The sequence below is a fragment of the Castellaniella sp. genome (genome assembly GCF_049671645.1).
Taxonomy (GTDB): domain Bacteria; phylum Pseudomonadota; class Gammaproteobacteria; order Burkholderiales; family Burkholderiaceae_B; genus Castellaniella.
In genome coordinates, this window is sequence record NZ_JBATVG010000024.1 from 113,983 (window position 1) to 222,310 (window position 108,328).

Consider the following 108,328-nt stretch of genomic DNA (forward strand, 5'->3'; position numbering starts at 1 on the left):
CGCCGGCGCCCGCCGCTCCTGATCCGCGAATTTTTGACCGAACCGCCATGAACGCACCTGAATCCGCTTTGTCCTCGCTCGAAATCCTGGGCCGCCAGGCCCGCCAGGCCGCCCGACAGATGCGCACCGCATCCAGCGCGGCCAAGTCCGCCGCCCTGTTGGCCATGGCCGACCAATTGCAAAGCCGCCGGGACTGGTTGCAGGCGGAGAACGAACGCGACCTGCAGGCGGCCGCCCAGCGCGGCCTGGAAGCCCCGCTGATGGATCGCCTGCGCCTGTCGGACAAGGCCCTGGAAACCATGGCGGCCGGGCTGACGCAGATCGCCGCCATGCCCGACCCCATCGGCGGCCTGAGCGAAACCACCCTGCGCCCCAACGGCATGCGGGTGGCCCGGATGCGGGTGCCGCTGGGCGTCATCGGCATCATCTATGAATCGCGGCCGAACGTCACCATCGACGCCGCCGCGCTGTGCCTGAAGTCTGGCAACGCCACCATCCTGCGCGGCGGCAGCGAAGCCTTCCATTCCAACCAGGCGCTGGGCGGCATCATCCAGGCAGGCCTGCAGGCGGCCGGCCTGCCGCCCCAGGCCGTGCAGGTCGTGGACACCACCGATCGCGCCGCCGTGGGCGAAATGGTCACGCTCACCGACTATATCGACGTCATCATCCCGCGCGGCGGCAAAAGCCTGATCGCCCGTCTGTCGGCGGAATCCCGCGTGCCGCTGATCAAGCACCTGGAAGGCAATTGCCACCTGTACGTGGATCGCGCCGCCGACCTGGACCGCGCGCTGGACATCGCCATCAACGCCAAGACCTATCGCTACGGCATCTGCGGCGCCATGGAAACCCTGTTGGTGCACGCCGACGTCGCCTCTGCATGGCTGCCCCGCGCCGCCGCCCGCTTCACCGAATTGGGCGTGGAACTGCGGGCCTGCCCGCGCGCCGCCGCCCTGATGCCCGGTTCCATCCCCGCCACGGACGAGGACTGGGCCACGGAATACCTCGCCCCCATCCTGGCGGTGCGCGTGGTCGACTCCCTGGACGAAGCCATGGACCATATCGCCCGCTACAGCTCCGAACACACCGAATCCATCATCACCGAAGACCTGACGGCGGCCCAGCGCTTCCAACGGGAAGTCGATTCCAGTTCCGTCTATGTGAACCTGCCCACCTGTTTCGCCGATGGCTTCGAATACGGCCTGGGAGCGGAGATCGGCATTTCGACCAACCGCCTGCATGCCCGGGGGCCCGTCGGCCTGGAAGGCCTGACCATCCAGAAATGGGTGCTGACCGGCGAAGGCCAATTGCGGGGCTGAGATGCTGTGGGTCAAGACCTTTCACATCCTGTTCGTGGTGTCCTGGTTCGCAGGGCTGTTCTACCTGCCTCGCATCTACGTCAATCTGGCGCAGGCCGACGACCCGGCCGTGCGCGCCACGCTGCTGGGCATGGCCGGGCGCCTGTACCGCTTCATGACGCCGCTGGGCATCCTGGCGCTGATCCTGGGCGTCATCCTGTGGCTGGGCTACGGCATCGGCCAGGGCCAGGGCTGGCTGCACGCCAAGCTGCTGGGGGTGCTGGGCCTGGCTGTCTTTCATCTGGCCTGCCGGCGGCACCTGCGCGCCTTCACCATGGGCGCCAACCGCCACAGCCACCAGTACTTCCGCTGGTTCAATGAAATTCCGGTGCTGCTGTTGCTGCTGATCCTGATCCTGGTGGTCGTCAAACCTTTTTAAACGCCATGACCGATTCCACCTCTCGCAAGACCTTGGGACTGAAGCCGAAAACCGGCGCCGCCAGCCCCGCCCCTCTCGACGGCGAACGCCGGAAACGATCGGGCGCCCGCGCCCGCCAGGCCGCCATACAGGAACGCGCCCAACAGACACGGGACTCAGTCCCCGCCCCGGACGCGGCCGAGGCGCGCTCCTCCGAGCGCAGGCCCGCCCGGCATGCGACGCGGGACGACCGACCGGGCGCGCCCCGCTCCCGCTCTGAACGATCCGAACGATCCGACCGTGCTGAACGCCCCGGGCGCGGAAGGCCGTCCGGCGACCGGCCGGGCCGCGCGCGCGACACGGGTCGATCGGGGCCGGCGGACCGGCCATCCAGGCCGCGCCAGGACTACGTCCGGCGCAATGATCCGGAATCCGCTCCTGCAGGCGCTTCCACCCGCCCGGACCATGAGGAAGATGCGGACGCCCTCCCCCGCATCCAGCGCCGGCCGCGAACCCCGCGCGCCCCTCACGTGGCCGAAACCTTCCACGTCTTCGCCCCCTGCCCGCACGGTCTCGAAGAAGCCCTGTCCCTGGAACTGCAGGCCCTGGGCTACGACGGCGTGACAGCCGGCCGCGCCGGCTGCCGCTTCCAGGCGGACTGGATGGGCATCCTGCGGGCGAATCTGTATTCCCGGCTGGCGACCCGCATCCTGGTGCAGGTCGCCCAGGCCGACGTTCACACGGAAGACGACATCCTGGCGCTGGCCCGCCAGACCGAATGGGAACGCTGGTTCGGCCCCGAGCAGTCACTGCGCGTGGACACCTCGGCCATCCACAGCCCCATGCGCAGCCTGCAATACTGCAATCTGCGCGCCAAGGACGGCATCTGCGACCGGTTGCGCGAACGCGAAGGCGCCCGCCCCGACATCGATACGGTGCGGCCCGACGCCCGCGTGCACCTGTTCCTGGACGAACGGCAGGCCACCTTGTACCTGGACGTCTCGGGCGAATCGCTGTTCAAGCGCGGCTGGCGCCTGGATAAAGGCGAAGCCCCCCTGCGCGAGAACCTGGCGGCCGGGCTGCTGGCGCTGTCGGGCTGGGCGCCCGATGCGCCGCTACTGGACCCGTTCTGCGGCAGCGGCACGATCCTGATCGAAGCTGCCTGGATCGCCCTGGGCGTGCCCCCCGGAATCTGGCGGCCTTTCGGTTTCGAGCGCTTGCGCTCGCACGATACGCGGCTCTGGCGCCACCTGAAGGAAGACGCCCGCGCCCACATCGCGCCCCGGCTCGACCAGCCCCTGGTGGGCAGCGACATCGACGCCGCCGCCATCGAGGCGGCCCGCGCCAACATCGACCGGGCCCACCTGAGTCCGGACACCATCCGCTTCGAGGTCTGCGACGCCCGTCACCTGCCGCCGCCCGCCGAAACCGGCTGGATCGTCACCAATCCCCCCTACGGCGAACGGCTGGGCGATCACGATGCCGAGCTCTGGCCGCAATGGGCCACTCAGCTGAAGCAGCGCTACGGCGGCTGGCAAGTGAACATCATCACCAGCGACCTGGACCTGCCGGGCCAACTGCGCCTGAAGGCCCGACGACGCCACCCCCTGCATAACGGGGCGCTGGACTGCCGCCTGTTCCAGTTCGAACTGGTGTCGGCCAGTTACCGGGGCCGCTAGGCGCAACCATCCAGGGACTGCCTTTTTACAACAGGCCTTGCCACCCGCCAGAATCGGCGCTTGCTTTTTGACTAGGGAAAACCCTATAATAGGGTTAACCCGAGCGAAACGCTCTTTACCACGCCAAGAGGCCTGCCATGAAGAACCTGCACAATGTCGATATCCGCCTGACCGATGCCCTGGAACGCCAACTGTTGGCCGAAGCCATCGAAGCGCAACAGGAATACGTCCTGGATCGCGCCGTGAAGCAATTGTTCAAGAAGGTCGCCAGCTTCTTCAAGGCCCCCGAAGGCCGCGTGCATCACTCGGTGCGCACCGCCCACTGATCGCTCTGACCCAGCTCAGGGTTTCGTCGCAAGGCCGCCTGACTCAGGCGGCCTTTGTCTTGCCTGCAATCCGGACATGGTTCGTTGTCCCCGTCAGCCCAAGCCGCGGCATGGGATAATGGCGTGCTTTTCCGACCGCCAGCCACCATGCCGACCACCACCGCCCACACCGCATTGCCCCCAATCCCCCTCGCCCCGCCCCGGCTGCGGCGCTTTGCCTGCATGATGTACGAGGGCGTGCTGCTGTTTGGCGTCGTGTTCCTGGCCGGGTACCTGTTCGACACCCTGACGCAAAGCCGCAGCGGCCTGATGCTGCGCCATTCCCGCCAGGCGTTCCTGTTTCTGGCCATGGGGGTGTATTTCCTGGCCTGCTGGCGACGAGGCGGCCAGACCCTGCCCATGAAAACCTGGAACATCCGCCTGACCGACCGAGGCGGCCAGCCGCTGCGCGGTTCCCGCATGGTGGTGCGTTATGTGCTGCTGTGGCCACTGCCGCTGTTGACCGCGCTGCTGATCGGCGCCCTGTCCCGGGCCATCGGCTGGCCTTCGCTGGACCTGCTGATCGTCGCCGCCCCTTTTTCGATTTTCATCTGGACCTGGTTCGACCCGCACAAGCAATTCCTGCATGACCGCTTGCTGGGCACCGAACTGCATGACCTAAGACTGCCCACATGAGCGATTTTCTGAAGAAATACCTGACGGCCGACCACAGCACCCGTATCCAGACCCTGCGCCTGGAACAGGCCTGGCAGACGGGCCTGGCCCACCAGGACCTCCCCCCGCGGATCGTCAGCCTGCTGGGCGAACTGGCCGCGGCCGCCGTCCTGCTGGCCGGCAACATCAAGTTCGACGGTTCCGTCGTGCTGCAACTGCAGGGCAACGGCCCCGTGCGGCTGATCATGGTGGAATGCACCGCGGCGCTGGAACTTCGCGCCACGGCGCACGTGGGGGAATCCGCCGTCGTCCCCGATGCCGCCACGCTGCAGTCGTTGCTGAACGCCGACGGCCAGGGCCGGTTCACCGTGCTGCTGGACCCGGCCGGGCGCCAGGAAGGCGCCGCCACCTACCAGGGCATCGTCCCCCTGGAAGGCGAGACCGTCGCTGCGGCGCTGGAATACTACATGAAGCATTCCGAGCAACTGGACACCCGCCTGTGGCTGGCCGCCGACGATCATCGCTGCGCGGGCCTGCTGCTGCAACGCATGCCGGGCCAGACGGCCGACGACGACGCCCCGATCCCCTCCGACAGGGCCGAGGCCACCTGGACGCATTGCCAGGCCCTGGCGGACACCCTGAAGCCCGCCGAGCTGCTGGAAAACACGCCCGACGCGCTGATCCACAAACTCTTCTGGGAAGACGACCTGTTGGCCTTCCCGGAGCAGCCGGTCCGCTGGCACTGCCCCTGCACCCGCAAACGCGTGGCGGACATGCTGCGCAACCTGGGCCGGCCCGAAATCGACTCCATCCTGGCCGAGCAGGGACATGTGCACATCGCCTGCAATTTCTGCGGCAAGCCCTACGACTTCGACGCCGTGGACTGTGCCGGGCTGTTCCTGGACACGCCCGAGCAACAGCCGGCGCCAGGCTCGGACTCCATCCACTGACACGCACACGCCCGGGTTGCATCCGGGCCGCTGCGCCCCCCTGCGGGCCGCCGGATCGGCAATGGTCCGCGTCTGCTTTTGTCATAGCGGATTTTCCAGCCTACCTGGCACGGCCGACCCGCGCCATACTGCCTTGCATCTCCCGGCACACACGAGGCAAGGCGGACCATGCCGTCCCACATCAGCGCACCGCATCCACGCCCGGCCGCCCCTCGCCCGCCCACAGCCCTCCGCGTCGGCAAGACCGCGCAACGGGGCGCGGGCATGGCAGGGTTTCTGGCCGTCCTCTTTCCCATCCTGAGCCTGGGCCTGGGGGGCGTCGAACTGGCGCACTGGATGAGCCTGCGCCAAACCCTGAGCCTGGCCCTGATGGACGCAGCCCGCGCCGGAAGCACACGGCAGGCCAGCCCCCAAGCCATCGCCGAAGCCTTCGAGCAAGGCCTGCGCGCGATCTACGTTCAACCGGCAGCACAAGAGCGGGCCTTGCGCAGCCGGCGTCACGCCCTGGGCCTGCCCTGGCAGATTCGCATCCGGCAACCCACCCCCGCCGCCTTTCTGGACCATGCCGATGCGACGCTCACGGCCTCGCGCCCGCTTCCGACGCCGGCCCTGATCCGCAATGACTACCAGGCCGCGCAGCACGCGCGCCGCATCCGGCAAGGCTGGCCCCAGGGACGTGGGCCGCGATCAGGCCTGACGATTTTTGAAGCCAACACCCTGTTGATGGATCTCTGGTGGCCACAAGCGCCCTTGGCGCCCGGCGTCCCGGCGATCATCCGGGCACTGGCGCCCCTGCATGGCGACCCCACAGGGCGGCGAATGATGGAAAACGGCTATCTGCCCTTTCGGCGCCGCATCCGCATGGTGATGCAGTCCCATCCGGCCCCCTGGCCGGACCTGCCCGACGGGCGGGTGGTCCACGACGCGGCTGCGCATCCCGGTCCTGCTTTTCCGGAAGCGCCGGGCAGCACGCCCGCCGACGGCGCCGACACAAACCCCCATCGCCCCATCTCCGGGGAAACGGCGCCCGCGACGGGGCAGGACGCCCCCCGGGGCGTCGACACGTCGGAAACGGATATGGATATGGAGGCGCCGGACATCAGCATCCCCGGCCAGGAAGCTGCGGGCGACATGCCCGAGACCTGCGCTCCCTGAGAACCGCTACTGCCCGCCGGGAGGATCAGGCAGGATCTGGACGAAGTATTCGCCTTCGCGGATCATGTTCAATTCACCGCGCGCGCGTTCCTCGACGGCTGAAATCCCGGTTTTCAGATCCTGGACCTCAGCCTGCAAGGCATTGTTGCGGGCCATCAGCGCCTGATTGTTGTCGGTTTCCTGCCGCACCTGCGCCTGCAGGTCCTGGACCCGAAGCCAGCCGCCCTTGCCCCACCACAAGGGATACTGGGTAGCCAGCGTCAGGGCCAGCAGGACCAGGCTGAGCAGGCGCATAGCGTCGATCAGCGCAGGTTGTAGAAGGCCGACGCGCCCGGATAGGCGGCGACCTCGGCCAGCTCTTCCTCGATGCGCAGCAGCTGGTTGTATTTGGCCATGCGGTCGGAGCGCGACAACGAACCGGTCTTGATCTGCATGGCGTTGGTGGCCACGGCGATGTCGGCGATGGTCGAGTCTTCCGTTTCCCCGGAGCGATGCGAGATCACGGCAGTGTAGCCGGCGCGTTTGGCCATTTCGATGGCGGCGAAGGTTTCCGTCAGCGTGCCGATCTGGTTGATCTTGATGAGGATCGAATTGGCGATGCCCTGTTCGATGCCTTTCTTCAGGATCTTGGTGTTGGTGACGAACAGATCGTCGCCCACCAGTTGGACCTTGCGGCCCAGTTGCTCGGTCAGGATGCGCCAGCCGTCCCAGTCGTCCTCGGCCATGCCGTCTTCGATGGTGATGATCGGATACTTATCGCACCAGGACGCCAGCAGATTGGCGAAGTCCTGGGAATTCAGGGCGATGCCGCCTTCGCCGGCCAGGTGGTACTTGCCGTCCCGGTAGAATTCGGAGCTGGCGCAATCCAGGCCCAGCACGATCTGGGAGCCGGCTTCGTAGCCGGCTTCGCCGATGGCCTTCAGGATCAGTTCGATGGCCGCTTCGTGGTTGGCGACGTTCGGGGCGAAACCGCCTTCGTCGCCCACGGCCGTGGACATGCCCTGGCCGCCGATGATCTTCTTCAGGGCGTGGAAGACTTCCGCCCCCATGCGCAGGGCTTCGCGAAAGCTGGTCGCCCCCACCGGCAGGATCATGAATTCCTGCAGATCCAGGGTGTTGTTGGCGTGCGCCCCGCCATTGATGACGTTCATCATGGGCACGGGCATCTGCATGGGGCCGCTGCCGCCGAAATAACGATACAGCGACAGGCCGGCGTCGTCCGCCGCCGCCTTGGCGACGGCCATGCTGGCGGCCAGGATGGCATTGGCGCCCAGGCGGCTCTTGTCGTCCGTGCCGTCCAGGTCGATCAGGGTGCGGTCGATGAAGGTCTGTTCCTGGGCATCCAGGCCCATCAGGGCCTCGGAGATTTCAGTGTTGACGTGTTCCACCGCCCGCAGCACGCCCTTGCCCAGGTAGCGGGACTTGTCGCCGTCGCGCAGCTCGATGGCCTCGCGCGAACCGGTCGATGCGCCCGACGGCACCGCTGCCCGGCCCATGGCGCCGGATTCCAGCAATACGTCGCATTCCACGGTGGGGTTGCCGCGCGAATCCAGAATTTCGCGCCCGATGATGTCTACGATTGCACTCATGGTATGACCGTCCTGCCTGTTTGGGGTGGGTGGAAAATGAAACCCCGCTATTGTAGCGGGGGATCCTGGGAGTCAGTCTACTTCGGAACGCCGAGCCTGTGGGCCGCGCGTCCCGTACCGGAAGTATGCACTGCAGGGACTGGACGTCCGCTCCGGAGTCGAGGCCGACGCCCCCGACGCATGGCACATAGGGCTGTTACAGCGCCAGATCCAGCGCCCCGCCCTGCTTTACGCAGCGGTCCAGCGCCACCAGGGTCTCCAGCAACGCCCGCATTTTGCCCAGCGGCACGGCATTGGGGCCGTCGGACAGGGCCTTCTCGGGATTCGGATGGGTTTCCATGAATACCCCGGCCACGCCCACCGCCACGGCGGCGCGCGCCAGCACCGGCACGAATTCGCGCTGGCCTCCTGAACTGGTGCCCTGCCCGCCGGGCAGCTGCACCGAATGGGTGGCATCGAACACCACGGGGCAATGCGTGTCGCGCATGATGGCCAGGGAGCGCATGTCCGACACCAGATTGTGATAGCCGAATGACGCGCCGCGCTCGCAGACCATGATGTTCCGGCCGTCGCCCCCCGCCTGGATGGCGGCGTCGCGGGCCTTGGATACGACCTGTTTCATATCTTCGGGCGCCAGGAACTGGCCTTTCTTGATGTTGACGGGTTTCAGCGTCGCGGCGCAGGCCTGGATGAAATCCGTCTGGCGGCACAGGAAGGCGGGCGTCTGCAACACGTCCACCACCGAGGCGACCTCGCGGGCCTGTCCGGTTTCATGCACGTCGGTCAACACCGGCACGCCCAACTGCTTGCGCACGTCTTCCAGGATCTTCAGGCCCTCGTCCATGCCGGGCCCCCGGAACGAGGCGCCCGAACTGCGGTTGGCCTTGTCGAAGGAGCTTTTGTAGATGAAGGGGATGCCCAGCGCCCGCGTCATTTCCTGCAGGATGCCGGCGGTTTCAAAGGCCAGTTCGCGCGATTCGATCACGCAAGGGCCGGCAATCAGAAACAGCGGCTGATCCAGGCCCGCCTGAAAATGACACAGTTGCATGGTTCTACCCCTTGACGTTCAGGCTGGTCCGGCTTTTCTGATAAGCCAGCGCCGCCTGGATATAGCTGGTGAACAACGGGTGTCCGTCGCGCGGCGTGGACGTGAATTCCGGATGGAACTGCACCCCCATGAACCACGGATGGCTGGGGATTTCCATGATTTCCGGCAGGTTTTCCGTGGGCGTGCGGGCGCTGATGACCAGGCCGGCTTCTTCCAGGCGGTTCACGTAGACGTTGTTGACTTCGTAGCGATGGCGGTGGCGTTCATTGACCTCCGCCCCGTAGATGTCGAAGGCCCGCGTGCCGGGCTTCACCGGGCAGCGCTGGGCGCCCTTGCGCATGGTGCCGCCCAGATCGGACGCGGCATCGCGTTTTTCGATCTTGCCCTCGCGGTCCTGCCATTCAGTGATCAGCGCCACGACCGGATGCGCGGCCGAGGGATCGAATTCGGTGCTGTTGGCCCCGCCCAGGCCGGCCACGTGGCGGGCGAATTCCACCACGGCCAGCTGCATGCCCAGGCAGATGCCCAGGTAGGGAATGCCGTGTTCGCGGGCATACTGGATGGCCTTGATCTTGCCTTCGGTGCCGCGCTTGCCGAAACCGCCCGGCACCAGGATGGCATCCAGGCCAGCCAGACAAGCAGTGCCCTGGGCTTCGATTTCCTCGGAATCCAGGTATTCGATATGCACTCGCGAATGCGTGTGGATGCCGGCGTGCACCAGGGCTTCGGACAGGGATTTGTAGGATTCGGTCAGGTCGACGTATTTGCCGACCATGCCGATGGTGATGGATTCGCTGGGGTTTTCCAGATCGCGCACCAGGCGGTCCCAGACGGTCAGGTCGGCAGGCGGCGGCGTGATGGCCAGCGCGTCGCACACCAGGCTGTCCAGGCCCTGCGCATGCAGCATGGCCGGGATCTTGTAGATGGAATCCGAATCCCAGACCGAGATCACCGCGTCCAGGGGCACGTTGGAGAACAGGGAGATCTTCGCCCGTTCGTCGTCGGGCACCGGACGATCGGCGCGGCACAGCAGCGCATTGGGATAGATGCCGATTTCACGCAGCTTCTGCACCGAGTGCTGGGTGGGCTTGGTCTTGAGTTCGCCCGCCGAGGCGATGTAGGGCACCAGCGTCAGGTGCACGAAGGCGCACTGGTTGCGGCCCAGGCGCAGGCTCATCTGGCGCACGGCTTCCAGGAAAGGCAGCGATTCGATATCGCCCACCGTGCCGCCGATCTCGACGATGGCCACGTCGGCCTGGCCGTTGTAGGCGGCTTTCGCGCCGCGGGCGACGAAATCCTGGATTTCATTGGTGATGTGGGGAATGACCTGCACGGTCTTGCCCAGGTAATCGCCCCGCCGTTCCTTGCGCAGCACGGATTCGTAGATCTGGCCGGTCGTGAAGTTGTTGACCTTGTGCATGCGGGCCGACACGAAGCGTTCGTAGTGGCCCAGATCCAGGTCGGTCTCGGCGCCGTCTTCCGTGACGAAGACCTCGCCGTGCTGAAAGGGGCTCATGGTGCCCGGATCCACGTTGATATAGGGATCCAGTTTCAGCATCGTGACCCGCAACCCGCGGGATTCCAGGATCGCGGCGAGCGACGCCGCAGCAATGCCTTTGCCCAGGGAGGAGACGACGCCCCCTGTGACGAATACGTATTTGGTCATTTCTATAGGAGCCCGGTGTGGACGGGCGCAGCGGGAAATTGAGATTATAACCACTCCGCCGGGGCTATCGGGAGGCCCGCCGCAGCATCGGCTGACGCGCAAGAATGACGTTGACGGAAGCCGTTAATAGCGCTAGAACTGTGGGCCGCAGTCTGCGGACGGTGAAGACCAGCAAGATGTCAGATAACGAACCTACGGCTTGGATCAAAGCGTCCCCGGCCATCTTCCTGCTTTTATGGTCCAGCGGCTTCGTCTTTCTCAAGCTGGGCCTGGATTATGCCGACCCGATCACTTTCCTGGCCTTGAGATACGTTCTTGTGGTCGGCGCGTTACTGCTGCCCGCGCTGTGGATCAGGCCTGCCTTTCCCGCGACACTTCGGAGTTGGGGCGCCCTGGTCGGCGTCGGTATCTGTCTGCAGGCAGGTTACTTCGCCTTCACCTATCTAAGCCTGCGTCATGGCATGACCGCGGGAACGATCGCGCTTATCACCAGCCAGCAACCGATTCTCGTCGGGCTTCTCGCACCGGTGGTTGCCCGGGAAAGGGTGACCCCCGCCAGGTGGGCTGGCCTGCTTCTCGGGGTCGGTGGCGCCGTGATCGTCATCGTCGGGAACTCCAGGCTCGAGGTCACTTCGACGCTCGGACTGGCATTCGGTGTCATGGCGCTTGTCTCCATGGCCAGCAGCACACTGATCGAGAAGCGCTACGCCGAACCGGTTCATCCCATCGCGGCAAACCTCGTGCAGTATTCCATGGGACTCGCGATCTGCGCACCCTTGGCTTATGCCTTGGAGCCCATGCATATTGAGTGGTCATGGCCCCTGATCGGATCGCTGACCTATCTGGTTTTCTGCAACTCCCTGCTCGCCATTTCGCTTCTTCTCGCCATGATCAGGAGGGGGGAAGCGTCTCGCGTCTCCGCGCTGTTCTTCCTCGTTCCGCCCGTCACGGCACTCATCGCGTATCTCGTTTTAGGAGAAACGCTGGCACTGGAGTCCATGCCGGGTGTTTTGCTGACCGTCATCGGGATCTATCTTGTGATCCGAAAATCCTGAGCGCCGACTTCGTCATACACTCTGTCCTCGACGCGGATAACGCTCGATCAGCACGCGCATCAAGACGGGCCGCCGCGGCACGCGCCGGACCACGCTAACGCAGGAACCCCATGAACGGCTTCATCTCCGGATTTCTCCTCGGGCTTGGCCTGATCGCCGCTATCGGCGCGCAAAACGCCTTCGTGCTGAAGCAGGGCCTGCAGAAACAGCACGTGCTGGCCGTCAGCCTGACCTGCGCCCTCTCCGACATGGTCCTGATCATCGCAGGGGTCGCGGGTTTTGGCGCGCTGGTCGCGGCTGCGCCCGGCATCCAGGTCGTCATGACCTGGGCGGGCGCCCTTTTCCTGGCGGTCTATGCCATCAGAAGCTTCTGGGCAGCGATCACCAACAGGTCGGCGCTGAATCCGTCGCAGGCCGGGGCCGGCAGCCTGTCCGCCACGATCGCCACCTGCCTGGCATTCACCTGGCTGAACCCGCACGTCTATCTGGACACCGTCGTGCTGCTGGGCTCGGTGTCCACAAACTACGGCCCCGACCGATTCCTGTTCGGGCTGGGGGCGGTCACGGCATCGTTCCTGTTCTTCTTCGCGTTGGGATTCGGCGCCCGGCTGTTGCGGCCGCTGTTCGCCCGCCCTGTCGCGTGGCGCGTGCTGGATCTGCTGGTCGGCCTGGTGATGACGCTATTGGCGGTGAAGCTGGCGACATCAGCGTGACGCCCGTCCCGGCCATTCGGGCCGCGCAGCGCGGCATGCCGCCCGCGCTGCGCGGCCCGAAAGCCGCGCCGACGCGAGGAAACCTGGCCACACAATCAATGCTTTACCGCGCGGCCCGCCTCGCCTACCATGGTCTGCGCACCCATCCATGAAAGCCGGGAGAACGCCATGCCCAGGTTGACTGCGAAAGACTTCGCGCCGGAACTGCTGGAACTCTATGATTTCTACGCGCACGGGCTGATCGACCGGCGCGAATTCCTGAACCGGGCGGCGCGCTACGCCGCCGGTGGACTGGGCGCCGCGACCCTGCTGGCCACGCTGTCGCCCGATTACGCGCTGGCCGAACAGGTGTCCTTCACCGATCCGGACATCCTCGCCGAATACATCCATTACCCGTCCCCCAAGGGCAACGGCACGATACGCGCCTACCTGGTCCGTCCGGCCAAGGCCACGGGCAAGGTTCCCGGCGTCGTGGTGGTCCACGAAAACCGGGGCCTGAATCCCTACATCGAGGACGTCGCCCGGCGGCTGGCCAAGGCCGGTTTCCTGGCGCTGGCGCCTGACGGCCTCAGCGCCAAGGGCGGCTACCCCGGCAATGACGACCTGGGCCGGGAACTGCAGCAGCAGATCGACCCGGTCAAGCTGATGAACGATTTCTTCGCCGCCGTCGAATTCCTGCCGACCGTGGCGGGATCGACAGGCAAGACCGGCATCATCGGCTTCTGCTACGGCGGCGGGGTCGCCAACGCGGCTGCCGTCGCCTACCCGGAACTGGGGGCGGCCGTGCCGTTCTACGGCATGCAGCCGCGCCCGGAAGACGTGCCCCGCATCCAGGCGCCGCTGCTGCTGCACTATGCGGGCCTGGACACCCGCGTCAATGCGGGCTGGCCGGCCTACGAGGCGGCGCTGAAGGCCGGCGGCAAGACCTACGAGGCCCACATCTACCCCGGTGTGAACCACGGTTTTCACAACGATTCGACCCCGCGCTACGACAAAGATGCCGCCGAACTGGCCTGGAGCCGCAGCATCGCCTGGTTCAGGCGCTGGCTGGCATAGCAGGGCGCGCTCTCAGGCCTTGGCCAGCGCAGGCTCCGCTGCGGAAGCCCGATGGGCATCGTCCGGGACAGCCGGCAGGTCGTGCGATTCGTCGATGTGGCGCAGGTGTCGGCGGCTGGCCAGCAGCACGGCCACACCGGCCAGCACAGCGGCGGCGCCCACCCAGTAGGGCACGTGGTCGTTGATGGTCTCGCCCAGGTAGCCCGCCAGCCAGGGCGCGACCGCCCCGCCGCTGAAGCGCACGAAGCTGTAGGCCGCGGAGGCCACGCCGCGTTCGACGGGAGCGGCCTTCATCACGGTTTCGGTGACCAGCGTGTTGTTGATCCCCAGGAACAGGCCCGCCGCTACCACGCCGACCACCAGCACGGTCTTGTTGTCGGTCCAGACGGCCATCATGACCAGCACCGCCGCAAAGCCCGTCAGGGCGATGACGATGGACGGCAGCGTGCCGAAAGCGACCTGCATCCGGGGCGCCAGGACAACCGAAGCGAAAGCCAGCATCGCGCCCCAGCCAAAGAAGACCAGCCCGACCTGCTGGGCGCCCATGTCCAGGGGAAACGGCGTGTAGGCCAGCAACGTGAAAAAGCCGAAGTTGTACAGCAACGCCGTGATCGCCACGCCCAGCAGGCCGGGGTGCTTCAGCGCCCGGAACGGATCGCCCAGCGAACTGGGGCGGGCCACCGCCGCCGCGGCCGGCAGCAGCGCCACCGTGACCACGAAAGCGATGGCCATCAGCACCGATACCCCGAAGAACGGCCCGCGCCAGGAAATCGAACCCAGGACCCCGCCGATCAGCGGGCCTGCCGCAATACCCACCCCCAGCGCGGCCTCGTAGAAAATGATGGCATCGCGCACCGAGCCCCGGGACGCGCTGACGATGGCTGCCAGCGCAGTGGCGACGAACAGGGCGTTGCCCAGCCCCCAGACGGCTCGATAGCCGACGATTTCCATGACGGAATCGGACATCCCCGCCAACCCGGCCCCGACGATGATGACCGCCAGGCCCAGCAGCAGCGTGCGTTTGACCCCCAGGCGGCTGGACACGACGCTGGTGATCAGCATGGCCAGGCCCATGACGGCCATATAGCTGGTGAACAGCAGCGAGGTCTGCGAAGGCGTGGCGCCCAGGGAATCGGCGATGGGCTTGAGGATGGGGTCGACCAGGCCGATGCCCATGAAGGCGATGACGCAAGCGAACGCGACGGCCAGCACGGCCTTGGGTTGTCGCAATAGATTCATGATGAAGAAAGGTCCTTGCTGACGGATTTGATGGAAAGATCGGCAGACTGGCGGTAGGCCGCCCCCAGCAGCCCGGTCAGGGCCTGCAGGGCGCCCTGCAGGCCCCGTCGCTGCGCCGGCGTCAAGTCGGCGATCAGGGATTCGACGGCCCGGGCGCGTTCCCGGCGCAGATCGGCCAGCATCCGCCTTCCCTGCGGCGTCAGGGAAATCCGCGTGGCGCGGGCATCGTCCGGATCGGTGGTGCGGGCCACCAATTGCTGTTCCTGCAGGCGATGCACCAACGTGGTCATGGTGGGCTGGCTGCAGTGTTCCGCGCGCGCCAGATCGCTGACGCGCACGGGCCCCAGTTCATTGATTTGCGACAGAACCCGCGCCTGCGCCAGCGGCACCGTCCAGGTGGTGTGATGCGTGACCCAGCGGTTCAGCCGCACGATGCGGTCCAGCAATTCGGCCCCGACCGGGCCGTCCGTGGCATGTTCGTGCATATTTTCCCGATGAATTACATAGTATGGCTATGCAATTATACGAAAAAATACCGGCGATATCGACCCCCATCCAGGGAAATCGAGCCGCCGGCATCGCGCAGGAGATCAATCCCCTGCCGGACCGATGTGCAGATCCGAATTCCGACGGACCCGCCGCACGCCTCAGTCCACCGTCGCCAAGACGGCGCCGATCGTCTCGAAGATCTGCGCAATCTGCTTTTCTTCGATGATGAGCGGCGGCGAAATCGCGATGATGTCGCCCGTATAACGGGTCAGCACCCCTTTGTCGAAGCACTTGTCGAAGACCTCGGCGGCGCGGGCGCCCGGTTTGCCGGGACGCGGCGATAGCTCGATTCCCGCCACCAAGCCCAGATTGCGGACGTCGATCACATGGCGCTTGCCCTTGAGCGCATGGGCGGCGTCCTCGAAGGCCTTGGACAGGCCCTTGGCGCGATTGAACAGGTCTTCGTCGCGATAGATGCCCAGGGTGGCCAGGATCGCGGCGGTCGCCATGGGGTGAGCCGAGAACGTGTATCCATGGAAAAACTCGATACCGCCCTGGCTGGCATCCACGACCGTGTCGTAGATTCCGCGGCGCACGGCCACGCCCCCCGCCGGCACGGCGGCATTGCACACGCCCTTGGCGAAGGTGATCAGGTCGGGTCTGACACCGAAGAAGTCGCTGGCCGTCGGCGCGCCCAGGCGGCCGAAGCCGGTGATCACCTCGTCGAAGATCAGCAGGATGCCGTGCTTTTCGGTGATCGCCCGCAGTCTTTCCAGATAACCCTTGGGCGGCAGCAGGACCCCGGTGGAGCCGGCCAGGGGCTCCACGATCACAGCCGCGATGGTGGAGGCATCATGCAAGGCGATGATGCTTTCCAGGGCATCGGCGAAATGCTCGCCCCCCCAGGCCGGCTGCCCCCTTGAAAAGGCGTTGTGTTCCAGGTCGTGGGTATGCGGCAGGTGGTCCACCCCCGGCAGCAGGACACCGGAAAACGCCTTGCGGTTGGGGGAAATACCGCCCACCGAAATACCGCCGAACCCCACGCCGTGATAGCCGCGTTCACGCCCGATCAGGCGCGTGCGCTGGCCCTCTCCCCGGGCGCGGTGATAAGCCAGCGCCATCTTCAACGCCGTATCGACGGATTCCGATCCCGAATTGGTGAAGAACACGCGGTCCATGCCCTCAGGCATCAAATCCGCGACCTCGGTCGCTGCCCGGAAGGAGTCCTCGTGGCCGATATTGAAGCTGGACGCGTAGTCCAGCTTTTCCGCCTGGCGATGCAAAGCGTCGACGATGGGCTTGCGTCCGTGCCCCGCGTTGACGCACCACAGGCCCGACGTGCCGTCCAGGATCTGATGGCCGTCGGTGGCGGTGTAGTACATCCCCTTGGCCGACGCCAGCAGGCGCGGATGGGCCTTGAACTGGCGATTGGCCGTGAACGGCATCCACAAGTGGGACAAATCCAGCGCGACTGCGGTATCGGAACTCATGACATGACCTCACAAAGGCAAGGAACAGGAAGGGATGGCATTCATTCTGGGCCAGCAGTGGCGCAAAAGACAGACACGGTGGTAGGATGAATCCATCACTGTATTGGTCGCGCCGGGACAGCCGTATTGGCATGCATTCCGGGCGGCGATCATTCCTCACCGCCGCAGGCACAGGCCATGATTCTGTTCACTCCCAGGCGCCCCTCGCCGGACGGCCAGACCCTGGTCGACCAGACGGTGGAAGCCATCGAAGGCGCCATCCACGGCCGCATCCTGCGCCCCGGCATGGCCCTGCCCTCGATCCGGCAGTTCGCGCGCGATCACCATCTGTCCACGTTCACCGTCATGGCCGCCTACAACCGGCTGGCCGCCCGGGGACAATTGCAGTCCCGACCCGGCATCGACTACCGCGTCGCCCGCCAGGCCCCTGCCCGCTCGCCCGCCGCCTGGGAAGCGCCGCAAGTGGGTCCCGCCTGGCTGCTGTCCGATGTCTTCGCCGACCATTCGATATCCATCAAGGCCGGCTGCGGCTGGCTGCCCCCCGACTGGCATAACGAAGCCGGCCTGCAGCACGCCTTGCGCCAGCTCGCGCGCGTGCCCGTGGGCCAGATGGCGTCCTACGGACACCCGTTGGGCTACCACCCTCTGCGCGAACACATCGCCCATTACCTGGGCGGCTACGGTCTGACGGCGGATGCCGAACAGATCCTGCTGACCCACGGCGCCACGCAAGCGCTGGACATCGTGATCCGGACCGTCTTGAAGCCCGGCGACCACGTCGCCGTCGAAACCCCCTGCTACGCCAATCTGCTGCAGATCCTGGCCCTGAACGGCGTCACCGCGCACGGGGTGCCTCGCACCCCGGACGGGCTGGATGAAAGCACCCTGGACGCCCTGGCCGTCGCCCATCCGCTGCGAGCGGTCTTCGTCACCACGGTCCTGCAGAACCCCACGGGCGCCAGTTTCACCATGGCGGGCGCCTTCCGGCTGCTGCAACTGGCGGAACGCCACGATCTGCTGGTCGTGGAAGACGATGTCTCGCGCGAACTGCTGCTGGAGCCCGCGCCCCTGCTGGCCGCGTTGGCCAGCACGCGGCGCGTCGTCTACGTCTCGGGTTTCGCCAAGAACGTCATGCCGTCGCTGCGGGTCGGATACCTGTTGTGCGAGCCGGGTCTGTTGCGGCGCTGCGCCCAGACCAAGATGTCGCTGGGGCTGACCTCCGCGGAAATCATGGAGCGCACGGCCTGCCATGTGTTGCGGGACGGTCGGCAAGGCGCTTATCTGCGCAGTGTGCGGGAACGCCTGGGCCATGCCCACGACCAGACCTGCCAGATGATGCGTGAGGCCGGCTTCGACATCGCCCATGAACCCGGCGCGGGCCTGTTCCTGTGGGCGCGCCCCCGCACGGCGCCCGCTCACCCCGGCGGCGCCATCGGGCTGGCCGCCCTGGCGCTGAAAGTCGGCATCTGGCTGGCGCCGGGGGCCTATTTCTATCCGGACAGGCGCGACGAGGGCTGGTTCCGGTTCAACGTGGCCTATTCCAGCAACCCGGCGCTGTGGAAATTTTTTCGCGAGGCCGCGCGGCACCCGGAATGATCAGAGCGCCGCGCCCCTTGCAAAGGCGCGCGGTCGCGCCCGTCACAGCGGCTCGGTGCGCGCCAGAAGCCAGTCGCGAGCGTCGCCATCCACCAGCGGCAGCAGGCGTTCGCGAACCTGCCGATGGTAGCCGTTCAGCCAGTCCAGTTCCTCGGCCGACAGCCATTCGCGCACCGCGCAGCGGGTGTCGATGGGGCACAGCGTGACGGTTTCAAACCCCAGGAAGGACCCGAATGACGTCTGCGCCACCGGCACGGCCAGCACCAGGTTTTCGATGCGGATGCCCCACTGCCCGTCCCGGTACAGGCCGGGCTCATTGGAAGTCAGCATGCCGGCCTGCATGCCCTGATGGGGCCGCGCATGGGCCCGCACGGAAATCGACTGAGGGCCTTCGTGCACGTTCAGGAAATACCCCACCCCATGCCCTGTGCCGTGGCCGTAATCCAGGCCCCTGCGCCACAAGGGCATGCGGGCGATGGCATCCAGCACGGAAGAAGCCGTATCGACGGGGAATTGCGCCCGCGCCAGGGCGATATGCGCCCGCAGCACGGCGGTGTAGTCGGCCCGCTGCGCCGCCGACGGCGTGCCCACAGGCACGACACGGGTGATGTCGGTGGTGCCGCCCAGGTACTGCCCTCCGGAATCGATCAGCAGCAGGCCGTCGCCCTGGATCGTCGCATGGGATGCGTCCGTCGCCCGATAGTGCGGCATGGCGCCATTGGCGTTGAAGCCCGCAATGGTGGCGAAACTGAGGCTGACGAAACCCGGGCGCCGGGCGCGCGCCGCCGACAGATGAGTGTCGACGTCGATTTCGGTGACACGCCCGCCCGCCGACAAGGCGGCCTCGAACCAGGCGAAGAATTCGCACAGGGCGGCTCCGTCCTGGGCCATGGCCTCGCGGATGTTGTCGGCCTCGGCGGCGTTCTTGATGGACTTCAGCAATTGCGACGGATTGATGGACTCGATCAATTTCGCCTGGGGCGCATGCGACAGGGTGCCGGCCGTCACCCTCGCGGGGTCCACCAGCAGCGCGGCATCCACCGCCAGGCCGCCGAGATCCACCGCCAAAGCGGTGTAATCGCACAGTTCGACCCCATCGGCCGCCAGACGCGCCGCCAGATCCGCCGGAATCTTGCCCGGCGCGACATACAGGCGCACCCGGTCGGCATCCAGCAGCGCATGGGCCAGGAAGACGGGGTTGTAGTCCACATCGGCCCCGCGCAAGTTCAACAGCCACGCGATGTCGTCCAGCGAGGACAGCAGATGATGGTCCGCGCCTAGGTCCCGCATGGCGGCGCGCACGGCGGCCAGGTTATCGGCCCGGCTGCGGCAGGCATACGGCGGCAGGTGCTCGAATACGGCGGCGGCAGGCAGCGCCGGCCGATCGGCCCAGACGGCGCCGACCGGATCCTGGTTCAGGACCAGGCCGATGCCGGCGGCGTCCAGACCGGCCTGCCAGCGCATGGCCGCGGTGCGATCCAGCACCCGGCCATCGACCGCCAACCGGCTGCCCCGGCCCAGATGATCCATGGCCCAGTCCAGCATGTCCGGCACGTCGGGCGCGCCGGCTCGCATCAGGACGATGCCCGAGCCCTGCAATTGGGCTTCGGCCTGCGTCCAATAGCGACTGTCGGTCCACAGTCCGGCAAAATCCGCCGTCACCAGCAGACTGCCCGCCGAACCGTCAAAGCCCGACAACCAGGCCCGCGCGGCCCAGTGTTCGGGCAGGTACTCCGACAAGTGCGGATCGGCAGTGGGCACCAGGCAGGCCTGCAGGCCCGCCAGGGCCAGTTGGCCGCGCAAGGCGGCGATGCGGTCGGCGGGCGCCGCGAGAGCGTGCAGCAAAGTCACGATATGTCCTTCAGGCGACGGCCGATGTGTCCAGTTTGGCGGCGGTCTTGGCGCGGATTTCATCCACGGTGACGCCCGGGGCCAGTTCGGTCAGGCGCAGGCCATCGTCGGTGACTTCCATGACGCCCAAGTCGGTGATGACCAGATTGATCACCCCCACCCCCGTCAGCGGCAGCGTGCATTCGGGCAGCAGTTTCAGGGACTCGGTGCCGTCCTTGGCTTTGGCGACGTGTTCCATCAGGACCACGACCCTGCCCACGCCGGCCACCAGGTCCATGGCGCCGCCCATGCCCTTGATCATCTTGCCGGGGATCATCCAATTGGCCAGATCGCCTTTTTCGGACACCTGCATGGCGCCCAGGATGGCCAGATTGATCTTGCCGCCCCGGATCATGCCGAAGGAATCGGCCGAGGCGAAAATCGAGGAGCCCGGCAGTGTGGTGACGGTCTGTTTGCCGGCATTGATCAGGTCGGCATCGACCTGATCGTCGGTCGGAAACGGGCCGATGCCCAGCAGGCCGTTTTCCGACTGCAACCAGACTTCCATGCCCTCGGGCACGTAATTGGCCACCATCGTCGGCAGGCCGATACCCAGGTTCACATAGAACCCGTCTTGCAATTCCTTGGCGGCGCGCGCCGCCATCTCTTCACGATTCCAAGCCATTGAGTGTCCCCTTATTGACGGATGGTGCGTTGTTCGATGCGTTTTTCAGGATGCGCATTGAGGACGACGCGATGCACGTAGATGCCCGGCAGGTGAATTTCATCCGGATCGAAGGCGCCGGTGGGCACGATTTCCTCGACTTCGGCCACGGTGATTTTTCCCGCCATCGCCACATTGGGATTGAAATTGCGCGCCGTGCGGCGGAACACCAGGTTGCCGCTGCGGTCGGCCTTCCAGGCCTTCACCAGGGACACGTCAGGCGCAAGCGACCGTTCCATCAGGTAGGTGCGGCCATTGAATTCGCGGGTTTCCTTGCCTTCCGCCACGACGGTGCCCACCCCGGTGGGCGTAAAAAAGGCCGGAATGCCGGCCCCGCCCGCTCGCAGCTTTTCAGCCAGCGTGCCCTGCGGCGTGAATTCGAGCTCCAATTCATTGGCCATGTACTGGCGGGCGAATTCCTTGTTTTCGCCGACATACGAAGCGATCATCTTTTTGATCTGGCGCGTGGCCAGCAACTGCCCCAGGCCGAAATCATCGACCCCGGCATTGTTGCTGACGCAGGTCAGGCCGTGCACCCCTGAATCCCGCAGCGCGGCGATCAGGGCTTCGGGAATGCCACAGAGCCCGAAGCCGCCGACGGCAATCATCTGATTGTCGGCGACGACACCGTGCAAGGCAGCGGCAGCGCTTTCGTAGACTTTATCCATACGACGTTTCCTTTGAGACGAACTGAAAAACACGACTCACGCTGAAAAACAGCGCATTAGCATCCGCCGGTCGGCCTCGGTCCAGGGGACCGGCCGACCGGTTGCGCCATCGGCGCAGACCAGTACATTGCGCCCCCGGGCATGCACGGCGCCGGGGTCGTCCGCATCGGCAATCCAGCAGTCCAGTTCGACGCTGGTGCGCCCGACCCGCCGCAGTTTCATGCCGACGACAACACAGGCAGGATACAACAGCGGTTTGAGAAAATCACACGAGGCATGGGCCAGCACGCCGTAGCGTCCCTGCGCGGCGCCCATCCCCATGGCGGAAAGCAAACGTACGCGGGCTTCCTCGAAATAGCGGAAATAGGCCACGTTATTGACGTGGCGCAGGGCGTCCATGTCGCCCCAAAGGACCTCGACCCGGATTTCAAACGTTCCCGAAGGTGTTTGAATATCAACGACTTCCGTAGGCATCGAAGGGCTCCTTGGTCATGGGCGGACAGGTCCGAAGGTGAAAGTGCAGTATACCGATCTGCAATACAATGGCCGGCAATCCAAGTATCAGAAAACGGGAGCCATCCATCATGACTGAACGTGAATCCATGGAATATGACGTTGTCGTCGTCGGCGGGGGGCCGGCGGGGCTGTCCGCCGCCATCCGGCTGAAGCAACTGGCCGCCGAACGCGGCCAGGACGTCAGCGTCTGTGTCCTGGAGAAGGCCGCCGAAATCGGCGCCCATATCCTGTCAGGCTGTGTGATGGATCCCCGCGCAATCAGCGAACTGATCCCCGACTGGAAGGAAAAAGGCGCCCCGCTGGACGTCCAGGTTCAGGAAGACCGCTTCCTGTTCCTGACGGAATCGGGCTCCCGCGGCACGCCGGCCTGGCTGCTGCCGGACTGCTTCAAGAACCACGGCAACTACATCGTTCGGCTGGGCCATGTCACCCGCTGGCTGGGCGAACAGGCCGAGGCCCTGGGCGTGGACGTCTTCCCCGGTTTCGCCGCCGCCGAAATCCTGTACGCGGAATCGGGCGCGGTGCGCGGCGTGCTGACCGGCGACATGGGCGTGGCCCGCGACGGCAGCCACACCGAGGCCTACCAGCCCGGCATGGAACTGCTGGCCCGCTACACGATCTTCGCCGAAGGCTCGCGCGGCCACCTGGGCCGCCAGCTGATCGAAAAATACCGCCTGGATGCCGGCCGCGACCCGCAAAGCTACGCCATCGGCGTGAAGGAACTGTGGGAAGTCGATCCTGCCCAGGCCCGTCCCGGCACTGTCATGCACACGGCCGGCTGGCCGCTGGATTCCGACACCTACGGCGGCTCGTTCCTGTACCACATGGACAACAACCTGGTGGCCGTGGGTCTGGTGGTCGGTCTGGACTATGCCAACCCCTGGCTGTCGCCCTTCGAGGAATTCCAGCGCTACAAGACCCATCCGGCGATCCGCACGATCTTCGAAGGCGGCAAGCGCATCGCCTACGGCGCCCGGTCCCTGACGGCGGGCGGCTTGCTGTCCCTGCCGAAAATGGTCTTCCCCGGCGGCGCGCTGGTGGGCTGCGAAGCCGGCGTGCTCAACGCCTCGCGCATCAAGGGCAGCCATTCCGCCATCAAGACCGGCGCCCTGGCCGCCGAGGCCGCCTTCGACGCCCTGGCCGCGGGCCGCGGCCACGACGAACTGACCGCCTACCCGGCCGCCTTCGAGTCGTCCTGGCTGCATGCCGAACTGAACAAGTCGCGCAACTTCAAGCAGTGGTTCAAGAAAGGCCGCACCGTCGGCACCCTGATGACGGGCGTCGAGCAATGGCTGCTCAAGGGCAACATCCCCTGGACCATCCACCGCACCAAGCCGGATCACGCCTGTCTGCAGCCCGCGGCCGAATGCGCCCGCATCGACTATCCGAAACCCGACGGCAAACTGACGTTCGACCGGCTCAGTTCGGTCTTCATTTCAAACACCAATCACGACGAGAACGAGCCCGTCCACCTGACGCTGAAGGACGATACCGTCCCGGTCAAGGTCAATCTGGCGAAATTCGGCGGCCCGGAAGCCCGCTTCTGCCCGGCCGGCGTCTACGAATTCGTCAAGACAGAGACCGGCGAGGATCGCCTGCAGATCAACGCCCAGAACTGCGTGCACTGCAAGACCTGCGACATCAAGGACCCCACCCAGAACATCGTCTGGGTCACACCCCAGGGCGGCGAAGGGCCGGTCTACAACGGCATGTAAAATGCCCCTGGGCGCTGCTTCGAGCAGCGCCCTTTTTCATCATCAAGCACACACAGACCTCGGCCCTCGCCAGCACACGAGCGGCAAGACCCAGCGGACCGCCCCATGGATATCGCATACGCCACCAAATTTCTGGGCGCGCTGTTCGCCATCATGAACCCCTTCATCACCCTGCCGCTGTTCCTGGCGCTGACGGCGCAGAAATCCGTGGCCGAACAGCGCAACCTGGCGGTCGCCATCCTGGGCTACACCGCCGTCATGTGCGTCGTGATCGCCCTGGCCGGCAGCCACATCATCAGCTTTTTCGGCGTCAGCCTGGATTCCTTCAGGGTGGCGGGCGGCATGGTGCTGATCGGCATCGCCCTGTCCATGCTCAACGGGCAACCGATCACATCCCATGAACGGGCCACCCAGGAAAAAAGCGCCAACACCGCTGCCGCGGCTGCCGAGGGCACGGACGACAACCCGGCTTTCTATCCCCTGACCTTCCCCATGATCATCGGCCCAGGCACGATCGCGACCCTGATCATCTACAGCGCCCAGGCCCGGGATTCCGCCCGCATCGTCAGCTTCAGCGTCGTGCTGCTGGCCGTCCTGGCAGCCCTGTTCGCCGTGCTGTATTTCGCAGCCTCGATCGGCCGCCTGCTGTCCACCAAGATGCGCGTCATCATGGCCCGCATCATGGGCATCATCCTGGCCGCCATCGCCGTGGAAATGGTATTCGCCGGCGCCAAGGCCATGCTGCCCGGGCTGGCGCACTAGGAAAACATCGCCGCTCGCCCCCCCACCCCATCGCCGCAGATCATGGCATCCACCCGCTCCAGCTGCCGAGGAGGGGCTAGCGGGTTCGCACAGTCGGCTGGCGCCGGGTGCTGGCGAAGGGAAGGCTGGGGATTTCGGCGGACGTGTCTGAGCCGCGCAGCGGCGAGTTCGTCCGCCGCCAGCCTGTACGAGGCAGACCCGGGAAGCCCGAAGGGCCGCCAGCTGGTGCGAACCCGCTAGCCCCTCCTCGGCAGCTGCGCCAGCAAACGAGCAGGCAATAAAAAGAGGCGGGGGATTCCCCCGCCTCTTTGGCTGTGTCCGCCGCCCTGGATCACAGGGCGCCGTTCAACACTCTTTACCGCACCTGGGCCAGCTGGTCCAGAATGCCGGGATTTTCCAGCGTGGAGACGTCCTGGGTGATGGGTTCGCCCTTGGCCACCACACGCAGCAGGCGGCGCATGATCTTGCCCGAACGCGTCTTGGGCAGGTTTTCGCCGAAACGGATCTCGCGCGGCTTCGCGATGGGGCCGATTTCCTTGGCCACCCAGTCGCGCAGCAGCTTGGCCATCGCCACGGCATCATCGCCGGTCGGCATCGCGCCGTTGAGCACCACGAAAGCCACCACGGCCTCGCCCGTCGTCGCGTCGGGACGACCCACCACGGCGGCTTCCGCCACCAGCTCGTGCGCCACCAGGGCGGACTCGACTTCCATCGTGCCCAGGCGGTGACCCGAGACATTCAGCACGTCGTCGATGCGGCCCATGATCCAGAAATAACCGTCCTTGTCGCGCTGGGCGCCATCGCCGGCCAGGTAGTAGCCTTTCAGCTCTTCCGGGAAATAGGTTTTCTTGAAGCGTTCCGGATCGCCCCAGATCGTGCGGATCATCGACGGCCACGGGCGGCGGATGACCAGGAAACCGCCCTTGCCGCGTTCGACTTCCTCTCCGGTCTCGTCGACGATGGCGGCATCGATGCCGGGCAGCGGCAGCGTGCAGGAACCGGGTTTCAGCGGGGTCACGCCCGGCAGCGGCGTGATCATGTGGGCGCCGGTTTCCGTCTGCCACCAGGTGTCGATCACCGGGCAGCGCTGGTTGCCGACATTGTTGTAGTACCAGACCCAGGCTTCGGGATTGATGGGTTCGCCCACCGACCCGATGATGCGCAGGCTGCTGAGGTCAAAGGATTTCGGGTGGACCTTGGGGTCGGCCTCGGACAGCTTGGTCAGGGAGCGGATGGCCGTCGGCGCCGTGTAGAACACCGACACTTTGTGTTCCTGGATCATTTTCCAGAAACGGCCCGCATCCGGATACGTGGGCACGCCCTCGAACACCACCTGGGTCACCCCGGCGGCCAGGGGGCCATAGGTGACGTAGGAGTGGCCCGTGACCCAGCCCACGTCCGCCGTGCACCAGAACACGTCGGTCGGCTTGGAATCGAAGGTCCACTTCATGGTCATCAGCGACCACAGCAGGAAGCCGGCGCTGGAATGCTGCACGCCCTTGGGCTTGCCCGTGGAACCGGACGTGTACAGGATGAACAGCGGATGATCGGCGTCGACGGGCACCGGCGGGCAGTCGGTGGACTGCCCCTGGATGGCATCGTGCCACCAGAGATCACGGCCGGCATCCCACTGGACATCGGAACCGGCGCGTTTGTAGGTGATGACCTTGCGCACGGATTCGCAGCCGCCCATGGCCAGCGCCTCGTCCACGGCGCCCTTCAGGGCAATGGCCTTGCCGCCGCGCATCTGGGCGTCGGCCGTGATGATCAGCGTGGCGCCGACGTCCACCGTGCGTTCGTGGATGCTCTTGGCCGAGAAACCGCCGAACACCACCGAATGGATGATGCCCAGGCGGGCGCAGGCCTGCATGGCCACTACGGCCTCGATCGACATGGGCAGATAGATGACGGCGCGTTCGCCGGTCTTGAAGCCCAGCGATTTGATCGCATTGGCGAACTGCGACACGCGGGCGTGCAGTTCCTTGTAGGTGATCTTCGTGACCTTGCCGTCATCGGCTTCGAAAATCAGAGCGACGCGATTTTCCGCCGGCGTGCCCAGGTGCTTGTCCAGGCAATTGGCCGAGACGTTCAGCTGGCCATCGGGATAGAACTTGTAGAACGGCTTGTTGGAGTCGTCCACCACCTGGGTGAAGGGCTTGTCCCACACCAGGTTTTCATTGGCCAGGCGCGCCCAGAACGCATCCGGATCGCGTTTGGCTTCGTCGCACAAGGCCTGGTAGCCTTCCATTCCGGACACGTTGGCCTGCTTGACCAGATCCGCCGGAGGCGGAAACACGCGGTTTTCCACCAGAATGGATTCAATCTCCGTAGCCATTTCGCTCGCTCCTTTTGAGTGATGTGATTCACATCATGTTTGAATTGTGTTACCTGTTACCGTACTGCACGAGCCTTACTTGATTCTGACAAATGCAAGCGCGGCATCCATGCGTGACATCCATCAGATTTCCCGGGGTTGCGCAGGCGGACGGAAAGCATCGCGATCCCGCTGGCCCCGGGCGAAATCCAGGCGGCCCAGCAGCCACAAGCCGGCCAGAAAGAACAGCCCCGTCGTCAGCAAGGCCGCCCGGTGGTTGCCTTGCGTCAGCCACACCAGCAGACCATAGGTCAGCGGCCCGACCACCGCCGCCAGTTGGACGGCGAAGGTCCACAGGGCGAAGAATTCCGCCGGCCGCCGCGCCGGGGCCAGCACCCCCACCATGGCCCGGCCCGCGCTCTGGCTGGTGCCCATGCACAGCCCCGCCAGGGCCGCCGCCGACCAGAACACCGGCAGGGAGCGCGCCGACACCGCCAGCCCCACCATGACCAGCCAGCCGCACAGCGTGATGGCCAGCGCCCGCTTGTGTCCGATGCGATCCTGCAGGTAGCCGAAGCCGAAGGCCCCGACCGCGGCGGCGATGTTCACCAGGAACACCAGCAGCATGGTCTGGCGCATGTCGAAGCCCATGACTTCGGTGGCATAGACGGCCGACAAGGTGATCACCACCGTGATGCCCGCCTGATAGCACGCGATGCACATCAGCAAGCGGCGGAAATCCGGATAATCGCGACGGGTTTCCAGCCAGGCGTGGCGCAGTTGCGCAAATACGGCCAGCGCCGGCGCCGCCGTCGTCCGGGCCGGTTCGCGCAGCCACAGAAACGAAGGCACTGCCGCCAGCGCGAAAAGACCCGCCGTCAAGCCCATGATCCAGGGAACATAATCCTGGGCCGACAGCCCCTGCGACCCGGCGGCGCTGGCCACCCACAAGGCCAGCCCCAGCGCCAGCATGCCGCCGCAATAGCCGAAGCTCCAGCCCCAGCCCGACACGCGCCCCATGGATTCCGGGCGGGCCAGGCCAGGCAGGAAAGACGCCACCGCCGATTCGCCGACGCAGTAAAACACATTGGACGCGGCCAGCCAGAACAGGCCCCAGGCAATGTCCCCGGGTCCGACGCTGGCCAGCACGGCCGTCGCCAGCACGCAGCCCACCGTGCTGGTGAACAGCAGGCGGCGGTGCCCGGCGCGAGCGTCGGCCCGCGCGCCCAGCCACGGCATGGACACCATCACGATCAGATACGACAACGACAGCGCGCCGGTCAGCGCCAGCGTGCCCCAAGCCTGCCCGGCAGCCACCACGCCGACGAAATACGCATTGAAGACCGTCGTCAGGACGACCGTGGTGTAGCCGGAATTGGCGAAGTCGTACATCGCCCAGGACCAGACCTCGCGACGCCCGACACCGGGCTTCAGCGGGCTGGCGCGGCCGGAAGCGGATGCTCGATCCGCCATGCCGCCTTCCGCGGCCGCCCCCCCTGCCGGACGGCCGGTCGCGGGCGGGCGATCCCGATCCTGGGGAGCCCTCACAGCACGGAACGGATCTGATCGAGGGCGCCCGGATCCTCGATGGTGGTCAGATCGCCGGGATCGCGCCCTTCGCACAGGGCCACGATGGCGCGGCGCAGGACCTTGCCGGACCGTGTTTTCGGCAGGCTGTTGACGAACAGGATGCGAGCGGGCCGGGCCACAGCGCCGTTGCGTTGTTCGATGACGCGCTTGATCTCGGCCTCCAGGCGGTCGCGGCCGCCCGTCTCGTCGAGCAGCGCCGGATTGCGCAGCACGGCGAAGGCCATGGCTTCCTGGCCCTTCAACTGATCCGCCACTCCGACCACCGCCGATTCCGCCACCGCGGGATGGGTATTCACGGACTCCTCGATCTCGCGGGTGCCCAGGCGATGGCCGGCGACATTGATGACGTCGTCGGTGCGCCCCAGGATGAACCAATAGCCGTCGTCGTCCACCAGCCCCCAGTCGGACGTGGAGTAGGTCAGACGCCCGGGGAAAGACTGGAAATAGGTCCGCACGAAGCGTTCATCATCGCCCCAGATCGTGCTCATGGCCCCCGGCGGCAGGGGCGGCTCGATCGCCACGACGCCCTTCTGGTTGGGGCCGCAATCCTGCCCGGTGGCTTCGTCGATGGCCCGCACATCGAAGCCGTAGACCGGCACCGTGGGGCTGCCGAATCGGGGCGGGATTTCCTCGACCCCCGGCTGCGCCGACAGGATCGGCCAGCCGGTCTCGGTCTGCCAATAGTTATCGACGACGGGCTTGCCCAGCGCTTCGGACAGCCACTGGCCGGTCAGTTCGTCCAGCGGCTCGCCCGCCAGATAGATGCGGTCCAGGCTGGACAGATCGTGGCGTGCGAGCAAGGCCGGATCGTGCTTTTTCAGCACCCGGATGGCGGTCGGCGCGGAGAACAGGGCATTGACCCGGTGGGTTTCGACGATGCGCCACAGAATGGCGGCATCGGGGCGCACCGGCGTGCCCTCGTACATGACGGTGGCCTGGCCGTTCAGAAGCGGCCCGTAGACCACATAGGAATGGCCCACCACCCAGCCCACGTCGCTGCTGGAAAAATAGACGTCGCCCGGCTTGCCGCCGAATATGTATTCCATGGATGCGCACAGGGCCACGGCATAGCCGCCCACGTCGCGCTGCACGCCTTTGGGATTGCCCGTCGTGCCCGAGGTGTACAGGATGTAGCTGGGCGAATTGGATTCCAGCCAGACCACCGGCACCTGAGCATCCAGATGACGGGCCCGCAGGGTCGCGTAATCCAGATCGCGGCCCGCGGTCAGGTCCATGGGCGCCAGGCCGCGATTGACCAGCACGACATGTTCGGGGGCATGCGCGCACTGCGCGACGGCCTGGTCCAGCAGCGGTTTATAGGCGATCGGGCGCCCGCCGCGCGAACCCGCATCGGTGGAGATGATGACCTTGGGCTCGGCATCGTCGATGCGTTGCGCCAGGTTATGGGACGCGAAACCGCCGAAGACCACCGAATGGATGGCGCCGATGCGGGCGCAGGCCAGCATGAAGAACGCCGCCTGGGGAATCATGGGCAGGTAGATCAGCACCCGGTCGCCCTGTTCCACCCCCAGTTGCTGCAGGATGGCGGCGGCGGCATTCACCTCGCGGGCGAGTTCGGCGCGGGTGTAGACGATTTCCTGATCGACTTCCGTCGACACCCAGATCAATGCAGGCTGATCCGCCTGGGTATCCAGCCAGCGATCCACCGCGTTGTAGCACAGGTTGGTGCGCCCGCCCACGAACCAGCGCGCAAACGGCGGACGGGAATAATCCAGCACCTGGGTAAAGGGGGTTTCCCAGTGGATGCGCTGGGCCTCGCGGGCCCAGAAGGCATCCCGATCCTGTACGGACTGCCGATGGAATTCGCGGATTTTCTGCATGACGTCGTCTCCTGTCATCCTGCAGCCCCGGCATCCTGTCAGACACCCGAAACGCGGATGGTTCCTGAATTATTATGGTGTCCACATGCTACACCAGCCCCGAAATTACAGGGGAAGACTGACAGGAGGCTGACGCGCCGCAGCCCGTGATCGGCCCGGCGGATCGAGAGGTCGGCAATTTCAGCCGCTGTGCGCAGCCAGGCCCTGCTGCAAGGCCCAATGCGCGGCCGCCAGGCCCATGCTGGCCGTGACCGTCACCACGGAACCATACCCGGCGCAGGACAGGCCCTGCGGGGCAGGCGCCGGCCCGCCCGCATCGGGCGCCGCGCAAGCGGCTGACGGCTGAGTCCAGGCCGACGGCAGCACGACCGGCTGATCGAACCACAGGCAGGGCACCTTCATGCTCGGCACCCGCCGCCGGGGTTTGCCGCCGGCGGCGCCGCCCTTCGGGTAACCGTGGCGCTGGCGCAGTTCCTGGCGGATGCGTCCCAGCAAGGCATCGTGCGTGGAGGCGGACAGGTCCCCGGCCCGCAGGGCCAGGGGGTCGGTCTTGCCGCCCGCGCCGCCGCACACCAACAACGGCCAGCCCTGGGCGCGAGCCTGCAGGATCATGGCGATCTTGGCCGGAACCTGATCGGTGCAGTCCAGCAGGATGCCGGCGGGGCCGGCCGACAGGATGGCCCCCAGGTTATCGGCGCTGACGAAATCATCGATCTCCACCACCCGGCAACCGGGATGGATGTCGCGCACCCGATCGCCCATGGCGCGGATTTTCGCCATGCCCAGCGTGCTGCCCAGGGCGTGCGCCTGACGGTTGACGTTGGATTCCGCGACGTGGTCCATGTCCACCAGCGTCAGCGCCCCCACTCCGGAACGGGCCAGGGCTTCGACGCACCAGGTCCCCACGCCGCCAATGCCGGCCACGACCACATGCAAGGCGGAGAGCCTGCGCCAGGCGCCATCGCCGTACAGCCGATCCAGCCCGCCGAAGCGGCGAAGCAGATCGGCGGCGGGCTCGGCCGAAACGGCATCCAGGGGCGTGATCGAATCCGGACCGGACATCATGAAGACACAAGAAGCACTGAAAGCAGCATTTTGCCACGGGCGGAGACCCGCCGGACCGCTGGCGCGGGCCGCCATTCAGAGCCGTCGCAAGTCCTCTACAATAGGAAGCATTTATTTTTCCACCACTCGCCTGCCCCTGTGAACGCCCCTGCGCCTCGCTCCGCCCACCAGCCACCGCCGCCCGAGGCATTCCGGCTGCGGGACGCCGAATGGCATGCGGCGTCCATCCGGCAGACCCTGCGGGACTGGGACAGCCGCACCGATCTCTGGGTCTTCGGCTATGGGTCGCTGATCTGGCGGCCGGAATTCGATTTCCTCGAATCCCGCCAGGCGCGCGTCCACGGCTACCACCGGGCGCTGTGCCTGTGGTCGCGCATCAACCGCGGCACCCCCGCGCAACCCGGCCTGGTGTTCGGGCTGGACCGGGGAGGCGCCTGCACCGGCCGCGTCTTCCGGATCGCCGCCGGCCAGGTGCCCGACATACTGCCCGCCCTATGGCAGCGTGAAATGGCCAGCGCCGCCTATATTCCGCGCTGGCTGCGCTGCCATACGGCTCTCGGCCCGGTATCCGGGCTGGTCTTCACCATGAATCGCCAGGACGACGGCTACGCGCACGGCCTGTCCATCCACCAGATCGTCGCTGCCGTGCGCCGGGGCCACGGACGCTATGGCGCCTGCACCGATTACGTGCTGCAGACGGCCCAGGCCCTGAACGACGCCGGCATTCCGGACCGGCGCCTGCAGGCCATCGTGCGCGCCCTGCAATCCCCAGAATCTTCCTTTTCCTGAACCGCCACCATGTCCATCGCCGATATCCGCCAGACCTATCAGAAGTTCGAACTGCTGGAAGCCGCCGCTGCGGCGAACCCCTACGCTCAATTCGAACTGTGGTTCGAGCAGGCTCTGCACAGCGAGGTCCGCGAACCCACCGCCATGACGCTGGCGACGGCCGACGCGGCCGGCCGCCCCTCCGCCCGGATCGTGCTGCTGAAGGGCTTCGACGCGCAGGGTTTCGTCTTCTACACCAACTACCAGTCACGCAAGGGCGAGGAGCTGGACGCCAACCCGCACGCCAGCCTGCTGTTCTTCTGGCCCGAGCTGGAACGCCAGGTGCGCATCGAAGGCGGCGTGACCCCCGTTCCGGCGGCCGAATCCGACGCCTACTATGCCAGCCGGCCGCTGGGCTCGCGCATCGGCGCGTGGGCCTCGCCGCAAAGCCGACCCATCAGCCACGAAGCCCTGGCGCAGCGCGTGCATGACCTGTCCGGACAACTGGGCGATGAGCCGGCCCGCCCGCCCCACTGGGGAGGCTACCGCCTGCAGGCGGCGCGCGTCGAATTCTGGCAGGGCCGGCCGTCCCGGCTGCACGACCGGCTGGTGTACACCCGAAATGCCACGGGCGGCTGGGATCTGACGCGCCTGGCCCCCTGATGAGCACCATGACCCGATCCTCCCCCGCTCCAGCGGATTTTCCATCCCTGTATTTCCGCTCGGCGCTGGGCCGGTTTCCAACGGGCGTGACCATCGTCACCGCCGAGCATCCGGACACCGGCGCCCCCCTGGGCCTGACCATCAGTTCTTTCAGCTCCGTGTCACTGGCCCCGCCCATGATCCTATGGACCTTGACGCATACCGCATCGTCGCTGGAAGCGTTCCTGGCGTTGGACCATTACGTGATCCACGTCCTGTCGGCCAGCCAGATCGACCTGGCCCGCCGCTTTGCCAAAGGATCGCAAACCGACCGGTTCGCCGGCCTGGCGCTGAACCGCGCGCCCAACGGCACCCTGATGCTGGGGGATTCCCGCTGCGCCGCCTGGTTCGAATGCCACAACACCCAGCACCATCAGGCAGGGGATCATACGATCTTCGTCGGCCAGGTGGAACACTGCCAGCGTCAATTGCTGTCGCCGCTGATCTACCACGCCGGGGATTTCGAACTGACCCAGGCCAGCGAACCCCTGTCCCGCAACTGACGCCGGACGCCCCTCTTCCCGATTGCGACCTTTCATGCACGACTACATCCTGACGCTTTCCTGCCCCGACCGCATGGGCATCGTCCATACCGTCAGCAGCTGGCTGTTGACGCTGCACGGCAACATCGTGCACGCGCAGCAGTTCGGCGACCCCGACAGCCAGCAGTTCTTCCTGAGAGTCCATTTCGCTCTGCCGGCCGCCACCCCCATCGAGACCCTGCAACAGGACTTCTCGGGCGCCGCCGAACGCTTCAACATGCAGTTCCAGATCCATGACGCCCGCCGCAAGGCGCGACTGCTGGTCCTGGTCAGCCGCCAGGGGCATTGCCTGAACGATCTGCTGTTTCGCGTGCAAAGCGGGCAGATGCCGGCGGAAATCGCGGGGGTCGTGTCCAATCACCCGGATTTCCAGGCGCTGGCGCAGGCGCACGGCCTGCCGTTTCACCACCTGCCGGTTTCCGCCGACACCCGCGCGGCCCAGGAGCGCCAGATCCTGGATCTGGTCGATCGCGAACGCGTGGACCTGGTCGTGCTGGCCCGCTACATGCAGATCCTGTCATCCGACCTATGCGGCGCCCTGGAAGGCCGCGCGATCAACATCCATCACAGTTTCCTGCCCAGCTTCAAGGGCGCGCGGCCTTATTACCAGGCCCACGCGCGGGGCGTGAAGATCATCGGCGCCACCGCGCACTACGTGACGCAGGACCTGGACGAGGGCCCCATCATCGAGCAGGACATCGAACGGGTGGACCACGCCATGGGCCCGCAGGACCTGACGCGCATCGGCAGCGATATCGAATCGGTGGTCCTGTCGCGCGCCGTGCGCTGGCACGTGGAGCACCGCATCCTGCGAAACGGGCGGCGCACGGTGGTATTCCGGTAGAGCCCCAGGTCTTCAGCCCGAAGGCCGGTCCAGAGGCTCGGGGTCCGCGAGGCGGATCCTCAGTCCGATCCGGCGGGCAATTCCAGTTCGAACAGGCTGGTGGCCTCGACCTCCAGCACCTGTTCGTCATTCTGATTGAACAGACGCCAGGCCCATCGGATGATGCCCAGATCGTCTCTCGACGAGGACACCCGTTTCGAATCCACAGTGGCTTCCAGGCGCAGTTGATCGCCCGGCCGCACCGGCAGGATCCAGCGCAGGCGCTCCAACCCCGGCGAACCGAAGGACTCTGAATCGTGCAGGGCGGATTCCACCGCCATGCGCATGGCCAGGCCGCAGGTCATCCAGCCGCTGGCGATCAGGCCGCCCCAGCGCCCCGAACGGGCGCGCTCGGCATCCACATGGAACCACTGCGGATCATAGGTGCGGGCAAAGGCCAGCATCTCCGCTTCATCCACCGTCACCGGCCCGTGGTGAATCACCATGCCCGGTTCGAATTCCTTGAATTTCATGACCATTTTCCAGGACAACACCAGGATTCATCATCCTGACGGCCCAGCCGGGACGCATGCCGCCGGCCGGGGCGAAAGTAATCCGTCAGTTTAACCGCATCCCCGGCCTGCGCCGGCCCCCTGATGAGACCCGGTCCCGTCAGGCGGAAAACGCGGCGGCCGCCCGGCTGATCCGATCGTCGATGCCCTGCCAGGCGGGCTCGGCGGGCGGGCGCTGCAGCACGATGAGATCGTAGCCGGCCGCATCCAGTTCGCGCAGCAGCGCGTACAGGCGGCGGGCATAGTGGGCCGGATCGGCTCGCACGACCACCCAGTCCACGCCCTCGGGCGCGGGGCCGGGCGGCGCATCCAGCACCACCACGGCCAGACGGCGGGCGGGCCGTCCAGCCTGCGCAATCGCCAAGGCCGGAGCCGGCCCCAGCCCGGCCGCCCAGGCCGACAGCGCAGCCGGGTCCATCAGCGCCACAGGCGTATGCGGCGCATAGTGCGCCTTGAGCGACCCCGACACCCGGGGCGCCGCCGCATCGGGCAGCGCGGGCAGATCGCCCAGGATCTCGGCCAGCTGCAGCACATTGATCTGGCCGGGCCGCAGCAAGGTCGGACCCACGCCCTGCTCCAGGCGGGAGAGATCCAGGATGGTCGATTCGATGCCGACCTGGGATTCGCCGCCCTCCAGGATCATCAGGGCCTGGTCGTCCAGATCGGGAAACGCCTGGCGCACGTGGTCCGCCCGCGTCGGCGACACCTGGCCGAATTGATTGGCCGAGGGCGCCGCCACGCCGCCGCAGCCATGGGGCTTGAGCGCGGCGAACACATGCAGCAGGGTCTGCGCGACCGGATGCGCCGGACAGCGCAGGCCGATGCTGTCCTGGCCGCCGCTGACCGCATCCGGAATCCGGGCGGCGCGCGGCAGGATCAGGGTCAGGGGCCCCGGCCAGAACGCCGCCATCAACTGCCGCGCCTGCAGCGGCACGGCAGCCGCCCAATAGGCCGGATCGGTGTCCGGGGCCAGGTGGACGATGACGGGATGATTGGCGGGACGCTTTTTGGCCGCATAGATGCGGGCCACCGCCTGCGGGTTTTCGGCATCGGCCCCCAGACCGTAGACGGTCTCGGTGGGGAACGCCACCAGGCGCCCCCGGTCCAGCCGGCGGGCGGCCTCCAGAATGCGGGCCTGCGCGGAGTCAGGCATCCGACAGCCCCAGCGCGCCGGCCACGCGGGCCACGCGGGCATGCAATTCGGCGGCCGTGGCGCCCAGGATGTTGACGTGGCCCATTTTGCGCCCCGGACGGGCCTGGCTCTTGGCGTACAGATGCAGGCGCGTGCCGGGCACGGACAGCACGCCCGCCCAATCCGGCTCGCGCAGCCGCCCATCGGGATCGAACCACAGGTCTCCCAGCAGATTCAGCATGGCGCTGGGGCATAGCGGATCCGTCATGCCCAGGGGCAGCCCGGCCATGATGCGGGCCTGCTGTTCGAACTGGCTGACCAGGCAGCCGTCTTGCGTGTAGTGACCGCTGTTATGCGGGCGCGGCGCCATTTCGTTGGCAATGACCGCGCCGTCGCGCAACACGAAGAATTCAACGCACAGCACCCCGTGGTAATCCAGGTGGTCCGCGATCCGCAAGGCATGGCGGCGGGCCCGATCCGCCACGGCGGGATCGATCGTGCCGTCGACGGTCGACACCGCCAGGATGCCGTCGCGATGCGCATTGCGGGAGGGCGGATACGTGACCGTGCGGCCATCCAGGCCGCGCGCCACCACGACGGAGATCTCGTAGTCCAGCGGCTGCAGGGCTTCCAGCACGCAGGCCGCCCCGCGCAGGGACTCGAACGCCTGCAGGGCCTGTTCGCGGGACGATACCCGAACCTGACCCTTGCCGTCATAACCCAGGCGCGCGGTCTTGAGGATGCCGGGAAACAAGGATGCGGGACAGACATCCAGATCGGACGCCTGCGACACGGCCGCATGCGCGGCCACCGGCACTCCGGATGCTTGCAGATAGGCCTTCTCGGCCAGACGGTCCTGGGCGATGGCCACCGAATCCCCGGCCGGGGCCGTCCGGCACAAGCCGGCCAGGCGGCGCAGGCTGTCGGCCGGCACGTTTTCGAATTCAGTCGTCACCGCCGCGCACAGACTGCCCAGTGTGTCGAGCGCCTGCGGATCGTCGTAGGCGGCGCGGATGTGGCGGTCCGCCACCGCGCCGGCCGGACTGGATTCGGCAGGGTCCAGCACCGCCACGCGATAGCCCAGCGCCTGGGCCGATTGACAGAACATGCGGCCCAACTGACCGCCGCCCAGCACCCCCAGCCAGGCCCCGGGCGCCGTCGGCAGAGCGGCCCCGCTGTCGGAGCCGACCATCAGGAAACCTCCGGCGGCACGACCATGGCGCGGGCGGCCTGGGTCTGGCGCGCCCGATAGGCCTGCAGGCGCTGCAGCAGGTCGGCATCCGTCATGGCCAGATTGGCGATCACGTGCAAGGCGGCATTGGCCGCCCCCGATTCGCCGATGGCGAAGGTGCCCACGGGAACCCCCCGGGGCATCTGCACGATCGACAGCAGGGAGTCTTCGCCGCGCAGATAGCGCGAGGGCACCGGCACCCCGAACACCGGCACCGGAGTCAGGGCCGCCATCATGCCGGGCAGATGAGCCGCCCCGCCCGCCCCGGCCACGATGGCCCGCAAGCCCCGCGTGACCGCCTGGGCGCCGTATTCGACCATGTCCAGCGGCATGCGGTGCGCCGACACCACCCGGGTCTCGTGGGCGATGCCGAACTCATCGAACACCGCAGCGGCATGGCGCATCACGTCCCAGTCGCTGGACGAGCCCATGATCAGCCCCACCACGGGGGCCTGGGCCGACGCGGCGGCAGCCTCGATCATGCCGCCCCCTGGGTCAGGCGATCCTGGGCTTCGCGGTATTTGGCGGCGGTGCGTTCCAGCACATCGGCCGGCAGGCGCGGCGCCGGCGCGGTCTTGCCCCAATCCTGGGTTTCCAGCCAGTCGCGCACGAACTGCTTGTCGAAGGACGGCGGGCTGATGCCCAGGGCATAGCCGTCTGCGGGCCAGAAACGCGAGGAATCCGGCGTCAGGACTTCATCCATCAGATGCAGGGTGCCCCGGGCATCCAGGCCGAATTCGAATTTCGTATCGGCGATCAGGATGCCCTGGCGGCCGGCATATTCGGCGGCCTCGGTGTACAGCGCCAGCGTCATGCGGCGGATTTCCGCCGCCAGGTCGGCGCCGACCTGGGCCACCACGTAATTGAAATCGACGTTCTCGTCGTGGTGCCCGAATTCGGCCTTGGCTGCCGGGGTGAAGATGGGCTCGGCCAGCTTTTCCGCCTGGCGCAGGCCGGGCGGCAAGGTCACGCCGCACACCGCGCCGCTGGCCTGGTAGTCCTTCCAGCCCGAGCCGATCAGGTAGCCGCGCGCCACGGCCTCGACCAGAATGGGGTCCAGGCGTTTGACCACCATGGCCCGCCCCGTCACCTGGTTCCGTTCTTCGGGCGTCACCACGTCTTCGGGCGCAATACCCGTGACGTGCGTGGGAATCAGATGGCCCAGGCGCTTCAACCAGAATTCCGTCAGGGCGGTCAGGACCTTGCCCTTGCCCGGAATCGGGTCGTCCAGAATGACGTCGAAGGCCGAGATCCGGTCCGTGGCGACGATGAGCAGTTTGTCTTCGCCCACGGCATACATGTCGCGGACCTTGCCGCGCCCCAGGAGGGGCAGCGACTGGATGGTGGATTGGAGCAAGGCCGTCATCGGAATTTATTTCACCAATTGCTTGAGTTCGCCCGCGGCATAGCGAGCCGCCATGTCCGACAGCGGGATCGCCTTGATCTTGGAGGCATTCCCCGCCGTGCCGAATTGCTCGTAGCGGGCCAGGCAGACCTTTTTGGCGGCCTCGCGGGCGGGCTTGAGGTATTCGCGCGGATCGAACTTGCCGGGGTTTTCCGCCAGGAAGCGGCGGATGGCGCCGGTCATGGCCAGGCGGATGTCGGTGTCGATGTTGACCTTCCGGACACCGAACTTGATGGCTTCCTGCAACTCTTCCACCGGCACGCCGTAGGTTTCCTTCATGTCGCCGCCGAACTGGCGGATTTCCGCCAGCAGTTCCTGGGGCACGCTGGAGCTGCCGTGCATCACCAGGTGGGTGTTGGGCAGGCGGGCGTGGATTTCCTTGATCCGCTGCACCGACAGGATGTCGCCGGTGGGCTTGCGCGTGAATTTATAGGCGCCGTGGCTGGTGCCCACGGCGATGGCCAGGGCGTCGAGCTGGGTCTGCTTGACGAAATCCGCCGCCTGTTCAGGGTCGGTCAGCAACTGTTCGAGGGTCATGGTGCCTTCCGCGCCGTGACCGTCTTCCTTGTCACCCTTCATGGTTTCCAGCGACCCCAGGCAGCCCAGTTCGCCTTCCACCGTGATGCCCAGTTTGTGCGCCATCTGGACGACCTGGCGGGTGACGTCCAGATTGTATTCGTAGGACGCGATCGACTTGCCGTCGGACATCAGCGAGCCATCCATCATGACGCTGGAAAAGCCCAGGTCGATGGCGCCCTGGCAGACCGCCGGCGACTGGCCGTGGTCCTGGTGCATGACGACGGGAATGTGCGGATAGGACTCGACCGCCGCCTGGATCAGGAGCTTGAGGAAGCCTTCGCCGGCATATTTACGGGCGCCGGCCGAAGCCTGCATGATCACCGGGCTGTCCGTCTGGGCAGCGGCTTCCATGATGGCCTGGACCTGTTCCAGATTGTTGACGTTGAAAGCGGGAATCCCGTAGCCGTGCTCGGCTGCGTGATCGAGGAGCTGACGCATGGAAACCAGGGCCATGGCTGGACCTCCAAAAGGTGAGATAGTGGATAAAACCGGATTGCCGAGATTTTAAGGCGGAATGGGAATTGCTGCTGATTCCGCCCCCGGGGCCGGCCTGTGGCGCGCACACCGGCGCCCGACGCCGGTTCACCCCTGGGAGCGCCGGGCCGATTTGGGCCTGAAGGCCTTGACGACGGCATCCTGCGTCTCGACGTACGGGCCGCCGATCAGGTCCAGGCAATAGGGTACGGCGGCGAACACGCCCGGGACCCTCACCTGGCCGTCCGGGTCCCTCAGGCCTTCCAGGGTTTCCTGGATGGCCTTGGGCTGGCCCGGCAGATTGATGATCAGCGCGGCGTGATCGGGCTGTTCCCGGATGACCGCCACCTGGCGCGACAGGATCGCGGTCGGCACGAAGGCCAGGCTGACCTGGCGCATCTGCTCGCCAAAGCCGGGCATCTCGCGCGTGGCCACGTCCAGCGTGGCCTCGGGCGTCACGTCCCGGCGGGCCGGTCCCGTGCCGCCCGTCGTCAGCACCAGGTCGCAACGGGCCTCGTCGACCAGTTCCCGCAGGGTGGCGGCGATACCGGCCCGATCATCGGGGATCAGGCGCGAAACGACCTGCGGCGGCCGCGTCAAGGCCCGCTGAAGCCAGTCGGCCAGCGCCGGAATGCCCTGATCCTGATAGACGCCCGACGAGGCGCGGTCGGACACCGACACGAGGCCGACGATCAGTTCATCGGGGTGACTGCGGCGCAATGGGAAGGAATCGCTCATGGGATAGACTGTGCTGACATGGAAACGGATATTCTATTAGGTACCGGCGCGGCGACGCGCACCCTGCTGCTCGTGGGCGGCGACCTGTGCGCGCGCGCCGCGGAATTGCAGGCCCCGGAACCCTGGACCTGCATCGGCCTGCGGCGGCGTGCCATGGCCGCCCGGCCCGGCGCCCGGATCCGCTGGCTGCGGGCCGACCTGACCGACCCTGTCGCCCTGGCCCGGGCGCTGGCCGCCGTCCCGGATATCACCGCCGCCCCCATCACCCATCTCCTGTACGCCCCCGCGCCCGATGCCCGCACGCCTGAAGCCTACGCCCGCGCCTACCCGCTGGGCCTGCGTGCGCTGCTGGACGCGCTACCCCGCCCCGACCGCCTGCAGCGCTGCGTGCTGGTCGATTCCTCCGCCGTCTGGGGGGCGGACGCGGGCGACCGCCTGGTGAACGAGGATACGCCGCCCGCTCCGGCGGACTTCCGCGGCGCGACGATGCTGGAAGCCGAGGCCTTGCTGCATGCCCGACTGCCCGGACGCGGCACCGCCCTGCGGCTGTCGGGGCTGTACGGTCCCGGACGGCTGCGCCTGCTGGACAGCCTGCGCGCCGGACGGATCGCCGCGCCGCACGGCCCGGGCCACTGGGCCAACCGGATCCACATCGACGACGCGGCGCGGGCCTGCATCCATCTGCTGACCCTGGCCGCCCCCCTGCCCAGCTACATCGGCACCGACGACCGCCCCATGCCCACGGCCACGCTGTACGACGCGCTGGCGCGGATGGCGGACGGACCGCCTCCCGCCCGGGAAAACCGCGCTCCGGACGGCAAGCGCCTGTCCAACGCGCGGCTGCGGGCCAGCGGCTGGACGCCCGCCTGGCCCGACGCGATCGACGGCTATGCGGCCTGCCTGGCCGGGGCATCCGCGCGCAGATCCTGAACGCAGCGCCCAAGGCGATGAAGCACCCTTTCCGCCTTGAGCCGCCCCGGACTGCCGCGTACACTGCCTGCCATGGTCCCCTCACATCGCGACACCCCCCCCACCTCACCGCTTGCAAGCGGCTCGGATTCGGCAGGCGCAGATCAGTCCGCAGGGACTGATCTGCGTCCGGCCTCATCCCTGAGCCTGCGTAGCGGCAACCATATCTGGGGCACGGAACGGCGCATGGCCCTGCTGGCCGCCATCGGCACCGAAGGATCCATCAGCGCGGCGGCGCGCAAGGTCGGACTGAGCTACAAGGCAGCCTGGGACGCCGTGGACATGATGAACAGTCTGGCCGGCGACCTGCTGGTCGAGCGCGTCACAGGCGGCAAGCGCGGCGGCGGGGCGCATCTGACCGGCCGGGCGCGCGAACTCGTCGCCTGGTACCAGGCGGCCCAGGCGGAACACCAGCGCTTCATGGAAGCATTGGCGCGCTTCGGCCCCGACGGCACCCGGCATCTGGACCTGTTGCACAGCATGGCGCTGCAGACTTCAGCCCGCAACTGCTACGAAGGCGTCATCGGCGCCATCGAGTCCGGCCGCATCAACGACCGCATCCGGTTGAACCTGGACGAAGGCATTTCCCTGACCGCTACCTTGACCCACGCCAGCACCGAACGGCTGGACCTGGCCGAAGGCCGGCGCGCGCTGGCCTTCCTGAAAGCCCAGGCGGTCCGCATCCTGCCGCGGGACGCCGCTGATCCGGACTCCGCCTCCGACGGACTGAACCGCTGGGTCGGCCGCATCAACCATCGCGCGGACGACGGCGCCCTGGCGGAAATCAGTCTGGATATCGGCCCCAGGGTGCGCATCACGGGGCTGGCCGACCCGGACGCATCGGACGGCGGACTCATCCCCGGAGAACTGGCCGCGGCCTGCTTCCAGGCGGCCGACGTGCTGATCGGCACGATGGACTGATCGGCGCTCCCAGCCGGCTGATCGGCATTCCCGGCCGGCGCACCCGCCGCGCCCCTCCGGGCGGCGCGTCAGCCCCGGGAAACCTGTTCGGCGTCGCCCTGGATTTCTCCGTGAGCGATGTGAAACACCTGATCGGCCAAGGCCCGCACATCCGCCGGGTCATGCGTGATCAGCACCGTGGGAATATCGATGTCGCGCTGCAGCTGGGCCAACTCCACGCGCATCTGCGCGCGCAGACCCGAATCCAGGGCCGACAGCGGTTCATCCAGCAGCAGCAGACCCGGATCGGTGGACAGGGCCCGCGCCAGGGCCACCCGCTGACGCTGCCCGCCGGACAGCTCGGCCGGATAGCGGTCCAGCAAACCATCCAGGTGAAACGCCCGCGCCCATCGCATCGCGGCGGGCGGCAGGTCGCGGCGGCGCAACCTGCCGCCGGCGGCGCCGCCGGCCGCAGGGCCGGTCGACCAGCCCCAGCCATGCCAGTTCAGCCAACCGCGCCGCAGGCCGAAGCCGATGTTCTGCCGCACGGTCAGATGGGGAAACAGGGCATAGTCCTGGAACAGGTATGCCAGTCGCCGGGCGCGGGGCGGCACGTCGATCCCCGCCGCATGATCGAACAGAACCCGTCCATCGATTTCGATGCGCCCCGCGTCCGGGCGCAGCAGCCCGGCGATCGCCTGCATCGTCAGGCTCTTGCCCGCCCCCGACGGCCCGAACAAGGCCACCCGGCGTCCGTCGGTCCGCCACGCAGGCCGCAGCAGGAAACCGTCCGGCCCGCCAATGCGGCAGCGGATGTCCACGATCAGGCTCATGCGACGCTCCGGGACCGGCGCGAGGCGCGGCCCCCCGGCATCAGCCAGGCGGCCAGGCACAACACCGCCACGCACGTGGCCGAGGTGACCAGCACCAGGATATTGGCCGTGTCGTCATTGCCGGCCTGGACAGCCTCGTAGATCGCGATCGACAGGGTCTGCGTCTTGCCGGGAATATTGCCCGCCACCATCAGCGTGGCGCCGAATTCGCCCAGCGCCCGGGCAAAGGCCAGCAGCACCCCGGCCAGGATGCCTCGGGCCGCCAGCGGCAGGCTGACCCGGAAAAAGACGGCGGCGGGCGATACCCCCAGCACGGCGGCGGCTTGTTCCAGGCGATGGTCCACATCCAGGAAAGCGGCCCGGGCCGCCTTGAGCACCATGGGGAAGGCGACGACGGCCGCCGCCACGACGGCCCCCTGCCAGGTGAAGACCAACTCGATGCCATGCGACTGCAGCCAGGCGCCCAGCGCGCCGCGCCGGCCAAACAGCACCAGCAGGTAATAGCCGGTGACGGTGGGCGGCAGCACCATGGGCAGGGTCAGGAAAGCATCGACCACGTCGCACCAGCGCGACGACCAGCGCGACAGACCATAGGCCACCGCAATGCCGCCCGCCGTGGCCAGGGCTGTCGCCCAGCCCGCGACCTTCAGGGACAGCAGTAAAGGAATCCAGAGTTCAGGCATGGAAATCGTACCGGCGCCGTCGGGCGGCGCGCCGCAGCGCACCACCCGGCAAAACCCGCATTATGGCTTGGCGAAGCCGTATCGGGCCAGCACGGCCTGTCCTTCGGGGGAGACGACGTACTTCAGGAAATCGGCAGCTTCCGGAGCCCGGCCGTCCCGCTTGACCAGTGCGATCGGATAGACCACCGGCGTGGGGGTATCCACCGTCTGCACGACCCGGACCTTGTCCTTCATGATGGCGGCATCCGTTGCGAAGACGAAACCGGCATCGACCTCGCCGCGTTCCACGTAGCTGAGCACCTGGCGCACGTTCTGCCCGAGGATTTCATGTGCCTTGACCACGTCCCAGGCGCCGGCCTTTTCCAGCGCAGCCTGGCTATAGCGCCCCACCGGCACGGATGCCGGATTGCCCAACGCGATCCGCTGCACCTCGGGTTTGGCCAGGTCCTTCAGGGACTGGATCCGGCGCGGGTTGTCGGCCGGCACCACCAGCACCACTTCGTTGCGCACGAAATCCACCCGGCTGGCAGGATCGATGGCCTGCGCGGCCGCGGCCTTGTCCATGGCCTTCTGATCGGCCGAGGCGAAGACATCGGCGGGGGCGCCTTCCACGATCTGGCGCAGCACCACGTCCGATGCGCCAAAGGTGGTCAGCACCTTGGTGCCCGGATGGGCGGTTTCATACTGGGCGGCCAGGTCCTTGAACGCATTGGTCAGGCTGGCGGCGGCCGACACCAGCACTTCACCGGCCATGACCGGCGCCACCGCCCCGGACAGCACGCAGACAGCCAACAGACGACGCAATTGCATGAAGACTCCTTCAGTCATAGAGAATGGATATCCGCTATCGTAATATATATAGGTATATTCCGCTATTGCTATGCGGACGGTGGATTTGACGGGCCCGCCGCCAGTCTCGCCTCGCAGCCGCAGTCGCCGGACGCCCGCCGCGCGGCGAGTAGAATGGAGCCTATTGCTCCAGGCGGCCGTTGCCCCATGGCCGCCGGTGTCCCGCGACCGAACTGCTCTGGATATGGCCACCCAGCCTTCGCCTTTCCCCACCATCGATGCCTTTCTGGATGCCCTGTGGCTGGAAGACGGTCTGGCCGACAATACGTTGGCGGCCTATCGGCGTGACCTGAGCGCCTTCGCCCGCTGGCTGCTGGGCGCCCAGGGGCGCCCGCCCGAATCCGCCCGCCAGGAAGACATCCAGGCATGGCTGGCCGCCCAATACCAGCAGACCAAGGCCAGCACGGCCAATCGCCGCCTGGCGGCGCTGAGGCGCTTCTACCTGTGGGCCCTGCGGCGCAATCTCTGCCACGAAGACCCCTGCCTGGGCCTGCACAGCGCCCGTCAGCCCGCCCGCTTTCCCAAGACCCTGTCCGAAGCCCAGGTGGATGATCTGCTGCAGGCCCCGGATACGGAGACGACCCTGGGCCTGCGCGACCGCGCCATGCTGGAAACCCTGTATGCGACGGGGCTGCGCGTCAGCGAACTGGTGCATCTGAATGTGCACGACACCAGCCTGAGCGACGGCGTGGTGCGCGTGGTCATGGGCAAGGGCGCCAAGGACCGCCTGGTGCCGCTGGGCGACGAGGCGCTGTACTGGATCGAACGCCACTTGCGCGAAAGCCGGCCGGCGATTCTGGGCGCCCGCGCCTGCGACGCCCTGTTCGCCACCACGCGCGGCGCGGCCATGACGCGCCAGGCATTCTGGCTGCTGATCCGCAAATATGCGCAACAGGCCGACATCCGGGTCCCCCTGTCGCCGCACGTGCTGCGCCACGCCTTCGCCACCCATCTGCTGAACCATGGCGCCGACCTGCGCGTCGTGCAAATGCTGCTGGGCCACGCCGATATCTCCACCACTCAGATCTACACCCACGTCGCCCGCGAACGGCTCAAGGCCCTGCACGCCCAGCACCACCCCCGGGCGTGACGGCCCGTCCCACCGATCAGGCCTTCCCCTATGTCCAAGACCAAGCACACCTCCGAGACCCCGGCCACGCATTGGCTGCGGCAACAAAAGATCACGTTCGGCGAACACCCCTACGACTATGTCGATCATGGCGGCGCCCGCGAAGCCGCGCAGCAACTGGGCGTGCCGCTGCACCAGGTCGCCAAGACCCTGATCATGGAAGACGAACACGGCCACCCGCTGGTGGTGCTGATGCACGGGGATTGCGAAGTCTCGACCAAGAATCTGGCCCGGCAGACCGGCGCCAAGAAGATCGCCCCCTGCACGCCCGACACGGCGCAGCGCAATTCCGGCTACCAGGTGGGCGGCACCTCGCCATTCGCCACCCGCAAGCGCATGCCGGTCTGGGTGGAAAAGACGCTGCTGGACTACGACACCGTCTACCTGAACGGCGGGCGGCGCGGCTACCTGATCAGCGTGGCGTCCGCTGTGCTGACGGGGGCGTTGGGCGCAAAGCCGGTGGAAGTGGCCCTGGGAGACGGCGCGGACCCCGCAGGGTGAGCCACCGCCACGCGGCGGCGATGGAAACTGGCGTCTCCTGCAGGAATCGAACCTGCAATCTTCCCTTAGGAGGGGAAAGTTATATCCATTTAACTAAGGAGACGAGGGCGGGCAGTGTGCGAACGCAACAGCCGGGGCGCCGGCAGTGCACAAGCGCACACAGCGACGCAAACAAGTAGTATAAAACACGCTTCCCGGCCACACCGACGCGGCGCCCGGTTTTTGTCTGATTCAGGCGGTTTTGATGATCCGTCAGTATGTATCGCAACACGGCGCCGCCCCGACCGCCGCTACCCGGCCGCCCATCCGGACGCGCGGCCGTCGGTCTTCATCGGGTTTCCGGCGCATCCTGCTGGCCGGCTGCCTGGCCCTGGCGGGCGCGTGGCACAGTCCGGCATCCTACGCCCAGTCAGCCAGCGTCTACCTGGAAGACCTGACTTCGCCCGAACTGCGGGACCGCATCGCAGCCGGCGCCACCACCATCCTGATTCCCGTCGGCGGCACGGAACAAAGCGGCCCGAACATCGCGCTGGGCAAGCACAACGCCCGCGCCCGCATCCTGGCGGGGCGCATCGCGCAAGCGCTGGGCAACACGATCGTCGCTCCCACGATCGCCTACGTTCCGGAAGGATCCATCACTCCGCCGGCCGCGCACATGCGCTTCGCCGGAACGATCTCGGTGCCCGAGCCGGTCTTCGAAGCCGTGCTGGAAGCCGCCGCCCGCAGCTTCAAGCAGCACGGGTTTCGCGACGTGTTCTTCCTGGGCGATCACGGCGGCTACCAACGCAATCTGGAAAAGGCGGCCGCGCAGTTGAACCGCGAATGGGCCAAAGATCCCGGCTGCCGCGCCCACGCCCTGCTCGACTATTACCGGATCACCCAGACTGCCTATGTCGATGCCCTGAAAAAACGCGGCTATTCGACCGCGGAAATCGGCACCCACGCGGGGCTGGCCGACACGTCTCTATCGCTGGCGCTGGACCCCTCGCAGGTCCGCTCATCCCTGCTGCCCCAAGGCGGCCGCTGGACGCCGCGCGACGGCGTGCACGGCGACCCGACCCGGGCCAGCGCCGAACTGGGCCGGATCGGCACGCGCCTGATCGTGGACACATCCGTGGCCGCCATCCGCAAGCAGCTCGCCCAGCACGCTTCTTCCCAAGGTCCCTCTGCACACAAATAGGGAGTTTCATCGTGGTATCGAAAATGTCATTCGGCCTGTACGCGGCCTGGTCGACCGCTGCGGCGCTGTCCGTCGGCATCCCCGCCGTCCAGGCGGCCGGCCCGACGGCGGCCGCGCCGACAGCCATCCAGACCGTTCCCGGCATGCCGCCCGTGGTCGACCCGCGCAATGTCTACAGCGAAATCGGCGCCGGCCACCTGAGCCCCGCCGTCCGGAAGGACCTGCCGCGCGTCTACGTGCCCAACCTGCGATCCAATGACGTCTCGGTCATCGATCCGGATACGCTGAAAGTGGTGGATACCTTCAAGGTCGGCAAAAGCCCGCAGCACGTCGTGCCGTCGTGGGACCTGCGCACCCTGTGGGTGGCCAACAATGCGGAACGCACCCATGACGGCAGTCTGACGCCCATCGACCCGCTGACCGGAAAACCGGGGAAATCGGTGCCCGTCGACGACCCCTACAACATGTACTTCACCCCGGACGGCAAGTCGGCCATCGTCGTGGCCGAAGCCCGCAAGCGCCTGGATTTCCGCGATCCGCACACCATGGCGATGCAGTATTCCATCGACGTGCCGCAGTGCGGCGGCCTGAACCACGCGGATTTTTCCATCGACGGGCGCTATGCGCTGTTCACCTGCGAATTCGACGGCAGCGTGGCCAAGATCGACATGGTGAATCACACGGTGCTGGGCTACCTGCCGCTGCCCTTGCCGATGACGCATGCGCAGGACGCCATGCGGGCGGAGGGAAAATCCGCCAAGAAAATGAAGATGCCTAAAAAAGGCATGCCGCAAGACGTGCGTATCTCGCCGGACGGCAAGCGTTTCTACATCGCCGACATGATGGCCGATGGCGTCTTCGTCGTCGACGGGGACGTCTTCAAGCAGATCGGCTTCATCCCGGTCGGGCTGGGCACCCATGGCCTGTATCCCAGCCGGGACGGCAAATCCCTGTACATCACCAGCCGGGGCACCCACCAGATCCACGGCAAGCCCAAGGGCAAGGGCAGCGTCGCCGTCCTGGACTTCGCCACCGGAAAAATCGTGGCGGACTGGCCGATCCCCGGCGGCGGCAGCCCCGACATGGGCAACGTCAGCGCCGACGGCAAGTGGCTGTGGCTGTCGGGCCGGTTCGACGACGTGGTCTACCGCATCGACACCAAGACCGGAGCCGTCCGGCAGATCAAGGTCGGCCAGGAACCCCATGGCCTGACCGTCTGGCCGCAGCCGGGCCGCTATTCTCTGGGCCACACGGGCAATCTGCGCTAGCTGAGCGCCGCGCCCAGGTCGACTTTCACGCCGATTTCCTGGGCGGTTGCCTGAACCGCCACCAGCAGGCACCGCGCACCCGGACTATCCGCCTGCGCGGCGATCAAGGCCCCCGACACCCGCACGTAATCCGGCCGCAGTTCGTGCAGATACAGCAGGGCGTCGGGTTGCTCGGCAAAGCGCCGCAGCCCCAGCCGCACGCCATGTTCCCGCAGCATCTCGGCGAACTTCATGATCTGCCCCCGATACGAGACCAGGCCATAGGAATCCAGTTCGACCAGCAAGCTGGCCGCCTGGTCCGGCCGCCCCGTCAGGCGGGCGGCGATCTCGGCCCGGAAATCATCCTGCAAGATGGAAGCCAGGGACATGCGCAGCGTCAGATCGCCGGGGTGCGTCGCCAGCCAGTTCAAGCCCAGATTGACGGCCTGCGCATCGCAGGCGGCCGACAGGCCCAGGCGCACGGCGGGCGGCATGAACAGATACCCCGACAGCGGCTCCGAAGCGCCGGGTTCCTGCAGCAGCAAGGTCCCCATCATGCAATCCGTCCCGGTCACGGAGGACTCGTCGCGCTGCAGCGCCAGGGAAAACCAGCCTTCGTCCAGCGCATTGCGCAGCAGGCTGCGCCAGGCCTGCTCGCCCCCGACCCGGCCGGCGGCGTCCTTGTGCATGTCCTGATCGGGCAGGTATTCGACCTCGTTGCTGCCGGCGCTTTCCGCGCGCATCAGCGCTTCGTCCAGACGGACCAGCACGTCGGAAAGATCCTCGCCGGGCTCGTAGTCCGTCAGGACCATGCGCCAGCGGCACAAGCCCGCCTGGCCCAGCTGGATGCGCTGCGCCTGCAGGATGTCGGCCACCGCCTTGGCTACCCGGACCGCTACCGGCCCGGGCATCATCGGCAGGACAAAGGCGAAGTCCGAGCCATTGAGCCGCGCCAGCCAGGCCTGGGGCCCGATCCGGACATGCAGCAATTCCAGCACCAGATGCCCGACGTTGCGCAGCCACTGATCCACCACCACGCGGCTCATGGATTGGTTCACGGCCTGCAGATCGCACTGGCGAAACAGCATGACATGGCCGCTGCTGCCGTTCTGGCTGGCGGGCTGCTCCAGCAGGCGCCGCAGTTCATTGATGAAATACTTGCGGTTGGCCAACCCGGTCACCGAGTCCTGGTTCAACTCCAATTGCAGGGACTCGATCCGGGCCTCGCGCTCGGTGACGGTCGCCCGGACCTGCTCATGCGTGCGCACGATGGCCTGCGAGACTTCCTGGAGCTCGACGATGCCGGGGTGGCGCACCGGCGGCAGATCCGCCGTGCCGTCTCCTTCGGCCAAGGCGCGCACCCGCGTCATGACGTCGTCATGCAGGGCGCGGCGCAACCAGCGCATCAGCAGCCAGATGAACAGGCCCCACAGGATCCCCGCCCCCACGGTCAGGGCCACGATGCGCTCCGTGCTGGTCCACAGGGCGTCGCGCGCATAGGCGTCGTTGGCCTGCAGGCGCACCACGCCCAGCTGCGACCAGCCGTTCGTCACCTGGCGCTGGGCCTCGTGGCGCTGCAGCGGCAGCAGATGGCTGAACCAGTCCGGCGCCTGCACGCGTTCGTCCTGCCCGTCGCCGATCTCCCGCCGGATCAGGATCCGCCCGGTCGGATCCAGGAATTCCACCACCCGGAACTGGCCGCTGTCGAACAGCACGGAAATCAGCAATTCCCGCACGGTGGGGTCCTGGTTGGACGGCTGCGACAAGGTGAGCGCCAGGGACGTGGCCGTGGAATCGCTTTGCGCCTGCAGCTGGGCGTCCAGGTACTGGCGGGCCGAGCCGATGCTGAATATCGTCGCCCCGACCAGGATCACCAGGATCGCAAGCGTCACACTCAACAGCAATTGTCTTAACAAGGACATGACATTCCTTTTCTACGGAATCAGGGTTGAAAGCCTTCGGCCCGCATCTTGCCGAGCAGGTCGCGCCAGCGCCCGATCTGGTCAACCGACCGCCGGCCGCCGCCCGGCACATAGACCCCCTCGGCATTGAAGCTGAACACGGGCGTCAGATCCGGGCGTAAATGCGCGGGCTGGATACGGTCGATCAGGCTGTCGAGCACCAGGGGTTCGGCCTGCGGCGTGGGATAGTAGCCCAGCACCATATGCGCGATGCTCTGGCTGCCGATCTGGGCCCGCACGTAGACCAGGCGCAATTTCTCGGGCGGCACCCCCAGGCGCAACAGAGAAAAATATTTGCCAATGACATAATCTTCACAGTCCCCCGCCCCCTTCGCCAAGGATTCCAACGGCGTGGCCCAGTAGTCGGTCTTGCCCCAGATGGTGATGTCTTCCCCGCCGATCAGGGCTTGATTCCAGAACGCATTGGTCTGCCGCAATTTTTCCTGCTCGTCGCCGCCCGCCGCCTGGCTCAGCATGGCTTGCCAGGCATTCACCGCCCGCTCGGCCTTGGCGCCATAGTGCTGGCGGGCATAGGCCGCCAGGTGCGACGGGTCGAACGTCAGGGCTGGCGCCGACCCCCAGGCCAGAGCCAGTCCCCAGACCAGGACAGTCAGCCCCTGCAGCAGGCCCCTCATCCTGGCAGAAGCCTGCCGACGATCATGCATTCATGAATTTTGATACAAAACCTGACCTACAGGAAGAGGACCGGGAAAACGACGCTGGTTCTTCGGAAAAGACGATAGTAACGGCCCGGACCGGGAACGCCTATTGGCGGGAAAGACAGGCTGGAGTCCATGCGCTCCCTGCCGATGAACGGGCGGGCACCCGCCGGCACCGGGCCGCATCATGCGCAGCGTTCGGAGATCTCGATCAGATTCAAGTCGGGGTCGCGTAGATAGATGGACCGGATCGGGAAATTCGCGCCTGTGCGGCGCACCGGACCTTCGATGATGTCGGCGCCCTTGGCCTGCAAGCTCGCAATGACGGCATCCAGCGGCCCGGAGGCGATGAAACACAGGTCCAGCGCCCCAGGCACCGGCAGGTGCGCCTTGGGCTCGAATTCGCGACCCTTGACGTGCAGGTTGATCTTCTGCGCTCCGAACTTGAAGGCCTTGCGGCCCTGTCCGAAGGTTTCCAGCGTCATCCCCAGCAGCCCGACGTAGAAATCCACGCAGGCCTGCTCGTTGGCCGTGGTCAGGACCAGGTGGTCGAGATGATCGATCATGTTGACTCCTTTTCGTGTCTGGTCGGCGCCGCCCGCCGAGGGATCGCCGACATGGCCGGGTCCGCGCTAAGGCCGGGGCAGAAGGTCCAGGACCGTCTCGGAAGGCCGGCACAGGCGAGCGCCCATCGGGGTGACGACGATGGGGCGATTGATGAGGATCGGGTGCTGGAGCATGAAATCGATCAGTTGCTCATCGGTCCATTTCGGGTCCGACAGCCCCAGTTCCTCGTACGGAGAGCCCTTCTGCCGCAACACGTCGCGCGCGGACACCCCCATCGCAGCGATCAGGCGCCGCAAGGTCTCGCGATCCGGCGGCGTCTTCAGATATTCGATGACAGCGGGCTCTTCGCCGCTTTGCCGAATCAGGTCCAGCACCTTGCGCGACGTGCCGCAGGCGGGGTTGTGGTAGATGGTGATCGAATTCATGCAATGCCTCTTGATGCAAGATTGAAACGTCGGCGAACGCCGGCGGACGACGCCGGACCCATCGCCGATCCGGGGTCTACTTCAGGCTGGCATCGATCAGATGCGTCGCGGCATCCGCCAAGTGCCGCACCGGGCCGTCCGCGCCGAATATCTGGCTGGATACATAAGCGCCTTCCAGCAGCAACTGCAGGCCATCACCCAGCGCTTCGGGGTCGCGCGCGCCCATCCGGCGCGCCAGGTCGACCAGGCGCCTGCGAACCGCCTGCTTGTTGACCACCGACACCTGGCGGGCCGGATGGTCTGGATCGGGGTATTCAATGCAGGCGTTGGTCAGGCCGCAGCCCCGGTATCCCGGCTGGCCGGACCGTTGCGCCAGCCCGGTGAAATAGGCCAGAATCTGCGCGCGCGGATCCCCGGGGTGGGCCTCGGCTGCCGCGTCGAAGCGGCGCCAGAATTCAAGCTCATAATCCCGCAAATAGGCGGCGGCCAACTCGTCCTTCGAGGCGAAACTGCGGTAGAGGCTGGGCTTGGTCACGCCCGCCTCGGCCACGATGGCGTCCACCCCCACCGCCCGAATGCCCTGATGATAGAACAGATCGCGCGCGCTGCTGCGGATGCGGTCGGCCGCGCGCGGCAACCCCGCCTTCGGCGCGCGCTTTCGGCTATCGGGTCGTAGTCCGGTTTGCGACGTTTTTTTCATGATTGCGCTTGACGATGTTACTGACCAGTACGTATTATAGATCACCCAGAACGTACCGGTCAGTAACATACCATGCCCTCCTCCGCACGTCCCGTGAACACCTCCCTGGTTTCCCGCCTGGGCCAGCGCTACGCCTTCGTCGTGGTCGGCGTCATCTTCTTCTGCCTGCTGTTCTCGGCCGGGCTGCGCGCCACGCCCAGCGTGCTTCTGGACCCCCTGCAGCAATCCTTCGGCTGGAGCCGCGCGACCATCTCGCTGGCGGCTGCCATCGGCATTTTCTTCTACGGCATGGTGGGGCCCTTCGCCGCCGCCGCCATGGACCATTTCGGCCTGCGCCGCGTGCTGCTGGGGGCGCTGATCGTCATGGCGGCGTCCTCCGCCGCCAGCGCCTACATGACCCAGACCTGGCACCTGATCGCCTTATGGGGCATTTTTTCGGGGATCGGCTCGGGCGCCGTGGCCACGGTGCTGGGCGCCACCATCGCCAATCGCTGGTTCGTCAAACACCGAGGCCTGGCCATGGGGATCCTCACCGCCAGCACCGCCACCGGCAACCTGATCTTCCTGCCCCTGCTGGCCGGGCTGGCTTCGTCCGGCGACTGGACACGGGCGGTCTGGGCCGTCGCCATCGCCATCGTGGTGATGGTGCCGCTGGTCTGGCTGCTGGTGCCCGGCCTGCCGGCCGACGTGGGCCTGCTGCCCTACGGCAGCGACCCGGCCGATCCGCCCGCGCCCGCCGCGCCGCGCACCGGCCTGATCGCCGCCACCTTCGGCGCGCTCAGGCGCGCCAGCCGCACCCGCGCCTTCTGGTTCCTGTTCGCCACCTTCTGGGTCTGCGGCTTCACCACCAACGGATTGGTGGGCACCCACCTCATCGCCATGTGCGGCGACCACGGCATCGCCCCGGTCCAGGCTGCGGGCCTGCTCGCGCTGATGGGCGTGTTCGATCTCGTCGGCACCACGGCCTCGGGCTGGCTGACCGACCGCTACGACCCGCGCAAGCTGCTCTTCGTCTACTACGGCCTGCGCGGCATCTCGCTGATGCTGCTGCCCTATACCGACTTCTCGCTCTACAGCCTGTCGATCTTCGCCGTGTTCTACGGCCTGGACTGGATCGCCACGGTGCCGCCCACGCTGCGCCTGGCCACCGACATCTTCGGCGACCGGGATGCGCCGGTCGTATTCGGCTGGATCGTCGCAGGCCACCAGATCGGCGCCGCCACAGCGGCCTGGATGGGCGGTTTCGTGCGCGAGGTGTCCGGCAGCTACCTGATGGCCTTCGTGCTCTCGGGCGCCACCGGCATCCTCGCCGCCGTCATCGCGCTGATGATCAAGCGGCGGCCTGCGACGGGAGAACTGGCGATGGCTTGAACAGGATGCCCTATACTTTTTTGCATCCACCCGACGGAGGGCCTCCGGAATGCAAAGACGAACCCTACTGGCCGCCACGCTGGCCGCGAGCATCGCGCTGACATCCGGAGCCCGGGCCGCCCCGCCCGAGGGCAAGGGGCAAGGCCACGGCGGCAACCCCCACGGCAAGGGAAACAAAGGCCAAGGCAACCCAGGCGGCAAATCGGGCAAAGGAAACCCGGACAAGACCGGACACGACGACCGGCGGGCCTCCTACGATTCGCACGGCCGGAATCGCAATTACTTCGACGATCAGCGGGACGATCACGGGCGCCTGCGCGGCGGCGATGCCTACACCGGCCTCATCTATGCGGGAATCACGGCGTCCCTGGCCCGCCGATACGCGACCGATTATGGCGCAGGCGGGTATGCGTCGCTGCCGCCCGGCATCCGCAAGAACCTCGCAAGAGGCAAGCCCCTGCCTCCGGGCATCGCCAAGAAACTCGTGCCGGGGCCGCTGCTGGGCCGCCTGCCCAGACATGACGGTTACGAGTGGCGCGTGGCCGGAACCGACCTGATTCTGATCGCCATCGGGACCGCCGTAGTGGCGGACATCCTATACGACGTATTCGACTGAGTCCGCTGATCGGCACGCCTACGGCCAGCCGCTGGATGGCCGACACGCCGCCCGGCGCCCGCCCGGGCCTCACCCGCCCAACAGTCCAGGGATAGTAAGATCATGGCCTCACACCATGGCCTGCCATGGCCAACCGGCACTCAGCAATCTAGCAAATGACAATACCTCGACAACGCGTAACGCTCCGATCCCTGGCGGCAGCGCTTGACGTGCACGTCTCGACGGTATCTCGCGTGCTGAACGGCACCCAGACCGAGGCGCGCAGCGCCGCCTCCCCCGAGATGATCCAGCGCATCCGCGAACTCGCGCAAAGCCTGAATTACCGCCCCAATCCCCAGGCGACCGGATTGAGGACCCGCAAGACACGAACCATCGGCGTACTCTTGCCGCGGCTGTCGGATCTGGTCGTCGCCACCATCTACGAAGGAATCGACGAAGCGGCCATGAATCACCGCTACTTCACCTTCGTGAGCAGTACGCTCGACGACCCGCAGCGCCAGATGCAGTTGGGCGAAACGGCGCTGGCCCGCAATGTCGAGGGCTTGATCGTCGGTGATGCCCGTACGGACACCCAGACATTCATCAACGAGCTCGCAGCACGCGACATCCCGCTGGTGCTGGTCAGCCGGCGGGCGCCCGGACATTGCTCGGTGACATGTGACGACCCCAAGGGCGGCTGGATCGCTGCGGAACACCTGCTCGGACAGGGTCACAGGGACATCGCGGTCCTGGCGGGCGAACCCTTCGCATCGACGGGCGTGGACCGGACGGCCGGCTTTCTCGCCTGCTGCGCGGCCCACGGGATTTCCATACCCGCCCAATGGATCGTCCACAGCCACTTCGACACTCAAAGCGGACGGCGGGCGGGGGATACGCTGTTGGCCTCGTCACGCAAACCGACCGCCATCTTCGCGGTGAACGATTTCCTCGCCATCGGATTGATGGGTGCGCTGCGCGATCACGGCATGCGCGCCGGAAAAGACGTTGCCGTGATCGGTTTCAACGACACTCCGCTTGCGGCGGAATTGCCCATCAGCCTGAGCTCCGTGCGTTCGCCCATGCGGGAGATGGGTTATCGCAGCCTGGAGCTGCTGCTGCAGAAACTCGACGGCGCGCAGCCCGAACCGGAACTCCTGGAACCCACGCTGATCGTTCGCGCCAGCAGCCAGCTCCGGACTTGACCTCCCTGCTTCAAACACGCTTGGCGGACCGGCCGGCTTGATGATGTCGAGATCGAAACCCAAACGTTAGGGTAAATACGGGATTGTTGTCGCGCTCCACGGTCTATAGAATTTTCACACCGCACTGACCAGACCCCACACACGCCACTGTCTGTTTTTTGCGTTTCCCAAAACCCAAACGTTAGGGTTAGAAAGCTTCAACACAAGCCGGCCTTCTCAACCCACTCTGTCCGGAGGAATCCATGAAACGCAACATACTCTTCGCGGCTGTACTGGGCGCCGCCCTTTGCGCCTCATCGCTCACTGCTGCCGCCAAGGATCTGCTCACCCAGATCAAGGAGAAAAAAGAGATCGTCATCGCAACGGAAGCGGCATACAAACCCTATGAATACATCGAGAACGGCAAGATCGTCGGATACGACAAGGATCTGCTGGATTTCGTCATGGAAGGCCTGCCGGGCGTCAAGCTGACGCAGATCGACGTGCCCTGGGCAAGCGTTCTGCCCGGACTGGCCGTGAAGAAATTCGACTTTGTCGTCACGGTCGTCGGCATCACTCGCGAACGCTACGACAATTTCGCCCTGACCTACCCCATCGGGGACGGCACCGTGGCCCTGCTGAAACGGGCGTCCGACAACACACTCGTCAAACCCGAGGACATCAATGGCCAGGTCGTGGGCTCCCAGGTCGGGTCGTCGCAACTGCGAGCCCTGCAGAAATACAACGAAAAGCAGATCAGCGAGGGCAAGCCCGGGGTGAAGGAAATCAAGGAATACGCCGCTTTCGATGAAGCCTACGCGGACCTTGCCGCAGGGCGGACAGCCGCCGTCGCCCAATCCATGTCCAGCCTGGCCGGCGTGGTCAAGGAACGGCCGGACACCTTCGTCATCATGACGCCCACTGTCGGACCGAAAGCCTACTTCTCATGGGTTGGCCGCAAGGACGCGGATAGCAAGCCGCTGGTCGACTTCTTCAACGAGCGGATCGCCCTGGCCAATACCAGCGGCAAGATGAAAGAGCTGCAGATGAAGTGGTTCGGGTTCGAAATGCCCGTGCCGACCCACGTCCCTGAACCCCTCGAAATCGACTAGACAGGGAAACCGGAGAAACCATGCTCTCAAGGCTGAACGACTATATCGCGCCGATGCTGGCCGGGGCCAGTGTCACGCTGATCATATGCATGGGGGCGATCCTGCTCGGCTTCATCGCCGGGGTCGCTCTCCACAGTCTCCGGAACACGGGCGCCAGCGGAGCCATCGCATTCAGCAATATCTATCTTGGATTCTTCCGGGGTACCCCGCTGCTGGTCCAGCTCCTGATGCTGTTCTACATTCCCATCGCGCTAGGCGTCGAACTCAATCCCTATGTGGCTGCCGTGATCGCGCTGGGATTGAACTCGGGCGCCTACCAATCCGAAATCCTGCGCGCCGGATTCCAAGGCATCCCCAAGGGGCAGGTCGAGGCGGCCGACAGCGTCGGCATCCCGCGCTGGAAAACGCTGTGGCACATCCAGATACCGCAAGTGCTGCGTCTCACCGTGCCACAGCTCGTGTCCGAGACCGCCGACATCATCAAAGCCTCGGCCATCGTATCCGTGATCACGGTCACTGACCTGTTGCGGGTCGGGCGCCAGATCGTCGCTTCAAACTACCGGCCCCTGGAAGTCTTCATCACCGTGGCCCTCGTCTATCTGGTCCTGATTTCGATCGTCCAACTCGTCGGCCGCTACATCGAAGCCCGATGGAGGACAAAGTCATGAACTTCGACCTGATTATCGGCAGTCTGCCCGCCTTCGGCCGGGGCGTGCTGTATACGATCGGCATCAGTCTCTCTTCCATCGCTCTGGGCGCCCTGCTCGGTTTCTCCATCCACGCCGCATACCGCAGGTTTCCGAAACAGCTCGGCATCCTCTATGAAACCTATATCTGGGTCATCCGGGGGACGCCCTTTCTGGCACAGCTGTTCATCGCGTACTACGGCCTGCCGGCCATCGGGGTGACACCGAGCGCCATGCAAGCCGCCGTCGCAACGCTGGCGATCTACGGCAGCGCCTACTTTGCCGAGATCTTCCGCGCCAGCTGGAACAGCATCCCCAAGGGCCACGCCGAAGCCGCCATCGCCTGCGGCATCCCGCCACTGGCCGTGTTCCTGAAGATCGAGATGCCACAGGCCGTACGCTACGCCATCCCGCTGCTGGTGAACCAGTCGATCGTCCTCATCAAGGAATCGTCCCTGGCGTCCATCATCACGGTGCCCGAACTGACGCTGACGGCCGGCAAGATCGTGGCGGAAACATACAGCTTCGTGGAGCCATACCTGTTGTTGGCCCTGACATACTGGGCTTTGACCTATCTCACCTCGATACTCGGTCGCCAGATCGAGAAATCCTTCAGCCGCTGACAAGGAGTGCAAAGTGTCCGAACTGATCATCCAGATGTCCGGCGTCGGGAAATTCTACGGCCCGCACCAGGCGTTATCCAATTTCGACCTACAGGTCAAAGCCTCGGAGGTCGTCACGTTGATCGGCCCCTCCGGCTCCGGCAAGACGACGGCCCTGCGCTGCATCAATTTCCTCGAAACCCATGACGAAGGGAGCATCAGGATCAAGGGCCAGGAAATCGGGTACGACACCGCCCCGGGCGGTGTGCGCATCCGGCAGAAGCCCAAGACGATCGCCCAAAGACGGCAGCCTACCGCCATGGTGTTCCAGCAATTCAACTTGTGGCCGCACATGACGGCGCTGGAAAACATCATGGCGCCCCTGATCCTGGCACGCAAGATGGATCGCCACACTGCGCGACAAGCCGCGCAGCGCGCGCTCACCCGCGTCGGCCTCGAAAACAAGGCATCGAGCTACCCCGAGAAGCTGAGCGGAGGACAACAACAGCGCGTCGGAATCGCCCGGGCGCTTTCCATCGAACCCGAAGTCATGCTGCTCGACGAACCTACGTCGGCGCTGGACCCCGAGCTGGTTGGCGAGGTGCTCAATGTCGTCAGCGAGCTCGTGAAGGAAGGGATGACGATGGTCATGGTGACCCACGAAATGAAATTCGCGCAAGAGGTCTCCACCAAGATTGTTTTCATGGAGGCGGGCCGCATCGTGGAAGCCGGCACTCCCGACATGCTGAGCAATCCCGGCTCCGCACGCCTGCAACAGTTCCTGGCGCCGCTGCACCGCGGCGCGCTTGCTCATTAACCCGTTCTACTCAAAGGAAAAGCCATGAACGAAAGCACTCAGTACCTGCCTCGCTGCTGCGAACGCGACAATGGCACGCCGGATACGTTCAACGACACCATCAAGTCGCCCATTGCGGCCGGAGGGCGTCCCGAACACGACAAACAGTATGTGGTGCCCGCGCGCCACGGCCGGGCCGTCAAGGTCATGGCCGGAGAAACCATCCGCATCATCAATACGCATGGGACTCAGGTCTGCGACATGTGGGTGTTCAAGCTGGACGATCTGAGCGAATATTTCTCCATCGAGCATACCCGCGGGGAGATTTCCCGGGTGAATCCGGAGCAAGGCGATGCGCTGCTCACCACTCGCCGGCGCCCCATCCTGGAATTCAGCGCCGATACCTCGCCCGGCATCCACGACACGCTCATCGCCGCCTGCAACGAAGAGCGCTACAAGAAGCTCGGCGTCGACGGCTATCACGATAATTGCACTGACAACCTGCGCCAGGCGCTGCTGGCCATCGGCCTTCGCACACGCGAAATTCCGCAGCCGCTGAATCTATGGATGAATATCCCGATTGCCAACAACAAGGCGGTCACCTTCGAACCCACCCTTTCCAAAGCGGGCGACTACGTGGAATTCAAGGCCGTCATGGATTGCGTGGTCGTGATGTCCGCGTGCCCCCAGGACCTTGTCGCCGTCAACAGCATGACGCCCATGGACGTCCATTTCAGAGTCCGGAAAACCTGAGGCGCAGTCCATCATGCTGCCACGTACCCAGTCCGCGTCCCAGCGGACGGCGGATGCCGGGCGAGGGATACCCGAAAAGGACCTCGCCACAGCATCCGCCGCCGCCCGGATATTGTCGGAAACGCTGGTTGAATCCGCCATCGACCTGAGGATATCGGATTTCGACACTGATTTCGCCAGCACGCTGCAGTTGCTCGCCGCCCCGCCCCTGTCCGGCGGCGGGGGCGCCGCACCATCAGGCGCCGCGCCCGCACGCTCCAGCGTGCAGGCCGTCCAGGCAGCCCTGGACGCAATCGCCTCCAGCCCGCTCGGCTCACTCGCCTGGCGTCATGTCGATGCGCAATCCGCGCTGCGCATTGCGCACGCGCAGGATGACGCTGCGACACGCGCAGCGCACGGCGCTTTGCAGGGTGTGGTGACCGGGATCAAGGATATGTTCGACCGAACCGAGCATGCCGCGCAATGGGGTTCGATCCTGCGTCGGGAAGCGCCTCGCGCCCGGGCCGACGCAACCGTCATAGCGCGACTGCGCGCCTCGGGCGCCATCCCCCTGGGCATGCTGCACATGGCGGAATTCGCCTTGTCGCCGACCGGCCTGAACGACCACCTGGGCCCGGGGCGCAACCCGCATGACACCGACCGCGTCTCCGGCGGCAGCTCGAGCGGTTGCGGCATGGCAGTGGGCGCGGGCCACGTCCCGCTGGCAATCGGCTCGGACACCGGCGGCTCCATTCGCCTGCCAGCAGCCTTTTGCGGTGTCTTCGGCCTAAAGCCCACCCAATACCGCATCAGCCGCGCCGGAGCAATGCCGCTGGCGCCTTCCCTGGATTGCATCGGGCCGCTGGCGCGCTCGGTGGAGCTCTGCGCAGCGGCCTTCACGGCCATGGCCGGCCCCGACCCGCTCGACCCTCAGTGCCTGGCCTGGCCGGCGCCGACCGGGCAATGGCAGACACTATCCGCCAGATCCCTGACCGTAGCCGTCCCGCAGCTGCCCGAGGATGCGCCAGTATCCGCGGATATGCGACGCGCCCTGCGGCATACCGCCGATCAGCTCAAAGACCGGGGCGTCACTTGCATTGCCACCGATCTACCCGACATGGCGCTGCTAGGCACGCTCTGCTCGATCCTCATGGGAACGGAATCGGCCGCCTTGCATCGCGCCACCCTCCACCAACACCCCGAGTCCTATGGAGGCCAGGTGCGACGCCGTATTTCACAAGGACTGTTCCTGGGCGCAGCCGACTACTATGACGCCCTGCGCCTGCGCGCACGGCTGTTGCGCCGTTTCGTTTCCGAAACCCTGTCGGGGGCCGATGCCTGTCTGCTGCCCGCAGCCCCCGGCATCGCCCCCCTGGTCAGCGATACCATTGCGCCCACGCAGGATCTCATTGTCTCCCAGGTGGCGTACTGGACCCGAGGCGCGAACTACCTCGGGGTGCCCGTACTGGCGGCGCCCGCCGGAACGGACGCGCTGCGCATGCCGCTAGGCGTGCAATTGCTTGGTCAACCGTTGGGGGAAGAATATCTGTTCGCGCTGGGCCGGTTGCTGGAAACCTGATCGGGCCGATCATCAGTACGACCAGCCCGGCATACTCCCGGAAATATGCCGGCCGCGGACGCCCATCAGATGTCCATGCGATCGCCAGATGCAAAAAGGCCGGTTTCAAAAACCGGCCTTTTTGCTGGATGCCCGGGGGGGTTGCAGGCGGATCAGACCCCGCCCATGCACAAATACTTCATGACCAGATAGTCGTCCAGCCCGTGGGCCGACCCTTCACGCCCCAGCCCGGACTGCTTGACCCCGCCGAATGGCGCGGCGGGATTGGAGATCACACCCACGTTGACCCCCACCATGCCATATTCCAAGGCCTCGGAAACCCGCCAGATGCGGCCGATATCGCGGCTGTAGAAATAGGCCGCCAGACCATACTCGGTGGCATTGGCCAGCTGGACAGCCTCGGCGTCGTCCTTGAAGCGGAACAGCGGCGCCACCGGCCCGAAAGTTTCTTCCTTCGCGCACTTCATGCCGGCGCTCACATCCGCCAGGATGGTGGGCTCGAAATAAGTGCCCCCCAGCGCATGCGGCTTGCCTCCGGCCAGGACACGGGCGCCCTTGCTGACGGCATCCTCTACATGCGCAGTGACCTTGGCCAGGGCCGCCTCGTCGATCAGAGGACCTTGATCGACGCCCTCATCCATGCCATTGCCCACCTTCAGCTTGGCGACCGCCACCGCCAAGCGGCGGGCGAACTCGTCGTAAACACCATCCTGCACATAAATGCGATTCGCGCAGACGCAGGTCTGTCCGGTATTGCGGTACTTGCACACCATCGCGCCTTCGACGGCAGCGTCCAGATCAGCGTCGTCGAACACAATGAAGGGCGCATTCCCGCCCAGTTCCAGGGACAGTTTCTTGATCGTCGGCGCGCACTGGGCATACAACAGACGCCCGACCTCGGTCGAGCCGGTAAAGCTCAATTTGCGCACGATGGGATTGCCGGTCATCTCGCCGCCAATCGCCTCGGCATCGCCGGTAATGACCGAAAACACCCCGGCCGGCACACCCGCCTTTTCCGCCAGGACCGCCAGCGCCAAAGCGGAAAACGGGGTTTCCGGCGCCGGCTTGACGACGATGGGGCACCCGGCGGCCAAGGCGGCGGCAGCCTTGCGGGTAATCATGGACGACGGAAAATTCCACGGCGTGATCGCGGCGCATACGCCAATGGGCTCCCGCACCACCACAATCCGCCGATCGCCGGCCGGCCCCGGAATCACTTCCCCATAGGCCCGCTTGCCCTCCTCGGCATACCACTCGAAATAGCCAGCCCCATAGGCGACTTCTCCGCGCGACTCGGCCAGCGGCTTGCCCTGCTCGGCGGTCATCAAACGGGCCAGATCTTCCGTATTGTCGATCATCAGTTGATACCAGGCCCGCAGAATTCCGGCACGGCGCGCCGCAGGCAACGCCCGCCAAGCGGGCCAGGCAGCCTGTGCGGCCTCGATGGCCTCCCGGGTCTGGGCAGCACCCATGACAGGCACGGCCCCGAGCGTCTCGCCCGTCGCCGGATTATGGACCGGCTCCGTCCGGCCATCCGGCGCATCACACCAGCGACCATTGATGTAGCACTGCTGTCGCAGCAGTTCGGGATCACTCAGTTGCAGCATCTCATCACCTCGTTGAATACCAGTCATCCGCTTACCCTCCGCCTGGACGGCCTCGCTTCCGATTATGAACCTCTGGGCAGAGCCCGCGGACTTGCCTCTCACTGATCCAGCACGATGCAATCGCGCAACCCGGAACCGGAAGCCAGGTGGTCAAAGCCCTCGTTGACCCGGTCCAGGGTGAAAGCCTCACCCAACAGTTTATCGACAGGCAATCTGCCTGCCTTGTACAAATCAATATAACGGGCGATATCCACCGAAGGCACGCCCGAACCCAGATAACTGCCGCGGATGTCGCGCTCCTCGCCGACCATCTGAGACAGCGGCAGGGCAAATGCCGATTTCGGATGCGGCAGGCCCGACGTAATGGTCATGCCGCCGCGCCGGGTCAGTTTATAGGCGGTTTCAAAGGGCCGCACACCACCAGCGGTATCGTAACCGCAGTCGACCGGCCCGCCAGCCGCCTCCAGCAGTTCGGCATCCGACTGGATGTTCTTGGGGTTGACCGCGTGCGTGGCCCCCAGGGTCTTGGCCAGCTTCAGCTTGTCCTCGTCCAGCTCGACCGCGACCACCCGGCGCGCGCCGGCCGCCACTGCGGCCAGCAGGCCGCTCAGGCCGACGCCCCCCAGCCCGATGATGGCCATGGAATCGCCCGCCCTGATCTGCGCGCGATTGATGACCGCGCCCGCGCCCGTCAAGACGGCGCAGCCGAACAAGGCCGCCTCCCGATGAGAAAGATCACGGTGGACCTTCACCAGGGACCGGCGGGAAATAACGGCATAATCGGCAAAGCAGGACACCCCCAAATGATGGTTCAAGGCCTCCTTGCCGGCATGAAGGCGCCGCTCTCCGCCGAGCAGAACCCCCTGCGTATTGGCCTTCGCCCCGGGCTCGCACAAAGCCGGGCGGCCGGACATGCAGGGCTCGCAGCACCCGCAGCTGGGCACGAAGACCGTGACCACATGATCGCCGGGCCGCAGGTCGTCCACCCCTGCGCCGACCTCGACCACCTCCCCGGAAGACTCATGCCCCAACACCATGGGCAGCCCGCGCGGGCGGTCGCCGTTGATGACCGACAGGTCCGAGTGGCAAAGGCCGGCCACCTTGACCTTCACCAGCACCTCGCCGAATCCGGGCGGATCCAGTTCCACTTCGGATACCTGCAAGGGTCGACTTTGAGCATAGGGGGCCGGAAGCCCCATCTCACGCAGAACGGCGGCGCGCATTTTCATGATGCATATTCGACTTGGTCTGAGCCTGAACGCCGCCCGCGAAGACCAGCGCCGTCGCCGCCAGTGCGGCAAACAACCCTCTGCAGGTACTTGGCATGTCGTCTCCTGGCGGATGAAGAGAGATTTCTCTCTTTTTTGGAAATTCGATATAATGAACGCTGTAGATTACATCGAACGAAGTACATCTTATCGATCCGCATTCTGGGCGTCAACACGCTAAATCTCAGGGAAATCCCTCATTTCCAAGACTTGTCGGTAGGGACGGCAACAGATCAAATACGGCCCGACCCCCTCGTTTGCACAGAGCACAAGGACGCAACTTCATGGCTGAGAAACTCGCCGCTCCCGCTGTAGGCCGCGCCACGGCCATCCTGGATCTCATCGCCCGAACCGGATCGCCCCAATCCCTGGCCGATCTGACCCACGCGCTGCAACTGCCCAAGAGCAGCCTGCACGGACTTTGCGCCACACTGGAACAGCTGAATCTGCTGACGCGGCTGGAAAGCGGTCAAGTCACACTGGGGCCGCACGTGATGATGTGGGCCAATGCGTTCCTGGCCCACATCGACATCACGCAGGAATTTTTCGCTTCCTGGGACGAGATGCGGGTACTACCCGAGGAAACCATCACCCTGTCGGTCAGAGACGGCCGGGAAGTGGCCTACATTGCCTGCCGCAACGGCAGCCGGCCGTTGGGCTACACGTTCCGCACCGGGATGAGAATCCCGGCCGTCTATACGGCCACCGGGCTCGCCATGCTGAGCACCCTGCCCGATCAAGGCGTGCGCAAGCTGTTCGATCGCTCGTCGGGCGAATGGCCCGCCCCGCTGACGGTCAAGGGGCTGCGCAATCTGGAAGAGCTCCTGCAGGAACTGCACGCAGTGCGCCAACGCGGCTATTCCATCGACCGCGAAGGCGTTCGCGAGGGCATGTACTGTTTTGGCGCGCCGGTCTTCGACTCCCACAACCCGGAAGCCGTGGCAGGGGTGGCGGTCAGCATTCTCGCCAACGAAGTCGACGGAAAACTGGAAGAAGGGGCCGGCCAGGCAATGCGCCGACTTGCAGACCGCCTGTCGGAAAGGCTGGGGGGGCTGATGAATAGTCAGAATGCCTGGCACAACCGGGCAACCCGCGCCTGAACAGGCGCCGGCCGGAATGGCATCGCTCAGTTCCGGCCGGCTGAACGGCTGAGATATCGGGACACCGCCTCGAAGGCGGGTATGGTCACCGGATCGTTCGCGGCATTGCCCGCAACCGGATTCGACGCATAGCGCACGATCACGACCTCCGCGCCCGGGTTGATATATATTCTTTGCCCATGCACGCCGCGCGCCATGAAAGCGCCGCTGTCATTGTGCGTCACCCACCACATGTCGCGGTAACTCCAGCCCTGCAGCAACGGATACCCGCCCCGGGCAAACGCCTGCCTGTCGCCGCCCCGGCGGATGTCGTCAACCACCGCCCTGGGCACGATCTGCTGGCCGTTGAACCGTCCCTCGTTGCGCATCATCTCCCCGAAGCGCGCCAGATCGCGCAGCCCCGTATTCAAGCCGCCGCCGGCAAACGGCGTGCCGATCGAATCGACCGTCATATAGGCATCCTGCTCGGCCCCGAGGCGGCTCCAGATACGCTCGGACAGCAACTCGGCGACGTTGCGGCCGGTCACCCGGGCCATCACCCAGCCCAGCACATCGGTATTGACGGTCTTGTAGCCAAAGCCATCGCCGTGCCGCCCCCTTGGCCGCACGGTCTGCAGGAACTCGTAGTAGCTGCGCGGGCCGGCATAGCCTGCCGGTTTCGGCAACGGGCTGCCGGCCAGGGCGTGCGCCCACACTTCGGCATCCGGGTCCGAGTAATCCTCGCTGTAATCAAGCCCCGTCGTCATGTCGAGCACCTGGCGCACAGTGGCGTCGCCGAACGCCGACCGGGCGAGTTCCGGCACGTAGTAGGCAATCGGCTTCGCGGCATCGAGCCGGCCCTCGGCCACCAGCATGGCGCCCAGCGTGCCAATGACCGACTTGGTCACGGACATGGCGGCGTGCTGGCCGTCATCCTTGAACACGCCGAAATAGCGCTCGTACACAATACGCCCGCGGTGCAGGACGATGATGCCGTCGGTGTAATTCGCCGCGAGAGAGTCTTTCCACGTCATGGACCGGGTGGCGCCGATCGGCACGAAGCGTACCGCATCGATGCCGGCTTGCGCCGCGCGAGGCAGCGCCACCGGCGCGCCCAAGCCGCGCGAGACGTTGATCGTGGGCATCAGTTGCCGAAAATTCGACACGCTCCAGCGCAAAGCGGGGAACTGGAAGTAGCTGCCGTCCTCGAAACGCACGATCCTGTCTTCAGGAGGCGGCGAACCGACCATCCAGCCCAGCGCCGCCGGGTCGCTGGCGGCCGCATCCGGCACGGCGGAAGCCCCCGGGCCCGACGCGTGCACGGCGGGCGCCGCCATCGCAAGCGGCAGGAGGCATGCCTGAACGACGATCATGCAGGCAACACGCCAAAATGAAGGACAGCGTCTGATCATTTTTTGCGCACTCAGGTGAAGCAACCGGTTCACCGGACATACCGGCGACTTCCCATTATGGCATCCGGCCCTTTCATCCAACCATCCGGGCCGGCCCCTGCAGGCGGGCCCGGGATCGCGGGCAAAAAGAAAGGACCTGGATTTTCATCCAGGTCCTTGGTATTTCTGGTGGGCTGTGAGTGACTCGAACACTCGACCGACGGATTAAGAGTCCGCTGCTCTACCAACTGAGCTAACAGCCCTTCGCAAGTTTTGCGAAGAACGAAACTATACACCCATTTCCGGCACGGCGCAAAATCGCGGGGCGCAGCGCGCGATCCATGGCGGCATCCCCATCAAACAGACAGGATGCCGTAGCGCGCCATCAGATCGCCTGGGCCAGCCGGGCGGCCAGCCCGATGTAATTGCGCGGCGTCATGGCCAGCAGGCGGGCCTTGGGCTCCGCAGGCAGATCCAGGCCGGTGATGAATTCGCGCAGGGCGTCCTGGGTGATGCCCTTGCCGCGCGTCAGGGCCTTGAGCTGTTCATAAGGCTGCGGCAGGCCGTAGCGGCGCATCACGGTCTGCACCGGTTCGGCCAGGATTTCCCAGCAGGCGTCGATGTCGGCATCGATGGCGGCGGCGTTCAGTTCCAGCTTGCCCAGACCGCGCAGGCAGGCATCGTAGGCCACCAGGCTATAGCCCAGGGCGACGCCCAGATTGCGCAGCACCGTGGAATCCGTCAGGTCGCGCTGCCAGCGCGATACCGGCAGTTTTTCCGACAGATGGCGCAGCATGGCGTTGGCCAGACCCAGGTTGCCTTCGGAATTCTCGAAGTCGATGGGGTTGACCTTGTGCGGCATGGTGGATGAGCCCACCTCGCCGTCCTTCAGGCGCTGCTTGAAATAGCCCAGCGACACATAGCCCCAGATATCCCGGTTCAGGTCCAGCAGGATGGTATTGGCGCGGGCGATGGCGTCGAACAGCGCGGCCATCCAGTCGTGCGGTTCGATCTGGATCGAGTACGGATTCTGGGTCAGGCCCAGACCGCCCAGCACCCCGCCGGCGAAAGCGGGCCAGTCGACGTCCGGATACGCGGCCAGGTGGGCGTTGTAGTTGCCGGTGGCGCCGTTCATCTTCGCCAGGGGCTGCACGGCGCGGATGGCGTCCAGGGCGCGATCCAGGCGGGCGACCACGTTGGCGAATTCCTTGCCCATGGTGCTGGGAGTCGCCGGCTGGCCGTGCGTGCGCGACAACAGGGGCTGGTCCGCATGCTGACGCGCCAATTCGCGCAAACGCGCCGTCACGGATTCCAGCGCCGGCACGACCGCCTGTGAGCGCGCCCGGCCCAGCATCAGGGCGTGCGAGGTGTTGTTGATGTCTTCCGAGGTGCAGGAAAAGTGGATGAATTCAGCGGCCTGCGACAGTTCCGCATCATCGGCCACCTGTTCCTTCAGCCAGTATTCCACCGCCTTGACGTCGTGATTGGTGGTGCGTTCGATGGCCTTGATGCGAGCGGCATCGCTTTCGGAAAAATCCCGCACCAGCGCCTGCAGCCGCGCCCGCGCAGCCGGGGAAAACGCGGACAATTCCGGCAGACCGGCATCCGACAGGCCGATCAGCCAGGCGATTTCGACCTCGACGCGATGCGCCATGAAACCGGCTTCCGACAGAAAGGGTCGCAGGGAATCGGCTTTTGCCGCATAGCGCCCGTCCAGGGGCGACAGCGCATTCAAGGCGCTCAGGGTGGAATCGATCTGCATGTTGAACAATGAATGATGGGCCGGCCAGCGGCCTGGAGGAAAGCCGGCAGCCTGGCTGACGGGTCAGGGGATTCTCTGGACAAGCCGCAGCGCACGCTTATCGCCCGACTTGTCCAGAGGATCCCAAGCTGCGATTCTAACATTCGCCCTCGGTGTCAAGGCTTTGGGCGGATATACCACACCTGCCGGCCCAATCCGCCCAAAAACGGGCTCCGACGGACCTCGCCGCCGGATCAAGGGCCCAGCCCTGATATACTTTTTGAGCCTTAGACTACCCCCGGTTTGCCATGAGATTGATCGGTTCCCTGACCAGCCCCTACGTCCGCAAAGTCCGGATCGTGCTGGCAGAGAAAAAACTCGACTACGAACTGGTTTTGGACGACCCCTGGTCGGCCAACACGCAGACCACCGACTTTAACCCCCTGGGCAAAGTCCCCTGTCTGATCCTGGACGAGAACGAAGCCCTGTTCGATTCGCGCGTGATCGTCGAATACCTGGACACGCTCTCGCCGGTCGGGCGCCTGATTCCGCCTCCGGGCCGCGAACGGGTCGCCGTCAAACGCTGGGAAGCCACGGCCGACGGCATCATGGACGCCGCGAGCAGCATGATCATGGAAAGCCGCCGCCCGCAAGAGCAGCAAAGCACCGCCTGGGTGGAGCGCCAGCAAGGCAAGATCTACGCGGCGCTGGACTACATGAACAGCCTGCTGGGCGAACAACCCTATTGCACAGGGGTCAACCTGTGCCTGGCGGACATCGCCGTGGGCGCGGCCCTGGGCTACCTGGACTTCCGCAACCCCAACCTGAACTGGCGGGCCCGCCACGCCAACCTGGCCCGGCTGGCCGAGAAACTGGACGCCCGGCCCTCCTTCGTGTCGACGCGGCCCCCTGCCGCCTGATTCCGCCCGACGCAGAAAAGCATCAGGCCCCGCAAGGGGCCTGATGCTTTTCCAAGCCGCGCACGCCGATCGGACGCTAAGCGATCACGCCGCCGCCCAGGCAGACGTCGCCGTCATACAGCACCGCCGACTGCCCCGGAGTGACCGCCCACTGGTTTTCCCCGAACGACAGCTCGAAAGCCCGGGCATCGCGCACCGCCAGCGAGCACGCCGCATCGGTCTGGCGATAGCGGGTCTTGGCCCCATACGCGCCGGGCGCGGGAGGTTCGCCCGCCACCCAACTGGCGTCCTGGGCGGTCAGCGTCGGCGTCAACAGCCAGGGATGATCATGGCCCTGCACGACGTACAGGACATTGCCGGCCAGATCCTTGCGCGCCACATACCAGGCGTCGGCCGTGCCGTCGTCGCGCTGGGCGCCCCGCACCCCGCCGATGCCCAGGCCCTTGCGCTGGCCCAGCGTGTAGAAGGCCAACCCCTGGTGCTGCCCCAGCACCCGGCCTTCCGGGGTCTGCATGGGGCCCGGCCGGGTGGGCAGGTACCGGTTCAGGAATTCCCGAAAAGGCCGTTCGCCGATGAAGCAGATGCCGGTGGAATCCTTTTTGGCCGCATTGGGCAGGCCGATCTCGCGGGCGATGCGACGGACCTCCGTCTTGCGGATTTCCCCCAGGGGAAAGACCGTGCGGGCCAGTTGCGCCTGATTCAGCCGGTGCAGGAAATAGCTTTGGTCCTTGCTGGCGTCGACGGCCTTCAGCAACTGGGTGCGCAAGCCATCCGCCGTTTGCACGCGTCGCACCCGGGCGTAATGACCGGTGGCGATATAGTCGGCCCCCAGGCCCATGGCATGATCCAGGAAGGCCTTGAATTTGATTTCCGCATTGCACAGCACGTCGGGATTGGGCGTGCGGCCGGCGGAATATTCCCGCAGGAATTCGGCGAAGACCCGATCCTTGTATTCGGCGGCGAAATTGACGGCCTCGATATCGACCCCGACCACGTCGGCCACGCTGGCCGCATCCAGCCAGTCCTGGCGCGACGAACAGTATTCGCTGTCATCGTCGTCCTCCCAGTTCTTCATGAACAGGCCGATGACCTGATAGCCCTGCTGCTTCAGCAGCCAGGCCGTGACGGAGGAATCCACCCCGCCCGACATCCCCACGACGATCCGCGCCCCAGGCGCGGGCATGGCGCCTGCCGGCTTGCCCGCATCAACCATGCATCGCCTCGTCCACGGTTTCGATCCAGTGCCGCACCGGGGTGTCCGTGCCGCTTTGCAAATGGCAGATGCAGCCGATGTTCGACGACACGATGGTGTCGGGCAGGGTCTCCTGGATGGCCTGCAGTTTGCGGTCCCGCAAGGATTTGGACAACACCGGCTGGGTGATGGAGTAGGTGCCGGCCGACCCGCAGCACAGATGCGCGTCGTCGAAGGCCTGCAGATCGAAGCCCAGATCCGCCAGCAGGCGTTCGGTCAGCGGACGCAGGCCCTGCCAATGCTGCAGGGTACAGGGCGGGTGAAAGGCGCTGCGGCCTGGCTCCCGGCGCATTTTCGCGCGCACGTCCGCCGCCAGCGGCGCCAGGAACTCGGCTACGTCCTTCACGTAGGGCATCAGCCGCGCGGCACGCTCGGCATAGGCCGGATCATGCTGCAGGTGATGGGCGTAGTCCTTGATCATGCCCCCGCACCCCGACGCATTGACCACCACCGCTTCGACCTGGCCGGATTCCAGCAGGGGCAGCCAGGCGTCCACGTTCGCCCGCATCTGCTGGCGGGCGGCCTCCTGGGCATCCAGGTGGAAGTTGATGGCGCCGCAGCAGCCGGACCCCGCAGCGAAACGCGCGCCCACCCCGACAGCATCCAGCACGCGCTGCGTGGCGGCATCGATGGATGGCATCATGGCGGGCTGCACGCAGTTGCTGAGCATCAGCACCTGGCGGGCGTGGCGCTGCGCCTGGACAGGCAGGGCCCCGGCCGGCCGCGCCACGGCGATCTTGCCTTGCAGGACAGCCGGCAGGATGGGGCGGACCCAGCGGCCCAGGTGGTACAGGGGGCCGAAGGCCGGCGACAGCATCAAACGCCGCAAGGCATTGCGCAACACGCGCTGATGCCAGGGGCGCTCGACCCGCTCGCTGACCAGTTGGCGGCCGATATCCACCAATTTCCCGTATTCCACGCCGGAAGGACACGTGGTTTCACAGTTGCGGCACGTCAGACAGCGATCCAGGTGCTGCTGGGTGACGTAGGTGGGCTGGACGCCTTCCAGCACCTGCTTGATCTGGTAGATGCGACCGCGCGGACTGTCAAGCTCGTCTCCCAGGATCTGATAGGTGGGGCAGGTCGCCAGACAAAAGCCGCAGTGAACGCAACGACGCAGGATCGCATCGGCCTCCTGGCCGATATCCGTGCCTTGCGCCCACTCGGCAAGTTGGGTTTGCATGATGAATCCTTAGAATTCCTGCACCAGGCGGCGCGGGTTGAAGACGCTGCTGGGATCGAATTCCTGTTTCAGCCGCCGGTGGATCTGCATCACGCCGGCCGCCAGGGGATGGAAGGTCGCCACGTCGCGGGACACCCCGCCGCGATGGTACAGGCAGGCGGAACCGCCCAAGGCCTGCACCCGGGCGCGCAAAGCCGCGCCATCCTGGTCGCCGGCCAGCCAGCGCAGGCCGCCGCCCCATTCGTGCAGCGTCGGCCCCAGGTCCAGGGCAGGGACGCGCGGCGGCAGGCTCAAGCGCCACAGGGGCCGTTGATGGAAGAAAACATGGGTCTGGTCGCGCAGGCCCAGCCAGAACGCCTGGGCCTGATCGTCGGGCAAGGCGTCGCCGCCGACGGCCTCCTGTCCCTGGCGCACAGCCGATTCATTGCCCGACAGGCGGACCAGCAAGCGCCCCGCCCCGGCTGTGTCGCCCGGCACCCAGGCCGTGGCCGACACAGGCAGCGGCCGCGCCCGCCACTGCAGGCACTGGCGCAAAGCGCCCGCCTCGTCCAATTCCAGCACCCGGGTGGCCTCGCTGCGAGGCCGGGGCACGACCTTGATGGAGATTTCCACCAGGGCGCCCAGCACCCCCAGCGACCCGGCCAGCAGGCGGGACACGTCGTAGCCGGCCACGTTCTTCATGACCTCGCCGCCAAAGCGCAGCACATTGCCATCGGCATTGAGCAGACGCGTCCCCAGGACGAAATCCGCCAGAGCGCCCGCTGCCATCCGGCGCGGGCCCGACAAACCGGCCGACACGCAGCCGCCCAGAGTGCCCGCAGCCCCGAAACGCGGAGGCTCGAAGGCCAGCATCTGGCCCTGCTCGGCCAGCAGCGCTTCAATCTGCGCCAGGGGTGTGCCCGCCCGGGCGGTCAGGACGAGTTCGGACGGTTCATAGCCGATCACACCGTGATAGGCGGACAGGTCAAGCCAGCCGGGCGTATCGCCGTCGGACATCGGCTCGCCATAGAACAGGCGGGTGCCGCCCCCACGGATCATGAGGGGCCTTTTGGCGGCTCGCGCCGTGACCACCTGTTCACTCAGTTCAGACAGGACGAATTCCATAGGGCCACTTCAGAAACGGGGAATATCGGGAAAGCGCAGCTCGCCCTGATGCACATGCATTTTTCCATATTCGGCGCATCGCACCAGCGTGGGAATCAGCTTCAGGGGATTGAGCAGGCCGTAGGGGTCGAAGGCGCGCTTGAAGGCCGAGAAGGCATCCAGTTCCTCGCGGGAAAACTGCGTGCACATCTGGTTGATCTTTTCAAGGCCCACGCCATGTTCCCCCGTGATGGTGCCGCCGACCTCGACGCAGAGTTCCAGGATGGCGGCGCCGAAGGCTTCGGCGCGCTCGACCTCGTCGGGCTGATTGGCATCGAACAGGATCAGCGGGTGCAGATTGCCGTCCCCGGCATGGAAGACGTTCGAACAGCGCAGGCCGAATTGCGTTTCCATCTGCGCGATGGCGCCCAGCACGCGCCCCAGATGGCGGCGCGGAATGGTGCCGTCCATGCAATAGTAGTCGGGCGAAATGCGCCCGGCGGCCGGAAAGGCGTTCTTGCGTCCGGCCCAGAACTTCAGGCGCTCGGCTTCGGACTCGGACACCTGCAGGCGAGTGGCGCCGACCTCGCGCAGCAAGTGTTCGACCCGGCCGATTTCCTCGGCCACTTCGTCGGGCGTGCCATCGGATTCGCACAGCAGAATGGCCTCGGCGTCCAGGTCGTAGCCGGCCTGCACGAAAGGTTCGACCATATGCACGGATCGCTTGTCCATCAGCTCCAGCCCTGCCGGAATGATGCCGTCGGCGATCACCCGCGTGACGCCCTGCCCGGCCAGCTCGACGCTGGGAAAGCTGGCCATCACCACCCGGGCCAGCTGCGGGCGCGGAATCAGGCGCACGGTGACTTCGGTCACCAGGCCCAGCATGCCTTCGGACCCGATGAAGGACTGCAGCAGGTTCAAGCCCGGCGCATCGGGGGCCTCGCCGCCCAGCTCGATGACCTCGCCCTCGATCGTGACCACGCGCACCCGCAAGACGTTGTGCACGGTCAGGCCGTATTTCAGGCAATGCACGCCGCCGGAATTTTCGGCGACGTTGCCGCCGATCGAACAGGCGATCTGGCTGGACGGGTCGGGCGCATAGTACAGGCCGTGCGGCGCGGCGGCTTCGGAAATCGCCAGATTGCGCACCCCGGGGCCGACCACGGCCGTACAGGATTGCGGATCCAGGCGCACGATGCGGTTCAGCTTGGCCAGGCCGATCACCACACCCTGCGGATGCGGGGTCGCGCCCCCGGACAGGCCGGTGCCCGACCCGCGGGGGACGATCGGCATATTGTGTTCGCGGCAAGCCTTCACCAGCGCGATGACCTGGGCCTCGGTTTCGGGCAGCACGACGACCGGCGGCAATTCGCGGTACAGGGACAGCCCGTCGCATTCGTAGACGCGGGTCTGATCCACGCGGGTCAGGATGCAGCGGGCCGGCAGATCGGCCCCGATGCGGGCCAGGAAACCGGGGAAATCCGGCACGATGGCTTGCGATGCGGCTGCCGGGGAAGCGACGTCCATGAAAGATCCTTTGGGTTCAGGCCGATGGCGGCAGCATTTTGCCCGGGTTGAGGATATCGTGCGGATCCAGCGCGGCCTTCAGAGACCTCATGAGGTCCAGGGCGTCGGCGCCATGTTCCGCCTGCATGAAGACCTGCTTGTGCAGGCCGATGCCATGTTCGCCGGTGCACGTGCCTTCCATGGCGATGGCGCGCTCCACCAGGCGATGATTGAGCTGTTCGGACTCCGCCCATTCGGCGGGGTTGTCAGGATCCAGCAACATCAGGACGTGGAAATTGCCGTCTCCGACGTGACCGACGATGGTGTAGGGAAACGACGCCCGATCCAGTTCCCGGGCGGTTTCGCCCACGCATTCGGCGAGCCGGGAAATGGGCACGCAGACGTCCGTGGTGCTGGACCGGCATCCGGGCCGCAGTCCCAGACCGGCAAAATAGGCATTGTGCCGCGCCGTCCACAGGCGACTGCGGTCCTCGGGGCGTTCCGCCCAGTCGAAATCCTGCCCGCCGTGTTCGCGCGTGATCTGCTGGACGGATTCGGCCTGTTCCCGCACGGCGGCGGGGCTGCCGTGGAATTCGAACAGGAGCAGCGGCGATTCGCGCAGCGTCAGGTGGCTGTAGCGGTTGGTCGCGCGCACCGCCCCGGCATCCATGAATTCGACCCGGGCCACCGGAATGCCCATCTGGATGACGTCGATGACGCTGCGCACGGCGGAATCCAGATCGGAGAAATTGCAGATGGCTGCCGAGATGGCTTCCGGCTGGGGATACAGGCGCACGGTGACTTCCACGATGATGCCCAGCGTGCCCTCGCTGCCCACGAACAGGCGCGTCAGGTCGTAGCCGGCGGAGGACTTCCGCGCCCGGTTGGCGGTTTCGATCACACGGCCATCCGCGGTCACGACCTTCAGCGACATCACATTTTCGCGCATGGTGCCGTAACGCACGGCATTGGTGCCCGAGGCCCGGGTCGCCGACATGCCGCCCAGGCTGGCATCCGCCCCCGGATCGATGGGAAAGAACAGGCCGGTGTCCCGCAGCGATTCATTCAGCTGTTTGCGTGTAACCCCCGCCTGCACCGTGGCCGTGAAGTCTTCCGCGTGGACCTTCAGGATGCGGTTCATGCCGGACAGATCCAGGCAGACCCCGCCTTGGACAGCCAGCAGGTGGCCCTCCAGAGAGGACCCGGCGCCATAGGGAATCAAGGCAATGCCATGAGCATGGCAGTGCCGCGCCACCCAGGCGACATCATCCACCGACTGGGCGAATACCACCACGTCGGGCAGCATGGGGGGGTACGGCGATTCATCGCGGCCATGGTGCTCGCGCACAGGCTGCGCGGTCGAGCAGCGCTCGCCGAAATGATCTTGCAAGGCGGCCACAAAGCCGGCCGGCAAAGGACGCGGCTGCGGCTCAAACGACGTGATGTCCATCATCGATCCTGAAAACTGCGGATAAGCCCCGGCGGCCGGGAGCCGGCCGGGCGTGGATCAGGCGGCGCTGCCGACCGATTCGGAACGCGCCCGAGCCAGTCGCTGGCGGCGCGCCTGAACGGCAGCGGCCAGGCGTTCCAGAAGCGACACCGACACGTCCCAATCCACGCAGCCGTCGGTAATGCTCTGACCATACACCAAGGGGCGGCCCGCGACCAGATCCTGGCGCCCGCCGACCAGATGGCTTTCGATCATGACGCCGAACAGGCGCGCGTCACCGCCTTCGACCTGATGGCAGATGTCTTCGATGACTTCCGGTTGGCGGGTGTAGTCCTTATGGCTGTTGGCGTGGCTGGCGTCGACCATGACGCGCTGGCGCATGCCGGCCTTTTCCAGAGCCTCGGCCGCCGCCTGCACGAATTCAGCCTGATAGTTGGGCGTCTTGCCGCCGCGCAGGATCACGTGACAGTCCTCGTTGCCGCGCGTGGCCACGATGGCCGAATGGCCGCCTTTGGTCACCGACAGGAAATAATGGGAATTGGATGCGGCCTTCAAGGCGTCGATGGCGATGCGCGTATCCCCCGTGGTGCCGTTCTTGAAGCCCACCGGGCAGGACAGCCCCGACGCCAGTTCGCGATGCACCTGGCTTTCCGTGGTGCGGGCGCCGATGGCCCCCCAGGACACCAGATCGGCAATGTATTGCGGCGTGATCATGTCCAGAAATTCGCAGCCGGCGGGCAGCCCCAGGGCATTGACGTCGATCAGCAGTTCACGCGCGGTGCGCAGGCCCTGGTTGATGTCGAAGCTGCCATCCAGGCCGGGATCGTTGATCAGCCCCTTCCAGCCCACCGTGGTGCGCGGCTTTTCGAAATACACCCGCATGATGATCTGCAGATCGGCTGAAAACCGCTGACGCTGTTCGTTCAGCCGCCGGGCATATTCCATCGCCGCCTGCGTGTCATGAATGGAGCAGGGTCCGATCACCACCACCAGCCGGTCGTCCCGTCCCGCCAACACCTCGTGGATGGCGTGCCGTGCGTCATGCACCGTGCGCGAAATGTCCGGCGTGCAGGGAAACTCGCGCATGACATGCGCGGGCGGGGCCAGCTCGCGGATTTCTCGGATGCGAATATCATCGGTATTGTGTGACACGGTCTTGCTCCAATCATGAATCCGGGGCCCGGGGCGACAACAAAAAAGCCGCCTGGCAGCGCCGGCGGCTTTTGGGGAATTTGTTGACTACCTGAATGTACAGCGATTCCCTTCCTCCACCAGCGGCGTTGGAAACGTAAAAAAATAAAAGAAATACGGGATCGCGTGCATTCGTTAATCCTAGCACAGCGAAAAGAGGCAGGCAAGGACCGTGGCGGCCAGCGCCCGGATGCCCTCGCGCAACCGGTGCGGAGCCGGCCCGCCCTGAAACCCGGACCCGGATCATCCGCCCTCAAGCCTCCATTAATTCATTCCTCATGAATTGATTAGTACACTAATCATTCTATAATGTATCGTTCGCACAACAATTATTTGATGTGTGCTTATAACCTGCCCCCAGAGGGCCGCGCCGGGCCGAATGCTCCCCGGGCATCCCTCGCAGAACCAGGAGACCCGCATGAAAAAGAATCTACACACTTGCCTGTTGGCCGCTTTCACGGCCGGCGCCCTGGGCCTGGCGGCGACCGCCGCCCAGGCCGCCGACCTGGCCGCCATCCAGAAATCCGGCACGATCCGCATCGCCGTCGCCAATGAAATCCCCTACGGGTACATGGATCTGAGCGGCCAGGCCAAGGGCGTCGGCCCCGACGTCGCCGCGCACATCGCCAAGGCGTTGGGCATCAAGAACATCCAATGGACCACGACCAGTTTCGGCTCGCTGATTCCGGGGCTGCAGGCCGACCGCTACGACATGGTCGCCGCCGAAATGGCCATCTTGCCGCAGCGCTGCCAGCAGATCGCATTTTCCGAACCCAACAGTTCCTACGGCGAAGGTCTGCTGGTGGCCAAGGGCAACCCGAAAAACATCCACGACTACGCCAGTTTCGCCCAATCGGATCACAAGATCGCCATCATGGCCGGCGCGGATCAGCTGGAAATGCTGCAGGCTCTGAAAGTCCCTGCCGACCGGATCGTGACGATCTCCAGCAATGCCGACGCCATCTCGACGGTCTCGACGGGGCGGGCCGATGGTTATGCCGCCACCAGCCTGACCGTCAGCCAGTTGGCGTCCAAGGGCAAGGGCAAAGTGGAAGCCGCGCAGGACTTCAAGGACCCGGTCGTCGATGGTCAGCCGGTGCGCAGCTGGGGCGGTTTCGCCTTCGCCAAGGACTCCACGGCGCTGCGCGACGCCGTCAACCAGGAATTGGCCAAGTTCAAGAAAACGGACGACTGGAAGAAGATCATGAGCCAGTACGGCTTCTCGTCCGAAGACGCCGCCAAGTCCTTCGACCGCAGCACCGCTCAGCTATGCAAGGGCTAAGCGCCAAGCGCGTTTGAACATGGATTGGCTCGCCTATCTGCCCCCCTTGATGGTGGGGGCCAGGGTCACGATCGAACTGACGCTGTATTCCACCATCCTGGGGGGGCTGTTTTCCTTTCTGTTCGGCATCGGGCGCCTGTCGCGCAGCCTGCCATGGCGCTGGGCCTCCATCGCCCTGATCGAGGTCTTTCGCGGCACGTCCCTGCTGGTGCAATTGTTCTGGCTGTTCTTCGCCCTGCCCGTCCTGGGCCAGGTGCTGGGAATCGACCTGCGCCTGCCGCCGGTCGTGGCCGGCACCCTGGCGCTGAGCCTGAACATCGGCGCCTATGGGGCCGAAGTCGTGCGTGGCGCCATCCAGGCGGTCTCGCACAACCAGTATGAAGCCGCCAAGGCCCTGGATTTCACCCCCCGGCAGACCCTGTGGCGCATCGCCCTGCCCCAGGCCGTCCCCGAAATGCTGCCCAGCTTCAGCAACCTGGCCGTGCAGAACCTGAAGGACACGGCGCTGGTCTCGCTGATCGGCCTGGGCGACATGGCCTTCCAGGCGGAACGCATCCGCAATTTCACCCAGGACAGCGTGTCCGTCTACACCTTGCTGCTGCTGATGTACTTCGGCATGGCGCTGGTGCTGGCGGGACTCATGCGCATCCTGGAAACCCGCGTCGGCCGCTGGCGCAGCCGGGGGACTTGATCATGCTCTTCGGCATCGAATGGAACACCGCCAACGACTGGGTCTTCGCCTGGTCCATCCTGCCCATCCTGCTGCGCGGCCTGGTCGTGACGATCGAAGCCACCCTGCTGGGCTTTGTGGTGGGGGCGGCCCTGGGCCTGGTCCTGGCCGCGCTCAAGAGCGCCCGCCTGCGCGTGATCGCCTGGCCGGCGCGCCTGCTCACGGAGTTCCTGCGCGACACCCCGCTGCTGGTGCAGCTGTTTTTCCTGTATTACGTGCTGCCCGAATATGGCCTGGTGCTGCCGGCCTTCCTGACGGGCGCCCTGGCGCTGGGCGTGCAATACAGCGCCTACATGTCCGAGGTCTACCGCGCCGGCCTGGAATCGATCACACATGGCCAGACCGAAGCCGCCCGCGCGCTGGATATTTCCCCGTTGCGCACTTTCGGCGTCATCATCCTGCCGCAGGCCATCCCGCGCATCGTCCCGGCCCTGGGCAACTACCTGGTATCCATCATGAAGGACGTTCCCGTCCTGTCCGTGGTGTCGATCCTGGAAATGCTGAATGTGGCCCGCATCATCGGCGACCGCAGCTTCAACTACATGGTGCCGCTGACCATGGTCGGCGCGCTCTACCTGATCCTCACCCTGATCGCCTCGGCCGGCGTGCGCTACCTGGACGAACACCTGCCCAAGCGCGGCATTCCCCTGCGCGGGTGAAGACGCGCCCCGCCGGCCATCCATACGCCCCAGGAGACTTTTTTGACGAACACATCCCCTCCCCCCCCGACAGCGGCCGCCGCAGCCACACCGGAATCGGCATCCCCGATCATCGTGATGGACAAGGTGGTCAAGCGCTTCGGCGACGCGATCGTCCTGGACGAACTGGACTTCCAGGTCGCCAAAGGCGAAAAAGTCACCATCATCGGCCCGTCGGGGTCCGGCAAGTCGACGGTGCTGCGCATCCTGATGACGCTGGAGAAAATCGACGGCGGCCTGATCCACGTGGCGGGCAAGCCGTTATGGCACGAATACCGCGACGGCATGCCCGTGCCCGCCAGCGAAGCCCATCTGCGCACCATGCGCAAGGAAATGGGCATGGTGTTCCAGCAGTTCAACCTGTTTCCGCACATGACGGTGCTGCGCAACATCACCGAATCCCCGATCCACGTGCTGGGCCTGTCGCGCGAGGAAGCCCGGCGGCGGGCCTATGAATACCTGGATCTGGTGGGCATGACCGAGCACGCGGAGAAATTTCCCAGCCAGCTCTCCGGCGGCCAGCAGCAGCGCGTGGCCATCGCCCGGGCCCTGGCGACGCGCCCGAACATCATGCTGTTCGACGAACCGACGTCCGCCCTGGACCCGGAACTGGTGGGTGAAGTGCTGACCGTGATCCAGCGCCTGTCGGAAGAACACGATCTGACGATGCTGCTGGTGACGCACGAGATGGAATTCGCCCGCCAGATATCCGATCGCGTCTGCTTCTTCGACAAGGGCGTAGTGGTGGAACAGGCGCCCCCCGAAGTGATGTTCACGGAACCCCGGGAAGAGCGCACCCGGGACTTCCTGAAGAGTTTCCTGGAAGTCCGGCAAGGCGGCAACTGAGCCGGCCGGCGTCCTGTCCGGAGCGACCGGTCGGGACGCTAGGCAGCCACCGCCAAAGGCTCCAGCGCCTCGGCGCGACGGCGGGCCGCGATGTGTTCGGGCCGGGGGGCCATGCCATGAAACGGTGCCACCAGCCGGTTGTCCACGCTGTTGTAGACCATGAACACATTGCTGCGCGGCCAGGGCGACAGATTGCCGCCCGATCCATGCAGCGTATTGCAATCGAAGAACACCACCGACCCCGCCGGCGCCGTGACCGACCGCAGGCCGCCCTGCTCAGCCAACAGGCGCAGGCTGACGGGGTCCGGGACACCGACTTCCTGGCGGCGCAGGGACGTCTTGTAGTTGTCCTCGGGCGTTTCACCCACGCAGGCCACGAACTGGCGGTGCGACCCAGGAATCAGCATCAGAGGCCCATTGAACGGTGTATTGTCCGTCAGCAGCACGGAGCAACTGAGCGCCCGCATGGCCGGCATGCCGTCCTCCACATGCCAGGTCTCGAAATCCGAATGCCAATAGAATTCCTTGCCATCCAGCGCGGGTTTCATGTTGACCCGCGATTGATGGATATAAACCTCGGACCCCAGGATCTGCCGGGCCACATCCAGCAGGCGCGGATCGCGGGGCAGATCGGCCAGGCGTTTGCCCAGCTCGTGCACCCGGAAGATCGAGCGCAGCGCGGCGCTGCCCGGTTCGCGAATGACTTCCTCGCCTTCACGCACCGCCGGATCGTGCTCCAGCGCGGCGATTTCCTCGCGCAAGACGTCGACCTCGGCCTCATCGAACACACCCGGCAGGATCAGAAAGCCATCCTGCTCGTACGCCTGCAACTGCTCCGGGTCCAGCGCCCGGGCATAGCGCCCGTCCTCGTAGATGACGGGATCGCACCGCGCAATCAACGCCGCATCGCGGCCGGTGCGGGATACATAACAATCCTTCATCATTGAACTCCTTCAAAAACGGACGGGCCGCCCTTCAGGGCGGCCCGTCGCCGTCAACCGTCAGCTTCCAGCGGATAGACGCCGGAGGCATCATGCACTTCGCGGCCCGTCAGGGGTGGGTTGAAGACGCAGATCACCCGCAAGGGCTTCGCGCCCCCTCGCAGCCAGTGCTCATCGTGCTGGTCCAGGGCATACACCACCCCCGGACCCAACGTGTACTTCCGGCCGTCGGCAATGGTTTCGATTTCGCCATCGCCCTCGATGCACCACACGGCTTCCAGGTGATTCTGGTAATGGATGTGGGTTTCGGTCCCCGGGAAGATGATCGTCTCGTGAAAGGAAAACCCCATCCCGTCGTCGGACAGCAGCACGCGACGGCTGGTCCAGTTGTCGGTGACGATCTCCTGATCGGTGCCGATCACCTCATTGACATGGCGCACGATCATGAACGGCCTCCCGCGACTTTCAGCACACGGGGTCGCTTGCCCAGCGTGGCCAGGACTTCATTGGCGCTGCGCTCGATCACTTCCAGCCCCTGTTCCAGCTGCTCATATGGAATCGTCAGGGCAGGCAGCACCTTCAGCACTTCATCGTGAGCCCCTGACGTCTCGATGACCACCCCTTGCTCGAAGGCGCGATGCGCGATGCGGTTGGCCAGATCGTCGCCCACGGGCGTCACCAGGCCCTGGATGAGCCCGCGGCCGCGCACGCCCAGTCCGGCTCCCCGGCAACTGTGCGCCAGGTTCTCCAGCCAATCGCGCACCAGGCTTTCCTTGGCGGCGATGCTGGCGGACAGAGCCGCGTCGGACCAGTAGGTTTCCATCGCCTGGGCCGCCGTGACGAAGGCCAGGTTGTTCCCCCGGAAGGTGCCGCTGTGGGCGCCGGGCTCCCAGACATCCAGTTCAGGCTTGAACATCACCAGCGACATGGGCAGGCCAAAGCCCGACAGGGACTTCGACAGCGTGACGATGTCGGGCGAGATGCCGGCCGTCTCGAAGCTGAAGAAGTTGCCCGTGCGCCCGCAGCCCACCTGGATGTCGTCGACGATCAACAGCATGTCGTGCCGCCGGCATAGCCGTTCCAGATCCCGCAGCCAGTGCTGGGACGCAACATTGACGCCGCCCTCTCCCTGGACGGTTTCCACGATCACCGCAGCCGGCTGGTCCAAACCGCTGCTGGGGTCATCGAGCATGCGTTCCAGATACGCCATGGTATTGACGTCCGGCCCGAAATAGCCGTCGAAGGGCATGAAGCTGGTATTGCCCAGGGCCACGCCCGCCGCCTTGCGGAATTTCTGGTTGGCCGTGGCCGCCAGGGATCCCCCCGACACGCCGTGAAAGCCATGGGTGAAGGAAATGATGTTCTGCCGTCCCTTGACCTGGCGAGCCAGCTTCAGGGCCGCCTCGACCGCGTTGGTGCCGGTCGGTCCGGTGAACTGCAAGGTGTAGTCCAGGCCGCGCGGCTTGAGGATCAGCCGATCCACGGTCTGCAGGAAGTATTTCTTCGCGCTGGTGGCCATGTCCAGGCCATGCACCACGCCATCGGAGGCCAGGTAATCCACCATCCGTTCGCGCAGGACGGGATTGTTGTGACCATAATTCAGCGTGCCTGCGCCGCTGAAGAAATCGATATAGCGCTGTCCCGCTTCATCGAAGAGCTCGGATCCCCGCGCCTTCGCGAAAATCACCGGAAACGACCGGATGTAGCCTCGGACTTCCGACTCCATCCGGTCAAAAATTTTCAAATCCATGGGTTCCTCCTTGTTGACGTTCGAATAGACGACAGCAACTCAGTTCACTGCCGACAAGGAAAGCGGGCCGATGCGCAGGAGCGGTTCCGCCGCATGCGCATCGGCCCCGAAAAGCGCCGCTTCGAACAGCGCCGACTCGTGCACGGGAGCGCCCATCTGGCTTGCCAGACGGGCAAACAGCCGCCGTGAAGCCTGATTGCCAGGCCCCACGGTGGTTTCCACCCAGCGGACCGGGCGCGTGCCGGGACGACGCAGCAATTGCCGCAGCATCCTCAGCCCCAGGCCCAGGCCCCGCGCACGGGAATGAACGGCCACCTGCCAGACGAACAGCACGTCGTCGCGCCCAGGCGGCAGATACGCCGACACCATGCCCAGGACGCCACGGTCGTCCTCGGCCACGATGCAGGTTTGGGAAAAATGTTCCGTCAGCAGCAGGTAGAGATAGACGGAATTGAGGTCCAGCGGCGGGCAGTGCGCCACCAGGGCATGCAGAGCCGGCCCATCGGCCCTGCGGGGCGGACGCAACCGGACTGGCGACGCCCCGCTTGGGTCGGGGTCCTGGGTCAAACCACCAGCCCGGATTCGGGCGCCACCCCGGTGGTCGGCACGTCCAGCATGGGCGACTGCGGATCGGCCGCGGGCGCCAGCCCCGTGCCGGATTCGATCAGGTCGACGACGCGTTCCAGGGACAGCGTGATGGTGGCCTGCTCAAGTTCCGGCAGGGCCTTGAGCGAGTCGGCCAGCTTCTGCTGCAGCGGCGAGGGCGTGTCGTGCGCCAATTGCCGCCCGGCGTCGGTGGCGCTGACGAAGACGATGCGGCGGTCGGCTCGCCCGCGTTCACGGAGGATCAGTCCCTTGTCTTCCAGGCGATCCAGGATGCCGACCACGGTGCTGGCGCTGACATGAACCTCGCGGCTGATGGCCGTGGCGGTCATGGGCCCCTTGTCGATGACAGTGCGCAGGCAGACGAGCTGGGGCCCTGTGATATGGCTGCAAGCCGACAGTTGCCGGGAATGCAAGGCGACGGCGCGAGTGATCCGCCGCAAAGCCCGCAAGATACGCAGGTCGTAGGCCTGCTGCGCATCCATTCTGGTGTCCATGTTGATTCAGGGTCCTTGAAAATTGATTTCTGTTGAAATGATAAGCCTATGAATGATATCGGTCAAGAAACTTCTGGCCGCTGCCCCGGCGTCGCCCGCGTCGCGGCCATGGGCCGATCGCGGCTACCAATAAAGAAGCCCCCGCAGTGACGCAGGGGCCTCTTTACAGCTGGAACGCCCGGAGCCGGCGATCAGTGCCCGGAATTCGGATCGATGGCCTCGTCGCTATGGAAGATCGTGTGATCGGCCTTGCCCTTCACCGTCAGGAAGCCGGCCACGCCTTTTTCCACCCTGGACAGGGCGTGATCCACCAACAGATAGCGGCCCGGATAATCGGTCTTGAATTCCACCATGGTCGCGCCGCCGGGCGGCACCAGCGTAGTCTGCACATCGGTCAGCGGTTTGCTGGTCAGGGACGCCTGGTCATAGACCTTGTCGAAGACCTCGCCGATGATGTGGAAGCTGGAGGTCAGGTTCGGACCGCCCACGCCGAAGAAGATGCGGACCGTATCGCCCACGTTCGAGCTCATGTCGTAGACCTTGGTCAGGGCATCCATGGAGCCGTTGAACATCACGTGCTCCGGATTTTCCGCCAGCAGTTTTTCCAGCGAGAACTCCTGCAGCCCGCTGGCGCCGTGCGCCTGGGCCGTATAGAGTTCGCCCTGCATGACGTAGAACTCGCGGTCGACCTTGGACAGCCCGCCTTCCGGTTCGACCAGAATCAGGCCGTACATGCCGTTGGTGATGTGCTGGGCCACCATCGGGGTGGCGCAGTGATAGACGAACAGCCCGACGTGATTGGCCTTGAAGGTGAATGATTTGGTCTGCCCGGGCGCCACCTGGGTGACGGCGGCTCCGCCGCCCGGGCCGGTCACCGCGTGCAGATCGATCGAATGGATGTGGGTGCTGTCCTTGGCGTTGGCGACGTTCATCGTCACCGTATCGCCGACCCGGACGCGGACGAACGGACCGGGGACCTTGTTGTTGAACGTCCAGAAACGGTAAGTGCTGTTGTCGCCCAGGCGACCCTCGACCTCCGTGGTCAGCAGGTCGACCGTGACTTTCTGCGGGCCGCGCTTGCCCACCGGCGTGCCGACCTGGCTGGGATCGTGCGCGATCTGCGGCGCCCGGGTGACGACTTCGTCGGACGGCTCGCCCACGATGATTCTGCCCACCATGCCGGCTGCCTTATGACCCGGCAGCGTGCACAGATATTCGAAAGTGCCGTTCTTCGTGGCCCGGAACACAATGGCGGTGGCGGCGTTCTTGCCTGAAATCTGATCCGATTTCGCCTTGAATTCCGGCACGGCCACATCGTGCGTAGCCCCGTCTCCGTTCACCAGATTGATCTGCACCACCGCGCCTTCCGGCACTTTCAGATCAGGGTTGACCTGGCCATCCATGCCGCCTCGCTCGCCGATGAAGACCAGCTTGCCTTCGGCGATCGAAGTGCGCAGCGTGAATGTAATGTCCGGCTTGTACGTGACGTCCTGGCTGCCGTGCGCGGCAGGCCCGTGGTCCGCCCAGGCCGGGTTGAATCCCAGCCCGGCCGCGAGCAGCAGCAGACTGGTCAACAGGTGTCGGATCAGTGCCATGGTTCCCCCAAATGTTGTTTGATACCGGAATATTCGCCTTCTCGACGGTATAAGCCTCACCGTCATGGTTCCACTGTATCGTTCTTCGACGCCATCCAGCGCCCGGAATCGAGCGAAAAGCCGACAAATCGCAAGACATCCTCGACGAATCCGGCAAAACAATGCTGCAAGTCCCAATTATCCTGACAGAGAACTTATAATCCTGTTCAAAGTGTGGGGCTTCTCTTCTCGCACTGCTTTTTACGGGTCTCATTTTGCTGGCCGATCCTCCCCCTTCCGGACCGACTTCCAGGACATCCACGCTCCGGCGCGTCCCGGTGGCCCCCGATTCAACCCGGTGCTCCACCTGTATGCTGAACGCGATCTGCCTGCCCTTGGGCATGACGCGTCAGGACGTCGTCAAGATGGATGAACTCATCAAGGAACGCATCCGGCTGCCCAAAGGCGGCACCCTGTACCGCCAGGGAGAGGCCGCCGAGGCCATCTACGGCCTGCGTTCCGGGTCGGTCAAGACCCAGATCGAAGACGCCAACGGTCAGGTCCAGATCACCGGATTCCTGCTGCCGGGGGAAATCCTGGGCATGGACGGGCTGATGAATGCCCAGCAGGTCTCGCACGCCATCGCCCTGGAAGACACGGAAGTCTGCATCATCCGCCTGGATGAAATGGACAAGCTCGCCCCGCAACTGCCGACCCTGAACCTGCAGCTGCGCCGCCTGATGAGCAAGGAAATCAACCGATCGCACCAGCAACTGCTGGCGCTGGGCAACCTGCGATCCGAACAGAGACTGGCCGCCTTTTTGCTGAATCTGTCGCAACGGCTGCAGGTCCTGGGCTATTCGCCCTACGAATTCATTCTGCGCATGAGCCGCGAGGAAATCGGCAATTTCCTGGGGCTGACGCTGGAAACCGTCAGCCGGCTGTTCTCGCGCTTCGCCCGCGAGGGCCTGATCCGCGTCCAGCAGCGCGAAGTCCATCTCCTGGACATCGCCGGCCTGCAGGAACTATCGGGCGCGGATTGCGGCTGACCGGTCAATCCACCGGATCGCCGAATTCATCCAGCACCACCCCCCGGGGGGCGATGCGCAAGGTCAGGGCGCTGGATAGCGCCGCCATGCCCCAGAACAGAAAGAACCCCAGGGTATAGACCGTCGGGCGGCTGGCCCGGAACTGCCCCATGAACACCAGATCCAAGGGGTCCACCAGCGCAAACACGATCCCGCTGGCCGCGCCGCCCATCAAAAAAGAGGGCCATAAAATCCACATCAGATTGCGTGCCTTCAAAGCCGTTCTCCTGGGTTGGACTGTTCTGCTTACTGCCCCGTCTGGGCGGGCGGCGCCACTACCAGGCCCTGGCGCGCTCCGCCGTCCTGGATTTCCTGGTCGCCATACGACTGGAAAGCCAGGGCAATGGTGATGACGCAGCCGACAATGGCCACTGCCGGCCCCAGCAACAGGAACCAGGGCCAACGATGCCGCCACCAAGGCTGGCCTTCGGACAATTGTTCGCGCGTCGTGGTTGGCATGATAGCTTCCTGATCAATGGGGGACGTAAAAACTGGACTGCTCCACCACCTGGGCGACGTCGCCCCCCGCACGCGTCCCGGTGGTTTCAAAGCGGATATCGTAGAGCCCCGGCTTCAGGCCGCCTGCCGGCGCCTGCAGCACCACGGGCACCAGACGGTTGGAAGATCCCTCGACCCGTACCCGGCTGGTCCCCTGATCGGCCGTCTGCAGATGCAGGCCGGGCACGCCGGTGGCCGACAAGTCCAGGTCCACGGCTTCTTCCGCCGAATTGATGATCTGCAGGCGATAGACGTTCTCGATCCGGCCGCCGGCGACTTCCCGGCCCAGGGCGCCCCGGTCGCGGATCACGTCCACGCGCAAGGTGGTGCGCGTGGCCAGGGAAAAGACGAAACCGATGGCGATCGCCCCCAGCAGGGCCGAATACGCCAGCACGCGCGGACGCAGCACACGACGGCGCACCTGCGGCTGTGTCAGCCGTTCGGTGATGGCATTGCCGGACGTATAGCGGATCAGCCCTCGCTCATAGCCCATCTTGTCCATGACCGAGTCGCAGGCATCGACACAGGCCCCGCAGCCGATGCACATGTACTGCAGGCCATCGCGGATGTCGATGCCGGTCGGACAGACCTGCACGCACAGACTGCAGTCCACGCAATCGCCCATGCCCGCTTCCTTGTGATCGATCTTGCGCGAGCGGCCGCCGCGCGGGTCGCCGCGCACGTGGTCGTAGGTGACGACGAAAGTGTCGTCATCGACCATGACGCTCTGGAAGCGCGCGTAGGGGCACATGTACTTGCACACGGCTTCGCGCATGAAGCCGGCGTTGCCCCAGGTGGCGAAGGCGTAGAACAGCATCCAGAACCACTGCCAGGGCCCCAGGTCGAAGGCCAGCAGATGGGCGCCCAGTTCGCGGACCGGAGCGAAATAGCCGATGAAGGTGTAGCCGGTCCACAGCGCCAGCACGACCCACAAGGCGTGCTTGGTCGCCTTCAGGCGCAGCTTGCGGGCGTTCCAGGGCTGTTCGTCCAGGCGGATGCGGGCTAGGCGGTCGCCTTCGACCCTTTTCTCGATCCACATGAACAGCTCGGTATATACCGTCTGCGGACAGGCATAGCCGCAAAACAGGCGCCCGGCCATGGCGGTGAACAGAAACAGGGCGAAGGCCGACAGCACCAGCAAGACTGCCAGATAGATCACGTCCTGCGGCCACAACACCATGCCGAACAGATAGAACTTGCGGGCGCCCAGATCGAAGAGCACGGCCTGCCGGTCGTTCCACTGGATCCAGGGCAGACCATAGAACACGGCCTGCGTCAGGAAGACCATCAGCACCCGGATGCGGGCGAAATAGCCCTGGACGGAACGCGGATAGATCTTGGACCGGACCTCGGCCAGGGCCTTTTCAACCTGCGGGGACGTGCCTCCCCCCGAGCCCTTGCGAATTCTGCGCACGGGCTGCCAGGCCGGGTCGTCGCGCGAAGTCTGCGCGGCGGCCTGTGGAGGGGATTCCTTCTGCATGGTGTTTCCTGGTTGCTTGCTTAACGATTGGACTGTCCCCAGACCCAGGCGGCCAGCAGGCGGATCTGTTCCGGAGTCAGATACGCTTCCTGGGCGGGCATCCGGTTATCCCGCCCATTCAGGATCGTCTCGACGATGGTGGCTTCGGAACTGCCGTACAGCCAGACGCCGTCCGTCAGGTTGGGAGCTCCCACCAGGGGATTGCCCTTGCCCTCGGCGCCGTGACAGGCCGCGCAGTAGGTATCGAAGCCGCGCTTGCCCGCATTGATGCGCAAGGGATCATGGGCCAGGCCGGTGAAAGACCGCACGTACTGTGCGATGGCCGAGGCGTCTTCCGGCTTGATCACGGCGCCCCAGGCCGGCATCACGCCGTGCCGGCCCTTGGTGATGGTCTGCAGGATCTGATCCGGCGAACCGCCCCACAGCCAGTCGCCATCCACCAGGTTGGGGAAGCCGCGGCTTCCCTTGGCATCGGACCCATGGCACTGCGCGCAGTTGTTCAGGAACAGGCGCTGGCCGATGTCCCGCGCCTGATCGTCCTTGGCGATGTCGGGAATCGGCATCTCGCGGAAGCGCTCGTAGACGGGCTGGATCCGCGCATTCAGGGCTTCCTGTTCCTGCAGCACCTGCTTGCCGGCCGTGAAGCCGAGCGTGCCCTTCCAGCTGCCAAGCCCCGGATACAGCACCAGATAGCCCAGCGCGAACGCGCACAGCAACAGGTACATCACCGTCCACCAGCGCGGCACCGGATTGTTCAATTCGGTCAGGTCGCCGTCCCAGACGTGGCCGGTGCTTTCCACCGCCTTGACGTCGCGCTTGAGCCAGGCGCGCTGGGAAAACAACAGGTACACGCACCAGACGATGCCGCCCAGCGCGATGACGGCAATGTAATAGCTCCAGAAACTGCTGATGAAGTCACTCATGGGGATCCCCGGCATTCTTGTCGTTCTGATATTCCTCGGGCAGGGCGAAAGGCAGCTGCGCCGCCTGCCGGTTGGCCTCGGCGCGACGCGCCGACCAGGCCCACCAGACGATGCCGGCGAATGTCAGCATCGCCAACCCCGTCACCAGTCCATTGATCACGGCGAGCATCTCAGCGGCCTCCGCTCTTCATGGTCTGTTCGGCCACGGCGCGGCCCCCCACGCCCAGCCCCTGCAGATAGGCGACCACGGCGTCTTCCTCGGTCCTGCCCTTCAGGGCTTCAGGAGCGGCGGCGATCTCCGCATCGGTATAGGGCACCCCCAGGGTGCGCAGGACCTTCATGCGTTCCTGGACGTCGGCGCCCTCCACCGTGTTCTGCTGCAGCCAGGGATAGGCCGGCATATTGGATTCCTTGACCACATCGCGCGGATTGCGCAGGTGGATGCGATGCCATTCGTCGGAATAGCGCTGCCCCACGCGGGCCAGGTCCGGACCGGTGCGCTTGGAGCCCCACAGGAAGGGATGGTCGTACACGGATTCGGCGGCGATGGAATACGGACCGTAACGCTGGACTTCGGACTGCAGCTTGCGGATCTGCTGCGAGTGACAGCCCACGCAGCCTTCGCGGATGTAGACGTCGCGCCCGACCAGGCGCAGGGCCTCGTAGGGCTTGACGCCTTCGACGGCCGTCGTCGTGGAATGCTGGAAGAACAGCGGGATGATCTGCACCAGGCCGGAAAAGGACACCACCAGGATGCTGAAGACGATCAGCAGGCCGACGTTGCGCTCCAGCAATTCATGCGAAAAGCGTTTCTTGCTACCAGACATGGTCAACTCCTCAGGCCGATGCCGGGACGGCGGTTGCGGGAACGGCACGGGCGTCCGGACTGTCCAGCGGCACCAGGGGGTTCACCCGCTGCTGGCCGCGAACGGTCAGCCAGGTGTTCCAGGCCATCAGGCACATGCCCGACAGGAAGAACAGCCCGCCGATCATGCGGATGAAGTAGAAGGGATACGTGGACTTGACGACCTCGACAAAGCTGTAGGTCAAGGTGCCGTCCACGCCCGTGGCGCGCCACATCAGCCCCTGCATCACGCCGGCGATCCACATGGCGGCGATGTAGAGCACCACCCCCAGCGTGGCCAGCCAGAAGTGCAGATTGATCAGGTCCGGGCGAGCCATGCTTTCCCGGCCGTACAGGCGCGGAATCAGGTAGTACAGCGAACCGAAAGTGATCATGGCCACCCAGCCCAGAGCGCCCGCGTGCACGTGGCCCACCGTCCAGTCGGTGTAGTGCGACAGGGCGTTCACGGTGCGGATCGACATCATGGACCCTTCGAACGTGGCCATGCCGTAGAAGGACAGCGCCACCACCAGGAACTTCAGGATCGGATCGGTGCGCAATTTATGCCAGGCGCCGGACACCGTCATGATGCCGTTGATCATGCCGCCCCAGGACGGCGCCAGCAGGATCAGCGAGAACGCCATGCCCAGCGACTGGGTCCAGTCGGGCAGCGAGGTATACAGCAGGTGGTGCGGCCCCGCCCACATATACGTGAAGGCCAGCGCCCAGAAGTGCACGATGGACAGGCGATAGGAATAGATCGGACGTCCGGCCTGCTTGGGCACGAAGTAATACATCATGCCCAGGAAGCTGGTCGTCAGGAAGAAGCCCACGGCATTGTGACCGTACCACCATTGCACCATGGCGTCCTGCACCCCGGCGTAGGCGGAATACGACTTCCACATCGACACCGGCAATTCCAGGTTGTTGAAGATGTGCAGGATGGCGATGGTCAGGATGTAGGACCCGAAGAACCAGTTGGCCACATAGATGTGCTTGACGCGGCGCTTGGCGATGGTGCCGAAGAACACGATGGCGTAGGCCACCCAGACCAGCGTGATCAGGATGTCGATGGGCCATTCGAGTTCGGCATATTCCTTGGTCGAGGTATAGCCCAGGGGAAGGGTGATGACGGCGCCCACCAGCACGGCCTGCCAGCCCCAGAAAGTGAAGGCCGCCAACTTGTCGGAGAACAGCCGCACCTGACAGGTGCGCTGCACCACGTAGTAGGACGTGGCGAACAGGGCGCTGCCGCCAAAGGCGAAGATCACGCCATTGGTGTGCAGCGGACGCAGGCGCCCATAGCTGAGCCATGGCGTGTTGAAGTTCAGTTCCGGCCAGATCAGCTGCGATGCGATCAGCACCCCGACCGCCATCCCCACCACACCCCAGAAAATCGTCGCGATGGTGAACTGCCGGACGACGCCGTAGTTGAAGGTTTCGGCCGGTGTTCCCGTATGCCCGGTCGTGCCCATAAGCGTTCCCCTCAGAACAAGGTTAAGACATTGATTTTTGAAAACCTGAATAATCCCTGAAGCGCCCGAAATCAGCCTTGATCTACATCAATCCATTCGGGAACATCAGCGATCGTCGTCTTCCAGGATGGCGGCGGCCGCATCCCGGGTGTCGTCGAACTGGCCGGCGAAGATCGCCCACCAGAACGCCACGCCGATTCCCAGGACGAACAGCAGGGAAACCGGCAGCAACAGGAAAAGCGCATCCATGGCGGGACCTCAGGCCGGCTCGGCGGCCATGGCGCCCGCTTCAGGGCCGGCCACGCGCGTCAAGCGCCAGGCATTGGCGGCCACCGCCAGCGAGGACACCAGCATGGTGATCGCCGCCAGCCAGGGCTGCACCCAGCCGAACGCCGCCAGCGGCGTCATCAGCACATGCCAGACCAGGGAACCGAGCAGGTTCTGCCGGGCGATGCGGCGCGTCGCCCGATCGGCGAGCGGCGACGGGCCCGCATCCACCCTCGCGTCCGCACGCCGGCCATCCGGCTGCCCCGCCCTGTCGCGCAGCACGGCGGCGCGCCGGGCTGCCAGGGCGGCGGGCACCGACATCGACAGCGCGCAGGGACAGCTCATGACCAGCAAGGCGACCATGACCGCGACCGCCTGATCGGGCCAGGTCTGCCACCAGAACCACCCCACCGCGGCGGCCAGCAGGATCTGGATGCAGACGAACCAGAAAGCCAGCCGGTCCGCCAGGCGCAACAGCGCCGCATCCGCCGCCGGATGCTCGTCCACCGCCTGGCGGGCGCACAATTCCAGGAAGCGGGCGGTGAGCAGAAAGGCCACGAACATGGACACGGAATCGAAATAGACTTCGCCCGCATCGCGCCAGGTGGCCGACACGCTGGGGATGAAGGCCGCCAGGATGCCCAGGGCCACCGGCACGTCCATGCCGATCCGGCCCCGGCTCAGGCTGCGCCAGGCGCCCCGCCAGACCGGCCAGGCGCAATACAACACCAGCGGCACGCACAGCACCAGGCTGAGCCAGTTCATCAGCACGATGGCCTGCTCCAGCGACCGCTGTGCATCCGCCGCGCGCGCGCCATGGCGCAGATAGCCGGGGAAAGCCAGCATCATGACCTGCATCATGATCAGCCAGGCCAGTCCGGTGCGCGCCAGCATGTGCCGGCGCGAACGGCGCATGGCGTCGCTCATGTCCGGCGGAGGCGTGAAAAGAGAAGATGTGCGCATAGGGGGACTATAGCCACGCGCCGGGGCGGAAACTTTGATACAGATCAAGGCTCTTCTCCAACCCTGGGCGCAACAGGGTTTTGGGTATATAATTTGAATTGCAAATCAATTTATATGAACCGCCTGCAATGATCGCTACTTCAACGCCCCGTTCCCGTTTCGGCATCCGCTTTTCGCTCCTGGCCCGCCGCTGGCGGCGCAGGCTCGACGCGCATCTCGCGCAGGCCGGGCTCACGGACGCGACCTGGGTGCCGCTGATCCATCTGGACGAGACCGGCGGCGGCATGACGCAGAAAGACCTGGCTCTGCTGGTCGGAGTCGATGGGTCCAGCCTGGTCCGGGTGCTCGATATTCTCGAACGCCAGGGTCTGATCGAACGGCGCCGCAGCGAGACCGACGGGCGCGCCCGGCTGGTGCATCTCACGCCGGACGGCAAGCGCCGCGTGGCCGGCATCCGCCAGGAACTCGGCGCCGGCGAACGCGCCCTGCTGAGCGGCCTGTCCGAAGACGAAATCGATACCCTGTTGCGATGCTTCGATCGCATCGACGAGCGGATCGCCGCGCTTGAAAATGCGGCGCCGCCGCCCCCCCAGTCACAGGCCGCGCAACATGTCAGATAACAGCCTCCCGGCCGCCCTGCGGGCCAACCGGCGCGATGCGCTGCGCCAAGTCCTGCATGCACGCCGCTTCGAAGAAAGTCTCAGGCTGGGCACGCAGCCCTCGGTGCGCAACTCGGCGCTCGCGGGCCTGCAAGCGGCGTTGGCCACCGCCGTTTCCGTATCGCTGTTCCTGCTCTCGCCCTGGGCTCATCTGGTGGGCTTCGCCTCGCTGGGCGCGCTGGTGGCGCTGTTCGGGCGCTTCGCCCCCCGGCGCAGCCGCGCGGGCATCGTGCTGCAGTGCGCGTTCTGGCAGTCTTTCGCCGTCTTCGCCATGTCTGCGACCGCCTGGCTGGGCTGGCCGCCGGCGGCGCAGCTGACCCTGCTGGCCGTGTCCTGCGGCTTCTATCTGCTGCTCTGCTTTCGACGCCGGTTCGGCGCGCCCGGCCCGCTGATCTTCATCTTCGCGGTCGGCGCGGCGATGACGGATGCACTGGACCTGTCGCAGGTCGTCGAACGCACGCTGGCCACTGCGGGCGCCGCCCTGCTAGCCTGGCTGATCTGCGTCGCCAGCGAGGCCCTGCGCCACCCGCCTACACCTGAGCGCCCCTTTCCGAAAGACCCGGAACGGTCCCTGGGTGAACTGGGCTTCATGGCGACGCGCGTCGCCATTGCGGCGCTGATCGTCATCCTCGCCAGCCATGCCCTCGGTGCAAGCCACCCGGCCTGGGCGGCCATGGGCGCGGTCGCCGTCATGCAGGGCAGCCATCTTCACATCAGCATGCACCGCGCCCTACAGCGGATGGCCGGCACGCTGATCGGCGCAGCGATGACATGGCTGCTGCTCATCCAGCAGCCCTCGGCCTGGCCGATCATCGTTGCCCTGATGCTGCTGCAAGTACTCACCGAAATCGTGATCGGCGCGAACTACGGACTCGGGCAGGCGCTCGTCACGCCCATGGCGCTGCTGATGACCTATCTGGCCACGCCCGCCGCTGACGCAGCCATGGCGCCCGAACGAGTGGTCGATACGATACTGGGCGCGCTGGTCGGCATGGTGATCGCCGTGGCGCTCTCAAGCGCCGAGGACCGGCGGGCGCTGGCGCGCCATCATCAGTCCTCGCACCCGTGCGGCTGAATGCGCCTGCGTCTCCGCATCCTCGGCTCCCGCCGACGCTTCAATCGCGCTGTCTCGTCAGGAGCTCGCCCTCCCGGGCGCGAAAAAAGGGAAGGCGCGAGCCTTCCCAAAAGCACACCTCAGGGGGACCCCTCTTTCCCCCTGCCCTCTCGGTGATAATGCTCAGGCGACCTGCGCGGCAGGGGCCTGGTCGAACTGGGCTTCCTCGGTCGAGCCGCTGAGCGCGGTGGTCGAGGACTGGCCGCCTTCGATGGTCTGCGTGACGGCATCGAAATAACTGACACCCACTTCACGCTGGTGCTTGACGGCGGTGAAGCCCTTGTCGGCCGCGGCGAATTCCTTCTGCTGCAGTTCCACGAAGGCGCTCATCTGCGTGCGGGCGTAGCCGTGCGCCAGTTCGAACATGCTGTAGTTCAGCGCGTGGAAGCCGGCCAGCGTGATGAACTGGAACTTGTAGCCCATGGCGCCCAGCTCGCGCTGGAACTTCGCCACCGTGGCGTCGTCCAGGTTCTTCTTCCAGTTGAAGGACGGCGAGCAGTTGTAGGCCAGCATCTTGCCCGGAAACTGGCGATGGATGGCCTCGGCGAACTTGCGGGCGTATTCCAGGTTGGGCGTGGACGTTTCGCACCAGATCAGATCCGCGTACGGAGCATAGGCCAGTCCGCGCGAAATCGCCTGATCCAGGCCGGCGCGGGTGCGGTAGAAACCTTCCAGCGTGCGCTCGCCCGTCACGAAGGGGGCGTCGTTGTCATCCACGTTGCTGGTCAACAGGTCGGCGGCTTCCGCATCGGTGCGGGCCACCAGCAGGGTGGGCACATTCAGCACATCGGCCGCCAGGCGGGCGGACACCAGCTTGGCCACGGCTTCCCGGGTCGGAACCAGCACTTTGCCGCCCATGTGGCCGCATTTCTTCACGGAGGCGAGCTGGTCCTCGAAGTGCACGCCGGCGGCGCCCGCCTCGATCATGGACTTCATCAGTTCGAAGGCGTTCAGCACACCGCCGAAGCCGGCCTCGGCATCCGCCACGATGGGGGCGTAGTAGTCGATGTAGCCGTCGGCGCCCGGGTTCTTGCCTTCCATCCACTGGATCTGGTCGCAGCGGGTCAGGGAATTGTTGATGCGCTTGACCACGCTGGGCACGGAATTGGCCGGGTACAGAGACTGGTCGGGATACATTTCACCGGCGATATTGGCATCGCCCGCCACCTGCCAGCCCGACAGGTAGATGGCCTTCAAGCCGGCCTTGACCTGCTGCATGGCCTGGTTGCCGGTCAAGGCGCCCAGGGCGTTGACGTAATCTTCCGTGTGCAGCAGATCCCACAGCTTTTCCGCGCCTCGGCGGGCCAGGGTATGTTCCACCACTACCGAGCCCCGCAGACGCACGACTTCGTCCGCGCCGTAGCCCCGTTTGATGCCTTGCCAGCGGGCGTCTTCGGCCCAGCTGCGTTGCAGATTGCGCACTTCCGTTTCGCGAGAGGTCATGGTGTTGCTCCTGAGTAGGTGAAAACAAGAAACCGTTGAAAACAGTCTACGCTTATGCTGCAGTGCACACATGACTTATATCTTATATAAGACAGAAAATATTATTCTTATAATTCATCATGTTATTAATTACATTTCATGTGATGAAATAAATTTCCTGATCATGAAAAACGCGTCAATGCGGCGCAGCACGGATTTTTCACATCCCAAAACCATGCTTTCATCATGTGAAATATGGCCCGGGCAGGCAGTACAATGAGCACTGCCGCCTGGACATCCGCGCCAGCTGACGCCGGAAACGCAGCTGCCGCATCCAGCCGGCGGCCCTCGGGGCCACCGCCCGCATACCGTCACAGAATCGCCTCATGCAGCCATCTTCGCTCGAACACAGCCCGCTGGGCCGGAAATCCACCGGATCCGATCACTACGACCCCGCCCTGCTCTTCCCGATCGCCCGCACCGACACGCGAGCGGGCCTGGACCTGCCTCAGGCCCCATATGGGTCCGACATCTGGAACGCCTACGAGCTGTCATGGCTGAACGCCAAGGGGCGGCCGGTCGTTGCCATGGGGCGATTCACATTCCCCGCGGGCAGCCCGAACCTGATCGAATCGAAATCCTTCAAGCTCTACCTGAACAGCTTCAACGACGAGCGTTTCGACTATCCGGAAATCGTGCAGCAACGCCTGCAGACGGATCTCAGCCGGGCCAGCGGCAAGCCGGTCCACGTGGAGATCCTGTCGGTGCGGCCTGCATTCGAACTCAGTTGCGCCCCGCTGCGCGGCACCTGCATCGACGACCAGGACATCGAATTCATCTCCGCCGGAACCCCCACGCCGGACACCCTGGCCCTGTCGCGCCCGGCCCCCTTCGTGCGCGAAACCCTGGTATCGGAGTTGATGAAATCCAACTGCCCCGTCACCGGCCAGCCTGACTGGGCCAGCCTGCAGATCCAGTACGCCGGCCCGCGCATCGATCATGCAGGGCTGCTGCGCTACATCGTGTCATTGCGCCACCACGGCGAATTCCACGAACTGTGCGTGGAAAAGATCTATGGGGAAATCATGGCGCGCTGCGCGCCGGAAGAACTGCTGGTCTATGCCCGCTATACCCGGCGCGGCGGGCTGGACATCAATCCGTGGCGGGCCAATTTCCAGCCCAAGGACATCGGCCAGACCCGCACGCTGCGGCAGTAGGCCACAAATCGCGCTCAGGTCGCGAAGGGTGCGAACATGCGCGACCCGGCAGGGGGATCGAATGACCCGCGGGTCGCGTCACGGGACGTCCCGGCGACCGGCGCCCCCATTGGCCGCGGCCATGAAAGCATCCGCTGTGGCTCCGGGCGCCCGCGTGAGCAGGCTGACCCCGATGAACAGCGCCGCCGAAACCGGCAGCACCCACACGCCCGCCGACAGGCCCAGCGGCTGGATGCCGGTGGCGAACAGGATCAGCACGATGGCGCTGCCGCCCAGGATACTGGCCAGCGCGCCGGCCGAAGTACCCCGACGCCAGTAGAATGCGCCGATGATGGCCGGCACCACGACCGCCAGGCCGGTGGACGCCGCCACCGACAGCACCGCGATGAGATTGAGCCGGAGCTCGGCGAACAGCAGCGCCAGGACGGCGATGACGGCCAGCACCCATTTGCCGAAACGCACCTGGCGCGCCTCGTCGCGATGCTTGACGGCATGGGCATAGACGTCGCGCGAGAGCATGGACGACAAGGTCAGCATGATGGAATCGATGGTCGAAATCGCGGCGGCCAGAATGCCGATCATCACGATTTCCGCCAGGATGGGCGGCACCATGTCCGAACCCAGAAGACGCGGGGTGGCCAGATCGGGGGTGTCCAATCCGGGCAGCGCGATCCGCGCGCTGAAACCCCAGGTGACGGACACCAGGGTGTAGATCAGGCCGAAGCACAGGAAACCGATCAGCATGCGGCGCAGGGCCGACAGGTTTTTGGGCATGAACAGGCGTTGGCTGACCTGAGGATTGGACAGGCTGAAGAAAAACCAGGGCAGCGTCAGGCCCAGAAATGTGGCGAACGAGAAAAAGCCGGGGCCGGGCACCGTGAGCACGTCGCCCTCGGCTTGGCTGAGATGATCGAACATGACCCCCAATCCGCCCAGCTGATGCACCACCAGCAAGGCCACGGCCGTCGCCGACACCAGCATGAACAGCGCCTGAAGGGCGTCGGTCCACATGATGGAGCGCATGCCGGCGATATACGAGAAGACCAGCGCCACAAGGGTCGCGAATACGGTTCCGGTAGTAAAACCGATGGCGCCATGGCTCATGCCGGCCAGCAGATACCCCACCCCGGCCAGTTGCACTGCGGCGTAGGGGATGAGGAACAGGCAGTTGGTCAAGGCCATGGACACGGCGACCGGCTTGCTCTGGTAGCGGTGGCCCAGCATCTCGCTGGGCGTGATGAAGTCGTAGGCCTTGCCCACGTGCCAGAACTTCGGCCCGAAGACGGCGACCAGCGAGACCCCCACGAAATACACGATCTCGAAACCGAATGCCCCGACCCCCGCCTTGTAGGTCAGGCCGGCCAGGCCCACCAACATGAAGGCGCTGTAGGTGGTCGCGCTGTAGCTGAGCGCCGACACGAAGCCGCCAAAGCGCCGAGCGCCCAGGAAGTAGCCGGACATGCTGACCGAGCGGCCATTGGTGGACTCATCCCGCGACAGCCAGGCGACATAGATGGCGATCGCCAGATAAATCGCGACGCCGATCCAAAGCGAGGTAGTGCTCATTCGTCCCGCCCCCGCAGGTCGCGCGTGGCGACAAGATTCAGGGCGATCACCAATACGCCCACCACGGTCCAGAACAGGAAGCTGCCATACCAGGCATTGACACGGTCCAGGAACAGGTACGGGACCGCATAGCACAGGAGTGCCAGGACCCAGATGCAGGCGAGACTCAGTTTTCTAGTCATGACGGTATGGGATGGGATGGCCGATCAGCTGCGACGCTGGATTTCCGGCCAGGCTTTCTTCAGGTAATAACACATCGACCAGACCGTCAGGATGGCGGCCACGACGATCAGGATGGACCCGAGGATGCGGACGGAAACGCCATCGATAGGCTGCCAGTACAGCAGACAGGGAATGGCGACCATCTGGGCGGCGGTCTTGAATTTGCCCAGGCGGTGCACGGCGACGCTGCTGCTGGCGCCAATTTTCGCCATCCATTCGCGCAGGGCGGAAATCGTCAATTCGCGCCCGATGATGACGAGAGCGATCAAGAGATCCACCCGCCCCAGGTTGAGCAGGATCAGGAGCGCCGCCACCACCATCAGCTTGTCGGCGACCGGGTCCAGAAAGGCGCCGAAGGCCGAGGTCTGATTCCAGCGCCGGGCCAGATAGCCGTCGAACCAGTCGGTGACGGCCGCGACGATGAAGGCAATGGCCGCCGCGCTGTCGCGCCAGCCGGATGCGGTCCAGGCGTCCGGCAGATAGAACAATCCCACGAGCAGCGGGATCATGGCAATGCGCAGCCAGGTCAGGGCGATGGGAATATTGAACGGCATGATAGACGTAATACTACCCCAAGCGGATGACCCGCACGCGGTCCGGACACGGTAAATCCGGGGGATTCCGGCCAAATCGCGTGAACGGCCCGCATTCCTCAGCGCAAAGCGTGATAGATGCGCTCGGCCAACTGGCGGGAAATGCCGTCCACGCCCGCCAACTCATCGATGCTGGCGTCCACGACCCCGGAAAAGCCGCCGAAGCGCGCCAGCAGATTCTTGCGCCGGTGCTGCCCGACTCCCTCGATGTCCTCCAGGCGCGAAACATTGCGGGCTTTGGCGCGACGCGCCCGCATGCCGGTGATGGCAAAGCGGTGCGCCTCGTCGCGCACTTCCGCCACCAGCATCAAGGCGGCCGATTCCACCCCCAGCGCCACGGCCGGCCGGCCATCGACGAAGACCAGGGTCTCCAGGCCAACCTTGCGATGGTCGCCTTTTTTCACGCCCACGATGCGGCTGACGTCCAGGCCCAGTTCTTCGAACACCCGGCGGGCCACCCCCACCTGCCCTTCTCCGCCATCGATCAGCACGATGTCGGGCAAGACCACATCGCCGTCGGCCACGCGGCCGTAGCGCCGGGTCAGGGCCTGGCGCATGGCGGCATAGTCGTCCCCCGGCTCGATGCCGGCGATGTTGAAGCGGCGATACAGGGAATGCTGCATGGCGTGGTTCTTGTAGACCACGCAGGATGCCTGGGTGGCCTCGCCCGCCGTGTGGCTGATGTCGAAACATTCGATGTGCAGGGCCGCCAGGGCGGCATCGTCCGTATCCAGATCGAGCTCCACCGCCAGCGCCAGCGTGCGGGCCTCCCGTGCGCTGGATTCCGACAGGCGTTGCGCCAGCGCCATGCGGGCATTGCGCTGGGCCTGCTCCAGCCAGGTCCGGCGGGCGCCCTGGGGACGCGACAGGACGCGCACTTTGTGGCCGTGCTGTTCGGCCAGCATGGTGATCAGATCGGGATCCGGCAAGGCGTGCGAACAGACCAGGACGGGCGGCACGGGGTTGTCGGCATAGTGCTGGGCCACGAAGGCCGCCAGCACGTCTTCGGCCGGTTCATCCTGGGCCTGGGTGGGAAACAAGGGCTTGTCCCCCAGGTGGCGGCCGGCCCGCACCATGGCCAGGTTGACGCACACCCGCCCGCCCGAGATTTCCACGGCGATGATGTCGGCGCTGTCCTCGCCCACCTGCTCCATGGTCTGCTGCTGCAGCACTTTGGCCAGGGCCCGCATCTGGTCGCGCAACGCGGCCGCCTGCTCGAAATCCTGCCGTTCGGACGCCGCCATCATGCGCTGCTCGATGTCCTGCAGCACTTCGGTGGTGCGCCCTTCCAGGAAGCGGATGGCGCGCTCGACGTCGGCGCGGTAGTCCGGCAGGGAAATCTTGTTCACGCAGGGCGCCGAACAACGGCCGATCTGGTGCAGCAGGCAGGGACGCGTGCGATGCGCATAGACGCTGTCCTCGCAGGTGCGCAGCTTGAAGACCTTCTGCAGGATCTGGATGGTCTCGCGCACCGCCCAGGAATTGGGATAGGGGCCGAAGAAATGCCCCTTGCCCTGGGTGCTGCCCCGGTAGTAGACGATGCGCGGGGCTTCGTGGTCCGTGATGTGCAGATAGGGGTAGGACTTGTCATCCCGGAACAGGATGTTGTAGCGCGGCTTCAGGCGCTTGATGAGGTTGTTTTCCAGGATCAGCGCTTCGGCCTCGGTGCGCGTGACCGTCACTTCGGTGCGCGCCACCCGCGCCAGCATGTGCTCGATGCGCGGGCCGTGACCGGTCTTCTGGAAATAGGAACTGACGCGGCGCTTCAGGTCGCGGGCCTTGCCCACGTACAGGACTTCGCCCTCGGCATCGAGATGCCGGTAGACCCCCGGCAGGCGCGGCAGATCAGCCAGAAAGGTTTTCAGATCGAAAGCTTCGGGCACGGAGATACCTGGGGTCGGACAAAAGCCCCGTCCAGTCAGGAGACGGGCGGGTCGGCATCAGGCGCCGGATACGGCGCACGGCCTGGGGATCCAGAGGGCGGCCATCCAGGGCGACCAGCAGTTCGTCGGCCAGATCGGGACGGTTGCAGACCAGCACCATGTCGCAGCCGGCATCCAGGGCGGCGCGGGCGCGGGCCTGGATATCGCCCGCCACGCTGGCGCCTTCCATTGTCAGGTCATCGGAGAACACCACCCCGTCGTAGGAGAATTGTTCACGCAGGATGCCGGTCACCCAGCGGCGCGAGAAGCCGGCGGGGTCCGGCGCCACCTGGGGATAGATGACGTGAGCGGGCATGACGGCGGGCAGGACCAGATCGCCCAGCCAGCCATAAGGAGCCGCATCGGCATCCAGGATGTCGGCCAGCGAGCGGTCATCCACGGGAATGGCATGGTGGGAATCGGCGGCGACGGCACCATGACCCGGGAAATGCTTGCCGCAAGCGGCCATGCCCGCCTGGGACAGCCCCTGGATCAGGGCGCGGGCCAGCAGGGACACCACGGCGGGGTCTTCATGAAAGGCCCGGTTGCCGATCACCTGGCTGACACCGTAATCCAGGTCCAGCACAGGCGTGAAACTGAAATCCACCCCGCAGGCCCGCAGTTCGCTGGCCAGCACAAAGCCGGTTTCGGTGGCCCCGCGCAAGGCCGCCTGCGGGTCCTGTTCATACCACCGGCCCAAGGTCCGCATGGCCGGCAGCGGTGTGAAACCGTCGGTGCGGAAACGCTGCACGCGGCCGCCTTCATGGTCGACGGCGATCAGCAGGGGTTCCTGGCGGGCGGCATGGATGGCGGCGCACAAGGCCGTCAGTTGGGCCCGATCGGCAAAATTGCGGGCGAACAGAATGACGCCGCCCACCTGGGGGTGGCGCAAACGCAGCTGTTCGGCGTCGGTCAATTCCAGACCGGCGACATCCACCATGACGGGGCCTGGGGGTAAGCGATTCAACATGAAGATTCCAGTATTCCGTCTGATCAATTCGTAGATTCGGGTCCGGCGCCCGCGCCGTCCATGCCGCGTTGAAAATCCCTGCGCATGGATCAGGGTCGGCCACCGGGCGCGGCTTCCTGCCGGCCCTCGATCACGACAAAGGCGGCCACCATATCGGATTCATCGGTCATGGACACATGCGACGGCCCGAAGCGGACATCGTACCAGTCCTTCAAAGGGCCGGACAGATGGATTTCCGGCGCTCCGCCCCTGCGGTTCAGGATCTGCACCCGGGACCAGGTCATGGGCATATGGATGCCCAGGCCGATGGCCTTGGAAAAGGCTTCCTTGGCGGCAAAACGGGTAGCCAGGTACAAGATGCCGCGCCGCGGATCGCGCGCCGCGCGCCGCGCGTGCACCTGCTGCTCATCCAGCCCCAGCACACGCCGGACGAAACGATCGCCGTGCCGCGCGTAGATATGCTCGATGCGGTCCACCCGCAACAGATCCGTGCCGATGCCGGCGATAGCGGTAGAAGACATCAGGCCCCTCCAGAAAGAAGACCGGCGCCCCGTCCGGTCCGGGCAAGGCGCCGCCCAGGATGCGGCTCACAGGCGCAGGAAGTGTTCCCGGTAGTGCTTCAATTCGTTGATGGATTCCTGGATATCGGCCAGGGCTTCGTGTTTGCTGGCTTTGGTGAAGCTGCGATAGACCTCGGGCTTCCAGCGCAAGGACAATTCCTTGAGCGTGCTGACGTCCAGGTTGCGGTAATGGAAATACGCTTCCAGACGCGGCATGTATTTGACCATGAAGCGCCGATCCTGACCGATCGTATTGCCGCACATGGGCGATTTGCCGGCCGGCACCAGCGGCGCCAGGAATTCCAGCAGGATGTCCTCGACCCGGGACTCGGTCAGGGTCGAGGCCTTCACCCGTTCGACCAGGCCGCTCTTGCCATGCATGGACTGATTCCATTTGTCCATGCCATCCAACACCGCATCGTCCTGATGCACCACCAGCACCGGGGCCTGGGCGACTTCGGTCAGGTCGGGCTCGGTGACAATCAGGGCGATTTCCAGAATGCGTTCCTTTTCGGGATCCAGTCCGGACATTTCCATGTCCAGCCAGATCAGGCGCTGATCATTCGCAGCCATCACCTATAATCCTTTCAACTGAAAACCCGATTTTCGCATATTGGCCGGACGGACATGCTGACCTCCCTGTTTCTTGCCTGCCTGATCGGCGACCTGCTGATCCGCTACTGGCTGGCCCGCCGGCAAATTCGCCATGTCCTGTCCCATCGCGACACCATTCCGGCCGCGTTCTCCGGCCACATCAGCCTGCGCAGCCACCAGCGGGCGGCCGACTACACAGTCGCCCGCTGCCAGCTGTCGATGGTCGAACGCATCACCGAAGCCGCCATCCTGCTGGCCCTGACGCTGCTGGGCGGTCTGCAGGCCCTGGACATCGCCCTGGGACGCCTGATCGAACACGAACTCTGGCGCCAATTGGCGCTGGTCGGCTGCGTGCTGGCCCTGCTGGGGATCGTGGGCCTGGCGTTTTCCGCCTGGCGCACGTTCCGGCTGGAAGCCCGCTACGGCTTCAACCGCATGACACCGCGCCTGTTCATCACCGACGCCCTGAAGTTGCTGCTCATCACCCTGGTGCTGGGCGCCCCCCTGTTGGCCGCCATCCTGTGGATCATGGGGGCCACCGGCACGGATTGGGCCTGGTGGGCGTGGGGCCTCTGGGTCGCCTTCAACCTGCTGGTGCTCTGGCTGTATCCCAGCTTCATCGCGCCGGTCTTCAACCGCTTCACCCCGCTGGACGACCCCGAACTCAGCCAGCGCATCCACGCCCTGGCGCAGCGCTGCCATTTCGGCCTGTCGGGCCTGTTCGTGATGGACGGCTCGCGCCGCTCGGCGCATGGCAATGCTTACTTCACCGGCTTCGGCCGCCACCGCCGCATCGTCTTCTTCGACACCCTGCTCTCGCGCCTGAACGCCGACGAAGTCGAAGCCGTGCTGGCCCACGAGCTGGGGCATTTCGCCCACCATCACATCCTGCGGCGCATCGTGTTCAGCTTCATCACCGCGGGCATCTTCCTGCAGCTGCTGGCCTGGCTGTCGACCCAGCTGTGGTTCTACACCGGCCTGGGCATCGTGCCCCAGCTGGGCCGGCCCAACGACGGCCTGGCCCTGGTGCTGTTCATGCTGACTTTGCCGGTCTTCACGTTCTGGGCGACTCCCATCGCCAGCCTGCTGTCGCGCCGGGACGAATTCCAGGCGGACCGCTACGCGGTCCGGCAATGCGGCCCCGAACCCTTGAGCAGCGCCCTGGTCAAGCTCTACGACGACAATGCCGCCACGTTGACACCCGACCCTTTGCATTCCGCCTGGTACGACAGCCACCCCTCGGCCGCCGTGCGCATCGCTCATCTGCATCATGGCTAAGGTCGCGCTGCAGGGCCGCGTCGTCGCGGCTCACGGGCGCCACTACCGGGTGGCCATCGACCACACGGACCAATTCCGCCACTGCTATCCCCGGGGCAAGAAGGCCGGCATCGCCGTGGGCGACCGGGTGCGGATCCTGCCCGAAGGCGAACAGGAAGGCGCGATCACCGAGGTCCTGCCGCGCAGCAATCTGTTCTACCGTTCCGACGCCCAGCGCAGCAAGCTGTTCGCCGCCAATATCGACCAGCTGCTGCTGGTGCTGGCGGCCGAACCGGAATATTCCGACGATCTGCTGGGCCGCGCCCTGGTGGCGGCCGGCAGCGCCGGCATCCCGGCCCATATCGTGCTGAACAAGGCCGATCTGCCCGCCACGGCCGCCGCGCGCGCCCGGCTGGCGGTGACCGAAGCGCTTGGGGTGCCGGTGCACACGCTGAGCGCCCTGGATGCCGCCCAGGTGCACGAGCGCCTGGGGCCTGTGCTGCAAGGACGTTGCACACTGCTGCTGGGCCAGAGCGGCATGGGCAAGTCCACCCTGCTCAATGCCCTGGTGCCCGACGCCCAGGCCGCGACCCAGGCGCATTCCATCGCGCTGGGCACCGGCAAGCACACGACCACACACACCCGTCTGTACACCTTGCCGGGCGGCGGCGACTTGATCGATTCTCCCGGGTTCCAGGCCTTCGGCCTGCAGCATCTGGGGCCGCAGGACATCGAACACGGCTTCCCGGAATTCGCGCCCGCCATCGCCCAATGCCGCTTCTACAACTGCACCCACCAGCATGAACCTGGATGCGGTGTGCTGGCAGCCGTGGCCCGGGGAGAGATTTCCGCGCAGCGCCACGCGCTGTATCTGCGCATCCTGGCGGAAAACGAGGCCGCCAAGCGTTATTGATCGTCGGTGGACACGCCGGCCGACGCAGCCAGAAAATAATAGAAATTGCGGATCAGGATGGCCGTCGCCCCCCAGATGAAGTACGACTGCCAGCGCACGGAAAAATAGCAGCGGCCGTGCCCCCAGGCCGTCTGCAACTGATGCAGGCGGTGTTGGGTGGGATCCATCAGCACGCTCAGGGGCACTTCAAAGACCTCGGCGACTTCGGCCTGATCCGCCGTCACCTGAAACCCCGGCAGCAGTTCTCCCACCACCGGCGTCATGACGAAATGCGTGGTCGTCAGCAAGGCGGGCTGCACCCCCATGATCTGGACGAACTGCCGGTCCACGCCGATTTCCTCGCGGGTTTCGCGGATTGCGGCCGCCACGGCATCGGCGTCGGTGGCTTCGATGCGCCCGCCAGGAAAACTGATCTGCCCCGCGTGATCATGCAGATGCGCGGCCCGCCGGGTGAACAGGACATGCAACCCGGTGTCGCGCTGCACCAGGGGCATCAGGACGGCAGCGCGCCGCGCCTGGGCCAGGGCGGGGTTATCGGGCAGAAAGGCCTGGGCGAACAGCGGCTCGACATGCCAATCGATGGACCGCGCAAAAGCCCGACGGATATAGTCCAGCCGCAGGCAATCGGGAGGCAGGGGCGGCAGGGGGTTGCCCGGCAAAATGGGCTGGGCGGCCGGATCAAAACCCGCGGATCGTACCGGATCCGGGTAAGCAATCGGGAGCGTCATGACATCCAAAGGTAAACCGAACCGCGCATTGCTGCAACACCCGCCTGCCTGGCCCACTGAAAAGAAAACCCGCCGGCCACCGGCCCGCCGCCCATCACGCCACAGCGCGCCAAAGAAAAAGGCACCCGAGCGGGTGCCTTTCCGGACTGCGGCGCCGCCTGGATCAGGCAGACTTGCGGACCAGCTTTTCCTTGATGCGAGCAGCCTTGCCCGTACGACCGCGCAGATAGTAGAGCTTAGCACGGCGGACATCGCCACGGCGCTTGACTTCGATGGCGGCAATCTGCGGGGAATACAGTTGGAAGGTACGTTCCACGGCTTCGCCGGAGGAGATCTTGCGCACGGTGAAGGCGGAATTCAGACCCCGGTTGCGGCGGGCAATGACCACGCCTTCGTAGGCCTGGGCGCGCTTGCGCGTGCCTTCGACGACGTTCACGCTGACGACCACGGTGTCGCCCGGGCCGAATTCAGGAATGACGCGACCTTCGGTCAGGCGCGCGATTTCTTCTTGTTCAATGGTTTCGATCAGATTCACGGTAGCTCCGAAAGCATCTTGGGTACGGCTCTGAAATGAGATTGGTGCCGTAGCAGAGGATGCGGTAAACACGTGATTATATCAGAAGCCAGCCGCCACACCCAGCCACATCAGGCCCGGGATCATGGCGGCCCAGACCAGCACCATGAGGACATCGCCCGCCAGGGCCGCCAGACGGCGCCAGCCGATGCGCGCCCCGATATGCGGCCGGTGCGTCCGCTCGGCCGGGACAGCCGATGCCGCCCGCCGCCGGGCGGCCC

The 108,328-nt window shown here is 65.6% G+C and carries 109 protein-coding genes, 2 tRNA genes and 1 pseudogene (1 of these 112 cut by a window edge); 45 read left to right on the forward strand and 67 right to left on the reverse strand.

What is annotated here, in order from left to right; all coding sequences use genetic code 11:
- From holA to WBG56_RS13095, 8 genes are all read left to right on the forward strand, one after another.
- On the forward strand, positions 1–22 hold the final stretch of the coding sequence (gene holA / locus WBG56_RS13060; protein WP_424269003.1) for a DNA polymerase III subunit delta. Its footprint begins 1,025 nt before the window's first position; only the last 22 of its 1,047 coding nucleotides appear in the window; its start codon lies beyond the left edge, outside the window; it ends in the stop codon at positions 20–22.
- Positions 23–68: 46 nt separating this feature from the next.
- Positions 69–1,316, forward strand: coding sequence for a glutamate-5-semialdehyde dehydrogenase (locus WBG56_RS13065; RefSeq protein WP_424269208.1), 1,248 nt, complete (start codon positions 69–71; stop codon positions 1,314–1,316).
- A gap of 1 nt (position 1,317) precedes the next feature.
- Complete coding sequence (locus WBG56_RS13070) at positions 1,318–1,734, forward strand: CopD family protein (protein ID WP_424269005.1); 417 nt, start codon at positions 1,318–1,320, stop codon at positions 1,732–1,734.
- Between the two features lie 5 nt (positions 1,735–1,739).
- On the forward strand, positions 1,740–3,392 hold the full coding sequence (locus WBG56_RS13075) for a THUMP domain-containing protein (RefSeq protein WP_424269007.1): 1,653 nt from the start codon (positions 1,740–1,742) through the stop codon (positions 3,390–3,392).
- Between the two features lie 137 nt (positions 3,393–3,529).
- Positions 3,530–3,718, forward strand: coding sequence for a hypothetical protein (locus tag WBG56_RS13080; RefSeq protein ID WP_424269009.1), 189 nt, complete (start codon positions 3,530–3,532; stop codon positions 3,716–3,718).
- Between the two features lie 147 nt (positions 3,719–3,865).
- The gene (locus WBG56_RS13085) at positions 3,866–4,393 is read left to right on the forward strand and encodes an RDD family protein (RefSeq protein ID WP_424269011.1); all 528 of its coding nucleotides are present in this window, start codon (positions 3,866–3,868) and stop codon (positions 4,391–4,393) included.
- Positions 4,390–5,322, forward strand: coding sequence for an Hsp33 family molecular chaperone HslO (locus tag WBG56_RS13090; protein WP_424269013.1), 933 nt, complete (start codon positions 4,390–4,392; stop codon positions 5,320–5,322). Before WBG56_RS13085 ends, WBG56_RS13090 begins: the two co-directional genes overlap by 4 nt.
- A gap of 264 nt (positions 5,323–5,586) precedes the next feature.
- Entirely contained in the window at positions 5,587–6,477 is an 891-nt protein-coding gene (locus tag WBG56_RS13095; RefSeq protein WP_424269015.1) for a TadE/TadG family type IV pilus assembly protein, read from the forward strand.
- Between the two features lie 6 nt (positions 6,478–6,483).
- Here the strand turns inward: WBG56_RS13095 and ftsB are convergent, their stop codons facing one another.
- The 4 genes from ftsB to WBG56_RS13115 all read right to left on the reverse strand — a co-directional run bounded on the left by ftsB (position 6,484) and on the right by WBG56_RS13115 (position 10,780).
- Complete coding sequence (ftsB, locus tag WBG56_RS13100; RefSeq protein ID WP_424269017.1) at positions 6,484–6,771, reverse strand: cell division protein FtsB; 288 nt, start codon at positions 6,769–6,771, stop codon at positions 6,484–6,486.
- An 8-nt stretch (positions 6,772–6,779) separates the two neighbouring features.
- Positions 6,780–8,066, reverse strand: a complete 1,287-nt coding sequence (gene eno, locus WBG56_RS13105) for a phosphopyruvate hydratase (RefSeq protein ID WP_424269019.1) — start codon at positions 8,064–8,066, stop codon at positions 6,780–6,782.
- Positions 8,067–8,262: 196 nt separating this feature from the next.
- Positions 8,263–9,114 carry a 3-deoxy-8-phosphooctulonate synthase gene (gene kdsA / locus WBG56_RS13110; protein ID WP_424269021.1) on the reverse strand — a complete coding sequence of 284 codons (852 nt, stop codon included), beginning with the start codon at positions 9,112–9,114 and terminating at the stop codon, positions 8,263–8,265.
- Positions 9,115–9,118: 4 nt separating this feature from the next.
- Positions 9,119–10,780: a CTP synthase gene (locus WBG56_RS13115; RefSeq protein WP_424269023.1), complete on the reverse strand. Its 1,662-nt coding sequence runs from the start codon at positions 10,778–10,780 to the stop codon at positions 9,119–9,121.
- Positions 10,781–10,956: 176 nt separating this feature from the next.
- Here WBG56_RS13115 and WBG56_RS13120 point away from each other — a divergent pair, with 176 nt between their 5' ends.
- The 3 genes from WBG56_RS13120 to yghX all read left to right on the forward strand — a co-directional run bounded on the left by WBG56_RS13120 (position 10,957) and on the right by yghX (position 13,604).
- The gene (locus WBG56_RS13120) at positions 10,957–11,835 is read left to right on the forward strand and encodes a DMT family transporter (protein WP_424269025.1); all 879 of its coding nucleotides are present in this window, start codon (positions 10,957–10,959) and stop codon (positions 11,833–11,835) included.
- Positions 11,836–11,945: 110 nt separating this feature from the next.
- On the forward strand, positions 11,946–12,548 hold the full coding sequence (locus WBG56_RS13125; RefSeq protein WP_424269027.1) for a LysE/ArgO family amino acid transporter: 603 nt from the start codon (positions 11,946–11,948) through the stop codon (positions 12,546–12,548).
- 168 nt (positions 12,549–12,716) lie between these two features.
- The gene (gene yghX, locus WBG56_RS13130; protein WP_424269029.1) at positions 12,717–13,604 is read left to right on the forward strand and encodes a YghX family hydrolase; all 888 of its coding nucleotides are present in this window, start codon (positions 12,717–12,719) and stop codon (positions 13,602–13,604) included.
- 12 nt (positions 13,605–13,616) lie between these two features.
- Here yghX and WBG56_RS13135 read toward each other — a convergent pair whose 3' ends face one another.
- From WBG56_RS13135 to WBG56_RS13145, 3 genes are all read right to left on the reverse strand, one after another.
- A complete protein-coding gene (locus WBG56_RS13135; RefSeq protein ID WP_424269031.1) occupies positions 13,617–14,843 on the reverse strand; it encodes an MFS transporter in 1,227 nt (408 codons plus the stop codon).
- Positions 14,840–15,328 carry a MarR family winged helix-turn-helix transcriptional regulator gene (locus WBG56_RS13140; protein WP_424269033.1) on the reverse strand — a complete coding sequence of 163 codons (489 nt, stop codon included), beginning with the start codon at positions 15,326–15,328 and terminating at the stop codon, positions 14,840–14,842. The genes WBG56_RS13135 and WBG56_RS13140 overlap by 4 nt, the downstream gene beginning before the upstream one ends.
- 162 nt (positions 15,329–15,490) lie before the next feature.
- Positions 15,491–16,777 carry an aspartate aminotransferase family protein gene (locus WBG56_RS13145; protein ID WP_424269210.1) on the reverse strand — a complete coding sequence of 429 codons (1,287 nt, stop codon included), beginning with the start codon at positions 16,775–16,777 and terminating at the stop codon, positions 15,491–15,493.
- A 222-nt stretch (positions 16,778–16,999) separates the two neighbouring features.
- On the opposite strand from WBG56_RS13145, the gene WBG56_RS13150 reads away from it, so the two are divergent.
- On the forward strand, positions 17,000–18,418 hold the full coding sequence (locus WBG56_RS13150; protein ID WP_424269035.1) for a PLP-dependent aminotransferase family protein: 1,419 nt from the start codon (positions 17,000–17,002) through the stop codon (positions 18,416–18,418).
- A 42-nt stretch (positions 18,419–18,460) separates the two neighbouring features.
- On the opposite strand, the gene WBG56_RS13155 is transcribed toward WBG56_RS13150, so the two are convergent.
- The 4 genes from WBG56_RS13155 to WBG56_RS13170 are packed head-to-tail and all read right to left on the reverse strand — an operon-like array spanning position 18,461 to position 22,114.
- A complete protein-coding gene (locus WBG56_RS13155) occupies positions 18,461–20,269 on the reverse strand; it encodes an aminopeptidase P family protein (RefSeq protein WP_424269036.1) in 1,809 nt (602 codons plus the stop codon).
- 10 nt (positions 20,270–20,279) lie between these two features.
- Positions 20,280–20,933 carry a CoA transferase subunit B gene (locus tag WBG56_RS13160; RefSeq protein ID WP_424269038.1) on the reverse strand — a complete coding sequence of 218 codons (654 nt, stop codon included), beginning with the start codon at positions 20,931–20,933 and terminating at the stop codon, positions 20,280–20,282.
- 11 nt (positions 20,934–20,944) lie between these two features.
- Entirely contained in the window at positions 20,945–21,640 is a 696-nt protein-coding gene (locus tag WBG56_RS13165) for a CoA transferase subunit A (protein ID WP_424269040.1), read from the reverse strand.
- Positions 21,641–21,676: 36 nt separating this feature from the next.
- Positions 21,677–22,114: an acyl-CoA thioesterase gene (locus tag WBG56_RS13170; RefSeq protein WP_424269042.1), complete on the reverse strand. Its 438-nt coding sequence runs from the start codon at positions 22,112–22,114 to the stop codon at positions 21,677–21,679.
- 110 nt (positions 22,115–22,224) lie between these two features.
- Here WBG56_RS13170 and WBG56_RS13175 point away from each other — a divergent pair, with 110 nt between their 5' ends.
- Positions 22,225–23,871, forward strand: a complete 1,647-nt coding sequence (locus WBG56_RS13175; RefSeq protein WP_424269044.1) for an electron transfer flavoprotein-ubiquinone oxidoreductase — start codon at positions 22,225–22,227, stop codon at positions 23,869–23,871.
- 105 nt (positions 23,872–23,976) lie between these two features.
- Positions 23,977–24,633 carry a MarC family protein gene (locus WBG56_RS13180; RefSeq protein WP_424269046.1) on the forward strand — a complete coding sequence of 219 codons (657 nt, stop codon included), beginning with the start codon at positions 23,977–23,979 and terminating at the stop codon, positions 24,631–24,633.
- A 355-nt stretch (positions 24,634–24,988) separates the two neighbouring features.
- Here the strand turns inward: WBG56_RS13180 and acs are convergent, their stop codons facing one another.
- From acs to WBG56_RS13200, 4 genes are all read right to left on the reverse strand, one after another.
- Positions 24,989–26,968, reverse strand: coding sequence for an acetate--CoA ligase (gene acs, locus WBG56_RS13185; protein WP_424269048.1), 1,980 nt, complete (start codon positions 26,966–26,968; stop codon positions 24,989–24,991).
- A gap of 123 nt (positions 26,969–27,091) precedes the next feature.
- Positions 27,092–28,420 carry an MFS transporter gene (locus tag WBG56_RS13190; protein ID WP_424269050.1) on the reverse strand — a complete coding sequence of 443 codons (1,329 nt, stop codon included), beginning with the start codon at positions 28,418–28,420 and terminating at the stop codon, positions 27,092–27,094.
- A gap of 71 nt (positions 28,421–28,491) precedes the next feature.
- Positions 28,492–30,378: a propionate--CoA ligase gene (locus WBG56_RS13195; RefSeq protein ID WP_424269052.1), complete on the reverse strand. Its 1,887-nt coding sequence runs from the start codon at positions 30,376–30,378 to the stop codon at positions 28,492–28,494.
- Between the two features lie 180 nt (positions 30,379–30,558).
- Positions 30,559–31,443 carry a tRNA threonylcarbamoyladenosine dehydratase gene (locus WBG56_RS13200; RefSeq protein ID WP_424269054.1) on the reverse strand — a complete coding sequence of 295 codons (885 nt, stop codon included), beginning with the start codon at positions 31,441–31,443 and terminating at the stop codon, positions 30,559–30,561.
- Between the two features lie 138 nt (positions 31,444–31,581).
- Between WBG56_RS13200 and WBG56_RS13205 the strand changes: the two genes are divergently transcribed.
- Genes WBG56_RS13205 through purU form a run of 4 tightly spaced genes read left to right on the forward strand, consistent with a single transcriptional unit; the run spans position 31,582 to position 34,299 of the window.
- The gene (locus WBG56_RS13205; RefSeq protein WP_424269056.1) at positions 31,582–32,232 is read left to right on the forward strand and encodes a gamma-glutamylcyclotransferase; all 651 of its coding nucleotides are present in this window, start codon (positions 31,582–31,584) and stop codon (positions 32,230–32,232) included.
- Between the two features lie 9 nt (positions 32,233–32,241).
- Complete coding sequence (pdxH, locus tag WBG56_RS13210) at positions 32,242–32,874, forward strand: pyridoxamine 5'-phosphate oxidase (protein WP_424269058.1); 633 nt, start codon at positions 32,242–32,244, stop codon at positions 32,872–32,874.
- 8 nt (positions 32,875–32,882) lie between these two features.
- Complete coding sequence (locus tag WBG56_RS13215) at positions 32,883–33,416, forward strand: flavin reductase family protein (RefSeq protein WP_424269060.1); 534 nt, start codon at positions 32,883–32,885, stop codon at positions 33,414–33,416.
- A 34-nt stretch (positions 33,417–33,450) separates the two neighbouring features.
- A complete protein-coding gene (gene purU, locus WBG56_RS13220) occupies positions 33,451–34,299 on the forward strand; it encodes a formyltetrahydrofolate deformylase (RefSeq protein WP_424269062.1) in 849 nt (282 codons plus the stop codon).
- A gap of 59 nt (positions 34,300–34,358) precedes the next feature.
- Here purU and WBG56_RS13225 read toward each other — a convergent pair whose 3' ends face one another.
- The 7 genes from WBG56_RS13225 to mog form a co-directional block, all read right to left on the reverse strand.
- Complete coding sequence (locus WBG56_RS13225; protein WP_424269064.1) at positions 34,359–34,811, reverse strand: MaoC family dehydratase; 453 nt, start codon at positions 34,809–34,811, stop codon at positions 34,359–34,361.
- A gap of 139 nt (positions 34,812–34,950) precedes the next feature.
- Positions 34,951–36,003: an L-threonylcarbamoyladenylate synthase gene (locus WBG56_RS13230; RefSeq protein WP_424269066.1), complete on the reverse strand. Its 1,053-nt coding sequence runs from the start codon at positions 36,001–36,003 to the stop codon at positions 34,951–34,953.
- Positions 35,996–37,174, reverse strand: coding sequence for a 5-(carboxyamino)imidazole ribonucleotide synthase (locus tag WBG56_RS13235; protein ID WP_424269068.1), 1,179 nt, complete (start codon positions 37,172–37,174; stop codon positions 35,996–35,998). The genes WBG56_RS13230 and WBG56_RS13235 overlap by 8 nt, the downstream gene beginning before the upstream one ends.
- Entirely contained in the window at positions 37,174–37,695 is a 522-nt protein-coding gene (gene purE / locus WBG56_RS13240) for a 5-(carboxyamino)imidazole ribonucleotide mutase (protein WP_424269070.1), read from the reverse strand. Before purE ends, WBG56_RS13235 begins: the two co-directional genes overlap by 1 nt.
- Positions 37,692–38,579 (reverse strand): phosphoribosylaminoimidazolesuccinocarboxamide synthase, encoded by an 888-nt coding sequence (locus tag WBG56_RS13245; RefSeq protein WP_424269072.1) that lies wholly within the window; start codon positions 38,577–38,579, stop codon positions 37,692–37,694. The genes purE and WBG56_RS13245 overlap by 4 nt, the downstream gene beginning before the upstream one ends.
- A gap of 6 nt (positions 38,580–38,585) precedes the next feature.
- A complete protein-coding gene (gene fba, locus WBG56_RS13250) occupies positions 38,586–39,650 on the reverse strand; it encodes a class II fructose-bisphosphate aldolase (RefSeq protein WP_424269074.1) in 1,065 nt (354 codons plus the stop codon).
- 129 nt (positions 39,651–39,779) lie between these two features.
- Positions 39,780–40,409: a molybdopterin adenylyltransferase gene (gene mog, locus WBG56_RS13255; protein WP_424269076.1), complete on the reverse strand. Its 630-nt coding sequence runs from the start codon at positions 40,407–40,409 to the stop codon at positions 39,780–39,782.
- An 18-nt stretch (positions 40,410–40,427) separates the two neighbouring features.
- Between mog and WBG56_RS13260 the strand changes: the two genes are divergently transcribed.
- Together WBG56_RS13260 and WBG56_RS13265 are read left to right on the forward strand one after the other, a co-directional pair.
- Positions 40,428–41,339 carry an NAD-dependent epimerase/dehydratase family protein gene (locus WBG56_RS13260; protein ID WP_424269078.1) on the forward strand — a complete coding sequence of 304 codons (912 nt, stop codon included), beginning with the start codon at positions 40,428–40,430 and terminating at the stop codon, positions 41,337–41,339.
- A gap of 225 nt (positions 41,340–41,564) precedes the next feature.
- On the forward strand, positions 41,565–42,299 hold the full coding sequence (locus WBG56_RS13265; protein ID WP_424269080.1) for a TOBE domain-containing protein: 735 nt from the start codon (positions 41,565–41,567) through the stop codon (positions 42,297–42,299).
- 68 nt (positions 42,300–42,367) lie between these two features.
- Here the strand turns inward: WBG56_RS13265 and WBG56_RS13270 are convergent, their stop codons facing one another.
- From WBG56_RS13270 to modA, 3 genes are read right to left on the reverse strand one after another with little or no spacing between them, the layout of a single operon-like run.
- Entirely contained in the window at positions 42,368–43,111 is a 744-nt protein-coding gene (locus WBG56_RS13270) for an ABC transporter ATP-binding protein (RefSeq protein WP_424269082.1), read from the reverse strand.
- Complete coding sequence (gene modB, locus WBG56_RS13275; RefSeq protein ID WP_424269084.1) at positions 43,108–43,794, reverse strand: molybdate ABC transporter permease subunit; 687 nt, start codon at positions 43,792–43,794, stop codon at positions 43,108–43,110. The genes WBG56_RS13270 and modB overlap by 4 nt, the downstream gene beginning before the upstream one ends.
- A 60-nt stretch (positions 43,795–43,854) precedes the next feature.
- On the reverse strand, positions 43,855–44,604 hold the full coding sequence (gene modA, locus WBG56_RS13280) for a molybdate ABC transporter substrate-binding protein (RefSeq protein ID WP_424269086.1): 750 nt from the start codon (positions 44,602–44,604) through the stop codon (positions 43,855–43,857).
- Positions 44,605–44,827: 223 nt separating this feature from the next.
- Between modA and xerD the strand changes: the two genes are divergently transcribed.
- Both xerD and WBG56_RS13290 read left to right on the forward strand, forming a co-directional pair.
- A complete protein-coding gene (gene xerD, locus WBG56_RS13285; RefSeq protein WP_424269088.1) occupies positions 44,828–45,733 on the forward strand; it encodes a site-specific tyrosine recombinase XerD in 906 nt (301 codons plus the stop codon).
- Between the two features lie 30 nt (positions 45,734–45,763).
- The gene (locus WBG56_RS13290) at positions 45,764–46,273 is read left to right on the forward strand and encodes an aminoacyl-tRNA deacylase (RefSeq protein ID WP_424269090.1); all 510 of its coding nucleotides are present in this window, start codon (positions 45,764–45,766) and stop codon (positions 46,271–46,273) included.
- A gap of 28 nt (positions 46,274–46,301) precedes the next feature.
- Here the strand turns inward: WBG56_RS13290 and WBG56_RS13295 are convergent.
- A tRNA-Arg gene (locus tag WBG56_RS13295) sits at positions 46,302–46,376 on the reverse strand.
- Between the two features lie 141 nt (positions 46,377–46,517).
- Between WBG56_RS13295 and WBG56_RS13300 the strand changes: the two genes are divergently transcribed.
- Positions 46,518–47,453, forward strand: a complete 936-nt coding sequence (locus WBG56_RS13300) for a creatininase family protein (protein WP_424269092.1) — start codon at positions 46,518–46,520, stop codon at positions 47,451–47,453.
- Between the two features lie 23 nt (positions 47,454–47,476).
- The gene (locus WBG56_RS13305) at positions 47,477–48,721 is read left to right on the forward strand and encodes a YncE family protein (RefSeq protein ID WP_424269094.1); all 1,245 of its coding nucleotides are present in this window, start codon (positions 47,477–47,479) and stop codon (positions 48,719–48,721) included.
- Here the strand turns inward: WBG56_RS13305 and WBG56_RS13310 are convergent.
- The 5 genes and pseudogenes from WBG56_RS13310 to WBG56_RS13330 all read right to left on the reverse strand — a co-directional run bounded on the left by WBG56_RS13310 (position 48,718) and on the right by WBG56_RS13330 (position 53,012).
- Positions 48,718–50,622, reverse strand: a complete 1,905-nt coding sequence (locus WBG56_RS13310; RefSeq protein ID WP_424269096.1) for a LapD/MoxY N-terminal periplasmic domain-containing protein — start codon at positions 50,620–50,622, stop codon at positions 48,718–48,720. The genes WBG56_RS13305 and WBG56_RS13310 overlap by 4 nt on opposite strands.
- A gap of 20 nt (positions 50,623–50,642) precedes the next feature.
- Positions 50,643–51,296: a transglutaminase-like cysteine peptidase gene (locus WBG56_RS13315; protein WP_424269098.1), complete on the reverse strand. Its 654-nt coding sequence runs from the start codon at positions 51,294–51,296 to the stop codon at positions 50,643–50,645.
- Between the two features lie 209 nt (positions 51,297–51,505).
- Complete coding sequence (locus tag WBG56_RS13320) at positions 51,506–51,886, reverse strand: VOC family protein (RefSeq protein WP_424269100.1); 381 nt, start codon at positions 51,884–51,886, stop codon at positions 51,506–51,508.
- 69 nt (positions 51,887–51,955) lie between these two features.
- A pseudogene (gene arsC, locus WBG56_RS13325) lies at positions 51,956–52,312 on the reverse strand (arsenate reductase (glutaredoxin)); the annotation flags it as partial.
- Positions 52,313–52,388: 76 nt separating this feature from the next.
- Positions 52,389–53,012: a TetR/AcrR family transcriptional regulator gene (locus WBG56_RS13330; RefSeq protein WP_424269102.1), complete on the reverse strand. Its 624-nt coding sequence runs from the start codon at positions 53,010–53,012 to the stop codon at positions 52,389–52,391.
- A gap of 72 nt (positions 53,013–53,084) precedes the next feature.
- Between WBG56_RS13330 and WBG56_RS13335 the strand changes: the two genes are divergently transcribed.
- The 9 genes from WBG56_RS13335 to WBG56_RS13375 all read left to right on the forward strand — a co-directional run bounded on the left by WBG56_RS13335 (position 53,085) and on the right by WBG56_RS13375 (position 61,666).
- Positions 53,085–54,383: an MFS transporter gene (locus WBG56_RS13335; RefSeq protein ID WP_424269104.1), complete on the forward strand. Its 1,299-nt coding sequence runs from the start codon at positions 53,085–53,087 to the stop codon at positions 54,381–54,383.
- 49 nt (positions 54,384–54,432) lie between these two features.
- Complete coding sequence (locus WBG56_RS13340; protein WP_424269106.1) at positions 54,433–54,999, forward strand: anti-virulence regulator CigR family protein; 567 nt, start codon at positions 54,433–54,435, stop codon at positions 54,997–54,999.
- A 155-nt stretch (positions 55,000–55,154) separates the two neighbouring features.
- Positions 55,155–56,180, forward strand: coding sequence for a LacI family DNA-binding transcriptional regulator (locus tag WBG56_RS13345; protein ID WP_424269108.1), 1,026 nt, complete (start codon positions 55,155–55,157; stop codon positions 56,178–56,180).
- Positions 56,181–56,422: 242 nt separating this feature from the next.
- On the forward strand, positions 56,423–57,271 hold the full coding sequence (locus WBG56_RS13350) for a transporter substrate-binding domain-containing protein (protein ID WP_424269110.1): 849 nt from the start codon (positions 56,423–56,425) through the stop codon (positions 57,269–57,271).
- Between the two features lie 20 nt (positions 57,272–57,291).
- Positions 57,292–57,939 carry an amino acid ABC transporter permease gene (locus WBG56_RS13355; RefSeq protein WP_424269112.1) on the forward strand — a complete coding sequence of 216 codons (648 nt, stop codon included), beginning with the start codon at positions 57,292–57,294 and terminating at the stop codon, positions 57,937–57,939.
- A complete protein-coding gene (locus WBG56_RS13360) occupies positions 57,936–58,580 on the forward strand; it encodes an amino acid ABC transporter permease (protein ID WP_424269114.1) in 645 nt (214 codons plus the stop codon). The genes WBG56_RS13355 and WBG56_RS13360 overlap by 4 nt, the downstream gene beginning before the upstream one ends.
- Positions 58,581–58,593: 13 nt before the next feature.
- The gene (locus WBG56_RS13365; protein ID WP_424269116.1) at positions 58,594–59,376 is read left to right on the forward strand and encodes an amino acid ABC transporter ATP-binding protein; all 783 of its coding nucleotides are present in this window, start codon (positions 58,594–58,596) and stop codon (positions 59,374–59,376) included.
- 24 nt (positions 59,377–59,400) lie between these two features.
- Positions 59,401–60,108, forward strand: coding sequence for a DUF1989 domain-containing protein (locus tag WBG56_RS13370; RefSeq protein ID WP_424269118.1), 708 nt, complete (start codon positions 59,401–59,403; stop codon positions 60,106–60,108).
- Between the two features lie 13 nt (positions 60,109–60,121).
- Entirely contained in the window at positions 60,122–61,666 is a 1,545-nt protein-coding gene (locus tag WBG56_RS13375) for an amidase (RefSeq protein ID WP_424269120.1), read from the forward strand.
- Between the two features lie 152 nt (positions 61,667–61,818).
- On the opposite strand, the gene WBG56_RS13380 is transcribed toward WBG56_RS13375, so the two are convergent.
- Both WBG56_RS13380 and WBG56_RS13385 read right to left on the reverse strand, forming a co-directional pair.
- Entirely contained in the window at positions 61,819–63,273 is a 1,455-nt protein-coding gene (locus WBG56_RS13380) for an NAD-dependent succinate-semialdehyde dehydrogenase (RefSeq protein ID WP_424269122.1), read from the reverse strand.
- Between the two features lie 98 nt (positions 63,274–63,371).
- Positions 63,372–64,502 carry a zinc-dependent alcohol dehydrogenase family protein gene (locus WBG56_RS13385; protein ID WP_424269124.1) on the reverse strand — a complete coding sequence of 377 codons (1,131 nt, stop codon included), beginning with the start codon at positions 64,500–64,502 and terminating at the stop codon, positions 63,372–63,374.
- 323 nt (positions 64,503–64,825) lie between these two features.
- Between WBG56_RS13385 and WBG56_RS13390 the strand changes: the two genes are divergently transcribed.
- Positions 64,826–65,641 carry an IclR family transcriptional regulator gene (locus WBG56_RS13390; protein ID WP_424269126.1) on the forward strand — a complete coding sequence of 272 codons (816 nt, stop codon included), beginning with the start codon at positions 64,826–64,828 and terminating at the stop codon, positions 65,639–65,641.
- 26 nt (positions 65,642–65,667) lie between these two features.
- Here the strand turns inward: WBG56_RS13390 and WBG56_RS13395 are convergent, their stop codons facing one another.
- The 3 genes from WBG56_RS13395 to purB form a co-directional block, all read right to left on the reverse strand.
- On the reverse strand, positions 65,668–66,957 hold the full coding sequence (locus tag WBG56_RS13395; protein WP_424269212.1) for a serine hydrolase domain-containing protein: 1,290 nt from the start codon (positions 66,955–66,957) through the stop codon (positions 65,668–65,670).
- Positions 66,958–67,198: 241 nt separating this feature from the next.
- Positions 67,199–67,274, reverse strand: a tRNA-Lys gene (locus WBG56_RS13400).
- A gap of 122 nt (positions 67,275–67,396) precedes the next feature.
- Positions 67,397–68,773 carry an adenylosuccinate lyase gene (purB, locus tag WBG56_RS13405; protein WP_424269128.1) on the reverse strand — a complete coding sequence of 459 codons (1,377 nt, stop codon included), beginning with the start codon at positions 68,771–68,773 and terminating at the stop codon, positions 67,397–67,399.
- Positions 68,774–69,060: 287 nt separating this feature from the next.
- On the opposite strand from purB, the gene WBG56_RS13410 reads away from it, so the two are divergent.
- A complete protein-coding gene (locus tag WBG56_RS13410; RefSeq protein ID WP_424269130.1) occupies positions 69,061–69,672 on the forward strand; it encodes a glutathione S-transferase in 612 nt (203 codons plus the stop codon).
- Between the two features lie 76 nt (positions 69,673–69,748).
- On the opposite strand, the gene mnmA is transcribed toward WBG56_RS13410, so the two are convergent.
- From mnmA to aroG, 6 genes are read right to left on the reverse strand one after another with little or no spacing between them, the layout of a single operon-like run.
- Positions 69,749–70,855 (reverse strand): tRNA 2-thiouridine(34) synthase MnmA, encoded by a 1,107-nt coding sequence (gene mnmA / locus WBG56_RS13415; RefSeq protein WP_424269214.1) that lies wholly within the window; start codon positions 70,853–70,855, stop codon positions 69,749–69,751.
- Positions 70,856–70,877: 22 nt separating this feature from the next.
- The gene (gene glcF, locus WBG56_RS13420; protein ID WP_424269132.1) at positions 70,878–72,107 is read right to left on the reverse strand and encodes a glycolate oxidase subunit GlcF; all 1,230 of its coding nucleotides are present in this window, start codon (positions 72,105–72,107) and stop codon (positions 70,878–70,880) included.
- A 9-nt stretch (positions 72,108–72,116) separates the two neighbouring features.
- Entirely contained in the window at positions 72,117–73,211 is a 1,095-nt protein-coding gene (glcE, locus tag WBG56_RS13425) for a glycolate oxidase subunit GlcE (protein WP_424269134.1), read from the reverse strand.
- Between the two features lie 9 nt (positions 73,212–73,220).
- On the reverse strand, positions 73,221–74,717 hold the full coding sequence (locus tag WBG56_RS13430) for an FAD-linked oxidase C-terminal domain-containing protein (RefSeq protein WP_424269136.1): 1,497 nt from the start codon (positions 74,715–74,717) through the stop codon (positions 73,221–73,223).
- Between the two features lie 16 nt (positions 74,718–74,733).
- Positions 74,734–76,149: an FAD-binding oxidoreductase gene (locus WBG56_RS13435; RefSeq protein ID WP_424269138.1), complete on the reverse strand. Its 1,416-nt coding sequence runs from the start codon at positions 76,147–76,149 to the stop codon at positions 74,734–74,736.
- Between the two features lie 54 nt (positions 76,150–76,203).
- A complete protein-coding gene (gene aroG, locus WBG56_RS13440; protein WP_424269140.1) occupies positions 76,204–77,298 on the reverse strand; it encodes a 3-deoxy-7-phosphoheptulonate synthase AroG in 1,095 nt (364 codons plus the stop codon).
- Positions 77,299–77,755: 457 nt separating this feature from the next.
- Here aroG and ehuB point away from each other — a divergent pair, with 457 nt between their 5' ends.
- The 4 genes from ehuB (at position 77,756) to ehuA (ending at position 80,893) form a co-directional block, all read left to right on the forward strand.
- Positions 77,756–78,619, forward strand: coding sequence for an ectoine/hydroxyectoine ABC transporter substrate-binding protein EhuB (gene ehuB, locus WBG56_RS13445; RefSeq protein ID WP_424269142.1), 864 nt, complete (start codon positions 77,756–77,758; stop codon positions 78,617–78,619).
- A 19-nt stretch (positions 78,620–78,638) separates the two neighbouring features.
- The gene (ehuC, locus tag WBG56_RS13450) at positions 78,639–79,310 is read left to right on the forward strand and encodes an ectoine/hydroxyectoine ABC transporter permease subunit EhuC (protein ID WP_424269144.1); all 672 of its coding nucleotides are present in this window, start codon (positions 78,639–78,641) and stop codon (positions 79,308–79,310) included.
- 2 nt (positions 79,311–79,312) lie between these two features.
- Positions 79,313–80,008: an ectoine/hydroxyectoine ABC transporter permease subunit EhuD gene (gene ehuD / locus WBG56_RS13455; protein ID WP_424269146.1), complete on the forward strand. Its 696-nt coding sequence runs from the start codon at positions 79,313–79,315 to the stop codon at positions 80,006–80,008.
- 117 nt (positions 80,009–80,125) lie between these two features.
- Positions 80,126–80,893 (forward strand): ectoine/hydroxyectoine ABC transporter ATP-binding protein EhuA, encoded by a 768-nt coding sequence (ehuA, locus tag WBG56_RS13460; protein ID WP_424269216.1) that lies wholly within the window; start codon positions 80,126–80,128, stop codon positions 80,891–80,893.
- A gap of 38 nt (positions 80,894–80,931) precedes the next feature.
- On the opposite strand, the gene thpD is transcribed toward ehuA, so the two are convergent.
- The 6 genes from thpD to nirK all read right to left on the reverse strand — a co-directional run bounded on the left by thpD (position 80,932) and on the right by nirK (position 86,279).
- A complete protein-coding gene (gene thpD / locus WBG56_RS13465) occupies positions 80,932–81,834 on the reverse strand; it encodes an ectoine hydroxylase (RefSeq protein ID WP_424269218.1) in 903 nt (300 codons plus the stop codon).
- 53 nt (positions 81,835–81,887) lie between these two features.
- The gene (locus WBG56_RS13470) at positions 81,888–82,280 is read right to left on the reverse strand and encodes an ectoine synthase (RefSeq protein ID WP_424269148.1); all 393 of its coding nucleotides are present in this window, start codon (positions 82,278–82,280) and stop codon (positions 81,888–81,890) included.
- The gene (gene ectB, locus WBG56_RS13475) at positions 82,277–83,584 is read right to left on the reverse strand and encodes a diaminobutyrate--2-oxoglutarate transaminase (protein ID WP_424269150.1); all 1,308 of its coding nucleotides are present in this window, start codon (positions 83,582–83,584) and stop codon (positions 82,277–82,279) included. Before ectB ends, WBG56_RS13470 begins: the two co-directional genes overlap by 4 nt.
- Before the next feature lie 39 nt (positions 83,585–83,623).
- The gene (ectA, locus tag WBG56_RS13480) at positions 83,624–84,166 is read right to left on the reverse strand and encodes a diaminobutyrate acetyltransferase (RefSeq protein WP_424269219.1); all 543 of its coding nucleotides are present in this window, start codon (positions 84,164–84,166) and stop codon (positions 83,624–83,626) included.
- Entirely contained in the window at positions 84,148–84,684 is a 537-nt protein-coding gene (locus WBG56_RS13485; protein WP_424269151.1) for a MarR family winged helix-turn-helix transcriptional regulator, read from the reverse strand. The genes ectA and WBG56_RS13485 overlap by 19 nt, the downstream gene beginning before the upstream one ends.
- A 191-nt stretch (positions 84,685–84,875) precedes the next feature.
- The gene (nirK, locus tag WBG56_RS13490) at positions 84,876–86,279 is read right to left on the reverse strand and encodes a copper-containing nitrite reductase (RefSeq protein ID WP_424269153.1); all 1,404 of its coding nucleotides are present in this window, start codon (positions 86,277–86,279) and stop codon (positions 84,876–84,878) included.
- Positions 86,280–86,629: 350 nt separating this feature from the next.
- On the opposite strand from nirK, the gene WBG56_RS13495 reads away from it, so the two are divergent.
- On the forward strand, positions 86,630–87,307 hold the full coding sequence (locus WBG56_RS13495; RefSeq protein ID WP_424269155.1) for a helix-turn-helix domain-containing protein: 678 nt from the start codon (positions 86,630–86,632) through the stop codon (positions 87,305–87,307).
- Between the two features lie 4 nt (positions 87,308–87,311).
- Here WBG56_RS13495 and WBG56_RS13500 read toward each other — a convergent pair whose 3' ends face one another.
- The 9 genes from WBG56_RS13500 to WBG56_RS13540 form a co-directional block, all read right to left on the reverse strand.
- Positions 87,312–87,563, reverse strand: a complete 252-nt coding sequence (locus WBG56_RS13500; RefSeq protein ID WP_424269157.1) for a hypothetical protein — start codon at positions 87,561–87,563, stop codon at positions 87,312–87,314.
- Positions 87,564–87,592: 29 nt separating this feature from the next.
- Positions 87,593–87,805: a hypothetical protein gene (locus WBG56_RS13505; protein WP_424269159.1), complete on the reverse strand. Its 213-nt coding sequence runs from the start codon at positions 87,803–87,805 to the stop codon at positions 87,593–87,595.
- Between the two features lie 13 nt (positions 87,806–87,818).
- Positions 87,819–89,324 carry a cytochrome c oxidase accessory protein CcoG gene (gene ccoG, locus WBG56_RS13510; RefSeq protein ID WP_424269161.1) on the reverse strand — a complete coding sequence of 502 codons (1,506 nt, stop codon included), beginning with the start codon at positions 89,322–89,324 and terminating at the stop codon, positions 87,819–87,821.
- Between the two features lie 20 nt (positions 89,325–89,344).
- Positions 89,345–90,247 (reverse strand): cytochrome-c oxidase, cbb3-type subunit III, encoded by a 903-nt coding sequence (gene ccoP / locus WBG56_RS13515; protein WP_424269163.1) that lies wholly within the window; start codon positions 90,245–90,247, stop codon positions 89,345–89,347.
- Positions 90,240–90,416 (reverse strand): cbb3-type cytochrome oxidase subunit 3, encoded by a 177-nt coding sequence (locus WBG56_RS13520; RefSeq protein WP_424269165.1) that lies wholly within the window; start codon positions 90,414–90,416, stop codon positions 90,240–90,242. Before WBG56_RS13520 ends, ccoP begins: the two co-directional genes overlap by 8 nt.
- A gap of 1 nt (position 90,417) precedes the next feature.
- Positions 90,418–91,074 carry a cytochrome-c oxidase, cbb3-type subunit II gene (gene ccoO / locus WBG56_RS13525; protein WP_424269167.1) on the reverse strand — a complete coding sequence of 219 codons (657 nt, stop codon included), beginning with the start codon at positions 91,072–91,074 and terminating at the stop codon, positions 90,418–90,420.
- Positions 91,075–91,084: 10 nt separating this feature from the next.
- Positions 91,085–92,566, reverse strand: a complete 1,482-nt coding sequence (gene ccoN / locus WBG56_RS13530; RefSeq protein ID WP_424269169.1) for a cytochrome-c oxidase, cbb3-type subunit I — start codon at positions 92,564–92,566, stop codon at positions 91,085–91,087.
- Between the two features lie 105 nt (positions 92,567–92,671).
- Positions 92,672–92,815, reverse strand: coding sequence for a cbb3-type cytochrome oxidase assembly protein CcoS (gene ccoS / locus WBG56_RS13535; protein WP_424269171.1), 144 nt, complete (start codon positions 92,813–92,815; stop codon positions 92,672–92,674).
- A 9-nt stretch (positions 92,816–92,824) separates the two neighbouring features.
- Positions 92,825–93,796 (reverse strand): hypothetical protein, encoded by a 972-nt coding sequence (locus WBG56_RS13540; protein WP_424269173.1) that lies wholly within the window; start codon positions 93,794–93,796, stop codon positions 92,825–92,827.
- Between the two features lie 128 nt (positions 93,797–93,924).
- On the opposite strand from WBG56_RS13540, the gene WBG56_RS13545 reads away from it, so the two are divergent.
- Both WBG56_RS13545 and WBG56_RS13550 read left to right on the forward strand, forming a co-directional pair.
- Positions 93,925–94,416, forward strand: a complete 492-nt coding sequence (locus tag WBG56_RS13545; protein WP_424269175.1) for a MarR family winged helix-turn-helix transcriptional regulator — start codon at positions 93,925–93,927, stop codon at positions 94,414–94,416.
- Complete coding sequence (locus tag WBG56_RS13550; protein ID WP_424269177.1) at positions 94,406–95,530, forward strand: FUSC family protein; 1,125 nt, start codon at positions 94,406–94,408, stop codon at positions 95,528–95,530. The genes WBG56_RS13545 and WBG56_RS13550 overlap by 11 nt, the downstream gene beginning before the upstream one ends.
- 162 nt (positions 95,531–95,692) lie before the next feature.
- On the opposite strand, the gene aceA is transcribed toward WBG56_RS13550, so the two are convergent.
- Positions 95,693–97,012 carry an isocitrate lyase gene (aceA, locus tag WBG56_RS13555; RefSeq protein WP_424269178.1) on the reverse strand — a complete coding sequence of 440 codons (1,320 nt, stop codon included), beginning with the start codon at positions 97,010–97,012 and terminating at the stop codon, positions 95,693–95,695.
- Between the two features lie 365 nt (positions 97,013–97,377).
- On the opposite strand from aceA, the gene queF reads away from it, so the two are divergent.
- Positions 97,378–98,208: an NADPH-dependent 7-cyano-7-deazaguanine reductase QueF gene (queF, locus tag WBG56_RS13560; RefSeq protein WP_424269180.1), complete on the forward strand. Its 831-nt coding sequence runs from the start codon at positions 97,378–97,380 to the stop codon at positions 98,206–98,208.
- 78 nt (positions 98,209–98,286) lie between these two features.
- Here queF and WBG56_RS13565 read toward each other — a convergent pair whose 3' ends face one another.
- The 7 genes from WBG56_RS13565 to orn all read right to left on the reverse strand — a co-directional run bounded on the left by WBG56_RS13565 (position 98,287) and on the right by orn (position 104,614).
- Positions 98,287–99,774 (reverse strand): sodium:solute symporter family protein, encoded by a 1,488-nt coding sequence (locus tag WBG56_RS13565; RefSeq protein WP_424269182.1) that lies wholly within the window; start codon positions 99,772–99,774, stop codon positions 98,287–98,289.
- On the reverse strand, positions 99,771–99,956 hold the full coding sequence (locus WBG56_RS13570; protein ID WP_424269184.1) for a hypothetical protein: 186 nt from the start codon (positions 99,954–99,956) through the stop codon (positions 99,771–99,773). Before WBG56_RS13570 ends, WBG56_RS13565 begins: the two co-directional genes overlap by 4 nt.
- A 24-nt stretch (positions 99,957–99,980) precedes the next feature.
- Positions 99,981–100,550, reverse strand: coding sequence for a CDP-diacylglycerol--glycerol-3-phosphate 3-phosphatidyltransferase (gene pgsA / locus WBG56_RS13575; RefSeq protein ID WP_424269186.1), 570 nt, complete (start codon positions 100,548–100,550; stop codon positions 99,981–99,983).
- Between the two features lie 98 nt (positions 100,551–100,648).
- Entirely contained in the window at positions 100,649–102,472 is a 1,824-nt protein-coding gene (gene uvrC / locus WBG56_RS13580) for an excinuclease ABC subunit UvrC (RefSeq protein ID WP_424269188.1), read from the reverse strand.
- Positions 102,435–103,481: a beta-N-acetylhexosaminidase gene (gene nagZ, locus WBG56_RS13585; protein WP_424269190.1), complete on the reverse strand. Its 1,047-nt coding sequence runs from the start codon at positions 103,479–103,481 to the stop codon at positions 102,435–102,437. The genes uvrC and nagZ overlap by 38 nt, the downstream gene beginning before the upstream one ends.
- 89 nt (positions 103,482–103,570) lie before the next feature.
- Positions 103,571–104,002 carry a holo-ACP synthase gene (gene acpS / locus WBG56_RS13590; RefSeq protein WP_424269192.1) on the reverse strand — a complete coding sequence of 144 codons (432 nt, stop codon included), beginning with the start codon at positions 104,000–104,002 and terminating at the stop codon, positions 103,571–103,573.
- Between the two features lie 66 nt (positions 104,003–104,068).
- Positions 104,069–104,614, reverse strand: coding sequence for an oligoribonuclease (gene orn / locus WBG56_RS13595; protein ID WP_424269194.1), 546 nt, complete (start codon positions 104,612–104,614; stop codon positions 104,069–104,071).
- 54 nt (positions 104,615–104,668) lie between these two features.
- Between orn and WBG56_RS13600 the strand changes: the two genes are divergently transcribed.
- Together WBG56_RS13600 and rsgA are read left to right on the forward strand one after the other, a co-directional pair.
- Positions 104,669–105,913, forward strand: a complete 1,245-nt coding sequence (locus WBG56_RS13600; protein WP_424269196.1) for a M48 family metallopeptidase — start codon at positions 104,669–104,671, stop codon at positions 105,911–105,913.
- Positions 105,906–106,805: a ribosome small subunit-dependent GTPase A gene (gene rsgA / locus WBG56_RS13605; RefSeq protein WP_424269198.1), complete on the forward strand. Its 900-nt coding sequence runs from the start codon at positions 105,906–105,908 to the stop codon at positions 106,803–106,805. Before WBG56_RS13600 ends, rsgA begins: the two co-directional genes overlap by 8 nt.
- On the opposite strand, the gene WBG56_RS13610 is transcribed toward rsgA, so the two are convergent.
- A complete protein-coding gene (locus WBG56_RS13610; protein ID WP_424269200.1) occupies positions 106,799–107,533 on the reverse strand; it encodes a CoA pyrophosphatase in 735 nt (244 codons plus the stop codon). The genes rsgA and WBG56_RS13610 overlap by 7 nt on opposite strands.
- Positions 107,534–107,696: 163 nt before the next feature.
- Positions 107,697–108,068, reverse strand: a complete 372-nt coding sequence (gene rplS / locus WBG56_RS13615; protein ID WP_424269202.1) for a 50S ribosomal protein L19 — start codon at positions 108,066–108,068, stop codon at positions 107,697–107,699.
- Positions 108,069–108,328 lie beyond the last annotated feature (260 nt).

Excerpts from the sequence above, each read along its gene's own strand:
- mnmA (WP_424269214.1), bottom strand. The coding sequence starts at position 70,855 with ATGCCCGCGCCTGGGGCGCGGATCGTCGTGGGGATGTCGGGCGGGGTG.
- purB (WP_424269128.1), bottom strand. The coding sequence starts at position 68,773 with ATGCAGATCGATTCCACCCTGAGCGCCTTGAATGCGCTGTCGCCCCTG.
- WBG56_RS13080 (WP_424269009.1), top strand. The coding sequence starts at position 3,530 with ATGAAGAACCTGCACAATGTCGATATCCGCCTGACCGATGCCCTGGAA.
- WBG56_RS13345 (WP_424269108.1), top strand. The coding sequence starts at position 55,155 with ATGACAATACCTCGACAACGCGTAACGCTCCGATCCCTGGCGGCAGCG.
- WBG56_RS13120 (WP_424269025.1), top strand. The coding sequence starts at position 10,957 with ATGTCAGATAACGAACCTACGGCTTGGATCAAAGCGTCCCCGGCCATC.
- thpD (WP_424269218.1), bottom strand. The coding sequence starts at position 81,834 with ATGAAGGATTGTTATGTATCCCGCACCGGCCGCGATGCGGCGTTGATT.
- purU (WP_424269062.1), top strand. The coding sequence starts at position 33,451 with ATGCACGACTACATCCTGACGCTTTCCTGCCCCGACCGCATGGGCATC.
- WBG56_RS13320 (WP_424269100.1), bottom strand. The coding sequence starts at position 51,886 with ATGATCGATCATCTCGACCACCTGGTCCTGACCACGGCCAACGAGCAG.
- WBG56_RS13375 (WP_424269120.1), top strand. The coding sequence starts at position 60,122 with ATGCTGCCACGTACCCAGTCCGCGTCCCAGCGGACGGCGGATGCCGGG.
- WBG56_RS13505 (WP_424269159.1), bottom strand. The coding sequence starts at position 87,805 with ATGCCAACCACGACGCGCGAACAATTGTCCGAAGGCCAGCCTTGGTGG.
- WBG56_RS13200 (WP_424269054.1), bottom strand. The coding sequence starts at position 31,443 with ATGATGTCCGGTCCGGATTCGATCACGCCCCTGGATGCCGTTTCGGCC.
- modA (WP_424269086.1), bottom strand. The coding sequence starts at position 44,604 with ATGCAATTGCGTCGTCTGTTGGCTGTCTGCGTGCTGTCCGGGGCGGTG.
- WBG56_RS13380 (WP_424269122.1), bottom strand. The coding sequence starts at position 63,273 with ATGCTGCAACTGAGTGATCCCGAACTGCTGCGACAGCAGTGCTACATC.
- WBG56_RS13180 (WP_424269046.1), top strand. The coding sequence starts at position 23,977 with ATGGATATCGCATACGCCACCAAATTTCTGGGCGCGCTGTTCGCCATC.
- WBG56_RS13145 (WP_424269210.1), bottom strand. The coding sequence starts at position 16,777 with ATGCCGTTCACGGCCAATCGCCAGTTCAAGGCCCATCCGCGCCTGCTG.
- WBG56_RS13350 (WP_424269110.1), top strand. The coding sequence starts at position 56,423 with ATGAAACGCAACATACTCTTCGCGGCTGTACTGGGCGCCGCCCTTTGC.
- WBG56_RS13315 (WP_424269098.1), bottom strand. The coding sequence starts at position 51,296 with ATGAGGGGCCTGCTGCAGGGGCTGACTGTCCTGGTCTGGGGACTGGCT.
- WBG56_RS13225 (WP_424269064.1), bottom strand. The coding sequence starts at position 34,811 with ATGAAATTCAAGGAATTCGAACCGGGCATGGTGATTCACCACGGGCCG.
- WBG56_RS13290 (WP_424269090.1), top strand. The coding sequence starts at position 45,764 with ATGTCCAAGACCAAGCACACCTCCGAGACCCCGGCCACGCATTGGCTG.
- modB (WP_424269084.1), bottom strand. The coding sequence starts at position 43,794 with ATGCCTGAACTCTGGATTCCTTTACTGCTGTCCCTGAAGGTCGCGGGC.
- ccoG (WP_424269161.1), bottom strand. The coding sequence starts at position 89,324 with ATGCAGAAGGAATCCCCTCCACAGGCCGCCGCGCAGACTTCGCGCGAC.
- WBG56_RS13335 (WP_424269104.1), top strand. The coding sequence starts at position 53,085 with ATGCCCTCCTCCGCACGTCCCGTGAACACCTCCCTGGTTTCCCGCCTG.
- nagZ (WP_424269190.1), bottom strand. The coding sequence starts at position 103,481 with ATGTTGAATCGCTTACCCCCAGGCCCCGTCATGGTGGATGTCGCCGGT.
- ectB (WP_424269150.1), bottom strand. The coding sequence starts at position 83,584 with ATGGATTTGAAAATTTTTGACCGGATGGAGTCGGAAGTCCGAGGCTAC.
- orn (WP_424269194.1), bottom strand. The coding sequence starts at position 104,614 with ATGGCTGCGAATGATCAGCGCCTGATCTGGCTGGACATGGAAATGTCC.
- WBG56_RS13235 (WP_424269068.1), bottom strand. The coding sequence starts at position 37,174 with ATGGTCGGCTCCGACAGCGGGGCCGCTCTGCCGACGGCGCCCGGGGCC.
- WBG56_RS13550 (WP_424269177.1), top strand. The coding sequence starts at position 94,406 with ATGTCAGATAACAGCCTCCCGGCCGCCCTGCGGGCCAACCGGCGCGAT.
- aceA (WP_424269178.1), bottom strand. The coding sequence starts at position 97,012 with ATGACCTCTCGCGAAACGGAAGTGCGCAATCTGCAACGCAGCTGGGCC.
- WBG56_RS13570 (WP_424269184.1), bottom strand. The coding sequence starts at position 99,956 with ATGACTAGAAAACTGAGTCTCGCCTGCATCTGGGTCCTGGCACTCCTG.
- WBG56_RS13160 (WP_424269038.1), bottom strand. The coding sequence starts at position 20,933 with ATGGCTTGGAATCGTGAAGAGATGGCGGCGCGCGCCGCCAAGGAATTG.
- WBG56_RS13140 (WP_424269033.1), bottom strand. The coding sequence starts at position 15,328 with ATGCACGAACATGCCACGGACGGCCCGGTCGGGGCCGAATTGCTGGAC.
- WBG56_RS13135 (WP_424269031.1), bottom strand. The coding sequence starts at position 14,843 with ATGAATCTATTGCGACAACCCAAGGCCGTGCTGGCCGTCGCGTTCGCT.
- kdsA (WP_424269021.1), bottom strand. The coding sequence starts at position 9,114 with ATGCAACTGTGTCATTTTCAGGCGGGCCTGGATCAGCCGCTGTTTCTG.
- WBG56_RS13370 (WP_424269118.1), top strand. The coding sequence starts at position 59,401 with ATGAACGAAAGCACTCAGTACCTGCCTCGCTGCTGCGAACGCGACAAT.
- rsgA (WP_424269198.1), top strand. The coding sequence starts at position 105,906 with ATGGCTAAGGTCGCGCTGCAGGGCCGCGTCGTCGCGGCTCACGGGCGC.
- WBG56_RS13410 (WP_424269130.1), top strand. The coding sequence starts at position 69,061 with ATGAGATTGATCGGTTCCCTGACCAGCCCCTACGTCCGCAAAGTCCGG.
- glcE (WP_424269134.1), bottom strand. The coding sequence starts at position 73,211 with ATGGAATTCGTCCTGTCTGAACTGAGTGAACAGGTGGTCACGGCGCGA.
- WBG56_RS13385 (WP_424269124.1), bottom strand. The coding sequence starts at position 64,502 with ATGAAAATGCGCGCCGCCGTTCTGCGTGAGATGGGGCTTCCGGCCCCC.
- ehuB (WP_424269142.1), top strand. The coding sequence starts at position 77,756 with ATGAAAAAGAATCTACACACTTGCCTGTTGGCCGCTTTCACGGCCGGC.
- purE (WP_424269070.1), bottom strand. The coding sequence starts at position 37,695 with ATGATCGAGGCTGCCGCCGCGTCGGCCCAGGCCCCCGTGGTGGGGCTG.
- WBG56_RS13610 (WP_424269200.1), bottom strand. The coding sequence starts at position 107,533 with ATGACGCTCCCGATTGCTTACCCGGATCCGGTACGATCCGCGGGTTTT.
- WBG56_RS13540 (WP_424269173.1), bottom strand. The coding sequence starts at position 93,796 with ATGCGCACATCTTCTCTTTTCACGCCTCCGCCGGACATGAGCGACGCC.
- WBG56_RS13090 (WP_424269013.1), top strand. The coding sequence starts at position 4,390 with ATGAGCGATTTTCTGAAGAAATACCTGACGGCCGACCACAGCACCCGT.
- WBG56_RS13390 (WP_424269126.1), top strand. The coding sequence starts at position 64,826 with ATGGCTGAGAAACTCGCCGCTCCCGCTGTAGGCCGCGCCACGGCCATC.
- WBG56_RS13330 (WP_424269102.1), bottom strand. The coding sequence starts at position 53,012 with ATGAAAAAAACGTCGCAAACCGGACTACGACCCGATAGCCGAAAGCGC.
- ehuD (WP_424269146.1), top strand. The coding sequence starts at position 79,313 with ATGCTCTTCGGCATCGAATGGAACACCGCCAACGACTGGGTCTTCGCC.
- WBG56_RS13270 (WP_424269082.1), bottom strand. The coding sequence starts at position 43,111 with ATGAGCCTGATCGTGGACATCCGCTGCCGCATTGGCGGGCCGGACGGT.
- pdxH (WP_424269058.1), top strand. The coding sequence starts at position 32,242 with ATGTCCATCGCCGATATCCGCCAGACCTATCAGAAGTTCGAACTGCTG.
- WBG56_RS13085 (WP_424269011.1), top strand. The coding sequence starts at position 3,866 with ATGCCGACCACCACCGCCCACACCGCATTGCCCCCAATCCCCCTCGCC.
- WBG56_RS13520 (WP_424269165.1), bottom strand. The coding sequence starts at position 90,416 with ATGCTCGCCGTGATCAATGGACTGGTGACGGGGTTGGCGATGCTGACA.
- WBG56_RS13265 (WP_424269080.1), top strand. The coding sequence starts at position 41,565 with ATGGCCCTGCTGGCCGCCATCGGCACCGAAGGATCCATCAGCGCGGCG.
- acs (WP_424269048.1), bottom strand. The coding sequence starts at position 26,968 with ATGGCTACGGAGATTGAATCCATTCTGGTGGAAAACCGCGTGTTTCCG.
- WBG56_RS13125 (WP_424269027.1), top strand. The coding sequence starts at position 11,946 with ATGAACGGCTTCATCTCCGGATTTCTCCTCGGGCTTGGCCTGATCGCC.
- WBG56_RS13435 (WP_424269138.1), bottom strand. The coding sequence starts at position 76,149 with ATGATGGACATCACGTCGTTTGAGCCGCAGCCGCGTCCTTTGCCGGCC.
- WBG56_RS13170 (WP_424269042.1), bottom strand. The coding sequence starts at position 22,114 with ATGCCTACGGAAGTCGTTGATATTCAAACACCTTCGGGAACGTTTGAA.
- eno (WP_424269019.1), bottom strand. The coding sequence starts at position 8,066 with ATGAGTGCAATCGTAGACATCATCGGGCGCGAAATTCTGGATTCGCGC.
- WBG56_RS13165 (WP_424269040.1), bottom strand. The coding sequence starts at position 21,640 with ATGGATAAAGTCTACGAAAGCGCTGCCGCTGCCTTGCACGGTGTCGTC.
- WBG56_RS13070 (WP_424269005.1), top strand. The coding sequence starts at position 1,318 with ATGCTGTGGGTCAAGACCTTTCACATCCTGTTCGTGGTGTCCTGGTTC.
- WBG56_RS13195 (WP_424269052.1), bottom strand. The coding sequence starts at position 30,378 with ATGCAGAAAATCCGCGAATTCCATCGGCAGTCCGTACAGGATCGGGAT.
- mog (WP_424269076.1), bottom strand. The coding sequence starts at position 40,409 with ATGAGCGATTCCTTCCCATTGCGCCGCAGTCACCCCGATGAACTGATC.
- WBG56_RS13215 (WP_424269060.1), top strand. The coding sequence starts at position 32,883 with ATGACCCGATCCTCCCCCGCTCCAGCGGATTTTCCATCCCTGTATTTC.
- WBG56_RS13300 (WP_424269092.1), top strand. The coding sequence starts at position 46,518 with ATGATCCGTCAGTATGTATCGCAACACGGCGCCGCCCCGACCGCCGCT.
- WBG56_RS13470 (WP_424269148.1), bottom strand. The coding sequence starts at position 82,280 with ATGATCGTGCGCCATGTCAATGAGGTGATCGGCACCGATCAGGAGATC.
- WBG56_RS13230 (WP_424269066.1), bottom strand. The coding sequence starts at position 36,003 with ATGCCTGACTCCGCGCAGGCCCGCATTCTGGAGGCCGCCCGCCGGCTG.
- glcF (WP_424269132.1), bottom strand. The coding sequence starts at position 72,107 with ATGCAAACCCAACTTGCCGAGTGGGCGCAAGGCACGGATATCGGCCAG.
- WBG56_RS13395 (WP_424269212.1), bottom strand. The coding sequence starts at position 66,957 with ATGGCGGCGCCCGCCGTGCACGCGTCGGGCCCGGGGGCTTCCGCCGTG.
- acpS (WP_424269192.1), bottom strand. The coding sequence starts at position 104,002 with ATGTCTTCTACCGCTATCGCCGGCATCGGCACGGATCTGTTGCGGGTG.
- yghX (WP_424269029.1), top strand. The coding sequence starts at position 12,717 with ATGCCCAGGTTGACTGCGAAAGACTTCGCGCCGGAACTGCTGGAACTC.
- WBG56_RS13305 (WP_424269094.1), top strand. The coding sequence starts at position 47,477 with ATGTCATTCGGCCTGTACGCGGCCTGGTCGACCGCTGCGGCGCTGTCC.
- queF (WP_424269180.1), top strand. The coding sequence starts at position 97,378 with ATGCAGCCATCTTCGCTCGAACACAGCCCGCTGGGCCGGAAATCCACC.
- fba (WP_424269074.1), bottom strand. The coding sequence starts at position 39,650 with ATGGCCCTGGTTTCCATGCGTCAGCTCCTCGATCACGCAGCCGAGCAC.
- WBG56_RS13075 (WP_424269007.1), top strand. The coding sequence starts at position 1,740 with ATGACCGATTCCACCTCTCGCAAGACCTTGGGACTGAAGCCGAAAACC.
- ccoP (WP_424269163.1), bottom strand. The coding sequence starts at position 90,247 with ATGAGTGACTTCATCAGCAGTTTCTGGAGCTATTACATTGCCGTCATC.
- WBG56_RS13495 (WP_424269155.1), top strand. The coding sequence starts at position 86,630 with ATGCTGAACGCGATCTGCCTGCCCTTGGGCATGACGCGTCAGGACGTC.
- WBG56_RS13485 (WP_424269151.1), bottom strand. The coding sequence starts at position 84,684 with ATGGACACCAGAATGGATGCGCAGCAGGCCTACGACCTGCGTATCTTG.
- WBG56_RS13175 (WP_424269044.1), top strand. The coding sequence starts at position 22,225 with ATGACTGAACGTGAATCCATGGAATATGACGTTGTCGTCGTCGGCGGG.
- ftsB (WP_424269017.1), bottom strand. The coding sequence starts at position 6,771 with ATGCGCCTGCTCAGCCTGGTCCTGCTGGCCCTGACGCTGGCTACCCAG.
- WBG56_RS13360 (WP_424269114.1), top strand. The coding sequence starts at position 57,936 with ATGAACTTCGACCTGATTATCGGCAGTCTGCCCGCCTTCGGCCGGGGC.
- WBG56_RS13115 (WP_424269023.1), bottom strand. The coding sequence starts at position 10,780 with ATGACCAAATACGTATTCGTCACAGGGGGCGTCGTCTCCTCCCTGGGC.
- WBG56_RS13150 (WP_424269035.1), top strand. The coding sequence starts at position 17,000 with ATGATTCTGTTCACTCCCAGGCGCCCCTCGCCGGACGGCCAGACCCTG.
- ehuC (WP_424269144.1), top strand. The coding sequence starts at position 78,639 with ATGGATTGGCTCGCCTATCTGCCCCCCTTGATGGTGGGGGCCAGGGTC.
- WBG56_RS13190 (WP_424269050.1), bottom strand. The coding sequence starts at position 28,420 with ATGGCGGATCGAGCATCCGCTTCCGGCCGCGCCAGCCCGCTGAAGCCC.
- WBG56_RS13565 (WP_424269182.1), bottom strand. The coding sequence starts at position 99,774 with ATGAGCACTACCTCGCTTTGGATCGGCGTCGCGATTTATCTGGCGATC.
- xerD (WP_424269088.1), top strand. The coding sequence starts at position 44,828 with ATGGCCACCCAGCCTTCGCCTTTCCCCACCATCGATGCCTTTCTGGAT.
- WBG56_RS13340 (WP_424269106.1), top strand. The coding sequence starts at position 54,433 with ATGCAAAGACGAACCCTACTGGCCGCCACGCTGGCCGCGAGCATCGCG.
- WBG56_RS13545 (WP_424269175.1), top strand. The coding sequence starts at position 93,925 with ATGATCGCTACTTCAACGCCCCGTTCCCGTTTCGGCATCCGCTTTTCG.
- ccoS (WP_424269171.1), bottom strand. The coding sequence starts at position 92,815 with ATGGATGCGCTTTTCCTGTTGCTGCCGGTTTCCCTGCTGTTCGTCCTG.
- pgsA (WP_424269186.1), bottom strand. The coding sequence starts at position 100,550 with ATGCCGTTCAATATTCCCATCGCCCTGACCTGGCTGCGCATTGCCATG.
- WBG56_RS13355 (WP_424269112.1), top strand. The coding sequence starts at position 57,292 with ATGCTCTCAAGGCTGAACGACTATATCGCGCCGATGCTGGCCGGGGCC.
- WBG56_RS13430 (WP_424269136.1), bottom strand. The coding sequence starts at position 74,717 with ATGGACGTCGCTTCCCCGGCAGCCGCATCGCAAGCCATCGTGCCGGAT.
- WBG56_RS13600 (WP_424269196.1), top strand. The coding sequence starts at position 104,669 with ATGCTGACCTCCCTGTTTCTTGCCTGCCTGATCGGCGACCTGCTGATC.
- WBG56_RS13095 (WP_424269015.1), top strand. The coding sequence starts at position 5,587 with ATGGCAGGGTTTCTGGCCGTCCTCTTTCCCATCCTGAGCCTGGGCCTG.
- ccoN (WP_424269169.1), bottom strand. The coding sequence starts at position 92,566 with ATGGGCACGACCGGGCATACGGGAACACCGGCCGAAACCTTCAACTAC.
- WBG56_RS13260 (WP_424269078.1), top strand. The coding sequence starts at position 40,428 with ATGGAAACGGATATTCTATTAGGTACCGGCGCGGCGACGCGCACCCTG.
- ehuA (WP_424269216.1), top strand. The coding sequence starts at position 80,126 with ATGGACAAGGTGGTCAAGCGCTTCGGCGACGCGATCGTCCTGGACGAA.
- WBG56_RS13245 (WP_424269072.1), bottom strand. The coding sequence starts at position 38,579 with ATGACGGCCTTGCTCCAATCCACCATCCAGTCGCTGCCCCTCCTGGGG.
- WBG56_RS13310 (WP_424269096.1), bottom strand. The coding sequence starts at position 50,622 with ATGTCCTTGTTAAGACAATTGCTGTTGAGTGTGACGCTTGCGATCCTG.
- ccoO (WP_424269167.1), bottom strand. The coding sequence starts at position 91,074 with ATGTCTGGTAGCAAGAAACGCTTTTCGCATGAATTGCTGGAGCGCAAC.
- nirK (WP_424269153.1), bottom strand. The coding sequence starts at position 86,279 with ATGGCACTGATCCGACACCTGTTGACCAGTCTGCTGCTGCTCGCGGCC.